96 protein-coding genes, 2 tRNA genes and 1 pseudogene (2 of these 99 cut by a window edge) are annotated in these 115,343 nt (G+C 55.2%); 40 read left to right on the forward strand and 59 right to left on the reverse strand.

Going from position 1 to position 115,343, the window contains the following annotated elements; genetic code table 11:
- Positions 1 to 1,397, reverse strand: partial view of a ShlB/FhaC/HecB family hemolysin secretion/activation protein gene (locus AZE99_RS07825; RefSeq protein WP_197460275.1) — the 5' portion only. It extends 124 nt beyond the left edge of the window; 1,397 of the gene's 1,521 nt are visible here — the first part of the coding sequence; the start codon lies at positions 1,395 to 1,397; its stop codon lies beyond the left edge, outside the window.
- Positions 1,398 to 1,713: 316 nt separating this feature from the next.
- Between AZE99_RS07825 and AZE99_RS07830 the strand changes: the two genes are divergently transcribed.
- Together AZE99_RS07830 and AZE99_RS07835 are read left to right on the forward strand one after the other, a co-directional pair.
- Entirely contained in the window at positions 1,714 to 3,201 is a 1,488-nt protein-coding gene (locus AZE99_RS07830) for a FecR family protein (protein ID WP_067199560.1), read from the forward strand.
- Positions 3,202 to 3,322: 121 nt separating this feature from the next.
- On the forward strand, positions 3,323 to 5,647 hold the full coding sequence (locus AZE99_RS07835; protein WP_067199562.1) for an EAL domain-containing protein: 2,325 nt from the start codon (positions 3,323 to 3,325) through the stop codon (positions 5,645 to 5,647).
- A gap of 40 nt (positions 5,648 to 5,687) precedes the next feature.
- Here the strand turns inward: AZE99_RS07835 and AZE99_RS07840 are convergent, their stop codons facing one another.
- Complete coding sequence (locus AZE99_RS07840) at positions 5,688 to 7,028, reverse strand: glycerate kinase type-2 family protein (RefSeq protein ID WP_067199565.1); 1,341 nt, start codon at positions 7,026 to 7,028, stop codon at positions 5,688 to 5,690.
- Here AZE99_RS07840 and AZE99_RS07845 point away from each other — a divergent pair.
- Positions 7,027 to 8,784, forward strand: coding sequence for a sugar phosphorylase (locus AZE99_RS07845; protein WP_156472158.1), 1,758 nt, complete (start codon positions 7,027 to 7,029; stop codon positions 8,782 to 8,784). The genes AZE99_RS07840 and AZE99_RS07845 overlap by 2 nt on opposite strands.
- A 2-nt stretch (positions 8,785 to 8,786) precedes the next feature.
- Here the strand turns inward: AZE99_RS07845 and AZE99_RS07850 are convergent, their stop codons facing one another.
- The 19 genes from AZE99_RS07850 to AZE99_RS07940 form a co-directional block, all read right to left on the reverse strand.
- A complete protein-coding gene (locus AZE99_RS07850) occupies positions 8,787 to 10,001 on the reverse strand; it encodes a glycosyl transferase (RefSeq protein WP_067199567.1) in 1,215 nt (404 codons plus the stop codon).
- 34 nt (positions 10,002 to 10,035) lie between these two features.
- Positions 10,036 to 10,875: an HAD-IIB family hydrolase gene (locus AZE99_RS07855; RefSeq protein WP_067199570.1), complete on the reverse strand. Its 840-nt coding sequence runs from the start codon at positions 10,873 to 10,875 to the stop codon at positions 10,036 to 10,038.
- A gap of 211 nt (positions 10,876 to 11,086) precedes the next feature.
- Positions 11,087 to 11,878, reverse strand: a complete 792-nt coding sequence (gene cobA / locus AZE99_RS07860; RefSeq protein ID WP_067199573.1) for a uroporphyrinogen-III C-methyltransferase — start codon at positions 11,876 to 11,878, stop codon at positions 11,087 to 11,089.
- Positions 11,875 to 14,469, reverse strand: a complete 2,595-nt coding sequence (locus tag AZE99_RS07865) for a nitrate reductase (RefSeq protein ID WP_067199576.1) — start codon at positions 14,467 to 14,469, stop codon at positions 11,875 to 11,877. The genes cobA and AZE99_RS07865 overlap by 4 nt, the downstream gene beginning before the upstream one ends.
- Positions 14,466 to 14,810, reverse strand: coding sequence for a nitrite reductase small subunit NirD (gene nirD, locus AZE99_RS07870; protein ID WP_067199579.1), 345 nt, complete (start codon positions 14,808 to 14,810; stop codon positions 14,466 to 14,468). The genes AZE99_RS07865 and nirD overlap by 4 nt, the downstream gene beginning before the upstream one ends.
- Positions 14,807 to 17,314: a nitrite reductase large subunit NirB gene (gene nirB / locus AZE99_RS07875; protein ID WP_067199582.1), complete on the reverse strand. Its 2,508-nt coding sequence runs from the start codon at positions 17,312 to 17,314 to the stop codon at positions 14,807 to 14,809. Before nirB ends, nirD begins: the two co-directional genes overlap by 4 nt.
- Positions 17,315 to 17,330: 16 nt before the next feature.
- The gene (locus AZE99_RS07880) at positions 17,331 to 18,563 is read right to left on the reverse strand and encodes an alginate export family protein (RefSeq protein ID WP_067199584.1); all 1,233 of its coding nucleotides are present in this window, start codon (positions 18,561 to 18,563) and stop codon (positions 17,331 to 17,333) included.
- 47 nt (positions 18,564 to 18,610) lie between these two features.
- Positions 18,611 to 20,338, reverse strand: coding sequence for an ABC transporter ATP-binding protein (locus AZE99_RS07885; protein WP_067199587.1), 1,728 nt, complete (start codon positions 20,336 to 20,338; stop codon positions 18,611 to 18,613).
- A gap of 10 nt (positions 20,339 to 20,348) precedes the next feature.
- Positions 20,349 to 21,407, reverse strand: coding sequence for an ABC transporter permease (locus AZE99_RS07890; protein ID WP_082788285.1), 1,059 nt, complete (start codon positions 21,405 to 21,407; stop codon positions 20,349 to 20,351).
- A gap of 28 nt (positions 21,408 to 21,435) precedes the next feature.
- A complete protein-coding gene (locus tag AZE99_RS07895) occupies positions 21,436 to 22,848 on the reverse strand; it encodes a CmpA/NrtA family ABC transporter substrate-binding protein (protein WP_067199589.1) in 1,413 nt (470 codons plus the stop codon).
- 253 nt (positions 22,849 to 23,101) lie between these two features.
- Entirely contained in the window at positions 23,102 to 24,319 is a 1,218-nt protein-coding gene (locus AZE99_RS07900) for an ABC transporter substrate-binding protein (protein ID WP_443027814.1), read from the reverse strand.
- The gene (locus AZE99_RS07905; RefSeq protein WP_067199591.1) at positions 24,316 to 24,897 is read right to left on the reverse strand and encodes an ANTAR domain-containing response regulator; all 582 of its coding nucleotides are present in this window, start codon (positions 24,895 to 24,897) and stop codon (positions 24,316 to 24,318) included. The genes AZE99_RS07900 and AZE99_RS07905 overlap by 4 nt, the downstream gene beginning before the upstream one ends.
- Positions 24,898 to 25,078: 181 nt before the next feature.
- Positions 25,079 to 25,327 carry a phosphopantetheine-binding protein gene (locus tag AZE99_RS07910; RefSeq protein ID WP_067199594.1) on the reverse strand — a complete coding sequence of 83 codons (249 nt, stop codon included), beginning with the start codon at positions 25,325 to 25,327 and terminating at the stop codon, positions 25,079 to 25,081.
- Positions 25,324 to 26,487, reverse strand: a complete 1,164-nt coding sequence (locus AZE99_RS07915; RefSeq protein WP_067199597.1) for a dihydrolipoamide acetyltransferase family protein — start codon at positions 26,485 to 26,487, stop codon at positions 25,324 to 25,326. Before AZE99_RS07915 ends, AZE99_RS07910 begins: the two co-directional genes overlap by 4 nt.
- A 3-nt stretch (positions 26,488 to 26,490) precedes the next feature.
- A complete protein-coding gene (locus AZE99_RS07920; RefSeq protein WP_067199600.1) occupies positions 26,491 to 27,471 on the reverse strand; it encodes an alpha-ketoacid dehydrogenase subunit beta in 981 nt (326 codons plus the stop codon).
- The gene (gene pdhA, locus AZE99_RS07925; RefSeq protein WP_067199609.1) at positions 27,468 to 28,454 is read right to left on the reverse strand and encodes a pyruvate dehydrogenase (acetyl-transferring) E1 component subunit alpha; all 987 of its coding nucleotides are present in this window, start codon (positions 28,452 to 28,454) and stop codon (positions 27,468 to 27,470) included. Before pdhA ends, AZE99_RS07920 begins: the two co-directional genes overlap by 4 nt.
- Positions 28,451 to 30,217, reverse strand: a complete 1,767-nt coding sequence (gene acsA / locus AZE99_RS07930; RefSeq protein ID WP_156472160.1) for an acetate--CoA ligase — start codon at positions 30,215 to 30,217, stop codon at positions 28,451 to 28,453. The genes pdhA and acsA overlap by 4 nt, the downstream gene beginning before the upstream one ends.
- A gap of 387 nt (positions 30,218 to 30,604) precedes the next feature.
- Positions 30,605 to 32,119 carry a hypothetical protein gene (locus tag AZE99_RS07935; protein ID WP_067199612.1) on the reverse strand — a complete coding sequence of 505 codons (1,515 nt, stop codon included), beginning with the start codon at positions 32,117 to 32,119 and terminating at the stop codon, positions 30,605 to 30,607.
- Positions 32,119 to 32,607, reverse strand: coding sequence for a hemerythrin domain-containing protein (locus AZE99_RS07940; protein ID WP_067199615.1), 489 nt, complete (start codon positions 32,605 to 32,607; stop codon positions 32,119 to 32,121). The genes AZE99_RS07935 and AZE99_RS07940 overlap by 1 nt, the downstream gene beginning before the upstream one ends.
- A gap of 67 nt (positions 32,608 to 32,674) precedes the next feature.
- Between AZE99_RS07940 and AZE99_RS07945 the strand changes: the two genes are divergently transcribed.
- Positions 32,675 to 33,505, forward strand: a complete 831-nt coding sequence (locus tag AZE99_RS07945) for a class II glutamine amidotransferase (RefSeq protein ID WP_067199617.1) — start codon at positions 32,675 to 32,677, stop codon at positions 33,503 to 33,505.
- On the opposite strand, the gene AZE99_RS16505 is transcribed toward AZE99_RS07945, so the two are convergent.
- Positions 33,481 to 34,206, reverse strand: coding sequence for a DUF6629 family protein (locus tag AZE99_RS16505; RefSeq protein ID WP_335339239.1), 726 nt, complete (start codon positions 34,204 to 34,206; stop codon positions 33,481 to 33,483). The genes AZE99_RS07945 and AZE99_RS16505 overlap by 25 nt on opposite strands.
- Positions 34,207 to 34,486: 280 nt before the next feature.
- On the opposite strand from AZE99_RS16505, the gene AZE99_RS07955 reads away from it, so the two are divergent.
- On the forward strand, positions 34,487 to 34,939 hold the full coding sequence (locus AZE99_RS07955; protein WP_067203424.1) for a pyridoxamine 5'-phosphate oxidase family protein: 453 nt from the start codon (positions 34,487 to 34,489) through the stop codon (positions 34,937 to 34,939).
- Between the two features lie 89 nt (positions 34,940 to 35,028).
- Here AZE99_RS07955 and AZE99_RS07960 read toward each other — a convergent pair whose 3' ends face one another.
- The 4 genes from AZE99_RS07960 to AZE99_RS07975 are packed head-to-tail and all read right to left on the reverse strand — an operon-like array spanning position 35,029 to position 38,141.
- Positions 35,029 to 35,676 carry a phosphoribosyltransferase gene (locus tag AZE99_RS07960; protein ID WP_067203426.1) on the reverse strand — a complete coding sequence of 216 codons (648 nt, stop codon included), beginning with the start codon at positions 35,674 to 35,676 and terminating at the stop codon, positions 35,029 to 35,031.
- Positions 35,677 to 35,704: 28 nt separating this feature from the next.
- The gene (locus AZE99_RS07965) at positions 35,705 to 36,355 is read right to left on the reverse strand and encodes a dienelactone hydrolase family protein (protein ID WP_231862720.1); all 651 of its coding nucleotides are present in this window, start codon (positions 36,353 to 36,355) and stop codon (positions 35,705 to 35,707) included.
- 10 nt (positions 36,356 to 36,365) lie between these two features.
- On the reverse strand, positions 36,366 to 37,709 hold the full coding sequence (locus AZE99_RS07970) for an erythromycin esterase family protein (protein ID WP_067199621.1): 1,344 nt from the start codon (positions 37,707 to 37,709) through the stop codon (positions 36,366 to 36,368).
- Positions 37,710 to 37,715: 6 nt separating this feature from the next.
- On the reverse strand, positions 37,716 to 38,141 hold the full coding sequence (locus AZE99_RS07975) for a DUF2267 domain-containing protein (RefSeq protein ID WP_067203429.1): 426 nt from the start codon (positions 38,139 to 38,141) through the stop codon (positions 37,716 to 37,718).
- Positions 38,142 to 38,700: 559 nt separating this feature from the next.
- Here AZE99_RS07975 and AZE99_RS07980 point away from each other — a divergent pair.
- Positions 38,701 to 41,238, forward strand: a complete 2,538-nt coding sequence (locus tag AZE99_RS07980; RefSeq protein WP_067203430.1) for a cation-translocating P-type ATPase — start codon at positions 38,701 to 38,703, stop codon at positions 41,236 to 41,238.
- A gap of 22 nt (positions 41,239 to 41,260) precedes the next feature.
- Positions 41,261 to 42,277 (forward strand): sodium:calcium antiporter, encoded by a 1,017-nt coding sequence (locus AZE99_RS07985; RefSeq protein WP_067199624.1) that lies wholly within the window; start codon positions 41,261 to 41,263, stop codon positions 42,275 to 42,277.
- Here AZE99_RS07985 and AZE99_RS07990 read toward each other — a convergent pair.
- Positions 42,264 to 43,298 (reverse strand): zinc-dependent alcohol dehydrogenase family protein, encoded by a 1,035-nt coding sequence (locus tag AZE99_RS07990; protein WP_067199627.1) that lies wholly within the window; start codon positions 43,296 to 43,298, stop codon positions 42,264 to 42,266. The genes AZE99_RS07985 and AZE99_RS07990 overlap by 14 nt on opposite strands.
- Positions 43,299 to 43,532: 234 nt before the next feature.
- Here AZE99_RS07990 and ppsA point away from each other — a divergent pair, with 234 nt between their 5' ends.
- The 4 genes from ppsA (at position 43,533) to AZE99_RS08010 (ending at position 56,457) form a co-directional block, all read left to right on the forward strand.
- Positions 43,533 to 45,983, forward strand: coding sequence for a phosphoenolpyruvate synthase (ppsA, locus tag AZE99_RS07995; RefSeq protein ID WP_067199629.1), 2,451 nt, complete (start codon positions 43,533 to 43,535; stop codon positions 45,981 to 45,983).
- Between the two features lie 126 nt (positions 45,984 to 46,109).
- The gene (locus AZE99_RS08000; RefSeq protein WP_197460152.1) at positions 46,110 to 46,724 is read left to right on the forward strand and encodes a Crp/Fnr family transcriptional regulator; all 615 of its coding nucleotides are present in this window, start codon (positions 46,110 to 46,112) and stop codon (positions 46,722 to 46,724) included.
- A gap of 136 nt (positions 46,725 to 46,860) precedes the next feature.
- A complete protein-coding gene (locus AZE99_RS08005; protein WP_082788287.1) occupies positions 46,861 to 47,961 on the forward strand; it encodes a universal stress protein in 1,101 nt (366 codons plus the stop codon).
- Between the two features lie 3 nt (positions 47,962 to 47,964).
- Entirely contained in the window at positions 47,965 to 56,457 is an 8,493-nt protein-coding gene (locus tag AZE99_RS08010) for a GH36-type glycosyl hydrolase domain-containing protein (protein WP_156472164.1), read from the forward strand.
- Between the two features lie 116 nt (positions 56,458 to 56,573).
- On the opposite strand, the gene AZE99_RS08015 is transcribed toward AZE99_RS08010, so the two are convergent.
- On the reverse strand, positions 56,574 to 57,326 hold the full coding sequence (locus AZE99_RS08015; protein ID WP_335339197.1) for a sulfite exporter TauE/SafE family protein: 753 nt from the start codon (positions 57,324 to 57,326) through the stop codon (positions 56,574 to 56,576).
- A gap of 359 nt (positions 57,327 to 57,685) precedes the next feature.
- On the opposite strand from AZE99_RS08015, the gene AZE99_RS08020 reads away from it, so the two are divergent.
- Positions 57,686 to 58,195 carry an Hsp20/alpha crystallin family protein gene (locus AZE99_RS08020; RefSeq protein ID WP_082788288.1) on the forward strand — a complete coding sequence of 170 codons (510 nt, stop codon included), beginning with the start codon at positions 57,686 to 57,688 and terminating at the stop codon, positions 58,193 to 58,195.
- 251 nt (positions 58,196 to 58,446) lie between these two features.
- Here the strand turns inward: AZE99_RS08020 and AZE99_RS08025 are convergent, their stop codons facing one another.
- The 3 genes from AZE99_RS08025 to AZE99_RS08035 form a co-directional block, all read right to left on the reverse strand.
- On the reverse strand, positions 58,447 to 59,262 hold the full coding sequence (locus AZE99_RS08025; protein WP_082788289.1) for a trypsin-like peptidase domain-containing protein: 816 nt from the start codon (positions 59,260 to 59,262) through the stop codon (positions 58,447 to 58,449).
- Positions 59,259 to 60,068: a helix-hairpin-helix domain-containing protein gene (locus AZE99_RS08030; protein ID WP_067203435.1), complete on the reverse strand. Its 810-nt coding sequence runs from the start codon at positions 60,066 to 60,068 to the stop codon at positions 59,259 to 59,261. The genes AZE99_RS08025 and AZE99_RS08030 overlap by 4 nt, the downstream gene beginning before the upstream one ends.
- Before the next feature lie 363 nt (positions 60,069 to 60,431).
- A tRNA-Ser gene (locus AZE99_RS08035) sits at positions 60,432 to 60,521 on the reverse strand.
- 207 nt (positions 60,522 to 60,728) lie between these two features.
- On the opposite strand from AZE99_RS08035, the gene AZE99_RS08040 reads away from it, so the two are divergent.
- The 11 genes and pseudogenes from AZE99_RS08040 to mazG all read left to right on the forward strand — a co-directional run bounded on the left by AZE99_RS08040 (position 60,729) and on the right by mazG (position 70,155).
- A complete protein-coding gene (locus AZE99_RS08040) occupies positions 60,729 to 61,760 on the forward strand; it encodes a lytic murein transglycosylase (RefSeq protein ID WP_067203437.1) in 1,032 nt (343 codons plus the stop codon).
- On the forward strand, positions 61,744 to 62,763 hold the full coding sequence (locus tag AZE99_RS08045) for a septal ring lytic transglycosylase RlpA family protein (RefSeq protein ID WP_082788291.1): 1,020 nt from the start codon (positions 61,744 to 61,746) through the stop codon (positions 62,761 to 62,763). The genes AZE99_RS08040 and AZE99_RS08045 overlap by 17 nt, the downstream gene beginning before the upstream one ends.
- 39 nt (positions 62,764 to 62,802) lie before the next feature.
- Positions 62,803 to 63,945, forward strand: coding sequence for a D-alanyl-D-alanine carboxypeptidase family protein (locus tag AZE99_RS08050; RefSeq protein ID WP_067199642.1), 1,143 nt, complete (start codon positions 62,803 to 62,805; stop codon positions 63,943 to 63,945).
- On the forward strand, positions 63,942 to 64,571 hold the full coding sequence (gene tmk / locus AZE99_RS08055; RefSeq protein WP_067199644.1) for a dTMP kinase: 630 nt from the start codon (positions 63,942 to 63,944) through the stop codon (positions 64,569 to 64,571). Before AZE99_RS08050 ends, tmk begins: the two co-directional genes overlap by 4 nt.
- A pseudogene (locus AZE99_RS16540) lies at positions 64,568 to 65,077 on the forward strand (DNA polymerase III subunit delta'); the annotation flags it as partial. The gene tmk and the pseudogene AZE99_RS16540, both read left to right, overlap by 4 nt.
- Positions 65,078 to 65,116: 39 nt before the next feature.
- Positions 65,117 to 65,584, forward strand: a complete 468-nt coding sequence (locus tag AZE99_RS16395) for a hypothetical protein (RefSeq protein ID WP_231862568.1) — start codon at positions 65,117 to 65,119, stop codon at positions 65,582 to 65,584.
- Between the two features lie 48 nt (positions 65,585 to 65,632).
- A complete protein-coding gene (gene metG / locus AZE99_RS08065) occupies positions 65,633 to 67,186 on the forward strand; it encodes a methionine--tRNA ligase (protein WP_067199649.1) in 1,554 nt (517 codons plus the stop codon).
- A gap of 1 nt (position 67,187) precedes the next feature.
- The gene (locus AZE99_RS08070; RefSeq protein ID WP_067199652.1) at positions 67,188 to 67,964 is read left to right on the forward strand and encodes a TatD family hydrolase; all 777 of its coding nucleotides are present in this window, start codon (positions 67,188 to 67,190) and stop codon (positions 67,962 to 67,964) included.
- A gap of 2 nt (positions 67,965 to 67,966) precedes the next feature.
- Complete coding sequence (locus AZE99_RS08075; RefSeq protein WP_067199654.1) at positions 67,967 to 68,737, forward strand: MBL fold metallo-hydrolase; 771 nt, start codon at positions 67,967 to 67,969, stop codon at positions 68,735 to 68,737.
- A 3-nt stretch (positions 68,738 to 68,740) separates the two neighbouring features.
- A complete protein-coding gene (locus AZE99_RS08080; protein WP_067199656.1) occupies positions 68,741 to 69,346 on the forward strand; it encodes a retropepsin-like aspartic protease family protein in 606 nt (201 codons plus the stop codon).
- 53 nt (positions 69,347 to 69,399) lie between these two features.
- Positions 69,400 to 70,155, forward strand: coding sequence for a nucleoside triphosphate pyrophosphohydrolase (gene mazG, locus AZE99_RS08085; protein WP_067199659.1), 756 nt, complete (start codon positions 69,400 to 69,402; stop codon positions 70,153 to 70,155).
- Positions 70,156 to 70,159: 4 nt separating this feature from the next.
- On the opposite strand, the gene hflX is transcribed toward mazG, so the two are convergent.
- The 7 genes from hflX to dusB all read right to left on the reverse strand — a co-directional run bounded on the left by hflX (position 70,160) and on the right by dusB (position 79,372).
- Entirely contained in the window at positions 70,160 to 71,458 is a 1,299-nt protein-coding gene (hflX, locus tag AZE99_RS08090; RefSeq protein ID WP_067199661.1) for a GTPase HflX, read from the reverse strand.
- Positions 71,455 to 71,949: an RNA chaperone Hfq gene (hfq, locus tag AZE99_RS08095; protein ID WP_067199664.1), complete on the reverse strand. Its 495-nt coding sequence runs from the start codon at positions 71,947 to 71,949 to the stop codon at positions 71,455 to 71,457. Before hfq ends, hflX begins: the two co-directional genes overlap by 4 nt.
- Before the next feature lie 131 nt (positions 71,950 to 72,080).
- Positions 72,081 to 73,463 carry a nitrogen assimilation response regulator NtrX gene (ntrX, locus tag AZE99_RS08100; RefSeq protein ID WP_067199666.1) on the reverse strand — a complete coding sequence of 461 codons (1,383 nt, stop codon included), beginning with the start codon at positions 73,461 to 73,463 and terminating at the stop codon, positions 72,081 to 72,083.
- A 19-nt stretch (positions 73,464 to 73,482) separates the two neighbouring features.
- Positions 73,483 to 75,687 (reverse strand): sensor histidine kinase, encoded by a 2,205-nt coding sequence (locus AZE99_RS08105; protein WP_231862569.1) that lies wholly within the window; start codon positions 75,685 to 75,687, stop codon positions 73,483 to 73,485.
- Between the two features lie 180 nt (positions 75,688 to 75,867).
- On the reverse strand, positions 75,868 to 77,289 hold the full coding sequence (locus tag AZE99_RS08110; RefSeq protein WP_067199670.1) for a sigma 54-interacting transcriptional regulator: 1,422 nt from the start codon (positions 77,287 to 77,289) through the stop codon (positions 75,868 to 75,870).
- 14 nt (positions 77,290 to 77,303) lie between these two features.
- On the reverse strand, positions 77,304 to 78,377 hold the full coding sequence (locus AZE99_RS08115) for a two-component system sensor histidine kinase NtrB (protein WP_067199672.1): 1,074 nt from the start codon (positions 78,375 to 78,377) through the stop codon (positions 77,304 to 77,306).
- Positions 78,377 to 79,372, reverse strand: coding sequence for a tRNA dihydrouridine synthase DusB (gene dusB, locus AZE99_RS08120; RefSeq protein ID WP_067199674.1), 996 nt, complete (start codon positions 79,370 to 79,372; stop codon positions 78,377 to 78,379). Before dusB ends, AZE99_RS08115 begins: the two co-directional genes overlap by 1 nt.
- A gap of 92 nt (positions 79,373 to 79,464) precedes the next feature.
- On the opposite strand from dusB, the gene AZE99_RS08125 reads away from it, so the two are divergent.
- From AZE99_RS08125 to AZE99_RS08135, 3 genes are read left to right on the forward strand one after another with little or no spacing between them, the layout of a single operon-like run.
- Positions 79,465 to 80,637, forward strand: coding sequence for a bifunctional 2-C-methyl-D-erythritol 4-phosphate cytidylyltransferase/2-C-methyl-D-erythritol 2,4-cyclodiphosphate synthase (locus AZE99_RS08125; RefSeq protein WP_067199677.1), 1,173 nt, complete (start codon positions 79,465 to 79,467; stop codon positions 80,635 to 80,637).
- Positions 80,638 to 80,641: 4 nt separating this feature from the next.
- Positions 80,642 to 81,160 carry a hypothetical protein gene (locus AZE99_RS08130; protein WP_067199679.1) on the forward strand — a complete coding sequence of 173 codons (519 nt, stop codon included), beginning with the start codon at positions 80,642 to 80,644 and terminating at the stop codon, positions 81,158 to 81,160.
- A 15-nt stretch (positions 81,161 to 81,175) separates the two neighbouring features.
- Complete coding sequence (locus AZE99_RS08135; protein ID WP_067199681.1) at positions 81,176 to 81,691, forward strand: CinA family protein; 516 nt, start codon at positions 81,176 to 81,178, stop codon at positions 81,689 to 81,691.
- Here the strand turns inward: AZE99_RS08135 and AZE99_RS08140 are convergent.
- On the reverse strand, positions 81,640 to 82,125 hold the full coding sequence (locus AZE99_RS08140) for a type II toxin-antitoxin system RatA family toxin (RefSeq protein ID WP_067199684.1): 486 nt from the start codon (positions 82,123 to 82,125) through the stop codon (positions 81,640 to 81,642). The genes AZE99_RS08135 and AZE99_RS08140 overlap by 52 nt on opposite strands.
- Positions 82,112 to 83,065, reverse strand: coding sequence for a lipoyl synthase (gene lipA / locus AZE99_RS08145; protein WP_067199686.1), 954 nt, complete (start codon positions 83,063 to 83,065; stop codon positions 82,112 to 82,114). The genes AZE99_RS08140 and lipA overlap by 14 nt, the downstream gene beginning before the upstream one ends.
- Positions 83,066 to 83,129: 64 nt before the next feature.
- Between lipA and AZE99_RS08150 the strand changes: the two genes are divergently transcribed.
- From AZE99_RS08150 to putP, 3 genes are all read left to right on the forward strand, one after another.
- Positions 83,130 to 83,771, forward strand: a complete 642-nt coding sequence (locus AZE99_RS08150; protein WP_067203441.1) for a carbonic anhydrase — start codon at positions 83,130 to 83,132, stop codon at positions 83,769 to 83,771.
- Between the two features lie 299 nt (positions 83,772 to 84,070).
- Positions 84,071 to 84,829 (forward strand): NYN domain-containing protein, encoded by a 759-nt coding sequence (locus AZE99_RS08155; protein WP_067199687.1) that lies wholly within the window; start codon positions 84,071 to 84,073, stop codon positions 84,827 to 84,829.
- A gap of 275 nt (positions 84,830 to 85,104) precedes the next feature.
- Entirely contained in the window at positions 85,105 to 86,574 is a 1,470-nt protein-coding gene (putP, locus tag AZE99_RS08160; RefSeq protein WP_067199689.1) for a sodium/proline symporter PutP, read from the forward strand.
- Positions 86,575 to 86,781: 207 nt separating this feature from the next.
- Here the strand turns inward: putP and ettA are convergent, their stop codons facing one another.
- Entirely contained in the window at positions 86,782 to 88,461 is a 1,680-nt protein-coding gene (gene ettA / locus AZE99_RS08165) for an energy-dependent translational throttle protein EttA (RefSeq protein ID WP_067199691.1), read from the reverse strand.
- Between the two features lie 198 nt (positions 88,462 to 88,659).
- Here ettA and AZE99_RS08170 point away from each other — a divergent pair, with 198 nt between their 5' ends.
- Positions 88,660 to 90,036 carry a M20/M25/M40 family metallo-hydrolase gene (locus AZE99_RS08170; protein WP_067199694.1) on the forward strand — a complete coding sequence of 459 codons (1,377 nt, stop codon included), beginning with the start codon at positions 88,660 to 88,662 and terminating at the stop codon, positions 90,034 to 90,036.
- On the forward strand, positions 90,033 to 90,281 hold the full coding sequence (locus AZE99_RS08175) for a hypothetical protein (RefSeq protein WP_067199697.1): 249 nt from the start codon (positions 90,033 to 90,035) through the stop codon (positions 90,279 to 90,281). The genes AZE99_RS08170 and AZE99_RS08175 overlap by 4 nt, the downstream gene beginning before the upstream one ends.
- 43 nt (positions 90,282 to 90,324) lie before the next feature.
- Here the strand turns inward: AZE99_RS08175 and AZE99_RS08180 are convergent, their stop codons facing one another.
- The 4 genes from AZE99_RS08180 to AZE99_RS08195 form a co-directional block, all read right to left on the reverse strand.
- On the reverse strand, positions 90,325 to 91,728 hold the full coding sequence (locus tag AZE99_RS08180; protein ID WP_067199700.1) for a sensor histidine kinase: 1,404 nt from the start codon (positions 91,726 to 91,728) through the stop codon (positions 90,325 to 90,327).
- On the reverse strand, positions 91,725 to 92,444 hold the full coding sequence (locus tag AZE99_RS08185) for a response regulator (protein ID WP_067199701.1): 720 nt from the start codon (positions 92,442 to 92,444) through the stop codon (positions 91,725 to 91,727). The genes AZE99_RS08180 and AZE99_RS08185 overlap by 4 nt, the downstream gene beginning before the upstream one ends.
- A gap of 105 nt (positions 92,445 to 92,549) precedes the next feature.
- Positions 92,550 to 93,182: an EF-hand domain-containing protein gene (locus AZE99_RS08190; RefSeq protein ID WP_082788479.1), complete on the reverse strand. Its 633-nt coding sequence runs from the start codon at positions 93,180 to 93,182 to the stop codon at positions 92,550 to 92,552.
- Positions 93,183 to 93,391: 209 nt separating this feature from the next.
- Positions 93,392 to 94,078 carry a hypothetical protein gene (locus tag AZE99_RS08195; protein WP_067199706.1) on the reverse strand — a complete coding sequence of 229 codons (687 nt, stop codon included), beginning with the start codon at positions 94,076 to 94,078 and terminating at the stop codon, positions 93,392 to 93,394.
- Positions 94,079 to 94,424: 346 nt separating this feature from the next.
- Between AZE99_RS08195 and AZE99_RS08200 the strand changes: the two genes are divergently transcribed.
- On the forward strand, positions 94,425 to 94,829 hold the full coding sequence (locus AZE99_RS08200; protein WP_082788293.1) for a response regulator: 405 nt from the start codon (positions 94,425 to 94,427) through the stop codon (positions 94,827 to 94,829).
- A 6-nt stretch (positions 94,830 to 94,835) separates the two neighbouring features.
- On the opposite strand, the gene AZE99_RS08205 is transcribed toward AZE99_RS08200, so the two are convergent.
- Positions 94,836 to 95,912: a sensor histidine kinase gene (locus tag AZE99_RS08205; protein ID WP_067199708.1), complete on the reverse strand. Its 1,077-nt coding sequence runs from the start codon at positions 95,910 to 95,912 to the stop codon at positions 94,836 to 94,838.
- A gap of 335 nt (positions 95,913 to 96,247) precedes the next feature.
- Here AZE99_RS08205 and AZE99_RS08210 point away from each other — a divergent pair, with 335 nt between their 5' ends.
- The gene (locus AZE99_RS08210) at positions 96,248 to 97,831 is read left to right on the forward strand and encodes an FAD/NAD(P)-binding protein (RefSeq protein ID WP_197460153.1); all 1,584 of its coding nucleotides are present in this window, start codon (positions 96,248 to 96,250) and stop codon (positions 97,829 to 97,831) included.
- Positions 97,832 to 97,871: 40 nt separating this feature from the next.
- Here the strand turns inward: AZE99_RS08210 and AZE99_RS08215 are convergent.
- Positions 97,872 to 97,945, reverse strand: a tRNA-Gly gene (locus AZE99_RS08215).
- Positions 97,946 to 97,999: 54 nt separating this feature from the next.
- A complete protein-coding gene (gene glpD / locus AZE99_RS08220) occupies positions 98,000 to 99,508 on the reverse strand; it encodes a glycerol-3-phosphate dehydrogenase (protein WP_231862570.1) in 1,509 nt (502 codons plus the stop codon).
- Positions 99,509 to 99,627: 119 nt separating this feature from the next.
- Between glpD and AZE99_RS08225 the strand changes: the two genes are divergently transcribed.
- Positions 99,628 to 101,097: an FGGY family carbohydrate kinase gene (locus tag AZE99_RS08225; protein ID WP_067199715.1), complete on the forward strand. Its 1,470-nt coding sequence runs from the start codon at positions 99,628 to 99,630 to the stop codon at positions 101,095 to 101,097.
- A gap of 115 nt (positions 101,098 to 101,212) precedes the next feature.
- On the opposite strand, the gene AZE99_RS08230 is transcribed toward AZE99_RS08225, so the two are convergent.
- Genes AZE99_RS08230 through petA form a run of 3 tightly spaced genes read right to left on the reverse strand, consistent with a single transcriptional unit; the run spans position 101,213 to position 103,929 of the window.
- Positions 101,213 to 102,061: a cytochrome c1 gene (locus AZE99_RS08230; protein WP_067199717.1), complete on the reverse strand. Its 849-nt coding sequence runs from the start codon at positions 102,059 to 102,061 to the stop codon at positions 101,213 to 101,215.
- A gap of 22 nt (positions 102,062 to 102,083) precedes the next feature.
- Positions 102,084 to 103,352 (reverse strand): cytochrome b, encoded by a 1,269-nt coding sequence (locus tag AZE99_RS08235; protein ID WP_067199719.1) that lies wholly within the window; start codon positions 103,350 to 103,352, stop codon positions 102,084 to 102,086.
- A gap of 13 nt (positions 103,353 to 103,365) precedes the next feature.
- Positions 103,366 to 103,929: a ubiquinol-cytochrome c reductase iron-sulfur subunit gene (gene petA / locus AZE99_RS08240; RefSeq protein WP_067199722.1), complete on the reverse strand. Its 564-nt coding sequence runs from the start codon at positions 103,927 to 103,929 to the stop codon at positions 103,366 to 103,368.
- Positions 103,930 to 104,105: 176 nt separating this feature from the next.
- Here petA and AZE99_RS08245 point away from each other — a divergent pair, with 176 nt between their 5' ends.
- Genes AZE99_RS08245 through AZE99_RS08255 form a run of 3 tightly spaced genes read left to right on the forward strand, consistent with a single transcriptional unit; the run spans position 104,106 to position 106,007 of the window.
- Positions 104,106 to 104,564 carry a tRNA (cytidine(34)-2'-O)-methyltransferase gene (locus AZE99_RS08245; protein WP_067203443.1) on the forward strand — a complete coding sequence of 153 codons (459 nt, stop codon included), beginning with the start codon at positions 104,106 to 104,108 and terminating at the stop codon, positions 104,562 to 104,564.
- Positions 104,561 to 105,418 (forward strand): oxygen-dependent coproporphyrinogen oxidase, encoded by an 858-nt coding sequence (gene hemF, locus AZE99_RS08250; protein ID WP_067199723.1) that lies wholly within the window; start codon positions 104,561 to 104,563, stop codon positions 105,416 to 105,418. Before AZE99_RS08245 ends, hemF begins: the two co-directional genes overlap by 4 nt.
- Positions 105,419 to 105,428: 10 nt before the next feature.
- Positions 105,429 to 106,007 (forward strand): GNAT family N-acetyltransferase, encoded by a 579-nt coding sequence (locus tag AZE99_RS08255; protein WP_067199726.1) that lies wholly within the window; start codon positions 105,429 to 105,431, stop codon positions 106,005 to 106,007.
- A 4-nt stretch (positions 106,008 to 106,011) separates the two neighbouring features.
- Here the strand turns inward: AZE99_RS08255 and AZE99_RS08260 are convergent, their stop codons facing one another.
- A complete protein-coding gene (locus AZE99_RS08260; protein WP_067199729.1) occupies positions 106,012 to 106,755 on the reverse strand; it encodes a hypothetical protein in 744 nt (247 codons plus the stop codon).
- Between the two features lie 72 nt (positions 106,756 to 106,827).
- Between AZE99_RS08260 and lipB the strand changes: the two genes are divergently transcribed.
- Positions 106,828 to 107,532 (forward strand): lipoyl(octanoyl) transferase LipB, encoded by a 705-nt coding sequence (gene lipB, locus AZE99_RS08265; protein ID WP_067199732.1) that lies wholly within the window; start codon positions 106,828 to 106,830, stop codon positions 107,530 to 107,532.
- Positions 107,529 to 107,801, forward strand: coding sequence for a hypothetical protein (locus AZE99_RS08270; protein WP_067199735.1), 273 nt, complete (start codon positions 107,529 to 107,531; stop codon positions 107,799 to 107,801). Before lipB ends, AZE99_RS08270 begins: the two co-directional genes overlap by 4 nt.
- Positions 107,802 to 107,803: 2 nt before the next feature.
- Here AZE99_RS08270 and queE read toward each other — a convergent pair whose 3' ends face one another.
- From queE to AZE99_RS08300, 6 genes are all read right to left on the reverse strand, one after another.
- Entirely contained in the window at positions 107,804 to 108,448 is a 645-nt protein-coding gene (gene queE / locus AZE99_RS08275; protein WP_067199737.1) for a 7-carboxy-7-deazaguanine synthase, read from the reverse strand.
- Positions 108,445 to 109,131, reverse strand: a complete 687-nt coding sequence (gene queC, locus AZE99_RS08280; RefSeq protein WP_067199740.1) for a 7-cyano-7-deazaguanine synthase QueC — start codon at positions 109,129 to 109,131, stop codon at positions 108,445 to 108,447. The genes queE and queC overlap by 4 nt, the downstream gene beginning before the upstream one ends.
- Before the next feature lie 70 nt (positions 109,132 to 109,201).
- Positions 109,202 to 109,609, reverse strand: coding sequence for a DUF3617 domain-containing protein (locus tag AZE99_RS08285; protein WP_067199743.1), 408 nt, complete (start codon positions 109,607 to 109,609; stop codon positions 109,202 to 109,204).
- A 145-nt stretch (positions 109,610 to 109,754) separates the two neighbouring features.
- Positions 109,755 to 110,657: an Hsp33 family molecular chaperone HslO gene (gene hslO / locus AZE99_RS08290; protein ID WP_067199745.1), complete on the reverse strand. Its 903-nt coding sequence runs from the start codon at positions 110,655 to 110,657 to the stop codon at positions 109,755 to 109,757.
- The gene (gene argF / locus AZE99_RS08295; RefSeq protein ID WP_067199748.1) at positions 110,657 to 111,583 is read right to left on the reverse strand and encodes an ornithine carbamoyltransferase; all 927 of its coding nucleotides are present in this window, start codon (positions 111,581 to 111,583) and stop codon (positions 110,657 to 110,659) included. The genes hslO and argF overlap by 1 nt, the downstream gene beginning before the upstream one ends.
- Positions 111,580 to 112,764 (reverse strand): aspartate aminotransferase family protein, encoded by a 1,185-nt coding sequence (locus AZE99_RS08300; RefSeq protein ID WP_067199751.1) that lies wholly within the window; start codon positions 112,762 to 112,764, stop codon positions 111,580 to 111,582. The genes argF and AZE99_RS08300 overlap by 4 nt, the downstream gene beginning before the upstream one ends.
- Before the next feature lie 272 nt (positions 112,765 to 113,036).
- On the opposite strand from AZE99_RS08300, the gene katG reads away from it, so the two are divergent.
- Positions 113,037 to 115,232 carry a catalase/peroxidase HPI gene (katG, locus tag AZE99_RS08305; RefSeq protein ID WP_067199753.1) on the forward strand — a complete coding sequence of 732 codons (2,196 nt, stop codon included), beginning with the start codon at positions 113,037 to 113,039 and terminating at the stop codon, positions 115,230 to 115,232.
- Positions 115,233 to 115,312: 80 nt separating this feature from the next.
- Here katG and AZE99_RS08310 read toward each other — a convergent pair whose 3' ends face one another.
- Positions 115,313 to 115,343, reverse strand: the 3' portion of a protein-coding gene (locus AZE99_RS08310) for a GFA family protein (protein WP_067199756.1). It continues 347 nt past the right edge of the window; 31 of the gene's 378 nt are visible here — the last part of the coding sequence; its start codon lies off the right edge, out of view — the gene reads right to left on this strand; the stop codon is at positions 115,313 to 115,315.

Below are 115,343 nucleotides of genomic sequence, written 5' to 3' on the forward strand. Positions count from 1 at the left end.
CCTCCCCCGGCCGATGCAAGCGAACCGTCGCCGAGGTTGGTTCCGATGTTGGAAACGTAACCACCATCGACAAAGGCATAGAATTGAAGCCAGTCAAGCCATGCACTGACGTCGTTAAATTCCTTTCGCAGTTCGGCCAGGCCAAGGACACCTTCGTCGCCAAATCGTTCGCTGAAGTCATAGCCTTTACCGAAATAGGGACCACCGATTGCAATCTCATTCGCAGAGAGCAGGGGCCGTGAGGCGATTTGCGCATTGCCCGCCAATCGCATGCCAAAGCCGTTTCCGATATTCAGAATGGAGTTGATCCAGAAATTTGCCTTGGTAAATTCGCCACTCCCGTCGTTCCGCGAATTCAGTGGATCGCCGCTTTGGCTTGCCCCAAAAATTCCCAGCCCTTGAGTAACCCCTAGGCCGCCATAAATTCGGCCAATACCGACATTATAATTTCCCGAGAAATTCAGTGCGGCGGTCGCAATCTGGTCATTCTGGAACAAGAGTCCATTTTGCGATTGCTGAACCTCCAAATAGGCAAGTTCGGCATTGAGCCATAGATTGAGATCATTGCTGCGTTTCAGAGCATGGCTGGCAAAAACCGATGCGTACCGATTGTGACCGGTGAAATCGAAATTGCTAAGCCTGCCACCAGATCGCGTGCGACCGCCTGCGCCTGAGATTCCAACCACGGTCCCGCCATTGCCCAGGGTCATGGCATATCGTGCATATATATAGGTCAGTTCTTTCGGTTGAATGGCCGACCCGATAACATTGGTGGTGAGCACATCACTGTCGGTCAACAATCCCGGAAGATCGAGATTCAGCCTCATTCGGATTGGACCAAGCGTTTCAGGACCGTAATTGTCCAGAGCTACATGCCCCTTTGCCTTGTCTTCCCGCACTGTAACGACAAGCACACCTTTACCATCTTCGCGCTGGTAATTTGAATTGAGCAGCGTAATTCCCGGCAAATCGCCAGCCAAAAGCAATTGTCGCTCGACGATATCTGAAAGCGCCGCCGGACGTTGCAACTCGTCCAGGATTTTTCTCAGGCGCCGGTTTGCTGACCCGATGATCCGAACTTCATCAATAGCGCCGGGATCAAGTAGCACCTCGACGATGCCGATTTTCACTGATTGGGATGGAATCCGTGCGCTGGCGAAAATATAGCCCCTGTTTCTAGCGGCGGCCGATACATCGCTCGCCAAATCCCGCAGCAAATCCTCGCTGGCTTCCTGTCCGATGAATTTCTCATAGCTACTGGCGAGAAGCTCGGCAGGGATTTGAGATCCGGAATTTATGCTTACTGCTCCGATTGTGATCGAAGGATTTTCACGGGCTTGTTGGTCAAGTTGCTGCGGAACAACAGCGGGTGCCACAACATCGTTTCCGCTTGGCACGCCAACTGTCCATTCGCCCTGATCGCCAACGCTTTCGAACGGATTTCCGTTTTGCTGAGCAAGAATGGATGAGGGGCAGCAACTCAATAAGGTCCACATCAAAATTTTAATTTCTGGATGCACAAACAACTCCCGGGGCACAAAACAAGCCTGTTTAGACCGCAAATCTTAGGAATTTCTTAGCGGGTCAGGTGTTTAACGGAATATTCATGGCGTTCTTAAACTATTTCCGGAACATTCTTTGCTAATGGTCTCATTATATAACCACTGTGAATCTCAGAAGACGATCTGAAACCGAAAAAAGCGATTTACCAATATGAAAAAATTTCTCTCGATTATTGCCCTCATGACGGCAGGGACAGCTCATGCAGAAGCCCCGCAATGGAAACTTTCTGAAAGTGCCGGGACCGTCAATATACTGCGTTCCGGCGTATCACGAATTGCGATGAACGGCGGAAGCCTTGACGTCGGCGACGTTATTGCCACAGGTTATAAGAGTCGCGCAGTTTTGGTTCGCGGACAGGAATATGTTATTGTTTCACCAAACAGCCGTCTCAGGATAAGTGCGCCCAAGCAAAGTGGTGGTATCGTCCAGTTTTTTGAAGAAATCGGTAATGTCCTGTTTCGGATCGACAAAAAGGCAACGCCGCATTTCGGTGTAGAAACCCCATATCTTGCGGCTGTGGTCAAGGGGACCACGTTCAGCGTGACCGTGACAGAAACCGGAACGGCGGTGCAGGTGACCGAGGGCGCTGTGCAAGTGTCGACTCTGGATGGTGGGGCGACTCAATTATTGTCACCCGGCATGATCGGGATGGTTAATCGGGACCAGCAATTCCGTCTGACTATCGCGGGCGCAGAATCCCGGACGATTGATTCGCCCAATGCGCCAGCCAGCGGTAGAGATGAACCGGAAATTCTGAACGAAGAGGGTTCGAGCGAAATCGCTACCAGTTCTTTTGAAGGAACCATAACCGCCCCTGTACTGGAGACTCCCGTTTCGCTCAGTGGTTTGACTGGTGGTCTGGTCAGCAACGGTGGATCTTCGCTTGATACAGCAAGAATGGCGGCATCGAACTCTGCAATTCCCAGCTTTGCCGAAAAAAATGGTGGTTTGAATAATAGCAATCCAGGCGCTGTTGGAAACGGCAATGGCAATCCGTTCGGCGGTGAAAACAATCGCGCTAACAGCAATGCCGGTGGTAATGGCAACGGAAATGCCAACGGCAATGGCAATGGCAATGCTGGTGGTAATGGCAACGGAAATGCCGGCGGTAATGACAATGGTAATGCTGGCAGCGATGGCAGCGGCAATGCTGGCGGCAACGGCAATGCTGGCGGCAATGGCAACGGCAATGCTGGCGGCAACGGCAATGCTGGCGGCGACGGCAACGGCAACGCTGGCGGCGACGGCAACGGCAATGCTGGCAGCGATGGCAGCGGCAATGCTGGCGGCGATGGGAGCGGCAATGCTGGCGGCGACGGCAACGGCAATGCTGGCGGCAATGGCAATGGTAATGCTGGCAGCGATGGCAGCGGCAATGGCAACGGCAATGCTGGCGGTAATGCCAGCGGCAATGCTGGCGGCAACGGCAACGGAAATGCCGGCGGGAACGGCAACGGCAATGCTGGCGGTAATGGTGCTGCTGATACTACTGTTGACAGCAACGCAGGTGGCAACGTCAACGCTGGGATCACTATCGACAGTAACGCTGGCGGCAATGGCAATGGCAATGCTGGCGGCAATGGAAATGGCAATGCAGGCGGCAATGCCGACGGTAACGTGAAAATTAAAGCCAAATAGCAGAGCAAGACTCCACCGCTGTTTAGATTCTACAAAAGCTCAGCCTCAGTTTGCGACTGCATTAACGCAAAATAGATAGGTCTAGAGTAATAGGATCACCAACTGACGAGCGGAGATATCGTTGAAGACTGATTTTTCTTCTATCAGGGCAATCGCATTTAACCTCGCATTCTTGCCCTGGATATTGGCGCTAGCGGCTGGTCTTGCATTGGTTTCGGCCGACTTCGGTAACGATGTTGAAGAAAGATTGAGCAATCTGCGCGCTAATGTGCTGGAAAAACCGGCATCTGGCCAAGTCGTTATCGTCGAAATTGATGCAATATCTCTTCAGCAACTGGATCGCTGGCCATGGCCACGCGCATATTATGCCAAAGCGGTCGACAAGCTGAATGAAGCTGGCGCAACGCAGATCGCGTTCGATATAGATTTTTCATCCCGCTCCACCGAAACAGACGATCAGATTCTCGCAGATGCCTTTGAGAAATCCGATGCCACGATCATTCTCCCGACATTTCGGCAACGAGGGTCAACAGATCGAGGAGAATTTGTCGAAAGCCTGCCGAACACCCTCTTTCGCCAAAATGCGTTTCTGGCTTCCGTGAATGTTTTTCCTGACAGTCGCGGTCAACTGAATGAATATAGCTATGGAACGACTACCGCGAACACAACACGTCCATCGCTGGCTAGCATGGTCGCACAAGCCCGTGGCAATATCGGTCAAAAATTTGCGATCGATCAATCTATCGACCCCAACACAATTCCCCGACTAAGCTTTGCAGAACTGATGGGCTCGACCGATCTCTCTCCGAAGTTAAGGGGTAAAACGGCGCTCATCGGAGCTACCGCCATAGAATTGGGTGATCGTTACTCTACCAGTCGTTTTGGAGTGGTTCCCGGTGTCGTCATCCAGGCGATGGCGAGTGAAACGTTGATCCAGAGAACGAATTTGCACGACCTTGGGAAATTTCCGGCGTTGATATTTTCGGCCATCTTGATGTTGGCCTGTACAGCATCTCGCAGAATCTCTTCCCCCGGTCTCATCGGAATCGCCTTTTCAGCCATTATAGCGCTGGTGGCACTCCTGTTGCTGATTGAATATTTGAGCTTTTTCACATTTTCTAACGTGCCGGCCTTTTTCTTCCTGACCGTATTTATGCTGTCGCAAAAGTTGCTGACGACGACAACGGCTCTAAAGACCAGCCAATATGTAAGTGAAATCAGCGGACTGCCTAACGAGGCGGCGTTACTGAAGATTCTAGCCACGAAAGGTTCCGGCTATATTGCCACGGCCCGACTGGCAGACTTCCGCGAATTGCTTGTGTTGACCAGTAGGGAATCTCGTAGCGTTCTGTTCCAGAATATCGCCAGCCGACTGAATTTTCTGGCCCGGGATGAGTGCATTTATCATGTCGATTCAGACATGGTCGCATGGATTGTGAGGCATGAATATACTGACGATATTCCGGGCCATTTCGACACCGCAACTGCACTGCTCCAGGCCCCCGTCATGGCAGGAGACACCAAGATCAAGATAGATGCGACTTTCGGTATCAGCGGTGACTCTCTGGACAAGTCCAAAATCGCATCGGAAAAGGCACTCGCCAACGGGACGAAATGGTCATGGCACGATTCCGAATTTGACCATGCCATTGGTCAAAAGCACAATCTGCTGATGGAACTGGATCAGGCTATCGAGGACGGTAATCTTGGTGTGGTTTATCAACCCAAATGGGACCTTTTGGCAAATCGGCTCGACGGCGCAGAAGCTCTGGTTCGTTGGGACCATCCCGACCGTGGCACGATAAGTCCGGCAATATTCATTCCCCTGCTAGAAAAAGCCGGCCGCATCGACGGACTGACATTTCACGTTTTGCAACGCGCACTGGATGATTTGACCAAGTGGGGAGAACGACGCCCCGGGCTGACCTGCTCCGTCAATATTTCTGCCAAGCTGCTGGGTGACAAGGCCTTTGTGCACAGGGCAATTGTCATGGTGGAAGAAGCAGATGTCGATAATGTTCAGATTGTTTTCGAAGTCACTGAAACAGCAACGCTCGCGGACCCGGAACGATCTGCATTGGCACTGAAACTCATTCAGAATGCGGGTATAAGAGTGTCCATTGATGACTATGGAACCGGTCAGTCGACCATGAGCTATTTGCAGCGCCTGCCAGTCAGCGAAATCAAGCTGGATCAAAGCTTCGTGAAAACAATGACCACTGACAGCGCCAACCGGGTCATGGTCAAATCCACCATCAAAATGGCTCATGCTCTCGGCTATAAAATTGTCGCAGAAGGAATTGAGGACCAGCCGTGCTTGGAATTGCTGACCCGATACGGGTGCGATATCGGCCAGGGCTGGCATATATCCAAACCGGTCACGCCCGAAGTATTTGAAACTGACTGGCTGGACAGCGCATTTGAAGAGGCGCGCTTGTCGGCCTGATTGAAGTTTCCCGAAGAAAGGTGGAGTCCGTGTGTCTCTGCTATCGGACGAGGAGCACCCTCAGATCATTGACATTGGTTCCCGAAGGACCAGTCATCAGCAAGCCATCGGCATTTTCAAAGGCCAGATAGCTGTTGTCGCTGTTCAGCAGCCGCAGTGCTTGCTCGCTGCCACCCATGGCGGCCAATATACCGGGCCACAGGAATGCGCCGGCATTGTCTTCTGATCCGTCTATGCCATCGCTGTCTGCTGCGAAGCCGGAAATGTCAGATTCTCCTTCCAGCTCTAGTGCGCAGGCAAGCAGATAAGCCGTACATCGGCCGCCGCGGCCATCTTGATTGCGGACCGTGACTGTTGCCTCTCCACCGGAAATCAAAGCCAACTTTCGGCCGGTTGCTTTTAAAGCAAGCGCTTGTCTCGCGTGCTCCCTTCCTAGCTCCAGAGCATCGCCTTCCAGCGCGTCACCGAGCATGATCACTTCATAGCCGATCGCTTGACAGGCCGTTGCTGCGGCCGCGCACATATCGGCGGGCCGGGCACAAATCTCGGCCGTCGAGCGCTGCATTTTCGGGTCGCCGGATTTCGGTGTTTCGAGACGTTCGCTTTCCAGCTCCGACTTGATAGAAGCGGGCAGGGCGATTCCATATTTTTCGACAATTGCCCGCGCGTCAGCACAAGTCGAGCTGTCGATCACAGTCGGCCCAGATCCGATCATTGCGATGTCGTCTCCTGGGATATCCGATATCGCGATCATATGCGTAGCCGCTGGCCATGCTCGCGCAGCCAGACGGCCGCCCTTGATCGCGGAAAGATGCTTGCGGACGATATTCATTTCGCTAATGGGCGCGCCAGATCGCAGCAGAGCTCGTGTGACGTCCTGTTTCTCCTGCAGGGAAATACCTTCAGCCGGAGCCGGGAGCAGGGCGCTTGCGCCGCCTGACATAAAGACAAGCAGAAGATCGCCTTCTCCGAGTGCATCCGCTGCCGCCAGGGCGACCTGAGCAGCTTCCGCTCCGGCAGCATCCGGAACCGGGTGGGATGCTTCAACAACCTGTATATGACCCGGCGCACAACCGGCCTGAACATATCCTTTTCGGGTAACGATCAGACCATTGATTTGGTCGGGAAGGCGGTTCTGGATGGCTGCGACCATTTGAGTTGCCGCTTTCCCGACAGACAATAAATAGGTTTTTCCCGTGACCTGCGGCCAATCCAGATCGCGCATGGCATTTTCAGGCAGAGCCGGTGACAAGGCGCTTTCGTAAAGCTTCTTTAAAAAAGCTTTTATTGACTCGGGATTTGTTGTTTGATGCACTGCACAATAAGGGCCCGATTGTTTCGCCGGGGTCAAGAAGATTTTCGGAGTGATATACCAAATCATGAAAGATCGCGCCACAATCACCCATCTTCTGCAACGCCTGTCAGCGCATTTGGAGGCTGTTTACCCTGATCAGGATTGCGATGCGCTTGCAGAGCGTATCGTCAATCTGTTCTGGCCCGAAAAAGGCAAGATGATCAAGCGCAGGAAAATTGCCAACAAGCATTTATGGGATGAGAGCGACATCGCGCTTATCACTTATGGTGGAACCATCCGGTCGGATGGAGAACGCCCGCTGCAGACTTTGCACCGTTTTTTAAACCAACATATCGGTCAGACAATCGGTGCTGTACATATCCTGCCCTTTTTCCCTTATAGTTCGGATGACGGTTTCGGGGTGATCGACTATTTGCAGGTTGATGATGCGCTTGGCGAATGGTCCGATATCGAGGCGATCGCCGACGACTATAGGCTCATGGCTGATCTCGTTATCAATCACGGGTCGAGCAAATCCGTTTGGTTCCAGCAATTTCTATCCGACGAAGCGCCGGGCAAGGACTATTATTATACCGCTGATCCCACGGCCGATCTGGGTGAGGTGGTGCGTCCCCGGTCGCACCCCTTGCTCACGCCGTTCCGGACGGCTGCGGGGGACCGCCACGTCTGGAGCACATTCAGTACGGATCAGGTCGATTTTGATTTCACCAATCCGGAAGTGTTGCTTGAGTTTATCAAGATTATAGCGGCCTATATCGACCATGGGGTGCGGATATTCCGGCTGGATGCCGTTGCTTTTCTATGGAAGAAAATAGGCACGCCTTCGATCAACCTGGATGAAACCCACGAGATCATCCGGCTGTTGCGTACACTGATGGACCATCACGCAGAAACGCTGATCATCATAACCGAAACCAATATCCCCAATCATGAGAACCTGACCTATTTCGGTAATCAGAATGAAGCGCATGTGATCTATAATTTCTCGTTGCCGCCGCTGCTCACTCACGCACTGCTGACCGGCAACGCCCTTTATTTGAAACGATTGACCCGAAGCAATCCGCCCGCCCTGACCGGCTGCACCTATCTCAATTTCACTGCCAGCCACGACGGGATCGGGCTGCGTCCAACGGAAGGTGCCTTGCCGCAAGGCGAAGTCGACCAGATGCTGGCCACCATTCAGAGCTTTGGTGGGCGGGTTTCAATGCGGCGAGGGCCGGGCGGCACGGAAAAACCCTATGAGATGAATATCTCCTATTTCGAAGCAATGCAGGGGACCCTGGACGGACCGGACGAACATCAAATCGATCGTTTCATGGCGGCCATGGCGATCATGTTGGCGCTAGAGGGCATACCCGCCATTTACATTCACAGCCTCTTGGCAACGCCGAACGGCTATGAGGAGGTCAATCTGACTGGCCACAACCGGTCGATTAACCGATGCCTGGTCGACTATGATGAAATCTGCCAGAAACTGGCGGACCCGAAAACCGTCGAGGCGGAAGTTTTTACGCGTCTGCTTTCGCTTGTTGATTTGCGCAAGAAACAGCAGGCTTTCCATCCTAATGCGGTGCAATTCACGCTGGCTCTGCCGGAAGGGCTGTTCGGGATCTGGCGGCAAAGCCAGGAACGCAAGCAGAGCATTTTCGCCATCACCAACGTGACCAAGGACGAAAAGACGATATCATTGGCAGACATAAATCTGATAGCCGGTGATAAATGGTGGGACCTGATTTCCGGCGATATTATCAGCGATATCGAAGGGGATTATTGCCTGGCCCCCTATCAAACCATCTGGATAAGCAATGTAGCACCAAGATAGCGCTAATCTTCATTGTCCAGCCGCACTGCTTCCTTGAAGCGGTCGGTAAAATCCGGAATCGCGCTGTTGATCCGGTTCCAGTTGGCCATGAAGGGTGTCTCATGAGGAGATTCCAGAAACACTTCGCCAGCGGTCATGATATTCTGGGCAAATAGCTCTACCGTGGTTTCCTCCTCATGGCGGTCCAGGGTCAGGCCGTTCATCACGGCATCATTGTAGAAGGTTTCTATTCGGTCCAGTGCGATCCGGAAATAGGTCGCCTTGAGCGTACGAAACGTTCCCTGAGAAAATATCTGACCGTCGGTAGCGAGCTTCCGGAAAATCGATTTTGTGATGTCGATGCTCATCTTGGACAGGCCTGCTTCCGGGTTGTCGTGAGAAACCGATTGATGCTTGTGATCATAATTGTCGGCAATCTCGACCTGACAGATGGCCTGGGTTGAATGATTGCGCCAGACTTCGGAAAGCACGCCTATTTCCAGCCCCCAATCGGACGGGATACGGATATTTTTCACCACTTGCCGTCCCATCGCGAACTCCCCGGCAAGCGCATAGCGAAAGCTGTTCAGATAGGTGATATAGTCATTTGGCTCGCACACCTTTTTCAGTGCAGCCAGCAGGGGCCCGATGAGCAGACGCACCACCCGGCCATTGAACTTCTCTTCTGTCGTCCGCGCATAATAGCCCTTGGAAAAAACATAAGGGAAAGTCGGGTTTGCGACTGGGTACATCAGCCGCGCGAGCAGATCGCGATCATAGGTCAATATATCACAATCGTGCAGTCCAACTACCTGAGCGTCGGTTGCGGAGAGAAAATAGCCAAAACAGAACCACACGTTGCGACCCTTGCCGGGTTCGGCCGGTGACAGGCCATGTTCCTTCAATTCTTCGTCGAGAGCAGTCAGTCGAGGACCACTATTCCACAGGATATGATGACGTTGCGGCAGGCGGGAAAAATAATCCTTCGCAAATTTGAACTGATCTTTGTCCGCACGATCAAGGCCGATGATGATATCATCCAGATATGGCACTTCGCAAAGCTGATCAACAATATGTTCGAGCGCAGGTCCCTCGAGTTCTGAGAACAGGCTGGGCAGGACCAGGGCCATCGGATTGGCGGAACGGAAGCCCATCAGATCGGCTTCCAGTGAGACCGTGGTCCGATCGGTCAAATTGTGAAGAGTGGAAATAATGCCATTTTGATGAAAATCAGCCATAGGTTTTCCTGCAATTTCTGAAAAGCCAGCCTAATCAGCTTTCGGGCAGGATTAAACCCAATTCCGAAAATATTTCCCGGACTGCCAAGACCCATCCCTGTGGACCGACAGCTGCAGCCATGCGAACATTGGGTTGGATGCTTTCAATCGTGACCCCATCGGGATTGGGCATGATCACGCCAAAGTCGGCAGCCTCGATCATCGCGAGATCATTCGGACCGTCGCCCAGCGCAATTGTGATATACTCAATATCTGGGTTTCGATCGGAAAACGCGCCTTTTGTCCAGGCCATCGCTTGCTCTTTGGTGGCGTGACCAGTGAAATGATAAAATCGGCCACCCCGTTGGATCTGGATGCCGTAATCGGACATGATCGCTTTGAGTTCTTCCATCTCTTGATCTGTTCCGGACCACAGAAACGGTTCCGTCGCCTCTCGCTGTTTCGCTAACCGGGCGTTATCGATTGGCAAGCGGGTGAACTCCGAGACCTGATCCGCGGACATGTCGACAAAGCCGTTAATATGCACACGAAGGGCCGGAGGAAGACCTCTGATCCGGTCAAGAATTTCGCCGTATTCTATCCCCATCATTTGTCTGCTTTGCTCGGCATCCCGTCTAATGGGAGACTCATCAGACATATGAATCACCGAACCATTTTCGGTCACGCCGATCGATTCATCGATCGGGATCACCTGGTTGAGCAAGCGCAACTCTGCGTGAGTTTTGCTGGTGATTGGAATGACATGGCCGAGGGACTGATCACATATCTGCTTGATCAATCGATCAGCTGGTGCTGCCGAATAGCTGTTATGATCCAGCAAGGTGCCATCAAGGTCTGTAAATATCAGAGGAGAGAAAGGGCGTTTTGACATCATTTGTGTGAAAGCTAGCAGAAGGATTGCGACGCGAACATGTCAATTTTGCAGATGCCCATTTTCCCGAACATGACCTGTTTCCGACAATGAGGGGGAAGGATTGAAAGTGTGTTCATGCTGGTTGTAGAAAAGAAATCGGACTGCTCGCTATAGCCACTTCCGACACCATCTATTTGACATCCGCTATAGGCCAACGCCCTGAAGCGGGAAATTAGCCCTCAATATTATAGTGTGGATTATAAGCTGACGCAGTGCAGACAGACTTTTGCGGTTTCCTGACCGCTTCTCCGATCAACATCACCGCAGGGCCATCGCCCAAGGCGGCTCGAGCGGAGATAGAGAGTAAATCCAGTCGGGTGCTGAATTGCCGCTCTTCCTTCAGGCTTGCATTTTCGATCAGCAAGACCGGCGTGTCGCTGGCCAAGCCAGCGCGGATCAGCTTGCCCGATATTGTCGCGGCGGCCGCTTTGCCCATATATATGGCCAACGTCGCCTTTGGATCGGCTAGCGCATTCCAATCAAGATCGAGTTCTTCACCGGCCTGCGCATGGGCGGTCACAAACACCAGTTTGCGGGCCAGGCCTCTGACCGTGAGTGATACGCCCGCACTGGCCGCGGCGGCCGATGCAGCAGTTATTCCCGGACAAATATGATATTGGATGCCATGGGCGGTCAGCGCTTCGGCTTCTTCCGTGGCACGACCGAAAATTCCGGCATCGCCCCCTTTCAACCGGACGACACGTTCGCCGGCCAGAGCAGCTTCGACCAGCAACTCGTTGATGCTGCGTTGATCCTTGGAATGACGGCCAGATCGTTTCCCGACGGCTACAAGTCTGGTTTGACCTGGAACCAGCGCCAGAACTTCCTTGCCAACCAGCGCGTCATAGAAAATGACGCTCGCGGCATGAATGAGCTTCTCGGCCTTGCGGGTGAGCAGATCGGGATCGCCTGGACCGGCGCCTACCAGCCAGACGGTTCCGCGTTCAATCTTGATGTCGCTCATTCAGCAGCCTCCAAATCCGGTACCCGCATTTGTGCGAGCAATTTTGATATTGCGGGGCGGCAACTGCCGCAATTGGTCCCGGCATTGAGCGCCGTGCCGATCTCTTCCAGACTGGTGAGACATTGCCGGCTGATAGCGCTGGTAATTTCCTTGGCACCCACATTGAAGCAGACGCAGACGGTCGGACCTTTGTCCGGCCCGGCGATCTTCGGTCGGGCAGCCAGCAGCGAGGCTGCATCTGCCGGAACATCATCAACAAGCTGCACTGCGATCCAGTCGCGCGAAGGCAGGTCTCCCTGACGCGTCAGATATAGCGCCGCTGCCAGCCTCCCTTTTGCATCGCGAACCGCAATACGGCGCATACCGCGCTGGAGATCGACCGCTTCCATACGGTCGCCCGCCGGGAGCAGATTATCGAGATCAATATTGTCCGCGCCTGCCAGTTCTACCAGCCAGCCACCCGCGATTCTGGCGCTGGTCCAATAGAGAAGCGGGGGCAGGGCCGGACGCTTGGCACAGACAAGAAATGCGCGCCACTCGGGCTCCAGCGCGGCAATATTGCAGGAACTGTTTTTAAATGCGGGCTGGCCGGATATGGGGTCGACGGTCTGATCCGGAAGCCGGTTCGCTCGGCCACTATTGCTCATCTGATCGGTCCAGTGCATCGGCGCGAAAATCTCGCCCGGTCGCTGGGCATCAGAGATCTGGACCCGAAATATGCTTTCTCCCTGTCGCGTAATGATCCTCGCGAGGCTGCCGTCTTCCAGTCCGTGAGCAGTGGCGTCCTGCGGGTGTATTTCGACCAGTGGCTCACGGCGATGTTGGGACAGGCGCGGGCTCAGGCCAGTGCGGGTCATGCTATGCCACTGGTCACGGTAACGCCCGGTGTTGAGCATCAAGGGAAATGCGGGATCAGCAACCCTGGCCGCTGGCGAGGAAACGGCTACCAGACAAGCCTTGCCATCAGGCGTAGTGAATTTGCTATTCGCGAACGGTGAAGTGCCACCCCAGATCTTTGGCGTCAGGACATCATATTCCAGGTCGCTGGTCTGGGCCCATTCCGACAGGTCCAGTTTTCGTCTGCCATCATTGCGATATCCGGTCTGCGCTGCATATTCCCGAAAGATCGCAGCGGCGCTTTCGAACGAAAATGCCTCGCCATGGCCCATCCGTCGAGCGACTTGCTGGATAATCCACCAGTCTGCCTTGGCCTCACCGGGCTCGGGAAACAATGCCCGCTGGCGGCTGACAACCCGTTCGCTGTTGGTGACGGTTCCGTCTTTCTCCCCCCAGGCGAGCGCTGGCAGTTTTACGTCCGCGAAGGCAGTTGTGTCGGTTTGGGCGATGACGTCCGACACCACTACAAAATCGCAACGCTTCAGAGCGTCTCTAACGAAATCTGCATCCGGCATCGATACGGCAGGATTGGTTGCCATGATCCAGATCGCCTTGATCCGTCCTTCATGCACATCGCGAAACATGTCGACTGCCTTGCGGCCTGGGTTCCGCGCAATCGTCGGACTGTTCCAATATGTCTGGGCAGCCTCACATTCGGCATCCGAAAAACCCATATGGACAGCCAGCATCGAAGACAGCCCGCCAACTTCGCGCCCGCCCATCGCATTGGGTTGGCCGGTGATCGAAAATGGCCCCATGCCCGGCTTGCCTATCCTGCCGGTTGCAAGGTGCAGATTGATGATGGCATTGCCCTTGTCGGTGCCGCCAACGGATTGATTGGCACCCTGGCTGAACAGCGTCACCATCTTGGGGTGAGCAGCGACAAGATCGGCCAGTTGTTCAAGCAATATTGCATCGACACCTGCCATTTCCGCATCGCCGGAGATATTGTCCCAGAATTGGTCCGGTGCGTTGACATGGTCTCGCAGAAAATCCGCGTCGAGCGCGTCCCGATGCTTCATTTGCTGCAAAAGAGCATTGAACAAGGCGACATCGCCATCCGGCCGTATCGGCAAATGAAGATCTGCGCATTCGGCTGTTTCGGTACGACGCGGGTCTATGACGACCAGTTTCGTGCCGCGTTCCGCGCGCGCTTTTTCGATCCTTTGCCATATCACCGGATGACACCAGGCGGTATTCGACCCGACCAGCAGGATAAGATCGGCCGCATCGAGATCACCATAGCTGCACGGCACGACATCTTCGCCGAAAGCACGAACATGAGCGGCGACTGCGCTTGCCATGCACAGACGGCTGTTGGTGTCGATATTGGCGCTGCCGATAAAGCCTTTCATCAGCTTGTTGGCGATATAATAATCCTCCGTCAGCAACTGGCCGGAGACGTAGAAAGCGACACTGTCCGGGCCGTGCTCGCGGACGGTATCGGAAAAGCGCTTTGCCACGAGATCGAGAGCCACATCCCAGCCTACCCGTTGTTCCCCGATTTCGGGATGGAGCAGACGGCCCTCAAGACTGACGGTCTCCCCGAGATGGGTCCCCTTGGAACATAGTCGTCCGAAATTCGCCGGATGGTCGTCGTCACCCTTGATGATGACCTCGCGGTCACCGGTGATTTCGGCTTTGATACCGCAACCGACGCCGCAATAAGGGCAAGTGGTGCAAATCTTTTTCACACAACGCCGGCCAGAGCAGCAGCGCGTTCAATATAAATGCGGCCGGCGTCAATTTTGACCGGGATGACCGGTACGCAACCCTTGTCTTCTCCCAATGCCTCGCCCGTCAGCAGGGAAATGCGCCAGTTATGTAGAGGACAGGTCACGTTGGTGTCATGCACAATGCCCTGGCTAAGTGGTCCGGCCTTGTGCGGGCATTTGTTCGCCAGAGCATGGATGCTGCCCGTTGCAGTGCGGAATATGGCGATCTCCTGGCCACCCTGTACCGGCAGGGTCCGCGCTCCCATGGCCGGCAGCTGTTCGACCGGGCCGATATCGATCCATTTTGCATCAGTCATCATGCAGGCTCCAGTACAGCAAAGGGCCGGATTTCGGCGATATGCTTGTGCAGGTGACCTTCCGCACCGGCGACACGTTCCGCCCAGGGATCTTTCTGATGCACCGACTGGGCGAACAGAAAACGTTTCTGCAATTTTTTGCGGCCGGCCTCGTCTTCGACAATGCGGCCCTTGATATAATCCATGCCAACCCTTTCAACCCACGGTGCCGTGCGATCTAGATAGCGCGCCTCTTCCCGGTAAAGCTGGATGAACGCGGCAATATACTCGAGCGCCTGCTCTTCGGTTTCAACCTTGCAGAGGAAATCAGTGCCGCGCAGATGGATCCCGCCATTGCCGCCAACGCTCAGTTCATAGCCGCTGTCGACACAGATGATCCCGAGATCCTTGATTGATGCCTCTGCACAATTTCGCGGACAGCCGGAGACGGCAATCTTGAATTTATGCGGCATCCAGCTGCCCCAGGTCATTTGCTCGGCTTTTATACCCAGTCCGGTCGAATCCTGCGTGCCGAAGCGGCACCATTCGCTGCCGACGCAGGTTTTGACCGTACGCAGCGCCTTGCCATATGCATGGCCCGACACCATTCCGGCGGCATTGAGATCGGCCCAGATCAAAGGCAGATCCTCTTTCTTGATTCCGAAAATATCCAGCCTTTGACCGCCGGTGACCTTCACCAGACGCGCTTCATATTTGTCGGCTGCATCGGCAATCGCGCGCAACTCATTCGGTGTGGTGATTCCACCCCACATTCTGGGGACGACCGAATAGGTACCGTCTTTCTGGATATTGGCATGCATCCGTTCATTGACGAACCGGCTTTGCGGGTCTTCCTCATGCTCGGTGGGCCAGGCGCACAGCAGATAATAGTTGAGCGCCGGACGGCAGGAGGCACAGCCGTCTGCCGTGGTCCAGTGCAGTTCCTGCATCACCTGCGGAATGGATTTCAGCTCTTTTTCGAGGATATTGCGCCGGACATCCTCATGCGTGAAACTGGTGCATTTGCACATCGGCGTTACCGTGCGTGCGCCACCATAATCATCTCCCAGCGAGAGGCTGAGCAGACTTTCGACCAGGCCGGTGCAGGAACCGCAACTGGCGGATGCCTTGCAACCGGCGCGAACGCTGTCGAGATCGCCGGCACCGCCATCGATGCAGGAAACCACCTGTCCCTTGGTAACGCCGTTGCAGCCGCAGATTTCTGCGTCGGGGGACAATGCTGCAACGGCGCTATCAGGGTCCAGCGTGGCCCCTCCTGAAGCAAAAGCCTGACCGAAGATAAGCGCTTCACGGATATCGGATATATCTTCCTGACGTTTCAGAAGATCGAAATACCAGCTGCCATCTGCTGTATCGCCGTACAGCACGGCGCCAATCAGCTGGTTACCCTTCACCACCACCCGCTTGTAAACCCCGCGGGAAGCGTCGCGCATGACAATATCCTCGGTATCGTCGCCGCCTGAAAAATCACCGGCGGAGAACAGGTTGATCCCGGACACTTTCAGCTTGGTCGCGGTAACCGAACCGACATATCCGGAGGGATTGCTGGTCATGAAATCGGCCAGAGCACGGCACATTTCCCACAGTGGTGCGACCAGCCCGTAACAGGCACCGCGATGCTGCACGCATTCGCCGACCGCCAGGATCGCCGGATCGCTGGTTACCATATCGTCATCGACGACTATGCCGCGCTCGACTTCCAGTTCCGCCAATTTGGCGAGATTGATCGATGGCTTTATCCCGACCGCCATGACGACAAGGTCGGCGTCGATTTCGGTTCCGTCCTTAAGTTTCACGCCGGTGACATGGCTATCCCCCAATATTTCCGCAGTATCGGCCTGGGTGATGATGGTTTGCCCGCGCCGTTCCAGTTCGCTTCGCAACAGGAAACCTGCCGCTTCATCCAGCTGCCGCTCCATCAGGGTCGGCATGAGGTGCAGGACGGTAACCTGCATCCCGCGCAGCGACAGTCCATGAGCCGCTTCCAGACCCAGAAGTCCGCCACCGATGACAACGACATTTCCGCCTGCTTCTGCTGCGGTCAGCATCTTGTCGACATCATCGAGATCGCGAAAGGTGATAACGCCCGGCAACTTGTGCCCCGGCACCGGAATGATGAACGGATCGGACCCCGTGGCAATCAGCAGCCGATCATAAGGCGTCACCCGACCCGAGGCACTGACCACCTCCTTGGCTTCGCGTTTGATTGCAATAATCGCATCGCCGCTGACCAATTCTATGCCATTGTCATCATACCAGCTTTGATCATTGATGATGATCTCTTCAAAGCTCTTGTCGCCCGCCAGGACCGGTGACAGCATGATCCGGTCGTAATTGACCCGGGGTTCGGCACCGAAGATGGTGATGGCGTATCGGTCAGCATCGCGGCCGAGGATTTCCTCCACAGCACGACAGCCCGCCATGCCATTGCCGATGACAACAAGCCGTTCGCGGCCATGTCGGGAAGCATTTTCCTGCTGATCATCTATTATAACCGGTGCGTTCATTTACATATTCCAGTTGTTAAAAACCATATCCCAGCCGCAGCCAGAATTTCTCGGTATCGACGGCAAAACTGTCGGCATTGTAATTGGCGTATTTGAGGCCGACGCTGAAGATGCTGACTTTGAAATTGAGCGCCGCATCAAATTCCGTGCCGTATTTTACGCTGCCGACATCGCTGCGAAAATCGTGATAGGCTGCGCTTGCGGTGATGCCGCCGAGCAGATTGACCTTCTTGCTGATGCTGACATATTTGTCTTCCAGACCCGCCGGTGGCGTGCTGAGAAACACATCCGCCCAGCCGTTGAACTTGTGCAATGTGGCAAGCGGGGTCTGGAATCGATTGCCTGCACCATCGCTGCCCAGGCTCTCGTAACCCAGCGTCAGGCCAAAGCCGGAAAAGGATGTGCCAATCGAACCGGCGATATAGTCGACCGAATAATTTCCGGGGTTGTCCTTATAGTCTTTTTGCACAGCATAGCTGCCGGCCAGATCCAGCGAGAGGCCCTCGGTCATCGGAAGTTTTGCCGTCGCACGCAGGCCATAGGTTGCGGAGGAACTCAGCGAAACCGGTTGGCCTGCGTCGAAATCGAGCAGATAGGCAAAGCCCTTCAGATCGACCGGACCAGCTTTTATCCCGGCGCCCAAAAATATCAGATCTCCGTCAAAAGCTTCGCGCGTGCCAGCATCGGCACCAAATATCGTGCGCTGGGATATTGCATATGTTGCTTCCAGCGTCAGCGGTTTCAGCGCCGTGACCGATGCACTGACGGCGTCAAAAGTCTGTTCATTCTGCCGCCAGCCGACGCTGCCCACGAAACGCTGGTCGTCAATGTTAATCCGCTGGCGACCGACGGTAAGACTGCCCTTGTCCTTTTTGGCGAACTGGAGCTGAATGCGATTCAGTTCGATATTTTCCGGGTCGGCAACGACGGAAAAGGGTTCGATACCGTTGCCTGCATTTGTGTCATTATAGTCATTTATAATGCCCAGCGTCGCTTCACTCTCGACCAGAAATGAAAGCCCGATATCACTGGCCAGTTCGAGCCCGGCCCGTGTCCGCAATGTCAGGGAATCTGCGTTTATTACCGGCTGGTCAACATGCTCATAAGCAAGCCGTGCGTCGAAAATCGGGTCCAGTGTCAAACCTTCGGCAACCACAACCGGATCGCCCGTCTTGGCCAGGGCAAAGGAAGGTGTCGCCAGCGCGGCTCCTGACAATGCTGCAATCAAAATGATATTTCTTTTTTTCATTTTTTTCCCCGTTAAAGATCTTCTCTCTTGCCGGGCATCCTCTCTGTTCAGGCCGCTTCTTGCTGCGTGCTCTTGTTCGGATTTCCATGTTCATATTCGGCGAGGAAGTGCAGGACTTCCTGCCGGTAGGCATAAAATTTCGGATGTTCGAGCAGCGCCTTGCGGTCGCGTGGTCGGGGCAGATCGACGTCGAGTATCTTGCCGATTGTGGCCTGTGGACCGTTGGTCATCATCACCACCCGGTCGGCGAGCAATATCGCCTCATCAACATCATGGGTGACCATGATGGCAGTGACTTTCGTGCGGTTCCAAACCTCGATCAAGACATCCTGGAGATCCCAGCGGGTCAGACTGTCGAGCATCCCGAAGGGTTCATCGAGGAGCAGCAATTTGGGAGACAAGGCAAAGGCGCGCGCAATGCCAACTCTCTGGCGCATGCCGTTCGACATGTCGGCGGCCATCTTGTCCATCGCATCGCCAAGGCCGACACGATCGAGATAATATTCGATGATGTCCTTGCGCTCCGAACGTGTGGTGTGCGGATAAACCCGCTCTACGCCGAGGGCGACATTCTGTCTGGCGGTGAGCCACGGCATTAATGAAGGTGCCTGGAAAACGACTGCCTTGTCGGGTCCGGCAACATCAATTTCCCGTCCGTCCAGAACAATCCCGCCGTCGCTAATCTCGTTCAGTCCGGCGGCCATGGTCAGCACGGTGGATTTCCCGCAACCGGAATGGCCGATCAAAGAAATAAACTCGCCCTTGTCCATCAGGATATTGACGTCCTCGACCACCGTCAGCGGACCTTTGGGTGTTGGGTAAATTTTCTTGAGCTTGAAAAATTCGAGATAGCGCGTCGTGATCGGGCTTTGGGCTGCATCCAGATAGGCCTGCGGCAAGGTCGCCTCCTTGCCTTCCTGCGTACCTGATAGATCCAGAGGCGTGATGTCCGGCAGGTTCGCGGTCTCGGACGCAACCGCTTTCTGATCGCTGCTCAATATGTCGAGATAGCCGACGATCGTATTGCGCAGAGTTTTATAGGCGGCATCTTCGTTCATTGCTTCGCGTTCACGGGGGCGTACGATATTGACATCGAATATCTTGCCGATGGTTGCCGAAGGCGCCGGCGTCAAAATGGCGACCCGATCGGCAAGCAACAAAGCTTCATCGACGTCATTGGTCACCAGAACTATCGTGCGCTTTTCATGTTTGCGGATGCGCTCGATCTCATCCTGCAATTTGGCCCGGGTCAAGGCATCGAGCGCCGACAGAGGCTCGTCCATCAGCAAAATTTCGGGCTCCATCGCCAGAGCACGAGCGACTGCAACACGCTGCCGCATGCCTCCGGACAGCTGAGCAGGTTTGCGGTCCATGGCATGGTCCAGTCCAACCAGTTCGATCTTCTGCCGCACCAGCGCCGCACGCTCTTCCCTGGATTTGTTCTGATGAACCGCATCGACCGCCAGAGCGACATTGGCTTCAACGCTCAGCCAGGGAAATAGCGAATAGCTTTGAAAGACGAGGCCACGATCCTTGCCCGGACCTTTGCACGGCTTGCCCTTGACCAGCACTTCACCTGCATCGGCTTCGATCAGGCCGGCGATACAATTTATCAACGTGGTCTTGCCGGCGCCCGAAAAACCGAGAATGGCGATAAATTCGCCATCGGCGACATCAAGGTTGATATTGTCGAGTACATCGCTTCGGGTACCCGATCCGTCGACAAAGGACTTGCTGACATTTTTCAGGGACAGGATGGGAAGGGGGCTGGTCATATATTCTTCCTCAAACGGTACGATTGCGGCTGGCGAAATTTTGCAGCAGCATCATGATCCGGTCGAGCAAGAAGCCGATCAGGCCGATAACGATGACTGCGAACATGATCCTTGCGAGCGACTGGCTGGATCCATTCTGGAATTCATCCCAGACAAATTTTCCCAGACCCGGGTTTTGGGCGAGCATTTCAGCAGCGATGAGAACCATCCAGCCGACCCCCAGTGACAGTCGCATTCCGGTAAAAATATAGGGGAGGGCGGATGGCAGGACCAAGCGAGTAAGTTTGGCGAACCAGCCAAGGCGGAGGACTTTGCCGACGTTGAGCAGATCCTTGTCGATCGATGCCGCCCCGATCGCGGTGTTGATGAGCGTTGACCAGAGCGAGCAAAGCATCACAACGATAGCGGAGATTACGAAGCTTTTTGGCAGGCTGGGGTCGGGGTCGGTCATGGTGGCCGAAATCACCATGGTGACTATTGGCAACCATGCCAGCGGGCTGACCGGTTTCATGATCTGCACGATTGGATTGATCGCGGCATTGAATGTTTTCGAAAGGCCGCAGATCAGGCCGAGCGGCACAGCGATAATTGTGGCGAGGAAAAACCCCAAAGCCACGGTCGCCAGAGAGGTCCAGATCTGGTCCAGAAACGTCGGAGGACCGCTATATTGAAAATCCCGCGTCGCTTCGCCATTGGCTGCGGCAGCAGCGTTGCTGGCGTCCTGCGCTGCATAAAATTCCGCTTCCCGGTCTTGTGCGGCGGACCATTCATCAAAAAGAGCAAGGCCCTGGGCGGAGACTTCAACCGGTCCCGGCAGACTGCCGAGTGACGTGTCCACTTGTGGAGCAAGCACTGCCCATAAAGCTAGAAAAGCCAATATCCCAATAATCGGCGCCGCCAGGCTCTTTAGCCAATTGGCGATTTTTTTGGGATCAATTGGCCAGCTTTTGGCAGTCAGAGGGTTGGCCTTTACCGGCTTGACCGAAAGATCAGCGCCGTCACCTGGCTTTTCTGCTGTGGACTCACTGCCGCTCTGGCTGTGGATTTTGTCTACAATGACGGTCGCCATGTCTTTGTTTCCTTTATTCATCAGAAGCTTAATTGACGCCCGAAGCGGTCACTCGCTGACCCTTTTTCAAACCGATCGGGAATTTCGCGAGATAGGCATTGGGCGTTTTTCCGTCGTAGGTGAGGCCATCGATAAAGCCGGATTGTTCGCTTTTGAAACCGTCGGTTTCCGGTATACTGTCGGCAGGGATAGCTCCCCCATCTGCCAGTTTTTTCGCAGCGGCGAGATATAGGTCCGGCCGATAAACCGCTTTCGCTGTATCGAAATACCATTGATCGGTCTGGTCTTCGGCAATCTGTCCCCAGCGCCGCATCTGGGTGAGGTACCAGATTGCGTCGGAGTAAAAGGGGTAGCCGGCATAATCGTTGAAGAAGATGTTGAAATCGGGAGCCGCTCGCGTGTCGCCAGATTCAAAGGTGAACTGACCGGTCATCGAAGCCCCGATCACCGCCTCGTCCGCGCCGACATAATTGGATCGTGCCAGAATTTTAACGGCTTCCGCACGGTTCTTGCCGCCATCAATGTCCAGCCATTGCTGTGCCTTGATAATGGCCCGAAGCATGGCGGCGGTGGTCGCGGGATATTTCTCGGCGAAATCCTTGCGCAGCCCGAGGACTTTTTCCGGGTTCTTTTTCCAGATTTCATCGTCGGTAATTACCGGAACGCCGATCTTCTTCTGCACGGCTGCCTGGTTCCAGGGCTCGCCCACACAATAGCCGTCAATCGTGCCAGCTTCCATCGTCGCCGGCATTTGCGGCGGGGGCGTGACAGACAAGGCGGCCTCTGCACCAACCGTTCCGGCAACATCGCCCGGCGTGTAGTAGCCGGGCTCAACTCCGCCCGCTGCCAGCCAGTAGCGCAATTCGTAATTATGCGTGGAAACCGGGAAAACCATGCCCATTTTAAACTGTTTTCCTTGCGCCTTATAGCCTGCAATGACCGGCTTCAGGACCGAAGCGCTGATCGGATGCTGCGGCTTGCCGTCGGCGTTTTTCTTGAGGCCCGGCTCGATCTGCGCCCATACCTTGTTCGACAGGGTGATCGCATTGCCATTGAGGTCGAGAGAGAGAGGAGCGATCAGGTCAGCCTTGGTGCCATAGCCAATGGTCGCGGCCAGCGGTTGACCCGCCAGCATGTGCGCGCCGTCGAGCTGCCCCCCGATGACGCCGTCGAGCAGCACTTTCCAGTTTGCCTGAGGTTCGAGGGTAACATTCAGACCTTCTTCCGCGAAAAAGCCTTTTTCCTTGGCGATTGCCAGCGGTGCCATGTCCGTCAGTTTGATGAAGCCGAGCTTCAGGGATGGTTTTTCAATGGCGCCGTCGACGGTGGCGGGCTTTACCGTCTCGCCGCTGTTGGACGAGCTGTCACCGCCGCTTCCGCAAGCCGACAAAGACACTGCACATACAGCCATGAGAAGAAAGTTGCGGCGGTTCGATTTCATTGCTCATTCCCTTTTTTTTAACACGGCGACAGGAAAGAACGACACAAGACGCAAAAAAACCGCCTCAAGCGGCAGTCGGTTAGACTGGCTCGGGCGGCGACATTGCCTATTCGATTATATATCGTTCTACCTTGTGCTTGCCCCCCATTGGACAAACCGGTAATTTGGATACGGGGTTAACTTTTCCCGTTGCGAATCAAATAACATTGGGACCGTGAAAAAAGCAAGTGGAAATATTGCGCTGCAGCAATTTTCAAGCTTTTGGTAAGGCCTCCAGATATTTTTGAACTTCCGTCGGATCAAAAACACGGCCATCAAAAAAGGGGTTCGCCCCAAGCGTGAGGCGGCCCTGCGTCGAACCCACCGGCATATTTCGAGTGACGCTGCCCTCAAGTTTTGCGTTGGCGCCCGGCATCGGGGTGTCCAGTCCTTTTAGTGCCGTCCGGTAGACATTGGGACGAAAAACCTGTTCCGCGCGCAACTGATCCTCCGCACTATATTGCAAATGATCCCAGCGTACCATTTGCGAATAAAGCCAGGCTGCCTGACTGATCCACGGGAAGTTGGCCGCTTCGCGATACTGGAACATGAAGTCCGGAACATCGACTGGCTGGGCACCGGCAGTGAACATGATCCGGTCTGATATCGCGCGGTTGATCAGCTTTGCCGAGCCGTCGAGATATTCAGCGCGCGCCAGTATATTGGCATTGGCGTCCCAATTTTCCGGATCGATGAAATGTTTCGCGGCAAAATGAAGCGCGCGCACCAGCCGTTCGATTTTTTCCCGATCATCATCCAATCTTGCGGTCGGCATTGCGAGTACTTTTTCGACTCCCCTGCGCCAAATCTGTGCGGTGACCAGAACAATGCGACCTACTCCACGCTCCACGGCGACGCTGTTCCATGGCTCGCCGACACAAATTCCGTCCACCTCTTCACTGGCCAGGGCATCTGCCGCAAAAGGTGGCGCGATCGTGACGATGTCGATATCTCTGTCAGGAGCAATTCCACATTGGGCGAGCCAATAGCGCAACTTGTAATTATGTCCGGAATAGCGATGAACAACCCCGAACCGGACCCGGCTTCCCGCCTTCGCGCGCTCGGAAATTTCGGCCTTTAACTTGTTGCCAACCGCAATGGGATCCCCCAGCATGCCAACTGGCGCGACGATATCGGCCAATTTGTGGGACATTGTGATTGCGTTGCCGTTGAGCCCCAGAATGAACGGCACCGACAGCGCCTTTGCTGGCCGGCCCCGGCCCAAAGTAGTCGCGATGGCGAGCGGAGCCAGCAAATGCGCGGCATCGGTGTGGCCATAGAGCAATCTGTCCAGAACCGAAGCCCAGCTGACATCCTTGATGAAATTCAGATTCAGGCCTTGTTCTTCGGCAAAGCCATGCTCCTGTGCCAAAATTGGCAAGGCAGCGTCGACCAGTGGCAGAAAACCGATATTCATTTGATCCAAAGTCACAGATCGCCTCCCAGTAATAGCTCTGCCGTAACAATCGACTCCGCCACTTCGGCCATGCGCTTGTTGCTGTTCATGGCGTGATCGCGCAACAGCTTGTGCGCATCCGGTTCACTCAATCCGCGCTTGCGAATGAGAATTTTCTTCGCTCGATCGACGACTTCTCGCTCGGACAGCGCGTCTCGCGCTTCCTTGAGTTCGGTCTGCAACCGGGAAAAGGCCTGAAACCGGCGCACCGCCAGATCCAGTATCGGTTTCAATCGGCGCTGTGAAAGACCATCGACGATATAGGCAGAAACCCCTGCATCAATAGCTGCTGCGATTGCATCATCATCGGATTGTTCGACAAACATCGCAATCGGTCGAGAAATCGCGCGGCTGACGGAGAAATATTCCTCCAGCATATCACGAGACGGATTGCCGAGATCGATGAGTATGACATCGGGGTCGATCGTTTCAATGGCCCGGGCCATGCCATTGCGTTCGGAAATGACAAAAACGTCGCGCTCACCCACTTCAGCAAGCCCGTCTTCCATTATAGCCGCGCGAACGGGGTTTTCATCGATGACAGCAATGCGCAAGGGCGACTCCGGTACAGGGAGAAACTTCTGATCCTGTGTAACGCTTTTTTCTTCGCAGGTGCAACATGAACCGTAATCTTGCCGGCTAATATCTTGCGCTCGCTTTGATAGCCTGGATCAATTTTGCGCAAAGCCCAGAAACTTGCATATCATAAAGCTTTTCATGCGGCTGCGTCACACATTAAGTCCGAAGTGCGGGAAGCAGATAATCCACGGCAGTTTTGACCGTCAGCAGTTCCGATGCATCCTTGTCGGGAATGTCGACATCCAGTCTTTGGTGAAGCGCCGCCAGAAGATTATAGATATCCATCGAATCCAGATCGAAATATTCCTGAATATTGGTGCTATCAGTCACGGTCGACAGATCGACTTCGGGAGCAATGGATTCCAGTTCTTCGGCAAATACCCTTTTTACTTCCTCGCGGGTCATAGGCTCTCCGGTGTATCAAGTTTCTCGGCTATGGCGTTCAGGAACAATCCGCCGCGATGACCGTCGCTCACCCGGTGGTCTGCTGCCAATGTCATCTGAACTATCGGCCGCGCAACAATTTCACCCTCGACCACCCATGGCAGTTCCATGATCTTGCCAAATCCGATTATCGCTACCTGCGGCGGATAGATGATCGGCAGAACGCCTTCCACGCCGCGATCACCGAGACTGTTCACGGTCATGGTCGAACTCGTCAGTTCGGACGCACGAAAGCTGCCGCGCCTGACCCTCCCGATCAAATCGCGCATCTGAACCATCAATTCTGCCAATGAAAGCTGATCGGCATTCTGAATCGCCGGAGCGGCAAGGCCGCCGCCACGGATTGCAATCGCGACGCCGGCATGAACCGCTTGACTGGTGTTGAACCTGTCTTGTTCATAAAGCCCATTAAACTCCGGAAAATCGCGGATTGCGAGCGCCGCGGCCTTGACTAGTAGCGCGCCAAATAAAATGCGTTCCGGGGCAGGGCGCTGCAGATTATAGTTTTCGAGCCAGTTTTGAGCGCTGTTCACGTCTATCCTGTGCGTCAGATAATAATGCGGAATTTCCCGTTTCGAACGGGACATTGCCGCTGCAATGGCGTGGCGCATTGCATCCAGATCTATACCCCGTTTTGCGGGCGCAGGTTTCGCGGCTTCGACATCGCGCAGTTGAATGGCACCACTCGGTCCGCTGCCAGTGATCCCGTTCAAGTCGATTCCATGTTCCCTGGCAAATAGCCGCGCCGCGGGCGAAGCGCGGACTTCCGAGATATCCTCGATAGCCGGGCGAATTGTGGCAATCTCCAGGGCCGCTTCTGGTGCCTCCGGTGCTTCCACTGCAACTGGCAAGGCTGGTTCGACAGCTTCGGAAACCGCTGCTTCGCCTGCTCCCGATATTGTCGCCAGAGGGGAGCCGACCGGCACCTTGCGGCCCTCCGGCACCAGAATTTCCTCGATCTTTCCGTCTTCGAATATCTCTATTTCAATTGCGCCTTTTTCCGTTTCGACAACCGCAATGATATCGCCGCGGGTCACTGTGTCGCCTTGCGCCTTCAGCCATTCTACAAGCGTACCGTCTTCCATATCGGCACCGAGCGATGGCATGGTGAATATGCCCATCGTTCAGGCACCCACCAGTTTGCGGGTCGTCTCGACGATGGTAGCGACCTGCGGCAGCGCTGCCTCTTCCATATGCTTTGCATAGGGGATTGGCACTTCGGCGCTGCAAAGCCGCATTGGCGGTGCATCCAGAGTCCAGAAACCCTGTTCCATGATGCGGGTCATGATCTCCGCCGACAGGCTGCCCGAGCGCCAGCCTTCGTCGACAATCAGAACCCGCCGGGTTTTCGCCACCGACGCCATGATGGCTGCATCGTCGAGCGGTCTCAATGTGCGCAGGTCAAGCACCTCGGCAGAAACGCCCAAGCTCGATAGTTCTTCGGCAGCGTCCATGCATTTCCAGAGCGATCCGCCATAGGTTATCAGGCTGATATCGCTGCCTTCTCGCCGGATGCTGGCATGATCGATATCGATGGCCGCAAGGTTATCGGGGACTGCGCCCTCCCGGTTATACAGCAGGGCATTTTCAAAGATCAGTACCGGATCGGGGTCTTCCAGCGCCCTGGCAAGCATGGCCCGCGCATCTGCCACGGTCGCAGGCGCCAAGATGCGAAGACCAGGAATATGGGCGAACCAGCCTTCCAGGCTGTGGGAATGTTGCGCCGCAAGTTGCCGCCCGGCTCCGGTCGCCATCCGGATGACGACAGGCACATGAAATTGCCCGCCGGACATGTGCCGCATGGTGGCTGCCGTATTCATGATCTGGTCGAGCGCGAGCAAGGCGAAATTGCAGGTCATGATTTCCACAATCGGTCGCATGCCGCCGAGCGCCGCGCCAATGCCTGCGCCGGTGAAACCGGACTCGGACAAGGGAGTGTCGCGGATGCGATCCGGACCGAATTCGTCCAGCAGTCCTTTGCTCACCGCATAGCAGCCGCCATAATGGCCGACATCCTCGCCCATCAGGAAGACTTTTTCGTCGGCGATCATTGCCTCGCGGATCGCTTCGCGCATCGCCTCGCGATAGGTCATCTTCGTGCTCATGTTCGTGCCTCCGCGCCGACATCCCTCAGCAGGTCGGCAACCGGCTCCCACGTTCCCGCCTCGGCAAAAGCGACCGCTTCGGAAACTTCCTGCGCGACCTCTTCCTCAATGGCATCTACATCGGCCTGGCTCAGTTCCCCGGCTTCCAGCGCCCAGCTCTGAAAGCGCCGGATCGGTCCGATCTCCGTCCATTTTTTTACTTCCTGCTTTTCCCGATAAAGTTCGGGATCGAACATCGAATGCGCGCGAAACCGGTAGGTGCGGCATTCCAGAAACACCGGGCCATCGCCTTCCCGGATCGAGGCAACTGCCCGCCGCGCTGCCACTTCGACATCCACGACGTTCATGCCGTCGACAATCTCGGATAGCATCTTGTAGGACGCCGCCTTGGCGTGAATATCGGTCTCCGATTCAGAAAGGTCCAGCGCGGTGCCCATCGCGTAGAGATTATTCTCGCAGACGAACAGGACCGGCAGATCCCAGAGCGCGGCGAGATTGAGGCTTTCGTGAAACTCTCCCTCTGCCGCAGCGCCTTCGCCAAAAAAGCAGACCGTGACATTGCTCTTACCCTGCATCTTGTCAGCGAGCGCAAGGCCGACGGCCATCGGCAGTCCGCCGCCGACAATCGCATTGCCGCCATAAAAGCGGGTTGGCTCATGGAACAGGTGCATCGATCCGCCGCGCCCGCGGCTGCACCCTTCCTGTTTGCCATACATTTCCGCCATGATTTCACCCGCCGGCACGCCGCGCAGTAATGCATGGCCATGTTCACGATAGGTTGCGACTACAGCGTCTTCTTCGTCAAGCGCCTGCATGATACCGGTCGCGACCGCTTCCTCACCGATATAGAGATGCAGGAAACCGCGAATTTTCTCCTTCGTGTAAAGTTCGGCGCATCTTTCCTCAAACCGCCGGATCCGCAGCATCTGTTTCAGAAGAAGCCGGCAATGTTCGTGATCAAGGCGCAATTTTGTTCCGGTCATGACGATGCCTTTTCCAGAGTTGAAAGGTCACCCTCGGGTAGACCCAGTTCGCGCGCTTTCAAAAGCCGGCGCATGATTTTCCCGGATTTAGTTCGCGGCAGATCGTCCACGATGACGATCTCGCGCGGCGCAATTGCCGATCCGAGCCGTTTGCGCGCGTGTCCGAGCAGCGATTTCCGCAAGGCATCATCCGTCTCGTGATCCGGGTTGAGCAGGACAAAGGCCTTTACAATCTCGCCGGCGCGCTCGTCGGGAATGCCAATCACCGCCGCCTCGGCAACGGCGGGATGTTCCATCAGCGCGCTTTCGACTTCAAATGGCCCGATCAGATGCCCCGATGACTTGATCACATCATCAGCGCGCCCGACAAACCAGAAATAACCGTCCCGGTCGCGCATTGCGAGATCCCCGGACAGATACCATCCTTCCCTGAAACTGGCCTGATAGCGTGCGTCTTCGTTCAGATAACCCCGGAACATCGAAGGCCAGCCAGATTTCAGGGCAAGATGCCCGACCGTCATCGGCGCGCCGAGGAACGTCAGTCCATTCTCGTCTCCTTGGTCCTGTACTTCCACAATTGCGGCTTCGATACCGGGCAATGGCTTGCCCATAGATCCCGGCTTTACGTCCAGTGAGGCATAGTTGGAGATCATGATGCCGCCGGTTTCTGTCTGCCACCAGTTGTCGTGAAAGGGTTTGCCGAAAATACGGTTGCTCCAGATGACGGCTTCGGGATTGAGCGGCTCGCCGACGCTGGCGAGAAATCTGAGCGCCGAAAGGTCGCGCGCACGCGGCAGGTCATCTCCTGCCATCATCAGCAACCGGATCGCGGTCGGGGCGGTATACCAGACATTCACGCGTTCGGATTCCAGCAGGTCATACCAAGCTTCGGGATTAAACTCGCCGGCATCAATGAGCATTGTCACGCCATTGGTCAGCGGCGCAATTATGCCATAAGACATGCCGGTGACCCAGCCGGGATCGGCGGTGCACCAGTAAATGTCGCCGGGTTTCAGGTCGAGCGCGAGACGACCGGTCGTATGATGGGCGATCACGGCTTCATGCGCATGCAATGCGCCCTTGGGCTTGCCGGTGGTACCACTGGTAAAATGCAGCAAGGCTATGTCATCCGGGCGGGTTTCTGCAATTTCGAAATCTGCGGGCGTCTTGGCGAGCAAGGCGGAAAGATCAAGCGTATCCGAAGGCGCGCCATCATCGGCATCGACGAGCAGAACGTGGCGCAAAGAGGGCAGGGTCGCCCGGGCCGGAGCAACTTTGCGGAGATAGTCCTTCTGGCGCGTAATCAGGACATTGACCTCGCCAATTTCCATCCGCGCCCGCACTGGCTCGGGCCCGAAGACCGAAAAAAGCGGACAAAATATCGCACCGGCTTTCAGGCTGCCAAGCGCGGCAAAATAAAGGTCAGGCACGCGACCCAACAGCGAAAAGACCTTGTCACCCGGTTTAACGTCGAGATCCTGCAACAGCCTCGCGAAACGGTCCGACTCCGTCTTCATTTCCGAATAGCTATATTCCCGCCGGATGCCATCCCGTGCGATCCAGCGAAGCGCTGTTACACTGCCTCGCCCTTCGGCTACGTGCCGATCGACAGCTTCATAGGCGATATTGAGTATGCCGGGAACAGGGCCGCCCATGGAATCGCGCGCCTTGGCCCATGAAAATTCTGCGGCAGCCTGATCATAATCAGGCATATTGGCCATTTCGCGAATGGCTTGTGATTTGTGCAGCGGTTGATCTTTCACTGGTGGGTCCCTTCCTGTCGGGCATCATGATGCATCGGACATGGAAAACTCTCTCGGTCGTTGAAGACGCATTCAACAAACGAACATTGAGATATTTTTCACGGGTCAGAAATACGCAGTTATACGGGTGCTTTTGCGCCAGCTGGCAGGTCCTGGATCGGTCTGCAAAGACAAATCCGAATGGGGCAGGCTTCCAGCGGCGAGCTCAGGGAATATTATTGGCCTAGGGAATATTACTGATCAGTAATATTCCGAATGTCTTTTGATCGAGCTTTCGGCGATTAACCTTATGACTCGCCGGAGCAGCACTCCCTGACCCCCCGTTAATGATCTGTTCCGGCGAGATCCATCCTGACAGAGTAATCAACGATAAGCCCTGTGCGTCAATCAAGTGATGCCGCGGACCGCATGCGGCGTTACCGTCTGCAATATCGAAGCCCCGATATGCCGAGCGGCAGCCTGAGTAGGCGCGACCACGAAAAAGGTGACATTCTGCTGAAATTGATCCGTCGGCTCGAGGAATACGGCGCCTTCGCCTTTATCTCTGGAATAGATCCAGGTGCTGACATCCTTCAATAGCGCGTCAAAACCGGCAATATTCCTGTCACGAAACACGCGCTGCACGACAAGCAATTCGGAGGAGTCATCAATTCCGGGCAAATTGCGTGCAGCAGTCATTGGAATGGAAACACCGCCCCAACGGCCATTGCATTCAATCCAGTGCAGCGCCGCATTGCTCAAATCCGGTCCGGTCAGTAACGCATCAAGACTCATGCGCCCGAAAAAGCCCAGGCACTGGAAATAATAAGTGATTTCAAGTGCTTCCTGATAGAAACGAGCTTCCAGCGGTTGCGGTAAATCAATTGCAGTAGCACCGATAAATGACTGGTTCTCGCCAGCCAGAATTTGTCCGAAAATACCTTCGACTATGGGAGGTCCATCCTCGGCTCGGGGTATCCAGACTTGTGCCGACGGGCTGGCCAATGCAGCGACTTCCCAAACACCGATCAGAATGGGAAAGCGATCACGCCAGCCGATCGCGTGCAATCGCTCCAGCAATTCATCCCTTAATTCCCTGGATGTGAGCGAGCGGACATAATCGCTCTCCATCACCAGATTGCCCATTGAACCGGCACTGGCCGGCAATTTGATCACGAGCCGGTCATGGGTGCGGGCAAGCTTGCCCAATATTGCTGCCGCTGCAATCGGACCATAGACGGAATAGGTCGGTGGAACGGCATCTTTTCCAAGGATCATTTTTATATGGTTTGAAAACCATAGCTTGTCGTTAACAAGCCGGGAAAGCTGCGGGAGCGGCGCGCATATCTGAACCGGGCACCCGGATCGCCGGGCGATTTCAGCGCCCAGCAGCCAGTCATGGCCCGTCGACAAATAGGGACAGATATTGAATGTTCCGGCTCTGGCAGCCGCGGCCGCGAGTTTTGACAAAGCCGCTTCATTGTTCAGGCAAGCAGCTGCAAGCGGAACTCGCAAGCGGCTGTCACCTCGATCAACCTCGATTATGTGGGGACCGTCATGACCGAAGACATTTCTTGAATATGTTTCGAAGGACTTGATCCTGGGCCGCGATATCAGCAGAAAATCGTCGTCCCGCGCCAGTCCCAACATGCGATATTCGTGGCTTGCCACGCGATCTTCCGGCATCAGTTCTATGTCCCGATGGTCCTCCAGCAGCAATAGCGGACCTTCCTGATATCCGGCACTGACATGATCGCCGAATATCGAGGCATCGTTCAGCCTGGGAAAATTTCTGAACTGCTTGTTCGCGAGAATTTCGATCCGATGTCTGGTTTCTTGCGAAAGCTCGAGATCAATCGCAGTCTTTACCGGCCAGGGCGCAAGATGGATTTCCTGGTTTGCAGTCGGCGCCAGGATATCCATTATTCTGGTTGCTTTGTCGCAAAATCGGTCCATGCCGGCGCAAGCTTCCGCCAATATTGCAGGCGCTTCATCAGATCATCCTTGGCTGCTTCATCCAGCCCTCCCATGGCGCCAAAAAGCTCTCCGCATTCCGATACATGCTGCTCCATCTCGTCGATGCGATCGAGCAGTTGCTGCTTCTGTACTAAATGCAGTGGGATATCGGGATCAAGTTCGGCAATAGTGCTGAGTGTCTCGGCACCATGAGCATGTTCTGCATACATTTCCTCCACTTCATCGGCCGAGAGGAAGGTTTTGAGGGCAGGGTAAAAATCCTCTTCCTCAAAAGCGATGTGACCGCCGGCCGCCTTGTCCAGATTTTGTGCTGCGGATTTCAAGCCGCCAACATCGCCTGCCGTGACCAGCGAACGCAGCTCATGAAGCCCGCGCCCCAAAATTGCGTGATCCTCCCGAAAGGCGTTAAATAGTCCGTGATTGATCTTGGTCATGATAGCCACCTGTCTAAGCTGCTATCATAGCTTAATATATTCTCTGGAAATTGACGCTGATCATCTAATGTGCAGACTCTATGGATTTTACGCTACCGAGCCGACCAAGGTTGAATGCACACTTGTGCATGCGCAAAATGCTCTTATCGCCCAGAGCCTCTCCGATCTTTCCGGCTATGACCATGCGCATGGCTGGGGGGTTGCCACATTTGATGAGGATGGGCCGGACATAGAGCGTCAGGCCTGGGCGGCCTATCATGGCGAGCATTTTGCGCGAGCCGCAGCGAAGGCTTATTCCCGCCTTGTCATTGCTCATGTTCGTCGGGCAACCGTGGGCGGTGCGGCGATTGAAAACACGCATCCGTTCAGTGACGGGAAATGGGTATTTGCACATAATGGCACTGTTCCCGGTTTTGCCGATATACGTCCGGTTCTGCTAGATCACATGGGTGCCAGGCATCGCAATGCTGTGAAGGGCGAAACAGATAGCGAGCATGTTTTCCGCTATTTCCTCAGCCTCATTGACGCCGGAACCGTCGATCCCGAACAAAACTTGCTGGGCGCGATGGAAAGGCTGGTCGCCGATGTCGTTGCGCTCGCCCAAACCCATGCACCGGGCAAGAAGCTCGGTCTCAACATCATCCTGTCGGATGGCGAGCGGCTTGTCGGCACCCGTTTCAACCGCAGCCTCTATTTTGTCGACCGCAAAGGCGTTTATGATTGCGAGATTTGCGGATTTCCTCATATCCATCATGATCCCGATACCGAATATCGTGCGATTGTGGTCGCTTCAGAGCCGGTTACTCACGAAGACTGGATAGAAATCCCCAACCATTCGATTTGGCAACTCGATACGGACAACGGAATCAATATTCACAATTTGACGGAATATGCCTGATCATTGCGCGAACGGTGTTTTGAGAAATGCACAAACACCACTGCGCTCATCAGTGCGGCGAAAAAGCACCAGACCGAAGCGAACCAGTGCATATAGGCTATCCGGGTCACGATCAGGGCTATGGCGATGACAAAACCGAATAGCCGGATGGTTCGATAGCTCGACAGCAATGGCGTGAGGCACGTGCCGATAATATATAACGTCAGAATGAAGGCATCGTGACGATGCGGCAGATGATAGACGATATGTTTTCCGTCGATCAGGGCCGAGACCGGCTCTGTAACAAGCGCGAACAGGAAATAAATGCTGGCCACGGCGCCCGCTGCCATTGGCAGCAGGAGCAGCTTTCGGCGCGCTTTCAGCGGCTCGATCATCCACACTGCCAACGGCACGAATATTGGCCAAAGCACATGCGAAAAAAGCAAATAGATTGTCGTAACGATATCGGTGGTTTGGGATTGTATCGGCAAGACCTTCCACAAATATCCCTCAACCAGTTGCTGCATCCCAAAAATGAGCGGTATTGCGGCATATGGAATTTGTGCCAATCGATCCGCACGTCGAACCGTGAGAGTGCCAATTCCAAGCAGAGCGACGCCAGCCAAAATACTGGCATTTGCAGAAAAGCAGATGATCATCACTCCCGGTGATTTGGCTTGAAGCCAAATTTGCATGGTTCTGATATTAGATTTTCTATCCATGGGCTTAAATGCGCAAGGCTTAGATACGCAATGCTCCTTATGCGCAGCTTTTCGCCGAGCATCGCGGATACGATCGGAGTAGGAATCTCAACCGGGAGCCGACATTTCGGAGCCTGAAGCCGGAAAAACTTTCTTCAGAAGACATTGTCGCCCGCCGAGCAATTTGCCGTCGTATCGGTTGGTTTACGTATTTTTCTTATGCTCCCCCCGTCCTATTCTTCGCATTACAGCAGGGCATCGCAAAGCACCTTTGCAGATGTTCCAGCCGCAGGAGGATATTATGGACGCAAAGCTTCGAGACCAGATTGTCTCAATCATTGGATCAGTCGATGACATGACGATAGCGACTATCCGCGAGGATGGTTTTCCGCAGGCAACGACGGTCAGCTATATCAGCGATGGCCCCGTCATCTATTTCATCACCGGTGCTGATGCGCAGAAGGCGCATAACATAGCGCGAAACAACAAGGTCTCCCTGACCATAAATCGTGCTTATGACAGCTGGAACGAAATTGAAGGACTGTCGATGGGCGGCCTGGCGATTGCTGTCACCGATCCGGAGGAAATAGAAAAAATCGGACGCTTGCTGTTGCAGAAATTCCCTCTGGCCGTGCAATTTGAACCGGATGAAGGTGGCAAGGTACTACTATCCTATTTTCGCATCGAGCCTAAAGTCATTTCGATACTCGATTATAAAAAGGGCTTTGGTCACACCGAATTGGTCGAAGTGTAACGGACTACTGGTGCCTTGAAATTCTCAACCGAACTGAATGAAATTATGGCGTGAAATAATTGGGATTTTGTTACCGCCGGGAATCCCGATCAATCTCGTATCCGAGACATCAATGAGATGACTTCGCTGTCATCGGTCTGGTTAAAATCGCGATAGAAGGCTCCAACGGCTCCAAACGGAGAGGGCGTGTGGAGGCAAATTATTTCGTCACATTGATCTCTCAATTCTTCCAAGCTGGATGGCGGGGCAACCGGTACCGCCAGGATGATTTTACGCGGTTCATTTTTGCGCACACCCTTCAGCGCGGCCTTGACCGTTCCGCCGGTTGCAATGCCGTCGTCGACAATTATCACCGTCCTGTCCTTTAGGTCGATCGGTTGTCGCTCTCCGAGATAGGTCAACCGGCGCCGGGCGATTTCATCCAGCTGCCTTTGCATCTCGGCCTCGATATATTCCGGGCTGGGTTTAAGCTGACGAACGATTTCTTCGGTGAGTACTATCTGCGGATTGGCACCATCGACAACGGCACCCATGCCATATTCGGGCCAGCCGGGCGCACCGATTTTCTTGACGAACAGAAGGTCCATCTGCGCCCCGAGAGCATTGGCGACCTCGTAAGCGACCGGCACACCGCCTCGGGGGAGGGCCAATACCAACGGGTTTTCAAAATCTCTCTCGCTCAGCTTCTTTGCCAGCTGCCGGCCCGCATCACGCCTGTTTTCGAAAGGAAATGTCATCTGATCCACATTCTTTCTCCGCTTCATCTTATTCTAGATGCGAACTGAACCATGCGCTGGCGTGCACGATCACTTCTTCCAGAGTCCCTGGCTCCTCGAACAAATGTCTGGCACCGTTGATGATGGCCATTCGCTTCGGGCATTGCAGCGCATCATAAGCCTGTTTGTTGAGATCAATGACCGGTCCGTCGAGACTTCCGACAATCAGCAAGGTTGGCGCCTGCACCTTTTCCAGCCAGCGTCCGGCCAGATCGGGCCGTCCGCCACGGGAGACGATCGCGGCGACGTTCGGCTTATCACGCGCGGCCGCCACCAGCGCTGCACCGGCCCCCGTGCTGGCACCAAAATAGGAAATGGGAATGTCTGAAAAAGCCGGCTGCGCGCGAATCCAGCGCGCTGCCATTGAAAGGCGCTCTGCCAACAATTCGATGTCAAACACATTGGCCCGGTCGCGCTCTTCCTCGGGAGTGAGCAGGTCTAGCAGCAGCGTCGCAAATCCGTCTTCGCGCAGCGCCGCCGCGACATAATTGTTGCGCGGACTCAGTCGGCCACTCCCGCTGCCATGCGCGAAGATGATCATCGCGGATGCGTTCGCCGGCACGGTCAATATCGCCTTCAGCCCGGCTGGTGCTATCTCGACTTCCCTGGCGGGAATTTCATTGGAAATATCATCGACCACTGCTCTTTCCTCACAGACCAAAGGGGTAGGTTTCTGGCGCACCACGCGGTTTCTCATGGCCTAGCGGCGTGATTGCCTTGGTGGTTTCGAACCAGACATAGGCATCAAACTGGTCAGCTAATATTGCTTCGAAATAATGGCTGAGCAGTTCGGTTTCGGGCCGGTAGACCACACCAATGGCGCGTTCCAGCAAAGGCTCTCGCAAAATATGGGCAAGCTTCTGGCGATCGCGACCGCGCCAATCGGTAAGCGACCGGGCATAGCCGGTCAGGCGGAAAGCGGACTCATAGCTGTCGGGGCGGGCAGGGCGAACGGTCTTGATTTGCATGTCCGCTCCCCAGTCGCTCGCCGCTGCCACCGTGCCATTGTCGGTGCCAAAGCCTATGCAGACCGCGTCATCACCGTAAGCGATGCGGCACAGCTGACCGATATTGAATTCGCCGCGCCAGCCCATTGCCGTCGCGGATGCGTCGCCGATGTGCGAATTATGAGCCCAGACAACCACCTTGGTGCCGAACCCGCGATTAGCGATCACGGCTTGCAGCGTATCGAACATATGGCGATCACGCAGATTCCAGGAGGCTGGGCCGCCTTCGTAAATGGAGCGATAATAGCGTTCTGCTGCCGCAACGATCTTTGCATTCTGGGTCGCATCAAACCATTTTTCACCATCTGAATTCAGATAGTCGAGCCGGTTTTCGAACAGGCGGCGAAGCTGATCCAGCGCCGCTTCCTCACAGTCGCCAAGCCCTTCATGTACCACTGCCCTGCCATAGTCGGTCGGATGATCCTGCCATGGCGTCAGACAGCCATAGCGCCAGCGTGCCTTGGCGGCTTCATCGGTATCAACCGAATCAAGATATTCCAGAACCGAGGCAATGGACTCGCTTAGACTGTAGACATCAAGCCCATGAAAACTGACCTGACGCTCCTCCGATTTATGCTCGTTATAATCCCTTAACCAGTCGGCAAAGGCCAGCACTTCATGATTACGCCACATCCATGTCGGGAAGCGGACAAAACTGTCACCACGTCTCGGTCGCGGATCATGATGGCGGACATAGCCGTCTATGCGGGCGGCATCGGGCCAGTCAGCCTCGACCGCGACGACAGTGAAGCCATGTTCTTCGATGAGCCGCCGTGTGATTGCTGCTCGGGCACTGTAAAATTCGGATGTCCCATGCGTTGCCTCGCCGAGCAGCACAACCTGAGCGTCACCGAAGCGGTCGAAAAACTTCCCGAAATCCGACTGGTTTTCCGGTCGGGGAAGCAGCTCGGCATGATCCCGCAAGGCCTTGACCAACCCCTCGGAAGGGGATCGCGGCGGCTTGTTCCAGTTGATCGGTTTGTTCATAGCCGTTTAATACCACAAGTCCCGAATTTCCTTGGGCAAGCTGGCCTTTACGTCATCCATCTCACCTTCCGAAATATGGTCGGCGATGACGTCGAGCGCGGCGCCGACGATCGTGGCAGGATTGTCTTTTGGAGCGTCATTGAAAGCTGCCATGACAGCATCGACAAATTCGTCCTTGTGCCGGATAAGGGGCGCTGATCTGGAAGGCTGGTATCCTTCATAAAATACGCCGCGCATCAGAGTTGGCAACTGTGCTGCAAAATGGGCACTCTCATTGACCTGCAAACGATCGCGGAGGACATGAAGCGTGGAACGAAGCAGGGTGAAGGCACGATGCTTGTCCTCCCAGTCCAGTTCATCCATGACGTCGTTCACCCAGCGATTGGCATCCTGAATGGCTTTGTCGAATATTGGTAATCCCAAACCGGTCATCTTCTTCATCCTTTGTATTGCAGGCGTTGAGACGCACGCCAAACTAAGGCAGACTAGACACAAATGATTCCGCATATGGCGGTCATATTCGCTTTGTGCCTTTTACATATCGTACATCGAACGCTGCCGCAGTCGTGGATTCTACGTAGCTCTCCGAAGTCCGTGGATATGTCGCTCTTACCAAAAGAAACATTTTCATTTGCAGCAATATGGCAATGGGCTTTTCAGAAGCCTGTGACGCTGGATATGCCCGAATATCAGGGAGTTTACGTATGCCGGGTTTTCCCGGAAGATCGTAACCGGAAAACATAGGGGTTGATCGGGAGCAAATCCGCGTCTTCTGCGCGACCGGCCCCGAATGCGTGAAAGTCCATGGTGAAGTTTAGGTGGTAAAGGTTGCCCGGATTAAACCGCAAAAATTTGAATGAAAGGACAGGGTAATGGCGGGTCTCCGCTCCATCCGTTCAATCAAGCGCATTGGGATATGCTTCAGGATCTTGCTGTGCTCCTTGGGAACAGGATTTGTGAATGGGAGTCCAGTCTTGCCGGGGAATTCCAGATGCACATAGCTGCTGAACCGGCCGATGACATGCAAATGGGGCTCTCCAGCGAGCAGGTCCGCGAGCGCTATGCGCGTTATGGACCCAATGAATTGCCCCATCATGACGAACGTTCAATCCTCCGGATAGTCGGCGAGGTTCTGCGCGAACCCATGCTGGCATTGTTGCTGGCGGCAGGCTTTGCCTATTTGCTGCTCGGAGACCGGATCGAAGCCATACTCCTGCTCTGCTTTGCTACATTTTCAGTTGCGATTTCCGTCATCCAGGAAACTCGCAGTGAGCGGGTTCTGGCAGCGTTGCGGGACTTGTCGAGCCCACGCGCGCTTGTCATTCGCGATGGCAAAAGACTACGCATTCCCGGGCGCGAGGTGGTGGTGGGCGATATCATCATATTGGAACAGGGAGACCGGGTCGCCGCTGACGCGCTGCTGTTATCTGCCACAGAGCTGGAAATCGACGAATCGCTTCTGACAGGAGAATCTCTAGCGGTACACAAAGATGTTGAGGCAGAGGCTTTTTCGGGGACTTTGGTCGTTCGGGGAACAGGCATTGGGGAGGTAGTCGCGATTGGCGGGCAAACGCAGATCGGTCAGATCGGCGGGCATCTTGCCGACATCAAGCCCGACGCGCCCCGATTGCGCCGGGAGACCGGCTTCATCGTGAAACTGGCAGGCATTGGCGGTATCCTGATCGCAGCTTCGGTCACCTTGATATATGGTTTCTCCCACGGCGGATGGCTCGATGCCGTGCTGGCTGGCATTGCCATCGGAATGGCGATGTTACCCGAAGAATTTCCGGTCGTCCTCGTGACGTTCATGGCCATGGGGGCGTGGCGCATTTCCAAAGCCAATGTGCTGACCCGACGGTCAGCCGCGATAGAGACCCTGGGGTCCGTCACGATATTATGCACAGACAAGACAGGAACCCTGACCGAGAACAAGATGGCAGTAGCCACTATGTGGTTGCCGGAGGGACTCCATCTGACGGTCGATAGAAGCCAGAACATACCTGGCTCCTTTCAGCCTTTGCTGAAGGCAAGCCTGTGGGCCAGCGAGGTAGAACCTTCGGATCCGATGGATATCGCGATCCACTCGGCTGCTTCGGCTTTATTGCCGGGGAAGGACAATGCGAATGATCAGCATTGGCATCTGGAACGGCATTTCGGTATTCGACCGGATTTGCTGGCCACGACGAACATGTGGCTTGATGGACCGGCACACGAAGACAGGCTTCTTGCAGCCAAGGGCGCACCGGAAGCGATTGCGCAATTATGCCGCCTGTCGGATTCTGAGCAGAAGGAGATGATGCGAGCTGTAGAAGATATGGCGGCGAAGGGCATCCGCGTTCTGGGTGTGGCGACTGTCAGGGCAAAAGAGGTGGATGACTATGCCGATCTGCTTGACTACCGCTTTGCGCTTGCCGGACTAATTGGCCTTGCCGATCCTCTGCGCGCCAGCGTTCCCGAGGCGATCGGGCACTGTCGCGATGCCGGCATCCGCGTCCTGATGATCACTGGCGATCATGCAGCAACGGCCCGCTCCATAGCTTCCGATGCCGGGATCGAAAGCGATAATCTGATAACCGGTAGTGAACTTGCCGGACTGGACGATGATGAACTAGGCAGAAGGCTCCGGACGACAAATATTTTTGCCCGCATCATGCCCGAACAGAAGCTGCGCCTGGTACGGGCATTGAAAAGCGACGGCGAGGTTGTTGCGATGACTGGCGACGGCGTGAACGACGCCCCTTCTTTGAAGGCAGCCCATGTCGGTATTGCCATGGGCGGACGCGGAACGGATGTGGCAAGGGAAGCGTCCTCACTCGTACTCCTGGATGACGAATTCACCGCCATTGTCAGCGCGATCAGGCTTGGGCGCCGTATTTATGACAATATCCGCAAGGCGATGGAGTTTATTTTTGCTGCCCATGTACCAATTGCCGGTCTGGCGCTCCTGCCGTTGATGTTCGGATTGCCGATGCTACTTGGCCCGATCCATATCGCGTTGCTCGAGATGGTGATTGATCCGGCTTGTGCTCTCGTCTTCGAAGCTGAAGAGGAAGATGATGAGATCATGCGTCGATCGCCGCGCCATCCCGAAGCACGGCTATTTTCCCTGCCGATGGTCATCTGGAGTATATTCCAGGGCGCGCTCGCGCTAGGCGCGTTGACGCTGGGGATTGTCATTGCAGTTCAGCAAGACATGCCGGTAACCGAACTCCGGGCGCTGGCTTTCCTGACCCTTATCGCCAGTCTTCTGGCCCTGATTCTGGCCAACCGGAGCAGCAGTGCGTCGCTGCGATCCTTATTCGACTATCGCAACAAGGCGTTGCTGGCGATATTTGGTGCAGTGATAGTCGTGATGATGGTGATTTATCTTTTTGAACCAGCCCGTTCCATTCTGGGTTTTGCGAAGCTTTCCATCTTCGAAATTGTCGCCGTCATCGGCTATGGTTTCATATTGCTATCCGTGCTGCAAATTCTGAAGCCGCTGGTCAATCGCATTTTACAGGAGGCCAGTTCATCGGACAGGAATTGATCATTTTCCCGGGCAGGGGAGCATGATGGCCCTGATCATCCAATGGGTGTTATTTGGTGCCTGCGCACTGCTGATCTTGGCCGCCGGTCCAAAGCTTACCAAAAATGCAGAAATTATCGCTGCCAAAAGGGGACTGTCGGACGACTGGATCGGCCTCATCCTGCTGGCTTCGATCACCTCCTTGCCGGAACTTGCTGCCGGCATATCCTCGGTAAGCATTGCCAATGCGCCCGAAATAGCCGTCGGCGCGGTATTCGGCAGCTGCGTATTCAATCTGGTCATGCTGGTGGTTCTGGATTTTGCGATCCGTGGAGAATCGGTTTACCGCCGGGCGCGACAGGCCCATATTTTGTCGGCCGGCTTTGGGATCATGCTGATCGGTTTTGCCGGCCTTACGATCATGAGTGGCGGCCTTGGTATCAGTCCGACAATAGGTCATTTCAGCGCAGCCTCTCTGGTGATCGTTCTGCTCTACATTATCGCGACCCGTGCCATTTATAATTATGAAGCGAAGATACGGGAAAGTGCCGCAGAGGAGGCCGTAAAGGCCCCGACTGCGGTTTCACTATCCGAGGCACAAATGTGGGTGTTAGGAGCGGCTGTCGCGATCCTGATCGGAGGATTGCTGCTCCCGGTTTTCGGGGCCAATATCGCGGACAAAATGGGAATTGGCCGCGGTTTTGTCGGTACCGTGCTGGTTGCGGCCGCAACGTCCTTGCCGGAACTGGCGGTGTCAATGGCGGCGCTTAGGCAGGGATCGGTGAACATGGCGATTGCCAACCTCCTCGGCAGCAACCTGTTCAACATATTGATACTCGCCATCGAAGACGGGTTATATTTTGACGGTCCGCTGCTCGATTCCGCTTCGCCGATACACGGTGCCACCGCGATGGCGGCAATGGTGATGAGCGGTGTTGTCATCATTGGATTGCTATACCGCCCGCAAACGAGACTGTTTCGGACGGTTGGATGGATCAGTATCGCCTTGTTTACCGTCTATCTGGTGAACGTCTATATCATGTACATCAGTTCGACCTAGATCTGACGATCCTGTAATCAGGCACCAGTACCGCAGCTCCTTTCAAATGACCGTCGCGAAGTTTTTCAAGCACTTCATTAGCGTCGGTCAGGGGAAATCTTTCGACAACGGGTGTGATCCCAGAACTGTCAGCCGCAGCAAGAAACTCTGTGCCGTCCTCCCGGGTCAGATTGGCGACGGACATGATCGCTCTTTCACCCCAGAGGTCGGCATAGGGAAAACTCGGGATGTCACTCATGTGGATACCTGCGCAGATCACCCGGCCACCCTTGTGAACCGCGCGCAGTGCCGCCGGAACCAGCGGGCCGATCGGCGCGAAGATGATGGCGGCGTCGAGCTCGACTGGCGGAAGTTCATCAGATCCGCCCGCCCAAGTGCAGCCGAGTTTGCGTGCAAATTTCTGGCCGGACAAATCACCGGGCTTTGTAAAGGCGTAAATTTGCCGTCCTTGCCAGACGGCGATCTGCGCGAGAATATGGGCGGCGGCACCAAAGCCGTAAAAACCTATGACCTTCGCCTGATCCGCCATTCTCAACGAGCGCCAGCCGATCAGTCCTGCGCAAAGCAGTGGCGCCGCTTCAACATGCGAAAAACGATCCGGAATCGCAAAGCAATATTGGGCGCTTGCCACAACATGGCTGGCATATCCACCATCACGCGTGCAACCGGTAAACTCCGGCTCATCGCAGAGGTTTTCGTGATCGGTCAGGCAATATCTGCAATGGCCACAGCTTGAACCCAGCCAGGGGACGCCGACTCGGTCACCGACAGCGAAGCCCTGCACATTTTCGCCAATCTGTATGATCCGGCCGACGATTTCGTGGCCAGGAACGACGGGATAAACAGCCTCCGGAATCTCACCGTCCACGATATGCAGATCGGTGCGGCAAACCCCGCAGGCGAGAATCTTGATCAGCATTTCATCACTATCCGGCACGGGCATATCGCGCTCGACGAGTTGAAGCGACCGACCGGGACCATCCAGCTGCATCGCATGATATTTGCCGAGCTTCGTCGTCATGGTCTTTGTCCGATCAATCTGTCTGCCTTGATGCGGTCATGCTGCTTTTATTCCTTCTGGCGGGAAACCCGTAATGGTCCGTATTCCGGTCCCGCTCTTCCCAGCGCTCCGAAACATTACGTAAAGACAGCGGTTCATGATTGGTGCCAGACGGCAAAAGGTTGATCATGATCAACTTGCAAAATCAATTCCGTGACGTTCGGGGGTGCCGGGGGGATTGTTCTGGAGATGCATATGTCCGAGAATAACTATGTTCGCTGGCTTGGCACCGTAACGCTTGACGACCTGCCGCTTGTTGGTGGCAAAAATGCTTCGTTGGGGGAACTGGCTGGCGTTCTGCCCGCCGTGATCAAGGTACCCGAGGGCTTCGCCATCACTGCTGTGGCCTATCGGGATCTTCTGGAGAGCAATCAGCTATGGCCCAGGATGGACGAGATACTCGAAAATACGGACTGGTCAGACCTGAACGCCGGAGCGCGAATGTCTGCGCAGCTGCGGGAAATGGTCGCGACGGCAAAACTGCCGCCGGGCCTTGATGCGGAAATCCGGCAGGCATATCAAAAGCTCTGTCAGGATCACGGCCGCAATGTTGCGGTAGCGGTGCGCAGCAGCGCCACCGCCGAGGATCTGCCCGGCGCATCCTTTGCCGGCCAGCACGAGACATATCTTAATATTCACGGCGCCCAGAATTTGATCGATTCCGTCCGTCAGTGCTTCGCTTCGCTGTTCACCCAGCGCGCCATCTCCTACCGGATTAACAAGGGATTTGATCACAAGGATGTGGCTTTGTCGGTTGGCATTCAGCGGATGATCCGGGCTGACAAAGCTTCTTCCGGAGTGATCTTCACGCTGGATACCGAAAGCGGAAACCGTGACGTCGTGATGATAACCGGCCTTTGGGGCCTGGGGGAGGCGATTGTTCAGGGGATCGCCGACCCGGACGAGTTTCTTGTCCACAAACCGACCCTGAAACTCGGCCACGAATATGTTCTAAGGCGCCGGATCGGCAGCAAGAAAGCCAAGCTCATCTATGCTGCGGCCAAGGCTGACGAGCCAACGGTCTGGCGCAATGTGCGGCGTTCGGATCAGCTGAAACCTTGCCTGACCGACCCCGAAATCATCGAACTCGCCAGACAGTCCGTGGTGATTGAAACCCATTATAGCGAGAGACACAGGCGCCCGACGCCGATGGATATCGAATGGGCCAAGGACGGACCCGATGGCGCACTTTATATCCTGCAGGCCCGTCCTGAAACCATTCATGCGTCCGCCGATGTCGGTCTTTTGACGCAATATAAAATGACCGGTGATGGCAAAGTGATTGTCGAGGGTCAGGCTGTCGGCGATCGGATCGGCAGCGGGCCGGTGCGGCTGGTGATGGACAGCGATGAACTGGAAACGGTCCGGTCGGGCGATATATTGGTGGCCACAGCCACCACGCCCGATTGGGAACCGGCGATGAAAAGGGCATCGGCGATCATAACTGAACATGGAGGACGAACCTGCCATGCCGCTATCGTGGCCCGGGAACTGGGCATTCCGGTAATCGTCGGGGCCGCGAACGCGCGGCAGCTGTTGATCCCGGGGCAGGAAGTCACGGTCGACTGTTCGCAAGGGATGACGGGAAGGGTGCTGGACGGGATCATTCCCTTTTCCGTCGATACGGTTGATATCGGCAAGCTGGAGCGGCCCGAAACCGATCTGATGGTCAATATTGCCGATCCGGGCGCAGCCTTCCGCGTCGCCGCTTTGCCGGTGGCGGGTGTCGGTCTTGCGCGCTGCGAATTTATCATTGCCAACGAAATCAAGGCCCATCCGATCGCCTTGCTTTCTCCCGAACGCATCCGAAGCCAGCGCATTCGGAAACAGATTGATATTCTGACCTCCGGTTATGCAAGCGGTGCAGACTATTTTGTATCGCGCCTCGCCGAGGGGATCGCGACCATCGCGGCAGCCTTCTATCCCCGTCCGGTCATCGTCCGGACATCGGATTTCAAATCGAATGAATATGCCTCCCTGCTCGGTGGACATGATTTTGAAGAACCGGAAAACAACCCGATGATCGGGTTTCGCGGCGCGTCCCGCTATATCCATCCCGCCTATCAAGCCGCCTTTGCACTGGAATGTGAGGCCTTGAAGCGTGTTCGGGATGATATGGGCCTTGCCAATGTCGTCGTCATGATACCATTTTGCCGGAGGATCGACGAGGCCAAGCAGGTTCTGGCAGTGATGGCGGAAAACGGTCTCGAACGTGGCAGGAATGGCCTTGAAATATACATCATGTGTGAAATTCCCAGTAATGTCATTTCGATCAACGCGTTTGCAGCTCTATTTGACGGCTTTTCGATTGGCTCCAATGACCTGACTCAACTCGTGCTTGGAGTGGACCGGGATTCAGAAATTCTGGCGGGCGATTTTGACGAGGAAGACCCTGCGGTTCTGGCCATGATTGAGCAGGCCATTGCAGGCGCGCATCGCAATGGTGTGAAATGCGGCATTTGCGGGCAGGCGCCTTCTGATCGCCCGGGTTTTGCCGATTGGCTGGTCGCCCGAAAAATCGACAGCATAAGCCTCAGCCCTGACAGCGTGCTTGGTGTGATGCAGCGGCTTGCCGCGAAGCAGAAACCAGACAAGAAGGCAAAGCCGCCAACCGGGATCAAACGCCCTTCGAAAACGAGCGCATGAATGAGCGATATGGCGAAGAAACCAAGAGCCGATCCGGTTTTCCTCCAGCAAATAATGCTCTTTGATGAGTTGACCGAAAGCTCAACAAATATTTGTCATTGGTCAAATGATGCTCATGATCGGACGGTGTATAATGTCGCAGCCGGCCAAACAGTCATCCGGCAAGGCGGTAAACCGGAGTGCCTGTTCGAGATCATAAGCGGAACACTGAAACTGTCTCAGGTTACCGAAGACGGTCGGCAAATCATTGTCGGTTTTCCGTCCTCGGGAGAAACTGTCGGTCTGACCGGAGGTGAGGAAAATCACTATGCCGCAGAAACTTTAACTATGACTCGATTGCGTCCGGTTCGCTGGAAGACATTTTACGAACAATTGTTGCAGAGCCGTCCGGCGCGCGAAAAGCTTCTGCGATGGTTTGATGCCCAGAATAAAATGTTGCAGGATCATATCGCAGTTCTCTCGCTGCAAAGTCCGATGTCGAAGCTGGCGGCCTTTTTGCTGAAGCAGATTTCACAGCGTTCCAAAAATACCGGCGATGATGAAGTCATAATCGATCTTTCGATGACCCAAAGGGATATTGCCACGTATCTGGCAATAGCGCCTGAAACCTGTAGCCGGACCATGAAAAAATTTCGCGACGATGGAATCATAGAAGCCATGGGCCGTAGCGGGGAGGGTAAATTGGTCAAGATACGCAATCAGGAACGACTGAATGAAGCGGCCAACGGGCCGTTTCTGTGATGCGTGCGATTAGCTTTCAAACGGCAGATTTCTTATGGAAAAATTCGCGTTAAATTGATCAGGGTCAATATGTGAAAGGCACCGAATCGCTATGTAGGAATGGGGGGATCGCTATTAAGTTAGAAGGATCCAGAAAATGCAGTCGAAGTCCTCGACGGTTGAACCGCCTGTCGCCAGAAACCAACCGAAGTTTCGCCGGGAAAAGGCCTCTTTGGATATTATCGAGCATAAGAGGATACCCAGTTTAGCGACGTTCCGGAGCGCGGTTGCGTGTATGGACAATTCGCCCGATGCCTCATTTGTATTCCGTCATACCAAGGCTGTTGCCTCCGGTCTGGATATCCCGGTGAGACTTGCCCATGTTTTACAAGGCGGTGAATCAGGAGTCAGTCCCAGCGATCCGATTGAATGGCAGATCAAGGTACGGGAAGCGCGGGATTATCTGTCGCGGATTCTGAAATCGGACAACAGTCCTTTTATTGAGAAGGACCGGCTCCTGCTCAATGGCATAGCCAGCGAGGAAATCTCGCGCTGGGCGAGCGAAAATGCCGACAATCTGATTGCCTTGGCAACCCGCTGCGGGTTGGAGCATAGCGCATCGAAAAATTCGGGTCATGACCTTGCATTGGGCAGGACAGCGCAGATGGTATTGGACAACAGTGCAGCATCTCTCCTTTTGGTTCCGCCTGGTGGCCAGGAGAAGGATGAGATTTGCTACCGGCGCCTTGCCGTTCCTCTGGACGGATCATGCCGTGCGGAGAGTGTTCTACCATTTGCGGTCCGCATCGCGCGCAAACATGGAGCAGAACTGCTTCTGACCCATGTGATACCAAGGCCCGAAATCATGGTGACGGGCCTGCACGATGCCGAAGCCAGTGAATTTACGACGAAACTCGAGCAATTTAATGAGCAGAACGCGCGAGCCTATCTCGACCGTCTGCAACGCCGATTGGCCAGCGGTGGGATAGCAGTGCGCGCCATTATAGAGAACGAAGGCGACGTCCGCGAGCGTTTGCTCCTCATTGCGGAATATCAACGAGCCGATCTGATCGTAATGTCGGCGAGAGGGAAGGGTTCAATTCATGATATGCCATGCGGCAATGTCGCGAGACATATCGCTGCTCATACGAGGCTGCCTCTGCTTCTTATCCGCCAGAAAATGTCACAGCCGGTCGATCATCTGAAAATGACCGAACATCATTACGGGCCGAGAATGTTCTGGGAGTCGGCACATTAAGCCGTGAAGGACGGTTCCGCCCACAGTCTCAATTCCGGTAGCGGCGCGAAAGACCCGAAAGCTGTCGCTATTGATCGCGCGGCTTCGGAAAACAGCGATACAGGTGAACCGAATATTCTCCAAAAGGCTGCTGCTGACCTGTGCAACCAAGAGAAATTATCGGATATCCCGGCAGATCCTATTCCAGCCTGGCTTCATATTGATGATAGTGGCGACTGGTTAACACGGGCGCGCAAATCATGCGCAAATGCTCCGACAGAAGCGGGCAAGGCCGCCGAGTGGCTGCTGGATAATGACTATCAGGTCTATCGGGCAATTCGCCAGATCAAGGAAGATCTTCCGCAAAGCTTCTACGCAAAATTGCCGGCGGTGGACTGTGAAACCAATTCAAGATATCCGCGCGTTTTTGTGCTGGCACACGCACTGCTAAAGGCCACGCATTTACAGATTACCTTGCCTGCCACTGTCCAGTTTGTGCGCGCGTATCAGCGAAGCAGCCCTCTAACCATAGCCGAGCTGTGGGCTTTCCCGACGATGTTGAGAATAGCCTGTCTGGAAATTCTGGTTTCGTCCCTCACCACTATTCTGCAAGGTCCAATAAAACAGCCATTCGCTCCCACCGATCTTGCCGTTGCGCGCCGCTCGCTTGATGACACCGAACGAGTGGCCCGATCGATAGCCAATCTGTCCCTTGTCGCTTCAATATCCTGGGAGGATTTTTTTGATCAGACCAGCCGTGTCGAGAGCATATTAAGCAAAGACCCGGCCAAATATTATGCGCGGATGGATTTCGAAACGCGGGATCGGTATCGTCGCGCCATTGAAACTCTCTCCTCCTATTCGGAGATGAGCGAAGCCGATATCGCTGCCCGGGTCGTGAAACAGGCTGCCGCGGCCACCTCCGACCAGCAGCAGGATCATGTCGGCTATTGGCTGATCGGGAAAGGTCGACGGCAATTTGAACAGCTCCAGGGACTGAAACTACCCCTTGGCCGGAGGCTCAGGCGCGCCGTCTTTGATCACGCCGGACTTTTCTATTTCTTTGCGCTGCTTTCGTTCTGGATCGGAGCATTCATTATTCCCGCCCTCTATTTATGGTTTGTCACAGCTACCACCATAGAATGGGCCGGCTCGTTGCTGGTCATGCTTCTTCCCGCCTCAATTCTTTCAATTTCTCTCGTACAGCGGCTCGTGACGCTGGTCGTTCCGCCCAAGATATTGCCAAAGCTGGATTTTTCGGACGGTCTGCCCGCAGACTGCAAAACGATCGCGGTGATGCCGGTCCTGATCGGAAAGCCGGACGAGATAGCGGATCTCATCCAGCAGATCGAAGCGCATTGGCTGTCCAACAGCGACAGATATCTTCAATTAGCCCTGCTTGCTGATCTGGCAGATGCGCCAACCGAGCATATGACCGTTGACGATGAAATTACCCGGCAGCTCATCGAACAAATCCAGGCGCTCAACAAGCGGCATGGAAAGAAGGGGGTCGGTCCGTTTCACCTGCTGCTCCGTTCGCGGCGGTATAATCAGGCCGAACATTGCTGGATGGCATGGGAGAGAAAGAGGGGAAAGCTGGAGCAGTTTAACCGGCTGCTGGTGGACGATGATGACAGCGGTTTTTCCATCCACGAAGGAAACCGCCCGGCGCTGTCCGACATTCGATTTGTGGTAACGGTAGATGCCGACACAATATTGCCGACCGGCTCGGTAAGGAAGCTTGCGGGTGCTCTTGCCCACCCCCAGAATATTGCCCGGTTTGATCCCGATACCGGTGAGATTGTTACCGGCTATTCGATCCTTCAGCCGCGGGTTGAAATGGCACCGCAAGGCGTTAGCAGGACTTTCTTTACCCGGTTTTTTGCTGGCGACACGGCGATCGATATCTACAGTCGGGCAGTGTCCAATGTATATCAGGACCTGTTCGGCACCGGGATTTTTGTCGGCAAGGGCATTTATGATGTTGCTGCCTTCCATCGCTGCATTGATGGACGGGTTGCCGAGAATTCCATTTTGAGTCATGACTTGCTTGAAGGAGCGCTCGGTGGCGTCGCTCTCGCTTCCGACATTGTGCTTTATGAGGGCTTTCCCGGTACCTATCTTGAATATGTCAAGCGCTGGCATCGTTGGATTCGTGGCGATTGGCAATTATTGCCCTGGCTTCGCCGACGCATTCGCGATGCCGATGGACGGCGTCGTCGAAATGGACTCTCGGTCCTCAGTAAATGGATGGTCATAGACAATCTGCGCCGAAGCCTAGTAGCCCCGGCCTTGTTGCTGATGCTGATCATCGGTTGGCTGTTGCTCCCCGGGAATCCATGGTTCTGGACGCTGCTGGCCATATTCGCGCATGGCGGGCAGATATTCACCGATCTGGTAACCGGATTGGCGCAAGGACGTCGACGGGGCGCTGTGCGCGGCCTGTTCGCCCAGCTTGCCGACCAGGCAGGACGCTGGTTTCTGGCGATTGCCTATCTCCCGTTCGAAGCGACCATAGCTACGCATGCGATTGTAGTTACACTTTGGCGTAGCCTCATATCCCGACGGAATATGTTGCAATGGATCACCGCCGCACATGAATCGGAGAGACACAGAAATGGTCGTTCCCGAATCGGAATCTGGCGGCAAATGTGGGCCGGGCCCGTCGCGGCTTTGGCGCTTGGGGTCGGCACATTCATTTTGAAGCCCGCATCACTACCAGCGGCCTTGCCACTCCTGATGCTCTGGTTTGTCGCTCCGGAGATCACGCTGCTGCTCAACCGTCCCCGCCACAGACCTGTCAGGCCATTGGACGCAGGGGACCGGCTTTTCCTGCGAAGTCTGGCACGCCGGACATGGCTCTATTTTGAAAGTTTCGCCGGTCCACAGGATAACTGGCTCCCACCGGACAATTATCAGGGGGATCCCTATCCGGAAACCGCTCATCGTACATCTCCGACCAATATTGGGATGATGATGCTTTCGACAGCCAGCGCATGGGACTTTGGCTATCTGGGGGGTGAAGAGCTTGCCGCTCGGACGAGCAATTTATTCGCCAGTCTGGACAGGTTGGAAACGCATCGGGGCCATTTCCTCAACTGGTACGACACACTCAGTCTTCACCCGCTGGAACCGCGCTATGTGTCGGTGGTCGATAGCGGCAACCTTGCCGGCTGTCTGATTGCCTATAAATCCCTGCTTGAGGAAATTACAGAAGCGCCTGCGATCGAAGCGCAACGCTGGCACGGATTGGAAGACGTGGTGCGCCTGCTTTGCGAAGCGTTGGAAGGCATTCCGAAAAAGCATGACGATCTGCGATCAGAAGTTGCTTTGCTGCAAAGCAGCTTTGATGACATCGCTACCGACCCGTTGCAATGGCATGGTAAGTTGAATTTCATTCTGGAAAACCAATTGCAGGTGATTCAGGATATGATCGCAAATGTGGCTGCGCAGCCGGACATTATTAGCACCAGAAATCTTCGCGAACTTCACACTTGGCTGGACCGACTTCGTCATCAACTGCTGACCATGATCCACGATATTGAACGGTTGGCACCTTGGTTGGTACTGGAGAAAGCGCCGCAAGAATTTCGGCAATTGCACAGTCATGTCGCCGAGTTACTCAGCCAAGCGGGCAGTGATCTCTATTTCAACGAGGTATCGCTTACGATTGAAAAATCCAGAGCGGATTGCCAAAATCAGGAGCCATGGCTCCAGTCTCTAGCCGATGCCGTGGAAGTCGGCCGAAAGAATCGCGCCAAATTGGTCCAGATTCTTGCGAAACTCGCCAGGAAAACGGAAAAATATGCAGAAAGGATGGAGTTCGCGCCTTATTATGATCGAGATCGCCGCCTGTTCCATATCGGCTATAATGTCAGCGCGGACCGGCTGGACCCCCATTATTATGACCTGCTCGCCAGCGAAGCCAGGCTCGCCAGTTACCTCGCCATTGCCCACCAGGAAGTAGCTTTGGAACACTGGTTCCATCTGGGCCGGCCGGTCATGCGCAGCGACAGCGGACTGGCGCTGGTCTCCTGGAACGGCTCCATGTTCGAATATCTTATGCCGCGACTGTTGATGCAGAGCGGGCCGCAAACATTGCTCAGCGAGAGCGAGAAAGTTGCGGTGCAGATGCACCGGAAACATGGTCGGGATGAAGGACTGCCGTGGGGCGTATCGGAATCTGCCTATTCAGCCCGAGACCCGGAACATCGTTATCAATATCAGGCTTTTGGCGTTCCCGGGCTTGGACTGCGTCGAGGCCTGGCGAAAGACATGGTGATCGCGCCTTATGCATCGGCTCTCGCCCTTCAGGTCCTGCCATCCGAGGCTGCGGACAATTTAAGATTATTGGACAAGCTCGGCTTCTCAGGCCTTTACGGGATGCTGGAAGCCGTCGATTATACGCCGGAACGGCTGGAGTCCGGTAGTAAGGTCACGCCGGTTAATGCCTATATGGCTCATCACCAGGGCATGATCATGTGCGCTATCGGCAATAGCCTGTGTGATGACATATTGGTGAGGCGCTTTTCAGAGGATGCGCGGGTCAATGCGGTTTCGTTGCTTCTGAATGAAAGGGTTCCCCAGGAACTGCCCTCCGAAGTGGAGCGGATCGAAAGCATCGATTTGTCGAGCCGCCGGGCAGGCACCGCTCCTAAAGCGCAAAAATGGGACCCACCGCTTCATAGCAGCAGTCCGCAAGCGCAATTGCTTGGCAACGGCAGCCTTTCATCGTCGATCTCGACCGCAGGTGGGGGAGGCCTGCAATGGCGACACAAGGCGTTGACCCGCTTTGTGCCGGACCCCGTACGGGACGCAAATGGAGTATGGATATATATCCGCGACGAAGAGGATGATCTTCTCTGGTCTGCCACCCGGCAGCCAACCGGTAAAAATCCGGATCAATATGAAGTCACGTTCCATAGCCATATGGCTGAATTTCATCGCCGCGATCATGATATCAGCGTGCGTATGGAAGCTGTCGTCGCAGCGGGCGATGATATCGAGATTCGCCGACTGGCAATCGGCAATCTGAGCGACCGATCGCGCAGTCTGTCCTTCACCAGCTACGGCGAAGTCGTGCTCGCACCTCCGCTCGATGATGAGCGACACCCCGCCTTCAGCAAGCTGTTTGTCGGGTGTGAATTTATCCCGGCGATCGGCGGTCAGCTGTTTACCCGGCGACCACGAAATCCGAATGACGCGCCTCCGGTATTGCTGCATTTCATCGTCTGTGGAGACGAGCAACTGACGCTGGCGAGTCATGAGGCGGATCGGCGAAAATTCCTGGGCCGCAATGGGACATTGCAGCAACCAGCGGGTGTCCAAAATGGTCTGACGAATACAACAGGCTGGACACTGGATCCGATAATGGCGTTGCAGGCCAAATGCCAGCTCGAGCCATATGAACATAAGGAACTCTGCTTCGTCACGGTCGCAGCCATTTCGCGTGAAGCTGCGCTTGAAATTGCCGAACGATATGCAACTTTGCCTTCGATCGACTGGGCCATCAATGACGCTGCATCGGCAGCGGCGCGGGAAACCGACAAGCTGGGTGTCAAGCCACAGCAGGAGCAGGAATTTCAGGCACTGGGATCTCTGCTGGTATATCCGCACGGTAATTTGCGCGCAGAACCGGTGAAAATTCAGAACAACCGTTTGGGGCAGCCCAATCTTTGGGGAATGGCCCTGTCTGGCGATTATCCAATTCTCATGCTTCGAACACGTGAATTGCCCGACTCGATATTGCCGGATTTGGTTCGAGCCCATCAACTATGGCGCAGACAGGGACTGGAAGTTGACCTGGTCATTCTTCAGTCGGTTGCATCAGGATATGTCGAACCAGTTCGCGACGATCTGATGGATCTTCTGCAGGACGTGAATGCGCAATGGATGCTCGGCCGGAATGGGGGTATTCACCTGCTCTTTGCCGATCAGATTGGGCCGGATCAGGTGCGGCTGGTCGAAGCGGTCTCGAGAGTGATTATCGAGGATGGTCAAGGCAGTCTGAGCGAACAGCTGTCAAAGGCGTTTAGACTTCCGCCGGAGCTGCCACATTTCGAACCTGCCAGCACGCCGATCGAAGATGCCGGGGTCCCGGTGCTGGTTCGACCCGACAAGCTGCTATTTGACAATGGCATTGGCGGTTTTGAACCGGACGGTCGTGAATATGTAATCCACCTCGGACCCAAACAGACAACCCCGGCCCCATGGGTGAATATACTTGCCAATGACGGATTCGGTTGCGTTGTTACGGAAGCGGGTGGCGGCTTTACTTGGGCGCGCAATAGCGGGGAAAACCGGATATCACCCTGGACCAATGATGCCGTCATGGACGAGCCCTCCGAGATTCTCTATCTCCGCGATGAAGAGACAGCGGAGATTTGGACGCCTACGCCGGGCCCCGCCGGGCGCGAGGCTGATTGCCGGATCCGCCATGGTGCCGGTTACACCGACTGGCGAAAGATATCGCACGGGATCGAGCAGGACCTGCGTGTCTTTGTACCCGTGGACGACCCGGTCAAGATCATCCGCATCCGCCTGACCAACCACACAAAGCGGCATCGCCGGATCACGGCCACATATTATGTAGACTGGTTGCTGGGGTCTCTGCGCAGCGTGTCGCGGCCAACGGTGGTCTGTTCTTATGAACCCGAATATGAAGCGATTATCGCGCATAACAGGTGGAACCCGGATTTTGCCGAGCGCACGACATTTCTGACAGCGAATCAGCCGCTGCACGGCTTCACCACCAGTCGTCAGGAGTTTCTGGGCCGGGAGGAAGGTTTCGAAAACCCGGCGGGTCTCCGTCGATGGGGACTGGAGGGACTGGCAAAGGCGGGCAGTGATCCATGCGGAGTCTATCAGGTACATCTTGATCTGGAACCGGGCGGAACTGCGGAAGTATGTTTTCTGCTGGGGCAGGGCACAGACGATGCCCATGCCAGGTCATTGATCACCAAATGGAAAACTTCTGGGGCTATCGGTCCGGCGTTTGAGAAATTGACACAATATTGGGATGAATTGCTCGGAGCGGTCGAGGTGCATACGCCCGATCCGGCATTTGATGTCATGGTCAATCGCTGGCTGCTTTATCAGTCCATGGCATCGCGGATCATGGCGCGGGCCGGATTTTATCAGGCGAGCGGAGCGATCGGATATCGCGACCAGCTACAGGATGTGATGGCCTTCCTGCACAATGATCCGGCTCGTGTCCGTGCGCATATTCTCGACTGTTCCGCGCACCAGTTTGAGGAGGGGGATGTGCTCCACTGGTGGCACCCGCCGTCTGACAAGGGCGTCCGCACCCGCTGCTCCGACGATCTGCTGTGGCTGCCTTACGCTGTGTGCCATTATGTCGAGGTTACGGGTGATGAAACGATCTTGCAGGAAGAAATTCCGTTTCTTCACGCGCCGCCTCTCTCGCCCGACGAGGAAGACCGTTATGCCGGTTTCGAAACCACCGTGATTGGTCAGACGTTGCTCGATCATTGTCAGCGGGCGCTGGAAAAAGGACTGACCAACGGACGTCACAATCTGCCGCTGATCGGCGCGGGAGACTGGAACGATGGCATGGACCGGGTAGGACGGAAAGGGCAGGGCGAGAGTATCTGGCTGGCGTGGTTTGCTATCGTTACTGCCAGCGCTTTTTCAAGGCTGGCTTATCGAACGGGCCATTCCCGGATTGCCGACATCTGGGCCCAGCGTGCACATGATCAGCTTGGCCATGTGGAAGAATCGGGCTGGGATGGCGAGTGGTATCGCCGTGCTTTCGATGATGAAGGCCATCCCTGGGGATCGTCTGACAATAGGGAATGCCGGATCGATTCCATTTCCCAGTCATGGGCCCTGTTTGCCGGAGCTGATGCCGTGCGGACAGAGCGCGCGCTGGAGGCGGCATGGCGAGAACTGGTAAATGACAAGGACAAGATCGCCCGCTTGCTATGGCCTCCCTTTGAAAAAACAGCGCGGGATCCCGGATATATCAGGGCCTATCCGCCTGGGATCCGGGAAAACGGCGGACAATATTCTCATGCAGCAACATGGCTCGGCATGGCTTTCGCGCGATCAGGCCAGGCCGATCGCGCGATGCAGATATTCAATATGCTCAGTCCGCTCAAGCGGGCCAAAAATCCCGAGCAAGCCGAAAAATACCGGGTGGAACCTTATGCAGTCGCCGCAGACATTGCCGGTGGAGAGACCCATGGCGGAAGGGGTGGGTGGACCTGGTACACAGGTGCAGCAGCATGGACATGGCGATTGGGGGTAGAAGAAATACTCGGGATGAAATTGCGCAATGGAAAGCTTGTCATCAATCCTTCCTTACCCGACCAGTGGAGCGGCTATTCTTCGGTTTATCGCCAGCCAAGAGGCACCATCAACCTAACTGTAGAGCGCCGAAAAGATGGTCAGGATATTGCAATGGAAATTGTCGTTGACGGAATGGTGCAAAACAGTCTGGAGGTCTCATTTCCGCGAGACCGTAGACAGAAGGAAGTTATAGTGAGGATCCTTTGACGCTGTTGGACCATTTCCGACCGGCTGGAGTATCCGTTCCTCAGGAGACCGATGCGGTGCAATTGGTTTTCAGCTTCTGAACAGAAACGTTCAAGCCGGAGCAACAGCATTGCGGATCATAATATCATCTGCAGAATGGCGAATGCGCTAATGCTGGTCAGGACAATGCCCACCAGGAAAAACATTAGTCTGGGTTGAAAATATTTTGCCGCGATTGCACCGAGCGGTGCGGCGATGATCCCGCCAATCAGCAGGCTGACGACCGGTCCAACAAAATTTTCGAAACCAAAATGGGCGATAAATATTGTCGAAATCATTACCGTGATGAAAAACTCTACGCTGTTGACTGTTCCCACGACTTTGCGCGGCTCCGCCCCCTGAACCAGCAGGTTTGAGGTGACCACTGGCCCCCAGCCGCCTCCGCCAATCGCATCGAGAAACCCGCCAAGGCCGCCAACAATCGACACGAACCTTGGCCGCCGGATTTCGGGCGAGGACCAGAGGCTTTTTATCAGCAGCCAGAGGCCGGTCAGCAATAGATATCCAAGGACGAATGAATGGACGATCCTGCCTTGGACATAGCTGAGCAGAAACGCGCCCAATATACCGCCGAGGAGGCCCGGAAAGAGAAGCCGGCGGAACAGCTGGAAGTCGATATTGCCAACCAGGTGGTGACTGATGCCTGATGCGGCGGAAGTGAAGCATTTGACGACATGGACATGCGTCGAGGCCAATGCCGGCGACATGCCCATGAACCCGACGAGAATGCTATTGACAATGACCCCGAAAGCCATGCCGAGAGCGCCATCCACCGCTTGCGCAAGAAAGCCGATCAAAAGATAGGGCAACAACGCTATAATGTCTGCCAAGCTGATTTCCGGCATTGCGAATTCCAGTACAAAGAACCTGCCTGCGACAAGATCAATTTCTGCAGAATGCCATGCAGTCGCCAGTTGTGGATACAGCGGTTTTACGCCTCCTCAGCCTGCAGCAACAAGACTTTCGACAAGCATTTGTCAACAACATGGAAATTGGCAGCGGGTTATCCCTCTCAATTTCGACAATTTGCGACAAGCAACCGAGAGTAGCTGATCCAGATCCCAAAAGGATATTACGCAATATTACATAAGGAACACACCGGGTTTCGGCCACGCCAGTCATTTTGTAATTTAAAATGTCTCTGAAAATCCGATTTGAGACATGCTTCGAGAAATAGAGGAATTTCAATATGGTAGAGAAAAACACAACGTCGAGTAAGACAGTCTCCCGCTCCACCAGCGTGCCTGTGCGGACGAATAACATTTGGGAGCCCCTCTCGCGGATACGGGATGAATTTGACCGTATGTTCGACGAGACACCGGGCAATAGTTTCGGTTCGCGGCTGATGCAGAAAATGTATGAAACTGCCGATCCTGTGGTCGAACTGCGTGACAAAAAGGATGAATATCAGTTGGTGGCAGAAGTGCCTGGTATGAGCAGCGAAGATATCGAGATCAAGCTGTCAGACGGAATGCTGCGGATATCCGGCGAGAAATCGGAAAGCCATGAAGAAGAAGGCGAAAGCTTCATGTTTTCCGAGCGGCACTATGGCAGCTTCGAACGAGCGATCAAATTGCCCAATGGCATTGATCACGAAAAAATCAGTGCCGATACCAAAGATGGGCTTCTCACCGTTCATATTCCGAAAAGCGCCGAAGCGCGCCAAAAGGAAAGAAAGATTCCAATCCAGACAAGCTAAACAGTTCGAGCCGACAGCAGGCCGCTTTGTCCACTTCCGACTGCTGCAATCCCCCCGGATGCACGAAGAGAGGACAGGTGGCCTGCAATTTGCCGGAACAGACTTGCCTAACGCTGCCCAAAGGTGGCCAATGCTGGAGCGCTTGCGCAAATTGGTTTAATTCAGGGCAGTTCTGAGAACAGTTTCTATACCGATTATGTTTCGCATGGCACTCGCCGACAAAGGTTCTGAGCTTTGACGGCCGTGTTTGCTCAGTCTTCTACCGACTTTACTAATTCGCCTATTGCCGAAGCGGGAACCGCAAATCCGATTCCGACATTTGCCTGCACTGGCGTCAAGATCGCGACGTTGATGCCGATTATCTCGCCGCGCATGTTGATCAATGGCCCTCCCGAGTTTCCCGGATTAATCGGCGCATCGGTCTGGATCAGTCCGACGCCGCGTTCGGGGGTCAGGCCGCGACCGAGCGCGCTGACAATCCCGGCGGTTACCGTCTGGCCGAGACCAAAGGGATTTCCGATTGCCAGAACATAGTCTCCGACTTTTGCCGAATCCGAAACAGCGAGCGGAACAGCTCTCAGTTTTTCAGCAGGAATTTGCAATATCGCGATGTCTGCTTCGGGGTTGGAGGCAACCAGACTGGCCTCGAATTGGCGCCGGTCTTCCAGAATGACGACGACCAACAGTCCTTCGTCAACAACATGGAAATTAGTGACAACCAGCCCTTTCGCAGCATTTATGATCACGCCTGACCCCGCAGACAGCCGGGGTTCAAGCGCTCCTTTGGAAACACCAAAAAAGCGACGGAAATAGGGATCGCGCAGTAACGGATTTTGCAGATAGGGAGACGGATGGACCACCGCAATATTGACCACCGCAGGGGATACCCGTGCCACCAGAGGGGCGAAGCTTAGGCTCTGGTGTGAAACGGATTCTGTCGCTGTCGAACTTGATAATGCATTGGTCTGAGCCGAAGGTGGGGTCTGATCCGGGAACAGCGCCGCCAGCCCGAGCAATCCGGCTGAGACAGAAATAAGCGCAACCACCGAATATTGTGCCGGCGTCATTGCTCATTCTCTCGGCCACGCACTGCCCGCTTTCCTTTGTTGCGTCCTGAAGTTTCCGTAACAACCGTGCATTGGCCTTCGGGCTGGTGGTCGCTACTGAAGAATATGATTACCCAATCATTGGTCCGACCGAGATCGTGAGCGCGGGCGGTGTTGGAGTAGAGGGCGGTAAAATGCCAGAGTCCCCGCTCTGTATGCAGGATGGGCAGCCAGGACGCGCCAGTTGGATTGAAGCGACGCGGGGCAATCTGGCGCAATTTTCCTGCTTCTGCCTTGGCGCGATATTCCTGGTCGACGTCGAGCAACATATCGACCGGCGGCATTGACTGGTCCTGGTGATAGCGCCTGCCAGCGCGACGCCGCGAAAGAATCTCGGTGAGGGCATTGCGAATGATCGACAGTCTTCGAGCGCCGATGCCCGGTACTTTTTCCAACCGGCCATCGTAGGCTGCACTTTCCAGTGCTTCTAGCGTATCGACGTTAAGATGCTCGTGAATCAGATGGGCAAGCTTTGGCCCGATGCCGGGGATAGTCCGGAATGTGGCTTCCGGCTCCAACCCTCCGCGAAGTCGGTCTAGTTGTGACCACCGTCCGGTCGATACAAGTTCAAGGATAGCTGCGCCGATGCCTGTGCCAATATTCGGTATTGCATCAAGCGCTTCCATTCCGCCGGTGGCAATTGCGGCAATATCCTCGTCCAGATTTTCGATAGTGGCGGCTGCTCTCGAATAGGCAAGGCTGCGAAACGGACTGGCATCTTGCGCCTTCAGCAAGGCGGCAGCTTCTCGCAGAGCCAAGCCAACCATAGCATTGGCTGCATGCGATTGTTCTCTTGAATGAGACGGCTGAATTGCGGTCATATTTGCCGAACCCCAATTGTGATTTTCATGGAAGCGTGAAATAAAATTAAGCCAATGGGATGAAGCGCGCCATACGAGAATTTACCTACCTTCCAGCGCAAAGTCCGCGATCATGTCGAGAATTTCGAAATCGCTAGGTCCTAGCTATTCAAGACACGTCAGTTGTAGGATCGAAATGAGATGGGCAGATCGGAAGCAGGCTTACCTGCTTGTCCAAATGCAAGCGTGCGTCATTGGCGGCATTCGCCAAAAGCTCGGCAGCAAAAAAACTAGCATGGCGAGCATCAAGCTAATGTGGGGGAGGCGACCTGGCGGACAGGGTGGGATTCGAACCCACGGAGAGCTTGCACCCTCGGCGGTTTTCAAGACCGCTGCATTCGACCACTCTGCCACCTGTCCGCATAGCCAATAAGGCCGGGTCGCACGCGTCCTAGCGTTCTCGATTTGAAAGCGCAAAACATTTTGTTGATGGTTCGAACCTCGAATGAAAATTTCGGCAGATCACCGCTTTCGGGGCAAGCAGTTGCTTCTTTGGGTTATTTAGGGATTCCCCTTCGACTCGCTTTGTGCGACAACGAAGTACGAAGGGAAGTAATCATGCGTATCATGACCGCTATCGCCTGCAGCGCTCTTGCACTTTTCAGCATCAGCACTGCAACGCCGATGCAAGACGCCAAAGCACAAGCAGGCTCCAGCTTTGAATCCTATCTTCAGCAAGTGCGCCAGAAAGCTCTGCAAGACGGGGTGAGGGCCGAGACGCTGGATCAGGTTCTTCCGGGTTTAACCTATAACCCCCGAGTGATAGAGCTGGATCAGTCTCAGCCGGGCGGCAGCATGGACAGTGCAATACCGCCTTTTGCTCCCTATCAGCGGCGACATATAACGGCGGTGCGGATTGATAATGGTAAGGCCGCTTATCGACGCCTGATTGCCAAGCTGATCGACGTAGAGCGCGAAACCGGCGTGCCTGGTCCGATTATCATGGCGATCTACGGCAAAGAAACAAATTATGGTTCATATATGGGGGATTTCGACATTCCCCGATCGCTGGCGACCCTCGCTTATGAAGGGCGGCGTCGCTCGCTTTTTGAGCCTGAGTTGCTCGCCGTGCTGAAGCTTATCGACAAGGGTGTGCCCCAGTCCGCCCTCAAGGGCAGCTGGGCAGGGGCGATGGGTATGCCGCAGTTTCTGCCTTCCGTTTATCTGCGACTGGCAAAGGACGGCAGCGGTGACGGATATGCCGATATCTGGAACAGCGAATATGACGCGGTCGCTTCGATTGCCAATTATTTTGTCAACTCCGGTTGGCGCCGAGACGAGCCCTGGGGCATTGCCGTCAATGTGCCATCTTCGCTCGACCGCACGGCGATCGCAAGCAAGATAGTACCGACACGCTGTCCGCGTGTGTTCGGTCGCCATAGCCAGTGGAAAAGCATGGCGGAATGGCGCGCAATCGGCGTGGTTCCGGCGACCGGGAAAAGTCTGGATAGTGATATGATGGCAACTCTGCTCGAGCCAGACGGGCCCGGGAACAGAGCCTATTTGCTGACTGGTAATTACCGGGTCATATTGGATTATAATTGTTCGAATTTTTACGGGCTAGCAGTGGGGTTATTGGCGGATGAAATACGCAGTTAAACTTGGAATTTTGTCGACGGCTACTCTTGCCTTGGCCGGGTGCAGTGGAACGCGTGACTTCGGCCAATTTCCGGATGGGGTGCCACCGGCTGGCGGCGCAGGCCAGTCAGCAGGGACAGCCGCCGTCTCCGACTATCCACAAAAAATTGGCGATCCTTATAAAGTGGGGGGAACTACCTATACTCCTGAAGATGTCCAAAGCTATGACGAAGTGGGCTATGCAAGCTGGTACGGGGAAGAACTGTCCGGCAATCCCACGGCCAATGGGGAAGCTTTCTATCCGCAGGGCATTTCAGCCGCACACAAGACGCTGCCGCTTCCTACTTATGTTGAAGTTACCGCTCTGGATACGGGGCGGACGATATTGGTTCGGGTCAATGATCGTGGTCCTTTTGCCAACGATCGGCTGATAGACCTGTCGCACGGAGCGGCAAAGCAGCTTGGGATTGATCGCGACGGCGTCTCCGGCGTTCGGGTCCGCAAAGTCAATCCTAATGAGCAGGAGCGTGCCGTGCTCCGCATGGGCGCGCCGGCGACTGAACGCATAGAGACGCCGGATTCGCTGCTATCGATTTTGCGGAAGAACCTGGCGAAGTTGCCGCGACCGGCGGCCCCGGTCAGGCGAGATGCGGCAGTAACCAATATTCCTTCCGCTAGCGGTACTTCCAATCCCTCCAAGCCTTTAGCTGCCAGTGGGACGCGCGATGGCCGCTTCATCGTGGAAGGTGCGCGACGGCCCGTTTCGGCAGAAAATAGTGTCGGAGATAATTATGTTGGTGCTGTGGCCGGATCATATGCCGTGCAGGTCGCGGCGTTCAGCGAAAAATCGCGGGCGGATATTCTGGCCAAGAAAATCGGCGCCAAGGTCATGCCGGACGGTACGCGCTCGATTTGGCGCGTGCGATACGGACCCTTTTCCAACGAGAAAGACGCGCAAGCAGGGCTGGCACAGGCGCAGCAGCGCGGCTATAGCGGAGCTCGCATTCTGCGGGCGGACAAATAGTTTTGAGTCGCTAAATATTGATCGGGAATCTTGGCCTAAATGAAAAAATATCTTCTGGCATCGCTGCCGTCTGTCGCCTTATCATCAATGGTGGTTGCTGCCCCCAATTTTGATACCGATGCTCCCATCGCCTATATGACCGACTTGTCATCGGGAGCGGTGCTGTTCCAGAAAAATGCAGACAAGCAAATTCCACCGGCTTCAATGGCAAAAATGATGACCGTCTATGTCGCGTTTGACCTGATCAACAAGGGCAAGCTCAAGCTGGATGACAAGTTTCGCGTCAATGAGGAGACATGGAAAAAGTGGAATAATCAAGGCTCCACCATGTTCCTCGGAGTAGGTGATCTGGTCAGTGTAAGCGATTTGCTCCACGGCATCGTGACCCTGTCGGGCAATGACGCCTGTGTTGTGCTGGCCGAAGGGATTGCCGGAACCGAAGAGGCTTTTGTCGATCTGATGAATAAGCGGGCCAAAGAACTGGGCATGTCGAAAAGTCGCTTTGGCAATAGCAATGGCTGGCCGGATGAAGGCCGGACCATGGTGACCGCGCGTGATTTGGCCAGTTTGGGCGCCGCTACCGTGAACAACTTCCCCAAATTATATGACAGTTTCTATGGCCAGGATGAATTCGCCTGGAATGGAATCAAGCAATCGAACCGTAATCCCTTGATGGGCAAAGTGGCTGGATCGGATGGTCTGAAAACCGGCCACACCGAAGAAGCAGGCTATGGTTTTACCGGCTCGGCTGAACAGAAGGGTCGGCGCCTGGTATCGGTGCTCGCAGGGCTTGATAGTTACGGCGGTCGTGTCGAGCAATCGGTCAAATTCATGAACTGGGGATTCAACGCCTGGGAGGCCAAGAAACTTTTCGACAAGGGAACCCTAATCCAGAATGCAGAAGTGCAACTGGGGGACAGTTCGACTGTATCGCTCGTCGCAGCGAAGGACCTTTTTGCAACAATTCCAAAAGCTTCGGATGGTAAAATTTCGATGAAAGTGACCTATGATGGTCCGATCAAAGCTCCTATTTCCAAAGGCCAGCCAATCGCTACATTGATCGTCAGCACAGCGGATGCCGGGCAGCAGTCAGTCGCTCTGGTGGCTGGAGAGGATGTTGGCGAAGCCGGCTTCTTTGGTCGTGTCTGGGCCGGATTGAAATCTTTGCTCGGACTGGCGTGACGCAGGGACGATTAATCAGTCTGGAAGGCGGGGAGGGGACGGGGAAGTCCACTCAAGCCAAAGCGCTGGCAAATGCTCTGGAAATAAACGGGCATAAAGTTTGGCTGACGCGGGAGCCCGGGGGCACTCCAGGCGCGGAGACCATCCGCGAGCTGTTGTTGACCGGATCAGAGGAAAAGTGGAATATTCGCACCGAGGCCCTTCTGTTCGCCGCGGCTCGCGCGGAGCATTGTGCCAAGTTGATCCGCCCTGCGCTGTCGCGGGGGGAATGGGTGATAACCGATCGTTTTATCGACAGCAGCCGCGCCTACCAAAGCGTTAACGGCCAACTGGATGACGCCGAAATCAAGGATCTGCACCGTGTCGGAAGCAATAATCTGATGCCGGACCGGACTTTTATTCTGGACTTGCCCGAAGCGGTCGCGTCGCGAAGAGCGGCGGCGAGAGATCGCGGCGACAGCGACCGGATTGGGGGACGGGATAGCGCCTATCATCAGGCGGTCATGGCCAAGTTCAGGCAATTTGCCGTTGATGAGCCAGACCGTGTGCGGCTGGTTGATGCTTCGCAAACCGCTGAAGCCATCACCGAAATGCTGTTGCAAAATCTCAGTGACTTGATGTCATGACGTCATTTTTCGGCCACGAAAAGCCTCGACAGATATTTTCCCAGTCCTTTGCCAAGGACAAGCTTCATCATGCCTGGATTTTGGCAGGAGACAAGGGATTGGGCAAAGCATCGTTTGCCCAACAGGCCGCTCATTTTCTGCTCAATTCCCGTAATCGACCGACCATGTTTTCCGAGATGCAGGACGACGAAGCCGGTCATCTTCTTGCCGCTGGCTCGCATCCGGATTTCCGCTTGCTCCGCCGCGGACCAAAAGGCGACAAAGAGGAAAAGAAGGCCCGCGACAATGGTCTGGACTCGCTGGATGAGCATGAGCTGGCCCGCAATATAAAAGTCGATCAGATACGTACCCTGCAACCGCTGTTTCAAAACCAGGCTTCTATTTCCGAATATCGCGTAGTCGTCATCGATGCTGCCGATGATCTGGAGCGCGCAGGTGCCAATGCCATATTGAAAAACCTTGAGGAACCGCCCAAAAATACGATTTTCTTCTTGATCAGCCATATGCCGGACAGGCTGTTACCGACGATCCGTTCGCGATGCCAAATGCTGCGTTTCGACCCGCTTTGCGATGATGACATGCGTAATGTGCTGAAGAAGGCTGCACCCAAATTGGATGAAGCCGATCTGGAGGCCTTGGTTCTGGCGGGCGAAGGCTCGCCTGGACGAGCGCTGCAATATGTCGAAGTGGGTCTTGCGGAACTGGAGAGGATCGCACGCGAAATCATTAAATCCGGTGACAGGGATAATCGATTGAAGAGCGAATTGGCTCGAAAACTGGCCTTGAAGGCCGCGACGCCACGCTACCGTGCCTTTCTGGAACGGGCGCCCAGTCTGATTGCGGAGCAGATCAAGGACTCCGAGACAATGTGCTCACTGCACGCTATTGAAAAATGGCGTAAAGCCAGTGACTTGGCCTCGGCCGCACTTCCAAAGGCGCTGGATAATCAAGCCGTAATCTTCCAACTTGGAAGTCTCATGGGGGAGCTCTCACCGGCAAAGCTGAGAAAATAGAGATTTTGCCTGTTTACAAGCGCCGCCAATCCATCAAGAGAGTTGGCCATGTCTGAACCCTTTTATATTACCACCGCGATAAGCTATCCAAACGGTCGACCCCATATCGGCCATGCTTATGAGGCAATTGCCGCCGATGCCATTGCAAGATTTTACCGGCTAAGCGGACGAGATGTCCGGCTGATCACAGGAACCGACGAACATGGACTGAAAATGGTCCAGACCGCGCGTGATGCAGGCAAGACGACAATCGAACTTGCCGACGAAATGTCTTCATATTTCATGGAGATGTGCAACAAGCTTAATATAGGCCATGACGGTTTTCGACGAACCAGCGAAGCCGCGCATCATGAGGCCAGCAAGGCACTGTGGAAGGCAATGGAAGCCAACGGCGATCTTTATCTGGATCGCTATGAGGGCTGGTATTCGGTGCGCGACGAAGCTTTTTATGCAGAAGACGAGCTCGAAACAGGCGAGGGCGGCGTGAAGCTCTCGCCTCAGGGCACCCCGGTCGAGTGGACGGCAGAAGAGACATGGTTCTTCAAACTGTCCAAATATCAGGATTTATTACTGAAACTATATCAGGAACATCCTGAATTCATACAGCCCGAAAGCCGCCGCAACGAAGTCATGCGCTTTGTCGAAGGTGGACTGAGGGATCTCAGCGTGTCACGGACGAGCTTCGACTGGGGCGTTCCGGTGCCGGGATCGCCGGGTCATGTCATGTATGTCTGGGTAGATGCCTTGACGACCTATATGACCGGCGTGGGCTATCCGGACACCAAGGGAATGTTCGCCAAATATTGGCCAGCGGACTTGCACCTGATTGGCAAGGACATCGTCCGCTTCCATGCCGTTTACTGGCCGGCTTTTCTGATGAGTGCTAAACTGCCGTTGCCGAAACAGGTTTTTGGGCACGGTTTTCTGTTAAACCGCGGCGAGAAAATGTCGAAGTCTGTCGGGAATGTCGTAGATCCGATGGCATTGGCGGAGCGTTTTGGCGTTGATCAATTGCGCTATTTCCTGCTCGCCGATGTGGTTTTTGGAAAGGATGGCACCTATTCAGCCGACGCCATTGTTACCAAGACAAACGCGGATCTTGCCAATAATTTCGGCAATCTGGCACAGCGCAGCCTGTCGATGATTGCCAAGAATTGTGATGGCAAGATTCCATCAGCCGGAGAACCGACCGAAGCCGAAGAGCAATTACTGAGCCAACTGGATCAGTGTTTCGAAGATGTAAAAGCAGCAATGACCGGCGGCTCGTTCAAGATCGACAGCGCGCTTGATAGCATTCGCGAACGGCTCAGCGCGACCAATATATATTTTGCCGACCAGGCGCCCTGGGCGTTGCGCAAGACCGATCCCGCAAGGGCTGATACGGTGCTTTTTTATACTGCAGAAGCAATCCGCCGTCTGGCGATCATGCTGCGGTGGGCGATACCGGAAAGCTGTGATCGGATGCTCGATTTGCTGGCGCAGCCATCGGATGTCCGGGATTTTGAACATCTCGCCACGACCATCGAGCCGGGATTAGCCTTGCCGGCACCCCACGGGATTTTCCCGCGTCTTGAATTGGTGCCAGAGGATCCGGAGGCTTGATATGCTAGTCGATAGCCACTGTCATCTGAACTACAAGGGCCTGGTAGAAGAGCAGGGCGGGGTGCTTGATCGTGCACGTCAAAGCGGCGTCACCGCGATGCTAAACATTTCGACGCGCGAGAGCGAATGGCGAGATATCGTAGCGACGGCTGAACGGGAAAAAGACGTCTGGGCGAGTATCGGTATTCATCCGCACGAAGCCGACGCTCATCCCGATGTCGACCTCGTTAAACTTGTCGAGGAGGCTGCGCATCCCCGGGTTGTCGCAATTGGGGAAACCGGGCTGGACTATTATTATGATCACAGCGATCGGGAACGCCAGAAACAGAGTTTTCGCACCCATATCCATGCCGCGCGCGAAACGGGTTTGCCGATCATCGTTCATACCCGCGACGCCGAAGCCGATACGGCCGAGATCATGGCCGAAGAAATGGAGCAGGGCGCCTATACCGGTGTAATCCACTGTTTTACCGCCAGCGAGGATTTTGCCCAAAAAGCCCTGGCACTGGGTCTTTATATTTCGATCTCTGGCATTGTGACTTTCAAAAATGCTAAGGATCTGCAGGAAACGGCAGCGAAATTGCCTTCTGACCGCCTTCTCGTGGAAACCGATGCGCCGTTTTTGGCTCCGGTTCCGCATCGCGGAAAAACAGGTGAGCCGGCGTTCGTTGCTGATACCGCCCGTTATCTGGCCGAACTGCGGGGAGAACAATTTGAGAAGCTTTGCGAGGCGACCAGTCAGAATTTCTATCGGCTTTTCTCCAAGGCGCGCCCCTGAATGTGGCTTTGAAACTCACGATATTGGGATGCGGAACTTCAGCGGGCGTACCCCGTATCGGCAATGACTGGGGTGATTGTGACCCGAGCGAGCCAAAAAACCGGAGAAGCCGGGTATCCATCCTGGTGGAAAGCGCGACCACCCGTATATTGGTTGATACGTCGCCGGATTTGCGGCACCAGTTTCTCGACAACGGCATAGATCATATTGATGCGGTGATCTGGACGCATGATCATGCCGATCATTGCCACGGCATTGATGACCTTCGCGCGGTATTTCAGCAGACGCGCAATCCGATACCCGGCTATGCTCGGCCATTTGCGCTTCGCAGCCTGCAGCAGCGCTTTGCTTATGCATTTGAGGGCCACAAATATTATCCATCAATTTGTGAACCAATTGCCCTGGATAGCGATGTCCTAATTGGCGATATTTCCGTTCGCCACGTTGATCAGCCGCATGGTGGCATAACATCGGCAGGCTTGCGTTTCCAGCATCAAGGCAAATCTATCGTTTATGCTACCGACTTTGGTAAAGTTACGGACGACATGAGAGCCCTATATCGTAATTGTGATTTGCTAGTCGTGGATGCGTTGCGCGATAAACCGCATCCCACCCACGCGCATCTTGAGATGACACTGCAACTTGTCAGCGATGTGCAACCGAAGTTGAGCCTGTTAACACATATGGACAATTCGATGGACTATAACCATCTTGTCACCATATTGCCGGAACATATCCGGCCCGCCTATGATGGCTATGTGAAAGAAATCTGACCGGTGACCGAGGATCAAAATATCAATCTACTATTTGCAGTCGGCGCGCTGGTGCTGGTGGCGAGCGCATTATTTTCCCGGAAGATAGGGTTCGGCGAAATCATGCGAAACATATTGGCATGGGTCGCTATATTCGCGCTCTTCATCGTCGGATTTTCCTATCAACAGGAAATATTGGCTGTTTGGAACCGGGTATCTGGCGAAGTTACCGGGACTAATGAACAACTTGTGGTTGGCGATACGGTCAGAATCCGACAATCCGCAGACGGTCATTTCTGGGTCGATGCAAAGGTTAACGCGCTACCGGTGCGGTTCCTGATCGACAGCGGCGCAACGACAACGGCGATGACGCTGGAAACCGCAAAGCGCGCTGGCATCGACATCAGTGACAGCCCGTTTCCAGTCGTATTGACTACGGCCAATGGATCGGTTTCGGCACAGCGTGGAACAATTCAGTCACTGCGAATAGGCCCGGTTTCAACGCGGGATCTGGCGGTTGTGGTTGCAGAGGAATTTGGTGAGTCCAATGTGATTGGCATGAATTTTCTGTCAAATTTGCACAGCTGGCGTGTCGAGGGTGGTGTGATGGTGCTGGAACCCGCCCTGTAGAATGATATCTAGTTTAACATAATATATATTATCAACCTTATTGATGGATCAGAATGGATGCGCAATTGATCGACCCCCTGCTAGAAATCATGCGGCGCTTGCGCGATCCGAATAATGGTTGCGAGTGGGACAAGGTGCAGACGTTCCAGACGATCGCACCTTATACGATCGAGGAAGCCTATGAAGTTTCCGACGCTATCGAACGTAATGACATGGTGGCGCTGAAAGACGAACTTGGCGATCTCCTGCTCCAGGTTGTCTTCCACAGCCAGATTGCTGCTGATGCCAGGCAGTTTGAATTCAAGGATGTGGTTCAGTCGATCTGCGACAAGATGACCCGCCGGCATCCGCATATCTTTGGCGAGGCCGCCGAAAGTCCGGGATGGGAGCAGATCAAGGCGGACGAGCGCGAGCAATCCGGACAGCCGAGCGCACTCGACGGTGTCGCGCTTGCCCTGCCCGCTTTATTGCGGGCTCAGAAAATTCAGAAACGCGCTGCCCGCGTTGGATTTGACTGGCCCGACAAGGAACCGGTGAAGGACAAGTTACTCGAGGAACTGGATGAGGTCGCGGCCGCGACTAGCGACGAACAGGTGCACGAGGAAATCGGCGATCTGCTCTTTTCTGCGGTCAATCTGGCCCGTCACTACAGGGTCGATGCAGAACGCGCCCTGACCGATGCCACAACGAAATTCACCAAAAGGTTCAACCAGATAGAATCCAATCTTGGCAAAGATATGCAGGACATGACGATCGAAGAACTGGAAGTGGAATGGCAAAAAGCCAAGGCAATCCTCGCAGCTGGCTGATCATTCAGTCAAGAGCGTGATACCTGCCCCAGTTTCGCGGTGACATTTCTACCTCCAGCAGCAGATCATCCCCTTGTTGTTCGCTGTTCAATACCCGACCGTTTTCGTGCAGCCATGCCATCCGTTTGCCATCAGACGCCGCAATCACTATCCGTTCGGACTTATAGCCTTCCGAAAGGGTCTTTGCGATAAGCTTGACCAGCGTATCGACGCCAGCTCCGGTTTCGGCGGAGATCGTGCAGACATTTTCCGGTAAAGGGGGTGAAATACGGGAATATTCCGGATCATCGACTGAAATCTTGTCGATCTTGTTCCAGGCTTCGATCACGGGAGGCCCCTCTCCTGCTTCTTCGGACACCCCTAGTTCTGCCAATATTTGCCTGACATCCCGGGCCTGTGCATCGCTTGCTTCATGCGATATATCACGGACATGAACCACGATGTCCGCAGCGCTCACCTCTTCCAGCGTGGCCCGGAAAGCGGCGACCAATTGGGTTGGCAGGTCCGATACAAATCCTACTGTATCCGACAAAATGGCCTTGTCGTAGCCGGGTAACGGGAATTCCCGCATGGTCGGATCGAGGGTGGCGAACAGCAGATCCTCGGCAAAAACATCAGCGCCGGTCAGCCGATTGAACAAGGTCGATTTTCCGGCATTGGTGTAACCGACCAGGGCAATAACCGGCCAGGGCGCGCGCTGACGCCGTTCGCGGTGCAGCGCGCGGGTCTTGCGCAAATGGGCAAGGTCCTTGCGCAATTTGGCCATGCGATCACGAATCATCCGGCGATCCGATTCGATCTGGGTTTCCCCCGGTCCGCCGAGAAAACCGAAACCGCCGCGCTGCCGTTCGAGATGGGTCCAGCTGCGCACGAGACGGCCCGCCTGATAGTCCAAATGCGCGAGTTCGACTTGCAGCCGGCCTTCCGCCGTCGCTGCCCGGGCACCGAATATCTCCAGAATGAGGCCTGTCCGGTCGATGACCTTGACGTCCAGCTTTTCCTCCAGGTTTCGCTGCTGAATGGCGCTCAAGCTGCCATCGACGATCAATATCGAGGCCTCTTGCTCCTCCATCATCTTGCGGATCTGGTCTACCTGACCCGATCCGAACAATGTCGCCGGCTTGGGTTTGCGAACCGAAAAAGCATGGGAAGCTGTTGCGACCAAGCCGATGGCTGCTGCAAGACCAACTGCTTCCTCCAGACGGTTTTCCAGCTCGGACTGGCTAAGCGACACCATGTCCGGATGTACGATCAGTGCCCGGCGGCTCTTGCTGTCGAGGCTTTCCTTTTCAAAAGGTATCAATGCGCACCATCATCTGCATTATTATAGTCGGCCAGATTCAGCGGCCCGCCAGGCTGCACGGTAGATATGGCATGTTTGTAGACCAGCTGCGACAAGCCTTCCCGTTCGAGCAAGATGCAGAATAGATCATAGGCTGACACTTCACCCTGCAGCATCACGCCATTGACCAGAAACATCGTGACCGGATCATTGCTGTCCCGGACCGCAGTAAGGAACACCTCTTGCAGCACCCCTGCTCTGGTCTTCGCATTGTCCATCAGGTCGGCAAACGGCTGTGTGTCGAGCGCGTCCGATGGCATGATCGTGGAAATAGCGTGTTTATAGACGAGTTGTGATTGTCCGTCACGGCGGAGCAAGACAGAAAAATTGTCGAACCAGGTGACAATTCCCTGAAGCTTCACGCCTTTAACGAGGAACATCGTCACGGGGGTTTTTGATTTCCGGAGGGAGTTCAGGAATAAATCCTGCAAATTATTCGATTTATCGGTCATATTTGACTCCAGTTATTGGCTATCTTTACGACAGCATTTTATGATTTATGCGGTGGCATCTGTCTTCTTGTGGACCTGCTTTTTTCATATATGGGATTCGCGGGTTCACGACAACCGCTTTACCGTCAAGGTCACTCGGCATCCGGTTTCTTCCGGGAAGCGAGCCCTAATATTTTCAATTTTCGGTGCAGCGCGGACCTTTCCATACCAATGAAATTGGCGGTTTTGGAAATATTGCCGGAGAACCGCCTGATCTGCACTTTCAGATATTCCCGTTCGAAACTCTCCCTCGCCTCTCTCAAAGGCGACCCCATTAGAGAAGCGACGCCCTGGTCGAGATCATCGTCATTGCCGAGCACTTCCGGCGGCAGCATTTCCACCTCGATTTTGCTGAAATTATCCTTGGGAGCTAATATTATTGTGCGCTCGACAACGTTTCGCAATTGTCTGACATTGCCAGGCCAGTCGCAGGCCTGAAGTGCAGCCATTGCTTCATCGGAGATTTCCGGAGGATGCAGCCGCTGCTCGGCGGCAAAGCGGGCTGCATAATGTTCAACCAGCACCGGAATATCTTCGCGCCGCTGGTTCAGGGGTGGCAATATCACCGGCACAACGTTGAGCCGGTAGAACAAATCTTCCCTGAACCGCTTTTCGCGGATCTCTACCTCAAGATCCCGCGATGTTGCAGATACAACCCGAACGTCGACATTGACCTTCTGGGAACCGCCCAGCCGGTTAAAACTTTGCTCGGTCAACACCCGCAATATCTTGCCCTGGGTGTCGAGCGGCATGTCGGCGACTTCATCGATAAACAATGTCCCGCCATGCGCCTCTTCCATCAGGCCGGTCTTCTCGACCTTGCCATTGCGTTCGGTGCCGAAAAGCTCCTCTTCGACGCTTTCAGGAGAGAGGCGTGCCGCGCTGATGGTCACAAAGGCGGCATTGGACCGTGAGCTCCAATTATGCATCAGCCGGGCTGCAACTTCTTTCCCGACCCCCGCCGGACCGGAAATGAGCAAGCGACTGCCGGTGCCGGCAACCCGTTTCAACGTAGCGCGCACATTATTCACAGCGGCCGAATTGCCGGTCAACTCGTCAGCGAAGCCTACACGTGCTTTGAGAATTTCGTTTTCCCGGCGAAGACGTTCCGTCTCGGTCGATCTTGCCACGAGATGCAGCAGATGTTCGGCCTCGAAGGGTTTTTCGATAAAATCGACGGCGCCTTGCGATATCGCGGCGACCGCGGTGTCGATATTGCCGTGGCCAGAGATCACGATGATCGGCATTTTGGCGTCGAGCTGCTTCAATTCGGTCAGCAGCTCGAGACCGTCCAGACGCGACCCTCTGAGCCAGACATCCAGCAGCACCAGCGAAGGCCTCCGCTCGTTGACCGCAGCAAGAGCCGCATCACTGTCAGCGGCTACCCTGGTGGTGTAGCCCTCATCTTCCAGAACACCGGATATCAGATCACGAATATCGGGTTCATCGTCGACAACTAAAATATCTAACGCCATGTTGAACCTCTAATCTCTATTATTCAATTTCTACTGTTTGAACGTCACTCTCGTCAGAACCGGACTGCATCCCCCCGGAATCTTTGGCAGTGGCATGCGATAATCGCGCCAATTTCGTGGGGCTGAGCCGGATGGTCACTCTGGTGCCCTCATTTGGCGCATCATCGAACTTCATCTCGCCAAAATGTTCCTCGACTATTTTTTTGACGATCGCGAGACCCAATCCGGTACCGCTAGCCCGGGTCGTCATATAAGGCTCGACGATCCGGTCGCGCTCGATCGGCAAGCCGATTCCATTGTCCGTCAATTCAATGACGACCAGCTGATTTTCTGACCGCACGGCTAGTTCGATCATGCCATCAGACACTTGAAAGTCAGGGCTGGTTTCGGCCCGTTGTTGAATCGCTTCCGCGGCATTTTTGATGATATTGGTGAGAGCCTGCCCCAATTGTCGGCGATCACACACCAGCGAAATTGGTTGATCATCAGCCACGAAATTAAAGGTGATGGACGGCCATGCGACATCCTGCATGAACAGCGCCTGCTTCAATATATCATCGAGATTCTCCTCCCGGAAAACCGGTTTTGGCATCCTAGCGAAGGATGAAAACTCATCGACAATATTTCTCAAATCCCCAACCTGACGAACAATCGTGTTGGTCAGATTTTCAAATATGGCAGCATCGTCTGTTATCCGCGCCCCGAATCTGCGCTGCAATCGTTCCGCGGCCAATTGAATCGGGGTCAAAGGATTTTTGATTTCATGCGCGATGCGTCTCGCGACATCCGACCAAGCAGCCCGCCGTTGATCGAGCAATTGCTGGGTTATGTCTTCGAAGGTAATCACATGTCCGGTCGGGCCACCAACTATTTTCACCGCTAATGTCCGCATGTCTGAATCGGAAGCAAATTCGATGATGCTATTTTCCACGCCGTCCTGAATGAGCGCGGCAAATTGCGGAGCCGCTTTGCCTATGTCGACATCAAGCAGATCATCAATAGGTTTTGAAAGCAGCGATTGGGCTTGGGAATTGACCAGCCTGATCTCGCCTTTTTCATCCAGACTGATGATACCGGCGGTCACGGATTCGAGCACGGCCTCGATAAACGCTCGCCGGCTCCCCAATTGCTCATTTGCTGTAATCAACGCAGTGGTTTGCGTCTCCAGCCGCTCGGTCATGCGGTTGAAAGCACGGCCCAAGGTTCCAATCTCGTCATTTTCAAAAGTCGTGGGCACTCTGGTCGCGAGGTCTCCCTCGGTCACCCGCTTGGCCGCGTGAACGAGATTGCTGACCGGCTTTACCATCCGGTCTGCAACCAGCAACGCAATCCATAATACCAGCCCGACGATGAGAAGAGATATGACGAACAAGGCGATGTTGAACTGAAGTTGCAGGCTTCTGGATCTTGAAAAAAGCACTTCATAATCGGCCAGCACCGATTGGGCCCTCTCCCACTGACTGAGCGCCAGCATATCGGAGTCCCGTGCAGCGTAGAGAAATATACGCGATTCGAGATCAAGCGCGGTCACCGCTTCAATCTTGTTCGGACGGGCCGTTACGACATATCCTTGCCCCTGCTGAAGCTGCTTCAGTACCGCATCGGTTATTTTAGGCTGCTGATCCCCGTCATCAGGATCAACGGCCGCTGCCGTTCTCGCTACGCCATCGGTGCCATATTCGATAATGGCCGATTCATTGAGTTTTCGCGATAACACCTGAAAAACATAGCCTTCGGCGAATTCCGGACTTTCCAGATCAGCCTGCTGCAAATAATTGCGTAAATCATTGGCCATGGTGATTGTTTCTTCACCCAGGTCGCGCTGATTTTGTTCATAATAGCCGCGGGCCAGATCATTGGCATTTTCCAACATGCCGCGGGCGCGGTCCGAAAACCAGAATTCGACACCATATTGAAACAGCAGCGAAGCGAAGATCACGACCAACACCATCGGAATGCTGGCGACCAGGGAGAATAAGGCGACCAGTCGGACGTGCAGACGGCCCTTGCTGCCGATTGATGATTTGGCCGCCCTTCCCTTGGCGATGCGCCGACCGAAGAGGACGAGCAGCGTGATAGCCGGGATCAGATTTGCAACCAGCAGTGCGGCAGTCAATGGAGGAGAGATGAAATCGGTTTGATTGGATTGTCCGCTGAGCAGGAAATATGTGCCAAGCATTATTGCGCCAAACAGGAGCAACACGATCCACTCAACCCGTCTCATGACGGCTTCTTTTTCTGTCATGAGCGCGAGCCGCCGTAGCCAATTGGGGACACGCTGGACCGAATTTTGGTTTGAAACCGTCATTGTGCTTTCAATACAACAGTTTCGTTGCAGGAAAAGCACTAATATTGCAAATATATCACGGTTCGGCGAATCAAAGCGTCAGTTCGTCGCGATATTTTATTTGGATTGGGTAGGATCAATCTGATATTCGTTGAGTTTCTTGCGCAATGTATTGCGATTTATCCCGAGAATTTTGGCCGCCTTGATCTGATTGCCATGGGCGTGATGCATCATCTCGATCAGCAAGGGTTTTTCAAATTTTTCCAGCGCCTGTGCATATAGATTTTCCTTTTCAGGCGCTGCCATCAAACCCAATACAATAGACTTGATATGGCCTTCGAATTCCATGTTTGTGGATTCGACCCGGTCTTCACCGCGCTCCGTAGCCAGGATCTGGCGGATGGCGTCTTCGGAAAGTGTCTCTTCCCTGCCGGTCACGACAAGGCGATAAATGACATTCTTGAGTTCACGAACATTGCCCCGCCAATAATGATGGCAAAGCAGGTTCATGCCCTCTTGAGAAATCTGCTTGTGAGGCAGACCTTCGGTCACCGCGAGTTTGAGAAAATGATTGGTTAGCGCCGGAATATCGCTGGCGCGTTCCCTTAGCGGAGGCAATTCGATCGGAACAACGTTGATGCGGTAATAAAGGTCTTCGCGAAACTTACCTTGTTCGATCAGTTCGAGAAAATCATGGTTTGTGGCAGCTATGATCCGGACGTCGAGCTTGACCAGCCCTTTGCCGCCCACTCTATTGATTTCACCCGACTGCAGCGCTCGCAACAGGCGCGTTTGGGCATGCATCGGCATGTCGCCAATCTCGTCGAGGAAAAGTGTGCCGCCCTGTGCCTGTTCAAATTTCCCCGACGCGCTGGCTACGGCGCCGGTGAAGGCGCCTTTTTCATGGCCGAACAATTCGGCTTCGATCAATTCCGAGGGGATTGCAGCCATGTTGACCGCGATGAACGGACCGGATTTTCGGTGTCCGAGACCGTGAATGGCTTCGGCGACCAGTTCCTTGCCGGTGCCAGATTCCCCGAGGACGAGGACCGACAGATCGTTCTTCAACAATCGCGCGATCATTCGATAGACATCCTGCATCGCCGGGCTGCGGCCGACCAGCGGCAGGCTTTCTTCATCCATGGACGGTTCGATCGGCTGAATATTCTTGGGCTTCAATGCCTGCCCCACGACTTGTACCAGTTCGTCGAGATCAAAAGGTTTGGGCAGATATTCAAACGCACCGGTCTCGGAAGCGCGAACCGCAGTGTTGAGGGTATTCTGCGCGGAAATGATAATGATCGGGATATCGGGATGGGTCGCCTTCACGCTCCCGAGAGACGAGATGCCGTCTCCCTCGCCCTCACCCAGGCCGACGTCGGTAAGTAGCAGATCATAATGGCTGCTGGCCATCAGCGCATCGCGCTCGGTGATCGACTTGCAATTTTCAACGTCATAACCCTCGGCACGCAAGGCGGTGATGATGACGTGGCTGACCGAAAGATCATCTTCTACTAATATGATTTTTTCATGGGCCATGATTTGTCCTGACGTCAGTTTTTCGGTGCAACGGGAAGAAAAAGAGTGAACCGGCTCATCTCGTCCTGATTTTCGCGGTCATAGCGGATACGGCCGTTCATATCGCGCATCAGCTTCTTCACCAGAGCGAGGCCGAGGCCCTGCCCCTCTTTCTTGGTCGAGACAAAGGGCGAGAAAATCTCCCGCTCCAACTCTGCCGGAACGCCGGGGCCATTGTCGCAGACCATGATCTGGATCGGCAGCCGGATCGCTTCGGTCTGCCCCTGGGCCGAGAGGGAGGCTCCAAAGCTGTAGCGGGTGATGATGCGAATTTGCGGGCTTGAGAGATGTTTGGTGGCGTCGACGGCATTGGCCAGCAAATTGGTCAAGACCTGCATCATCGCGTCCGGATCAATCAAAGCATCGGGGAGCGAAGGATCGAACTTGTCGTTTATTTTCACGGCCTGGCCAGTCGCCGCTTCGATCGAGCGACGGGCGCGGTCGATCAGGGTGTGGATATTGACCGCCTTGGTCTGAGCAGGCTGATTGGAGGACAGGGTCTGCATGCGGTTGAGCAGGTTGACCACCCGTTCCACTTCTGCAGTAATCATCTGGGTCAGGGGTTTTTGGGTTTCATCCAGCTGACGATCGAGCAATTGCGCCGCGCCCTTGATGGCTGCCAGCGGGTTTTTGATCTCGTGGCTGAGTATGTCCGGCGCGCGGATGGCGAGATTGGACGGGTCGTTATTTTCATTCTCCAGAATTGGGCCATCCTGCGGCATCAGCGACAAGGATATCAGGCGCCATTTGGCATTGGAAGCCAGTGGATGAATGTCGAAATCGACGATCCCCAGCTTGCGGTCATCGCTGAAGACTATCACGCCGCGCGCCGTCAGGCTGATTTCCTGTTCGGTCAGAGCGGCGTCCAGTCTGGCATCGGAAAAATGCAGGACATGATTGATCTTGCGACCGACCAGATGCTTCGCACTGGTGCCAAATAATGCTTCGCCCGCAGGATTGACCCGGGCTACATTGTGATCCGAATCGACGACCAGCAGAGCAAGACTAAGCCCGGCCAGAATCTGATCAGCCGGGGGAAAGCCGTCCATCAAGCCGCCGCTTGATTCAGCCAGGGCGTATAAAATTCCTCAAGCATTTCGAGTACTATATGCGGGTCGCCTTCGCTATTCGCCCGATTGCGAAATTCGGCCGAGCCCGTCAGGCCCTTGGTGTACCAGCCGATATGTTTGCGGGCGACTTTGACACCGACATCTTCGCCATAGAGCTTCAGCATGTCGCGATAATGTTCGTTGAGAATCGAATATTGCATGGCGATGTCGGGATCCGGCAGGCGCTCTCCGGTTTTGAACCAGTGCATGAACTGTCCCAATAGCCAAGGCTTGCCATAAGCGCCGCGCCCGATCATTACGCCATCCGCTCCGCTTTGTTCCAGCGCAGCCTGCCCGTCTTCGATCGAGCAAATATCGCCGTTGACGATGACCGGCAGCGAAACCGCCTGCTTGACCTTGCTGACAAAGGCCCAGTCGGCGCTGTCCCGGTACATCTGGCAACGGGTACGACCGTGTACAACAATCATCTTAGCGCCGAGATCTTCGGCTATATGGGCCAGTTCCGGCGCGTTCAGACTTTGATGATCCCAGCCCATCCGCATCTTGACGGTGACCGGCACATTGACCGCCTCAACCGTCGCCTTAATCAGGGACGCCGCCAGAGGCAGGTCGCGCATCAAAGCGGAACCGGCATCGCCGTTGACGACTTTTTTCACCGGGCAACCCATGTTGATGTCGATAATCTGCGCGCCGCGGTCTTCGTTGAGCCTGGCGGCGTCCGCCATGGTGACCGGATCGCAGCCGGCAAGCTGCATCGACACCGGCTCTTCGGTCGGATCCCAGGCGCATTTCTGCAGCGACTGGCGCGTTTCGCGAATCATCGCCTGGCTGGCGATCATTTCGGTGACATTGAGTCCGGAGCCAAATCGCCGGACCAGCTTACGGAACGGCAAATCGGTGACACCGGTCATCGGCGCCAGAATGACCGGACTGTCAATTTTCAAATCGCCGATGAAGATGGGATCAAGTTTCATATCTACTGCCTAAAATTTAAGCAGCCCTTATCGCCAAATCAATTTCGAGGCAAGAATTGCTTCATCTGTAATCTCAGAGTAGATCGCGCTGCATGGTTGAAGCCAGCAATCCTTCCGACAAAACTCACGCGTTGATCGTGGCCGCCGGCGTCGGTGCGCGAGCAGCTTTGGACGTTCCGAAGCAGTTCCAGACCATTGGCGGGAAGCCGATGGTCCGGCATAGCGTCGAGAAATTTTTGTCCCATCCCGACATCGATCAAATCTGGATCGTGGTTGCAGCGGGACAGGAAGATCAGTTGAATCAGGCCCTTGCCCCGCTTTCCTCCTATAAAATCGTGATCGGCGGGGCTACGCGGCAACAATCCGTTTATAAGGGACTCATGGCGATCCGACAGGCAGGTGGCGCCAAATATATTCTCGTCCATGATGCCGCGCGGCCCTTTGTGTCGAATCAGGTGATCGACCGTCTCCTCGACCGGCTGAAAAGCGCATCAGCTGTGATGCCGGCTCTCCCGAGTGTCGATACGATGGTACGTGTGCGCAATAATCAGCTCGATCAGACCGAGGATCGGAACAGCCTGTGGCGCGTACAGACGCCGCAGGCCTTCGACTTTCAAAAACTCATCGACGCCCATGAAAATTTTGATGCTAACCGAGATGCCAGTGACGATGCGCAGATATTCCAGGCCGCTGGTCATTCCGTGGCGATCGTCGAAGGCGACGAAGCGCTCAAGAAATATACATTGCCCGCCGATTTTACCGAAACAGGGACAGAGGATATGCGCCAGATACGAACCGGAATGGGCTATGATGTTCATCGACTGGCTGCAGGCGAAGAATTGTGGCTGGGTGGGCTCAAAATCGATCATGACAACGGGCTTGCAGGGCATAGCGATGCCGATGTTCTGCTCCACGCACTGACTGACGCTTTGCTCGGAACGATTGCAGCCGGCGACATCGGTGACCATTTTCCACCTTCTGACCCGCAATGGCGCGGGGCGGCTTCATCGCGGTTTGTTGAACATGCTGCATCGCTGATTGCTGAAAAAGGCGGCGTGATCCAGAATGTCGACATGACAATCATCTGCGAAGCACCCAAGATCAAACCGCACCGAGAGACGATCCGGGAGAATGTTGCAACCATGCTGAATCTTGACCGAGATAGAGTGAGCGTTAAAGCGACCACGACGGAGGGCCTGGGCTTCACCGGGCGTAGGGAAGGCATAGCGGCACAAGCCATAGCCACGATTATATTGGAAGGTTAGAGAAATGAAAAAAATTGCTGGCTGCGTGACTCTGCTCAGTGCATTCAACATCGGCGCCGTTCAGGCTGCTGAAATGCAAGCCTGCGTTTCACCCGAACAGGCCAACGCCATGTTCACTTACATCCTGCCGGTTGTTTTCGATGCTGCCGGATCGAAATGCAGTCCGTATCTGGACCAGAATGTTCCGTTGATGCAGCAAAAATCTGAATCCTATCAGAAATATGTCATTGCTTCAGAGCAGGCCTGGCCGACGGCCAAATACGGTATCCGGATCATGTTTGGTGACAAAATACCGGAACGTATGGATATAGAAGCGGTGCGCCCCTTCGTTGACGGAGTCTTCACGGCAATAGTCAGTGACGGGATCAAACCAAAAAGCTGCTCGACAATCAGCGAGGCCTATACTTTGCTGGAACCACTGCCCGCAGCCAATTTTGGCGGTTTGATCGGGTTGTTTATGAAGATCGGTGCCAAAGGTGACAAGAACCCTCCGATTAAAATTTGTGAAACCGGAGTGAAATAGGCTAACCGCACCCCGATGCAAAATCTTCTTCCCCCCGAGCTGGTCGCATTGGCGACCAAAGTGATTGAACAGAACCGCAAGATTGGCAGGCGGATCACCGTCGCCGAAAGCTGTACCGGCGGTCTGGTCGCTGCGGCGCTTACCGAGGTTGCCGGAAGCAGCGATGTGTTCGATTGCGGATTCACCACCTATTCCAACGATGCCAAGCAGAATATGCTGGGAGTGAGCGGCGACTTGCTTGAGACATTTGGCGCGGTTTCCATAGCGGTTGCCTGGGAAATGGCACAAGGTGCTCTGGAACGCTCAGGCTGTGATGTAGCTGTTGCCATCACCGGTGTCGCCGGACCTGGTGGCGGCTCCGAGAAAAAGCCGGTTGGCACTGTGGTGTTTGCCAAGGCTGAAAAAGGCAAAAGCGTCGATGACGTGGTTGCCGATCGCAAGAATTTTGGCGACGATAAAAGCCGCGCGGATATCCGGCTTCAGGCGGTGCTTGTCGCGCTCGAACTGCTGTTGCCCGAGGACAGCGAATAGCTGTTTCCATAAATTTCGCCCGCGCGATCGACAAAGGCGCTGGTCATTTTGTGCAATGCCTTGGCGAACATCTGGCCGGCCAGCTTCTCGAACACCCGGTTTTTGAAGGTGAATTCGACATAGAAGTCGACATGACATCCGCCGCCTTCGCGAGACCGGAACCGCCATTCATTGTGCAACTGCTTCAGCGGCCCGTCGAGATAATCGACATCGATTGACTGGTTATACGATTTGATCACCCGTGACGAGAATTGCTCGCGGAGGCCTTTGAAACCGACCAGGACGTCAGCCAGCATTTCGGTTTCGCTGTCGGCCCTGATCCGCGTTCCGACCACCCAGGGCAGAAATTCCTGATAACGGCCGACATCTGCCACCAGCGCGTACATTTGCGCGTTGCTATAAGGCAGATCGCGCGTTTCCCTATGGACGGGCATTCGAAGCACCCGAACGCGCCAGTTTCTCCTCGCGGGCCTGACGCATTTTGGCGAAATCTTCACCGGCATGATAGCTTGACCGGGTTAGCGGGCTGGAGGCGACGAGCAGAAAGCCTTTTGCCCGTGCGACCGATGCATAAGCATCAAAGGCCTGTGGCTTGACGAATTCGCTGACCTTCACATGTTTGGTCGTTGGCTGGAGATATTGGCCCATAGTCAGGAAGTCGACATCGGCGCTGCGCATGTCATCCATGACCTGATGCACTTCGAGTCGCTGTTCGCTCAATCCGAGCATCACGCCCGACTTGGTGAAGATCGACGGGTCGAGCCGCTTGACCTGTTCCAGCAGGCGCAGTGAGGCATAATAACGCGCGCCGGGCCGGATCGTCGGATAGAGCCGCGGCACGGTTTCGAGATTGTGGTTATAGACGTCGGGACGGGCCGCAACGATGGCCTCGACCGCCGCTTCGGTCTTGTTGCGGAAGTCCGGAGTCAAAATCTCGATTGTCGTTTTCGGTGTCGTCCGGCGCAAGGCCTCGATCACCTTGACGAACTGGCTGGCACCGCCATCGGCAAGATCATCACGGTCGACCGAGGTTACGACGATATGTTCCAGCCCCAGCTTGGCCGCAGCGTCGGCGGTATGTTGAGGCTCGAGCGCATCAACCGCCATCGGCATGCCGGTCTTGACGTTGCAGAAAGCGCAGGCGCGGGTGCAGACATCGCCGAGAATCATCACCGTCGCGTGCTTCTTGGTCCAGCATTCTCCGATATTCGGGCAAGCCGCTTCTTCACAAACAGTGTTAAGTTTATGCTCGCGCATCAACGCCCGGGTTTTCTCAAATTCAGCCCCCATCGGGGCTTTGACTCGAATCCAGTCCGGCTTGCGCTGGCGCTCTGGCGGGCTGTCTGGCGATATGATCTTGGAGATTTCGTTCATTTCTATCAAATAGGGAAAGAAAACCGCTCTTGCCACCCCCTAAACCGGTGATATGGATCGAAACATGACAAAATTCACTGATCTGCTCGATGGCTATCGCCGCTTCCGTTCCGACCAATGGAAAATGCAGCGCGAACGCTGGGATGAACTCAAGGAAGGCCAGAGCCCGAAGGTGATGATCATCGCCTGCAGCGACAGCCGCGTTGACCCGACTCAGATTTTCGATACCAACCCCGGCGAGACCTTCATTGTCCGGAACGTCGCGGCGCTGGTGCCGCCATTTGAAACGACTCCCGGCCAGCACGGCGTATCTGCGGCGCTCGAATTTGCCGTACAGTTTCTCAAAGTCGACGAAGTCGTGGTCATGGGCCATGGCAGCTGCGGCGGCTGTGCCGCAGCGCTTTCCGAACAGATGAAGGACATGCCGCACGGCAAGGGCGGATTTATCGCCGACTGGATCACCCTGCTAGACGATGCCCGGGCCAAGGTGGCGCATGATCATGGCGATCTCGGCAGCAATGCCGCGCAGCTGGCGATGGAGCATGAAGGCGTCCGCACCAGCCTGGCCAATTTGCGGACATTTCCCTGCATTCAGGAAAAAGAGGCCAATGGTTCGATTCGCCTGATCGGGGCCTGGTTCGCGATTGCCGAGGGCAAGTTGCATGTTCTGGATGAAGAAAGCGACAAATTCTCGGCTGTGGAATGAAGATATTAGAACAATGAATTAATTTCAACGATTTGAGTCTGGCTCTTCAGGGGGCGTCAAACCTTGCCGGGCTATTTAATAAACCGGACCTCGCTTGAACTTTACAAACTTTACAGTGTTAAAATAAAAATTGTCTGTTCCCTGAACGGGGTCAAAAAAGGGTGCGCGCGCGATCGGGTTTCGCACGATTTTGGCGCTATTCCTGTCAAAGAACCGCTCAGAGCATAATCGATGTGGCACCCTGTAGGACAGTATTTTTTCCACTTGAACACCCTCCCCTCGCGGTCCATCTTAATCAGATGAATCAACATAATGACAATATCGCCCTGCTGATCGATTCCGACAATGCCAGCCACAATGGTCTCGATCCCGTGCTGACCGCGCTGGCCGAGCTCGGTACGGTGAATATTCGCCGCGCTTATGGCAACTGGCGGAAACAGTCGCTCAAGGGCTGGGTCGATATCTTGCATAAATATGGCGTCGAACCGCAGCAGCAGTTCGACATGACCAAGGGCAAGAATGCCACAGACATGAAGATGACGATCGATGCAATGGACCTGCTGTTCCGCGGCAAGGTCACCGGCTTCGGAATCATGAGCAGCGACAGTGACTTCATGCCGCTGGCGATGCGGATCCGGCAGGAAGGCCTGCCAGTCTATGGTTTCGGCAGCGCCAAGACACCGGAAGCGTTCAAACAGGCGTGCAGCCGCTTCATCGATGTCGATGCCCTGATCAAGGCGGACAAGCGCCACCGGGTAAGCAGTAAAAGTGACGTCAAGTCGTCGGCCAAGCCCGAAGCCGCGAATGGCGCCGGTGAGAGTAGCCGCAAGGTGGACGAGGAACTGCTCAACCTGCTGGTAGACGCCTATCAGGCGACAAAACGCGATGCCGAAGGCTATGCCAGCCTCAGCGAAGTCGGCAAGATTGCAGGCAACCGGTCGAGTTTCGATGTCCGCAACTACGGCTTTTCGCGGCTGTCTGAAATGTTCGAAGAGGTTCCGAACTTTCAAACCAAACGCGATGAAAACGGGCAGTTATTTGTGAAACGGTTGCGGTGAGTGCTTCTTCTCCCTTGAGGGAGAATAAACATTTCCTCCCCGCTTGCGGGGAGGTGGCAGCCGGAACGGCTGACGGAGGGGCGGTTGGCCGAGGCGCTGCGTTCAGACGCGACCCCCCTCCACCACGCTTCGCGCGGTCCCCCTCCCCGCAAGCAGGGAGGATGGGAAGGCCGACAAGTCTGTTTTCCTGGTAAGCCTGAGTAGCATCTCGCAGCTGTCCACCCCTCCCGAAAGGCAGATGGTGACATCGAAGTTAAAATCGCTATGACCGTCGGATGCAAACCGGAGCCCTGATTTCACTCGCCCTTTATTTCGTTGGCATGTTGGCCATCGGCTTTTACGCCTGGCGCAAATCCACCGACAGTAGCGAAGGCTATTTGCTGGGGGGCCGGAACCTGCATCCCGCTGTGGCCGCGCTGTCTGCCGGGGCGTCCGATATGTCCGGCTGGCTGTTGCTCGGTCTGCCCGGGGCGCTTTATGCGGCCGGTCTGGTCGAGGTATGGATCGGCATCGGGCTGTTTGCCGGCGCGCTGGTTAACTGGATCGTGGTTGCGCCGCGGCTACGCGAGCAGACCGAACGCATGGGCAATGCGCTCACCATCCCCGAATTTCTCGCCAACCGCTTCCCTGACAAGGCTCTGGCCCTGCGGGTAACCTCGGCGATCATCATCGTCCTGTTCTTCGCCGTCTATACCGCAGCGGGACTGGTCGGCGGCGGCAAATTGTTCGAGACCAGCTTTGCCGGCCTGTTCGGCGATACGGGGATGAGCGACTATATGACCGGCATCTGGATGACCGCCGGCGTGGTGCTGGCTTATACGATGGTAGGCGGCTTTCTGGCGGTCAGCCTGACGGATTTTGTCCAGGGCTGCATCATGGTCGTGGCGCTGGTGCTGATGCCGCTGGTGGTGCTGACCGACGATGGCGGGATCAGTGCGATCACCAGCCAGCTCGACGCCCTCGACCCGAATTTCCTCAGCCTGACCGCAGGCCTGTCCTTCATCGGCTTCCTCTCCGCCGTCACCTGGGGCCTGGGCTATTTCGGCCAGCCGCATATCATCGTGCGCTTCATGGCGATCCGTTCGGTCCCGGACGTCGCGAAGGCGCGGACCATCGGCATGAGTTGGATGGGCGTTGCATTGCTCGGCGCCATCGGCGTCGGAATCACCGGCCGCGCCTATGTCGAGATGAACGGACTGGCGCTCGCGGATCCGGAAACCATCTTCATATTGCTGGCTAACACATTGTTTCACCCGCTAATTACCGGATTTTTATTAGCCGCTCTTCTGGCTGCGATCATGAGCACGATCAGTTCGCAATTGCTGGTTTCTTCCAGTTCGCTAACCGAGGATTTCTACCGCCTGTTCCTGCGCAAGAATGCGAGCGAACGGGAAACCGTAAATGTCGGACGGCTGTTCGTCGCGCTGGTTGCCTTGGTCGCGATCTATATTGCCCGCGATCCGGACAGCAAGGTATTGGGACTGGTGTCAAACGCCTGGGCCGGCTTCGGCGCGGCGTTCGGGCCGCTGATATTGCTGTCGCTGACCTGGAAGCGGATGACCGGCGCTGGCGCTGTGTCCGGACTGGTGATAGGTGCCGGCGTAGTGATCCTGTGGATCGCCATGGGCTGGAACAAGGAGTTCCTGGGTGGTCCCGGGGTTTACGAGATTATTCCGGGCTTTGTCGCGGCGCTGGTGGCAATTGTCGGGGTTAGTCTTGCCGGAAGGCCAACCGCCACCGTTTGATACTGCCGGTCGATATTTCCTGAAATGATTGCGCTCGCCTTCTCCCGCGAGGGAGAAGGATGCGAAGACTTGCGAACTTGTTCGCTAGTCGTAGCTGGATGAGGGCGTTCCACATTCCAGAGTGCCGAACGCCCTCATCCAACGCCGCCTAATCGCTAAAGCGATAAGGCTCTGTATCCTTCTCCCTCACGGGAGAAGGGGCTCAGATTAACGCGTCAGCTTCTTGTAAGCCACCCTTGTCGGCCGGTCCGCCGCGTCGCCCAGACGCCTCCGCTTGTCCTCTTCATAGGCTTCGAAATTGCCTTCGAACCATTCCACATGGCTGTCGCCTTCGAACGCCAGGATATGGGTCGCAAGCCGATCGAGGAAGAAGCGGTCATGCGAGATGACCACGGCGCAGCCGGCGAAGTTTTCCAGCGCGTCTTCGAGGGCGCGGAGGGTTTCGACGTCGAGATCGTTGGTCGGTTCATCGAGCAGCAGAACGTTGCCGCCTTCTTTCAGCATTTTGGCAAGATGGACGCGGTTGCGTTCACCGCCGGACAGCTGGCCGACCTTCTTCTGCTGGTCGACGCCCTTGAAGTTGAATGCGCCGACATAGGCGCGGGTCTGGACTTCATTCTTGCCGAAGGTAAAAAAGTCGTGGCCGTCGGAAATTTCTTCCCAGATATTTTTCGACGCGTCGAGCGTGTCGCGGCTCTGGTCTACATAGCCGAGCTTGACCGTATCGCCGAGTTCGAGCGACCCGTTATCGGGCTGTTCCTGACCGGTGATGATCCGGAACAGCGTCGTTTTACCCGCGCCATTGGCACCGATAATGCCGACAATGCCGCCGGGTGGCAGCGAAAATTCGAGATCTTCGAACAATAATTTATCACCATAGGCCTTGGTCAGACCCTTGGCCTCGATCACCTTGGAGCCAAGCCGTTCCGGGGTCTGGATCAGGATCTGCGCCTTGCCGATCACCCGGTTCTCCTGCGAGGCGACCAGATCGTCGAACGACTTGATACGCGCCTTGGACTTGGTCTGCCGCGCCTTGGGGCTTTGCCGCATCCATTCCAGTTCGTGCTCGATCGCCTTTTGGCGGCTCTTGTCCTCGCGCTCTTCCTGCGCCATCCGCTTGGCCTTGGCATCCAGCCAGCTGGAATAATTGCCTTCGAACGGCAGGCCCTTGCCGCGGTCGATTTCGAGCACCCAGTTGACGACATTATCGAGAAAATAGCGGTCATGGGTGACTAGAATGACGTTGCCGGCATAGTCGATCAGATGTTTTTCGAGCCAGGCGACGCTTTCGGCATCGAGATGGTTGGTCGGTTCATCAAGCATCAGGATTTCCGGCTTGTCGAGCAGCAGGCGGCAAAGCGCGACGCGGCGCTTCTCGCCACCGGAAAGATCGGTCACCGGGCTGTCGCCGGGAGGGCAGCGCAAGGCTTCCATCGCGATTTCCAGCTGATTGTCGAGGGTCCAGCCGTCGACTGCATCGATTTTTTCCTGCAGCTCACCCATTTCTTCCATCAGCGCGTCAAAATCGACGTCTTCCGGCGGGTCGCCCATGATCGTGGAAATCTCATTGAAGCGCGCGACCAGGTCGGCGACTTCGCGGACGCCGTCCATGACATTTTCCTTCACCGTCTTGCTTTCGTCGAGCTGCGGTTCCTGCGCCAGATAGCCGACGCGGATGCCCTCGCCTGCCCAGGCTTCACCCTGAAATTCGTCATCCTGGCCCGACATGATCTTCATTAGCGTCGACTTACCGGCGCCATTCTTGCCGATGATGGCGATTTTGGTGCCTGGCAGGAACTGCAGGTGGATATTGTCGAGCACCGGTTTGGGGGCTCCAGGGAAGGTCTTGGTAAGACCTTTCATGACATAGCTATATTGGACGGCCATTAGACTTCTTTCTCGGATTGGCTCCGCTAATCCTGAGCCCGTCGAAGGGTGCTGGTTGAGTAGCATTCTCCGACAAGCGCTGTATCAACGGGATATGGGGCTTGTTTGATAGCTTATGTAGCTATTCCGCCCGCCTGTCGCAAGGGACCATTGGCCAGACTATTGGCAAATGGCAAAAGGCGGGTTAGTCAGCTGTCCATGAAAACATTATCCACCCTGCTCGCCGGCGTCACCGCGCTTTCCCTGTCCACCGCCACTCTGGCTAATGATCATGATCCGATGGCCCTGCAGGCCAAGGCGCTGCAGGACGATGTGGCTTATGATATTGTCGAGGGTCTGACCACCGAAGTGGGGCCACGCCAGGCAGGAACCGAGGCGGAAGCGCGAGCACGGAATTGGGCCGTTGCCAAGCTGAACGCGCTTGGCTTCAGCAATGTTCGCAGCGAAGCTTATTTGATGCCGACCTGGATACGGGGCAAGGAAACGGCGGCAGTCGTCAGCCCTTTCCCGCAGGCGCTGGCGATCACGGCGCTCGGCAATAGCGGCAGCACCGGCGACAAGGGGCTGACCGCCGAGGTCGTATATTTCCCGACGCTGGCGGATCTGGTTGCGGCACCGGATGGCAGCCTGACCGGTAAAATCGCCTTTGTCAGTCATGAGATGAAGCCGACCCAGGACGGATCGAGCTATGGCGCCTTTGGCCCTGCGCGCTTTGTCGGCCCGAATATCGCCGCCAAGAAAGGCGCTGCGGCGATCATCATTCGCTCTGCCGGAACCGACCATCATCGCAATCCGCATACCGGGAACACCAATTTCGAAGCTGGCGTGACGCCGATACCGGCGGGCGCGCTATCCATTCCCGATGCGGAAAATCTGGCGAGGATGTTCGCTCGCGGCAAGGCGGTGAAGCTCAAGCTGGTGCTGACCCCGCAGAATATCGGGCAGCAGCAATCAGGCAACGTGATCGCAGAACTGCCGGGCAGCGATCCGTCGCTCGGCATGATCGTGATTGCCTGCCATCTCGACAGCTGGGACCTGGGTACCGGTGCCATTGACGATGCTTCGGGCTGCGCCATCACTGCCGCCGCCGCAAAACAGATCATGGCTGCAGGCCAACCCAAGCGCACGATCCGGCTGCTCTGGGCCGGGGCCGAGGAAGTCGGCATCTGGGGCGGGAAGGCATATGGCGAAGCGCACACGGGCGACAATCATGCGCTGGCAATGGAATCGGATTTTGGCGCCGACCGGATCTGGCGGGTCGAGTTCAATTTTCCCGATAGCGCGACCTCCGTCGCAAAAGAGATTGAACAGGCTTTGCAACCACTCGCGATCGGGCGTGGAACGCAGAAAGCCAGCGGCGGAGCGGATGTTCAATCGATCATCGCCAATAATAACCTGGCGATCATCGATTTGCAGCAGGACGGCACGCGCTATTTCGACTTGCACCACACGCCGGATGATACGCTGGACAAGATTGACCCCGAGCAATTGCGGCAGAATGTCGCAGCATGGAGTACGGTGCTTGCGATAGTCGCCAATAGCGATGCCGATTTCACCATGCCGGCAAAACAATGAGACTGGTTCCGCTTCTTGCGTTGACGGGGATGATTCTCGCGGCCTGCTCCGAAACCCCGGTTGAGGAAAAAGGAGACGCTGCGATCGCCGAAATGGAAGCCGAAATCGAACAGGACGCCCAAACCCTGGAAGAAGCCGCCGATGAAGCGGTCAAGGCGCTGGCCGAGGATATTGATGCCGAACTGGCCGCCGAGGGCATTGGTGATCCAGCGGTAGAGACACCTACGGACGCAACGAAAAACTAGTCATCAGGCCACATTGCTGGCCGCCATTCTGTTCGACCGTTATTCAACCGACCGGTAGCGCCAGCGTTGCGCGCAATCCGCCATCGTCCCGGTTCTTGAGGATGATATCACCACCATGATCCCGGGCGATAGCGCGTGCGAGCGTCAGACCCAGTCCGGAGCCGCCGGTAGCGCGATTGCGTGAGTCGTCTCCGCGCAAAAACGGCTCGAACATCGACTCGATTGTGGATTCCGGAATCCCCGGTCCGTCGTCATCGACATGTATCATCAACCTATCGCCAGACTTTTCCACAGAGATATCCGCAGCCTTGCCGTAGAGGATCGCATTTCCGATCAGATTGCGCAACGCCCGGCGCACCAGCGTCTCGCGGACGGGAGCAATTTGCTTGTCGCCGCGCTGGTAGCGGACTTCGTTACCCAGATCGGTAAACTCGTCGACAATGGTTTCGATCAGCGAGCGAATATCGACCGGGTCCGAATGTTCCCTGGAGCGACCCAGACGAGCGAGAGACAGGATATCGTCGAGCGTGTGATCGATATCTTCGATACCGGCGATCATCTTTTCACGGTCATCATCATCTTCAACATTCTCAACGCGCACGCGCAGAGCCGCCAGCGGTGTTCGCAGATCATGGCCGATAGCGCCCAGCATCACATCCTTTTCATCAATCATGCCGTTGACGCGGCGGCTCATGTCGTTGAACGCGCGGATCAATTCCCGTGTATCGGGAGGCCCCTGCTCTGTCAGTTCTCCGGATTCGCCAGGCTGAAAAGATTGCGCTTTCGCGGTGAGCGATTTCAACGGCCTCGAAATATAGCGCCCGAGAAGGATCAGCGGAACCAGCATCAGCAGATAGATGGTGATTGTCTGGAAAAGCAACGTCCGAACCAACAAGGGCGTGCGCTCGCGAACAACGGAAGCGATGCTGACCCACTGGCCATCAGCCTGTTGGGCCGAAATGATTACAAAGCCTCTGGTCTGCGAAGGTGACCGGTTACCGCCCATCGACCGGTTGATCGGATTGTCGCGCCACTCGCGCCGGTTTGCACCGATCAGATGGCCGCTCATGTCACCTGTCAGCTCCCGAATCGATGTGGCACGAATATCGGAGAAGGAGATGCCCATATTGGCAAAGGCCTGACCCGCCCGGGCTTCGAGCTCCGGCAAGCGCCTCATATCGTCGCTAACCGCACTTTCATCGCTATATTTTAACTGCCCCCAACGCCGCGCGCGCATATCTCCGTTTCGTCGGGCCGGACGATCGCCGGATTGTCGATCGAGACCGAAGGCGATGCGGGAGACTGCGGATGTGGAGGATTCGATCAGGTTTTGATTTTGCGCGCCGCGATAGAGCAGAAAACTGTTTATGCCCTGAGCCAGAAACAGCATCAGTGCAACGACCAGCAGAAGCTGTCCGACCAGATTATTGGGCCACAGCCGCTTCACAGGGATTTCACCTCGCCGGCGAGCACATAGCCGCCGCCCCGGACAGTCTTGATGATTTCAGGGTTTTTCGGGTCGCTCTCGATTTTGCGACGCAGCCGACTGATCTGATTGTCGACGGCACGGTCGAAGGCATGGGCTTCGCGGCCCTGGGTGATATCAAGCAGTTGGTCGCGGTTGAGGACCTTGCCAGCACGGGACACCAGCGCCAGCAGCATCTGATATTCACCGGTGGAAAGGGAGATATTGACGCCATCGGCATCGATCAGGCTGCGCTTATCACATTTAAGCGTCCAGCCCGAAAACTGATATGCGCCGCCGGTGGTACCATTTTGCTTGGCGCTGCCTCGATCAGAACGGCGCAGAACGACCTTGATCCGGGCAACCAGTTCGCGAGGGCTGAAAGGCTTGGTAATATAGTCATCAGCGCCCAGTTCCAGGCCGATGATCCGCTCTGTTTCTTCGGTCTTGGCGCTGATGAAGATGACCGGGATATCGGTCTTGTCGGTGACAAAGCGGCACAGGCTGAGGCCGTCTTCACCGGGCATCATGATGTCGAGCAGGATTATGTCAAAATCATAAGCGTTGAGCAGAGATCTGGCGACGCTCGCGTCGCTGGCCTGCTGCACCTTATAACCTTGCTTGATCAGATATTCGGCCAGTGGCTCGCGCAATGTGGCTTCGTCATCGACCAGCAATATGTGAATCTTGTTCGTCATCGGATCGCCCTATCACAGGATAAACAAAAAGAAACGGACCGCCAGCCAATTGGGGGAGAGGGGGAGATGGCTGACGATCCGTTCGTGAAAAGAGTGGTTCAGGGATTAACCGCCTCTGTTATTCCGTTCGCCCTTATAGGCTGCACGAGCGGCCTGACGCTCTTCCTTGGTGAGCTTGCCGTCGTTATTGGTGTCGGCCTTGTCAAAGCGGGCCAGCGCTGCTGCGGTAAATTCTGCCTGGCTGATCTTCTGATCACCATTGGTATCGGCATTGCGCATCATAGCCATGCCATGACCACCACGCTTGTGGCCTTTACCGCGCATGCCTCTGTCGCCGCGCTTGCCGTGCATCGCCTGGGCTTCTTCCTGGCTCAATTTACCGTTACCATCCTTGTCGGCGCGCGCAAATCGTTCCGCCCTACGAGCGCTGCGAGCGGCTTCCATCTCGGCCTGGGTCAATTCGCCATCGCCATTGGTATCCGCCTTGGCAAAACGCTCGCCGCGCTTGGCTGAACGGTCTGCACGTCTGGCTTCACGATCTTCCTTTGAAAGCTGACCATCGCCATTCACATCCATCTTGGCAAAGCGGGTGTTCAGTGATGCGGTGAGTTCGGCGCGACTTATTGCACCGTCGGCATTGGTATCCGCCCGCATGCCGCGATCGCCAGGAGCGGCAACTGCTATTCCGCCAGCCATCAACAAAGCGGTAGCGCTCGAGATCAAAATTGCTTTTTTCATAATATATTCCTCATTGTCCAATTCAGGGAAGCGGCCTTGTCGTTCCGCCATGAATGTTGTTCTAACGCCGAGATGTCGCTGAACTTTGTCAGAACGGACCAAAATTGTCGCAAAATGTAACAATGAGCAGCGATGGTTCATCTTCGCGACAGTTTGCAGCCACGAATGACGCTTCATCGCGATGACACGGGCTCTGAGCCTGGCTTAGATCATGACTGCATTATGGTGTAACGGGCAGCCCCCGGCAATTTGCACATGGTTTTCGAGACTTTCAGTTCCTCGCCATCGACGATCACAATATCGGCCAGCACCATGCACGGCGTGCCATCGGGCAATGCGTTCTTCGACGAGACAGTCGAGCTTCCCGAGACATTCTCACGGACCCTGCTTTGCCATTCGACCGTCTTGCCAATCTCGCCGCCCTCGGTGGCGACCTGAGTCGCTTCTGCGGCTTGCTCTTGCTCTTCCGGATAGAGTCTGCACGAAATGGCCTGCGACAGGTTGTTTGCACTATCGACCAGAAAGTCGCCGACCAACGGTATCTTCCGGGTTACACTCGCCATGCGATCGGCCATGCCGAACAGGCCTTTGCGCTTTACCTTGGCTTCGGTTTCGTCCGGCTTGCCTTGCCCGTTTCCGCATAAGGTGCCGAACGAACTGGCGCCTGTTCTTTCCGTTGTTCCGACTTCCCCATCAGGTGTGATGGTCGCTGTGTCGGGAATTTCTGACGCTGCGTCCCGATTGTCATTGCTTTGTGGAGCTTCGGTTTTCTCATTTTGGGATTTGCTGCCAAAGATGCCGCCAAATTGCGCAGACGCCGGAGCCGGCGCGACCGTCACCGCCATGGTCGTCGCCAAAAGCAGCGGCCTGAAGACTTTAACAAATTCAATATTCATGAAATTCCCTCTCGGTCTGAACCTTAGCCATGTGCAAAGGCGAAGCAAATGGATTAGCCGCCTATGATATGCCGACCGCTGATATTACACTCCCCTGCTCAAGCTCAAGGAAGGTTCGTCTGTCGCGCGTGGCTGACGAATTCTTTGCTTGGCGGGCAATCGAAGCAACTGGGCAATTCCCGTCCTTCAACCAAAGCCGTCGGCTGTCCGTGAAGCGACACTCGCAAATATACTTAGTGATTGATTGTATTCGATTGCCTAAAATATGATTTGTTTGACCAAGATTGGGAACCAGATGTGCGGTTCTCGCGTTAAGCATGCAATTACATTTTAGCGGACAAACATTATGACTTCTCAGATTATGATCGTCGAAGACGAATTTCTCATTGCCATGGAGCTGGAACAGATTGTGGGCAATTTGGGATATGATTGTATCGGTGTTGCCGATGACACAGAATCTGCGATCGAAATGGTTGCAAAGAAACCGGACATTGCGCTCGTCGACGTCAATCTGAGCGATGGGCCGACCGGACCGATCATCGGTGCCCGGCTGGCCAACGAATTTGGCGTGAAGGTCGTATTCATCACCGCTAACCCCAAACAGTTGGGAGATGGTGTCGAAGGGACGCTTGGCGCGGTTTCCAAGCCGGTCGAAATCGAAGTATTAAAGGATGTTCTGCATTATCTGGTAGAGGTTTCCAATAACAATGATGACGTCGAACCTCCGCCACGGATGAAGCTGTTCGACTGATTCCCGCTAGCTTCCCGTCAGGCGGGATTGCTGCACTTCCATCTCTATCTGCAAACCGGTGGGCAGCCATAGCCGTTCGAGCTTTCCGCCCAATTGCTGGGTAACCGACATCTCAACCAGTTTTGAGCCAAATCCCGAATGAGACGGCGGCGTCGAGATTTCTTCCCCTCCCATTTCGGTCCATTTGAATATCACCATCTTGCCACTACTCGCTATCTCCAGATTGACCTGGCCTTGATCCGCTGCCAGCGCGCCATATTTCATCGAATTGGTTGCCAATTCGTGGAATACCAGCGCGATCGGGGTTGCTGCGCGATCGCTTACCGTAATGTCTCCTCCGGTGATGCGCAGTCTTTTCTCCGAAAATGCCGGGTAGGAGGCAAATATCTCTGACAGAAGATGCTGAATTGTGACAGCGCCCGCCTCAGACTGCTCTTTGTCATTGTGCGGGCGTACATATTCATGAGCGCGCCCCAAGGCGGCAATCCTGCCCTTCAGGGTTTCCGCAGGCTCCCGGAAACTCTCATCTCCGCGTGCGGTCATGCTGATCAATCCGGAGATGATGGCGAATATATTCTTGATACGATGGCTCAGCTCCTGACTGAGTATCTCGTTCTGGCTTGCCGTCTGCTTGGCATCCTCGATGTCTGTGCACGTGCCGATCCAGCGCTGTATTTTCTGGTCCGGCCCGATGATCGGCAGCGCCCGCCCGAGAACCCAGCGATATTGCCCGGAGCGATGCCGAAGACGATATTCGACTTCATAGGGCTCGCCGGTTTCCAGACTGTGTCGCCACCGTTTCCACGCTTCTGGCTGGTCTTCGGGATGAAACATATCGGCCCAGGCTTCGCCATCGGTTGACCCGGCTGGTGCTCCGGTAAATTCATACCAGCGAGCGTTATAATAATCATGGTCACCGTCCGGTAGCGTTGACCAGACCATCTGAGGCATCGTGTCAGCAAGTGCATGAAACGCATCACCGCTCAGCTGCAAGGCGCCCCGCGCCTGAAGCTTTGCGTCACGCCGCTGTTGGTCGCTATATTCGTGCAACCTGAAATTTCTGATTTCGCTACGGGTTGGCATATTCAGCTTTCACTGTTTCTTGGGTCTGATGCTCAGGAGCTTTACCATCATAGGCTATGGCAACGGAGCCAATCAATTTAGCCTGTTTTCAGCAAATTTAAATAGAACTTTTTTGAATGGGTGGGTTTTAGATCACTTCTGCCAGGCAAATTGTCGAACAGAGTATCCTTTTACAGTCTGGCAGAGCACTCAGAGCAGCTTGTCGACAATGCAACGTATTAGCTTCTATGGAGTTGCACTGTAAATATCATATATTTGAATTGTCGACCGTCATCACCATCCTTCGTAAAGCGCTCAACAATCCCGCGCTTTGCCCCATTGAAAGGGACTGTTTCGTGCGTGAGATTGGAATTGTGGGCAGCGGACCCATGGCAATTTACCTGCTGAAATATCTCGCTGCCAGCGAAGAACCGCTTTCGATCACCATTTTCGAAGCCTCGCCATCGGCAGGGATGGGCATGCCGTACGATCCCGACCTGAATGCAGATTATATGCTGTGCAACGCCTTTAGCCGCGAGATCCCTGCCCCTGTGCGGCCGCTGATTGACTGGCTCAAGGACCGTCCGGCCCGCGAACTCAGCGAGTGGGAATTATCTGCCCACGACCTGACAGCCCGCGCATTTTATCCCCGCGTGCTGATCGGGGAATATCTCCATTCACAATTCGGTGAACTATGCGAAAATGCGCGCTCTGCTGGCCACAAAGTCAAAGTGCTTACGGACAGCCGCGTGACCGACCTTGAGGGCGCCGGCAAGGCGAAAGCGACCATTCACTATGTGTCAGCTCAGATCGATGAAACGGCACAGTTCGACATCGTCGTAATCGCTTCGGGCCATAGCTGGCCCGACATTCCCGAAATCGACGGGGTAAAGCTAGTATCGCCATGGCCCTATACGAATATCACCGACCTGGCCGAGAATGATATCGGTGTTCTCGGTTCCTCGCTGTCAGCGATCGATATCGTGGTGGCCCTTGGTCATGCCCATGGTCAGTTTGAGGAAAACGGGGATAGAATCAGCTGGTTAGCGAATGATGTCGATGATGCGCTGCGGATCACCATGGTGTCGCACATGGGAATCATGCCAGAAGGCGATTTCTATTATCCCTTTCCCTATCAGCCGCTGACATGCCTTACCGATGAGGCAATCGAGCAAGAGATTGACCGCGGACAACACGGTCTTCTGGATCGCGTGTTCACACTTCTATGTGACGAACTGGACTCGGTTGATCCCGAATATCTGGACAGTTTGCCCAAGACCGCGAGAACCGTAGAAGGCTTTGCACCGGCATATTTTTCTCGTCGACGCGAGCTCGGTGGGTTGCGAGCGGTCAAACGGGATCTGGCCGGATCGCGCGAGACCATGCGGCGCAAGGAAACCATCCCCCATCGCTATGCCTTGCTTCGCGGCCACGAGGCATTTGATCGCATATTGCGAGAGCTGACAGAAGCAGATTATGCGCTTTTCCTCGATCATCTCATGCCGGTCTTTGCCGATTGTTATGCTGCTGTGCCGCACCTTTCTCTCGCTCGTGTCACAGCGCTGTACGATGCTGGTGTGCTTGAGCTTGTGGCAACTGAGGAAGGAGCCGAATTTAGATCAACGGAAGATGGTGGTATCGAGGTGGATACCGAGGATGGCCCCACGCGATTTGATGTCATGGTTGATGCGCGCGGACAGGCTCCGGCAAGTTTGAAGGATTTGCCCTTTCCCGGACTGGTCAACGCTTTAAGCGATCCCGAAAGTCCGGTGTTGCAGCCGTTCGCGCTGGACTTTGCCCAGGATGTAGAAAGTCAGATTTACTGTCTGGCAATACCGCAGGTCTTGGAACGCCATCCGTTCTCGCAGGGTTTGGTCGAATGCTCGCATCAAGCACGCCGTGTCGCTGAGGATATATTGCGCGTTGCGACGGATGGCTGAAGCAAATTCTTTTCAGAGGTGCATTTGCTAATGGGAGGGTTGGAGCGGGTGAAGGGAATCGAACCCTCGTCGTAAGCTTGGAAGGCTTCTGCTCTACCATTGAGCTACACCCGCATTTCCAGATCGACCGGATGGGCCGCTATTGCCACTGCTTTTATGGTCCGTCAATCAGGAAAGGTCGAGATTTGCCTTTGTGTGCTGTTCCCGTTGATCAAACCATCGTGCCACAGCCTGCTGCTCGGCGTCGGTCATATGCAGACCCAGTTTTGAACGGCGCCAGAGGATATCCTCGGCCGTGCAGGCAAATTCCCGATCGATCAGCCAGCGGATCTCGTTTTCCGTCAAACCGGCACCGAATAACTGGCCCAAATCCGAAACGGTCTTGACCTTTTCAAGAATGATCGCGGTATCGGTGCCATAGGCTCGAACAAGACGGTGCAGGGTGGATCGCTCGATAAAATCCCATCGATCCGCATATTTATCGACCAGGGCGTCAAAACCGTCGGGCAGAAAATCACCGCCGGGCAGAGCTGCTCCTTTTGTCCAGTCATCGCCATCTACATCCAGAGCGTCCGACAGCGTCCGGATTGCTTGCAGCGCCAGCACCCGATAAGTCGTAATCTTGCCGCCGAAGATCGAGAGCACCGGGGCACCATTTTCCTTATCATAATCAAAGACAAAGTCGCGCGTTACCGTGGCAGCGCTGCGGCTGTGATCATCGAACAATGGGCGGACTCCGGAATAAGTCCACTGGATATCGTCCGGGGTAACCGGCTTTGCGAAATATTCGCTGGCGGCATCGCATAAATAGGCAATCTCGTCGTCACTGATCTTGGCATCGCCCTCGGCATAGCTCCATGGCTCGTCGGTTGTGCCGATGAGCGTGTGATCGCCTTCATAGGGAATCGCGAAGATGATACGGCCGTCCTTGTTCTGGAATATATAGCTGTGATCGCCCCGATATTTGCGTTTCACGACGATATGACTGCCCTTGACCAGACGCAGCTTCGCCGCATGGTTGCTGCGGTCATATAGCGCCGTGACCGGATCAACCCAGGGGCCAGCGGCATTGACGAGAATCTTAGCCTGCTCGGTCCTTGTCTCTCCGTGCCGCCGGATCTGCAAATCCCAGTGATCCGCACTTCGATCCAGTCCGACACATTCCGCTCGAGTCCGGATCTCGGCACCCCTGTCAGCGGCATCGCGGGCAGTCAGCGCCACAAGCCGGGCATCCTCGACCCAGCAATCGGAATAGGCGAAGCCTTTTTTCAGGCGCTTCTGCAACGGGTCACCACGATGATCCTTAAGTAAGTTGAGGCTCTTAGTGCCCGGTAATATGTCGCGACCACCCAGATGATCGTAGAGAAACAGACCAAGGCGCAGCAGCCAGGCAGGCCGCATGCCTTCATCAACGGGCAGGACAAAGTGCATCGGCCAGATGATATGCGGGGCTGCGCGCAACAGCACTTCGCGTTCCTTCAGCGCCTTGCGAACGAGATTGAACTCATAATGCTCGAGATAGCGCAGGCCGCCGTGGACCAATTTGGTGCTGGCAGACGAAGTATGCGAGGCAAGGTCGTCGCGTTCGACCAGCAGGACCTTAAGCCCCCGGCCCGCTGCGTCGCGCGCAATTCCGACGCCATTAATGCCGCCGCCAATGATGGCCAGATCATACATCGCCGCCGTCATAAAGTAACTGGCGATTTCCGCAATGCTGCAATGCAATATAACGGGCTTTTGCTTGCCTTTTGGATGCGAACTTTTAGCGTGTAACGGATTAGCGAGAGCAGGATTTTATGGCACAGAATATATTGGTGATCGACGAGGGTACGACATCTACCCGAGCGATGCTGTTCGACCGGCAGGGCATGCTCCACGGGTCGCAGCAGGAAGCCTTGCAGCAATTTTATCCGGCACCCGGCCTGGTCGAGCATGATGCAAAGGAAATCTGGGACAAGACCCTGCGCTGTTGTGAAAAAATGATCGAACAGGCAGGCGGTGCCGACAAAATCTCTACGATTGGCATCACCAATCAGCGGGAGACCGTTGTCGCGTGGGACAAACGCAGCGGCGAGCCGCTGTGCAGGGCAATCGTCTGGCAGGATCGACGGACAGCGGAGACATGCAACAGATTGAAGGCCGAGGGTCTGGAACCGATGGTTCAGGCCAAAACCGGCCTGCTGCTTGACCCCTATTTTTCCGGCAGCAAAATCGGCTGGATGCTGGAACACTATCCGGAGGTCCGAGCAGCGGGAGACAATCTGGCGTTCGGCACAATCGAATCCTATCTTATCTACCGGCTGAGTGGCGGGCAACATGTCACGGATGCCAGCAATGCCAGCAGAACCATGCTGATGGCGCTGGATGGCGATGACTGGGACAATGAACTGCTGGCAATGTTCGATATTCCCAAATCAGCGCTGCCGCGGATTGTCGACTGTGCGGGAGAAATTAGCTGCACCGCTGCTGATATGTTTGGCGGCTCTATTGCCATTAGTGGCGCGGCTGGCGATCAGCAGGCGGCAACCATCGGTCAAGCTTGCCTGGAGGTCGGTCAGACCAAGGCGACCTTCGGTACCGGCGCGTTCATTCTCACCAATAGTGGAGATATCGCTCCCAGATCGGAGAACCGGCTGCTGTCGACCGTCCTCTATCAGCACCAGGGCAAAAGGACCTACGCTCTGGAAGGATCCGTTTTTGTCGCCGGCAGTCTGATGCAATGGCTGCGAGACGATATTGGCTTGCTGAAATTTGCCGGCGAAAGCGAGGAACTGGCAAGGTCCGTCCCCGACAATGGTGGGGTCTATCTGGTCCCTGCCCTGTCAGGACTGGGCGCACCACATTGGCGTGCCGATGCCACCGCGAGCATTTCCGGGCTCAGCTTTTCCTCGAAAAAGGCCCATATCGCCCGGGCTGCACTGGAATCCATGTCCTATCAATGTCACGATTTGAAAACTGCCTTTTCGGCTGATGGGGTCGACTGGCAAAATCTGCGGATCGATGGCGGTATGGTGGCGAATGACTGGATGGTGCAGGATCTCGCAGACATATTGGATATTACCGTCGAGCGACCGGAATTTTTTGAAACCACCGCATTGGGAGCTGCAATGCTGGCAGCGGTAGGTTCCGGGATTTATGCTTCACTTGCAGAAGCGTCAGTGATGATATCCGGGCTCACCGCCTATGAACCGTCGCTCGACGACGATATTCGTGCGGAGCGTCTCGCAGGATGGCAAAGAGCTGTGGACGGAGTGCTGCGCACCTAGATTGTGCAGCTTTAAATATTGCCGCAGTCGCTAGCGCAACAGGCCAGATAATCCTGTTCGCTGGACATAAAAAAGCCCGCGGTTAAGCGGGCTTTTTTCACATATCAGACTGTGATCAGTCTTTCTTTTTCTGCGCTTTCAAGTCCGCCCAGATATATTGGTAGGACATATAGGCCAGGATTGTCGCGATCAGCAGGAAGGCCAATACCGCCCAGCCCGTCTGGTGCCGTTCTTCCAGCTTGGGCTCTGCAGTCCAGATCAGGAAAGCCGAGACGTCTTCTGCCATCTGAGAGACCGTCGCCTTGGTGCCGTCAGAATAACTGACCTGATCTTCCGATACCAATGGCGGTGCCATGGCGAGGTTCAGGTTCGGGAAATAGGGATTGTGATGCAATCCCGGTCCCGGACGTTCTGCTTCCGGCAGTTTAGCCAGTTTGGCAGGGTCGGTTTCATAGCCAGTCAGCAGCGAATAGACATAGGGACCGCCATTGGGGCGCGCCTTGGTCATCAACGACAGGTCCGGCGGAATTGCGTTGTTGTTGGCAGCGCCAGCAGCAATATCATTAGCAAATGGCTTGGGAAATTTATCCGCTGGCAAACCGGGACGCGTGGTCATTTCGCCGGTATCCGGATCAGCATCCGGTGTTCCGATCGACCAGTTGGCAGCAATCGCCTTCACTTCGTCTTCATTATAGCCGATTTCTTCCAGGTTACGGAAGGCAACGAGCCGCAGTGAATGGCAGGCTGAGCAGACCTCTTTATAGACCTGAAAGCCGCGCTGAAGTTGCTGGCGATCAAATTTCCCCAGCGGTCCGTCGCTGGTGAAAGAGATATCCTTAGGCTCAGGCACATGATGCGATTCAGGCAGCCCTTCGCTGACAACCGTCACCGCGCCCATCACGAAGGACACCAGCAGCCAACCGCTAAAGAACAGGCCAACCAACAATCCGAAAATTCTTACCATTTCTTCAAATCCTCAAAATACTTTAGCTGGCTTTTTCAAGCGGCTTGCCGGTCACGGCTTCGGTGATGCTGTTGGGCAGCGGCAACGGTTTTTCGATCCGCGACAGCAGCGGCAGGATGATCAGGAAATAGGCGAAATAATAGGCGCCTGCGACCTGGCTCATCATCACATATGGTTCAGCCGCCGGGGCACCACCACAATAGAACAACACGGCGGTGGCGAAGAGCAGGATCCAGAAAGCCATCCGCATTTTAGGGCGATAGGTACCCGACCGCACCGGACTTGTATCGAGCCATGGCAGGAAGAACCAGACCAGGATCGCCGAGAACATCGCCAGTACGCCGAGCAATTTTGCCGGGATGAACAGGAAGTCAAAGGTGAAGGCACGGAGAATCGCGTACCACGGCCAATAATACCATTCAGGAACGATATGCGCCGGTGTCGAAAGCGGGTTGGCCGGAATATAATTGTCCGGATGGCCCAGCGCGTTCGGCAGGAAGAACATCATGATCGTGAAGATGATCAGGAATACGCCCAGTCCGAAACCGTCTTTGGCGGTATAATAGGGATGGAACGGGATCGTGTCCTGAGGCCCCTTGATATCAACGCCCGTAGGATTGTTGGAACCGGGAAGGTGCAAAGCCCAGATATGCATGATGATCACGCCAGCGATTACGAATGGCAGCAGATAGTGCAGCGAGAAGAAACGGTTGAGCGTAGCATTGTCCGGCGCAAAGCCACCGAGCAACAATTCCTGAACCGGCTTGCCGACAAGCGGAATGGCTTCGAACAGACCGGTAATCACCTTCGCACCCCAGAAGCTCATCTGGCCCCATGGGAGCACATAGCCAAGAAAACCGGTAGCCATGGCAAGCAGATAGATAACCACGCCGAGCAGCCAGACCATTTCGCGCGGCGCCTTGTAGGAACCATAAAAGAGACCGCGGCCAATATGCAGGTAAAGGGCGATGAAGAAGAAGCTGGCACCATTGGCATGGGCGTAGCGAATCATCCAACCGCTGTTCACATCGCGCATGATATGCTCGACCGAATCAAAAGCGAGACCGGCATTGCTGGCATAATGCATGGCCAGGATGATTCCGGTCACGATCTGGATGACCAGTGCAACGCCGGCAAGCGAGCCGAAATTCCAGAAATAGTTCAGATTGCGCGGAGTCGGATAGCCTGCGCCAACACTATTGTACATCAAACGCGGCAGGGGGAGTTTTTCATCCATCCACTGCATGAAGGGATGGGATGGCGTATATTGTTTTGCCCAAGGAAAGCTCATTTTCTTCTGTCCTTTAGCCGATTTTCACGACGGTATCTGATAGAAATTCATATTCTGGCACATCCAGATTTCTGGGCGCCGGACCTTTGCGAATGCGGGCAGCTGTATCGTAGCTCGAACCGTGACAAGGGCAGAAATATCCGCCAAACTCGCCCTTGTCTTCGCCCTCGGAAGCGCCGAGCGGAACACAACCCAGATGGGTGCAAACACCCAAGGTGATCAGCCAGTTTTCCTTACCGGCCTTGGTCCGTTCTCCCAAGGTCTGCGGATCGCGCAGCGAGGAAACATCCACCGCATTGGCTTCACCGATTTCCTTGTCGGTCAGATTGCGAACAAAAACCGGCTGCTTGCGCCAGAGGATTTTGATCGCCTGTCCGCGATCAATAGCCGAAATATCGAGATCGACCGACGCCAGCGCGAGAACATCTGCGCTTGGATTCATCTGATTGACCAACGGGAATACGGTAGCAACCGCCCCGGCACCAGCGAAGCTCACTGCTGCGATATTGATAAAGTCCCGGCGGCGAACGCCGCTTTCTTCTGCGACTGCCGTTTCAGCTGTTTCAACCGTTGCCATGCAAACAAGCCCTATAGAAAATTTATGACCCCTGAACTGCCTGGGTATTCGATGCTGCGTTACAACAGATTGAACAGGCAGTGAATTGCGGGCCTGATAGCCGCGAAGGATAGGGTTTGCCAACAGGGAATTTTCGATTGACCAAACATTCACTTCTCGGTCATGGTGACCGGCCCATGAGGATAGCATTGTATCAACCCGAGATTGCGGGAAATTTAGGAACAATATTAAGGACTTGCGCATGCCTAGACGTGCCAGTCGACATCATAGAACCTTGTGGATTTCCGTTCAGCGACCGTAGTTTAAAACGAGCCGGAATGGATTATTTCGAGCATGTTCGGTATACCAGACATGCCGACTGGGATGCATTCCGTGCAACTGTTGATTCCCCGGAATCAAGGATTATCCTGCTCTCCAGTAAAGCAGAAGCACCGCATCACAGATTCGCCTATCGCGAGAATGATATTCTTTTGTTTGGATCGGAAGGATCAGGAGTTCCCCTGACTATACATGACCAATGCGATGGTCGAATCACTATCCCGATGAAACCGGGCATGCGCAGCTTGAATCTGGCGGTATCGGCTGGCATGGCCTTGGGCGAAGCACTTAGACAAACAGGACAATTTCCGGAATGACCTCAGCATTGGATGATCAGCAACGCACGACCCAGACGTGGTTCAAGGAACTGCGCGACCAGATTTGTGCGGAATTTGAAAAAATTGAGTCGGAGGCGGGCAGCGAAGCCGCCTTCGAATATATTCCATGGGATCGGCTGAATCCCGATGGCAGCCCTGGTGGAGGCGGTACCCAGGGTCTGATGAAGGGAAAAATATTTGAAAAGGTGGGAGTGAATATCTCCACCGTGGACGGCGTGTTCAGTGAAGAATTCAAGGCCCAGATCAACGGCGCGGAAGAAGATCCGCGATTCTTCGCCACCGGGATCAGCCTGGTTGCCCATATGGCAAACCCCCATGTTCCGGCCGTGCACATGAACACCCGCTTCCTGTGCACCACCAAGCGCTGGTTTGGCGGTGGTGCCGATCTCAATCCCGCGATTCCCTATGACGAAGATACCGAGGCGTTTCACGCCCGCTTCCGTTCGGCCTGCGCCTTGCACAATCCGGAATATTATCCGCGGTTCAAAAAATGGGCGGATGACTATTTCTATATTCCCCATCGCAAGGTGCATCGCGGCGTCGGCGGGATATTCTATGACCATATCGAACTGGACAAAGAAGCAGATTTTGATCGCCACTTTGCCTTCACGCAGGACGTCGGACGAGCGTTTCTGGACATATTCCCGAAACTGGTGCGCAAGCGCATGAATATGGAATGGACCGCGGAAGAAAAGCAGCAACAGCTGGAATGGCGCGGTCGCTATGCCGAGTTCAATCTGGTCTATGACCGGGGTACGACATTCGGGCTCAAGACCGGCGGCAATGTCGATGCTATCCTGATGAGCCTGCCGCCGGAAGCCAAGTGGGTCTGAATATCTGACGATGGCACCGCAAGACGTCCCCACCGGCCGGGTCGCGACGATCATCACTCATCTGGAGATGAACGAGAAGCCGGCCCTGCCCCCAGTCAATTCCAGCCTTTTACTGGAAAGCTGGCCGAATCCGGCGGTCGAGGAATATTGCGCGCTGTTCCGAAAAGTTGGTGAACCCTGGATGTGGATATCGCGGCTGTTGACGGCTCCAGATGAACTGGAGGCGATTCTTGATGATCCGGCGGTGGAAATCTCGATCGTTCGCGATGGCAACCAGCCTGTCGGCTTCATCGAACTGGATTTTCGGGTGCCCGGCCAGTGCGAAATTGCCTTTTTCGGGCTGGTACCCTCCATGAATGGCAAGGGCCATGGCCGCTGGATGATGAATCAGGCGCTGAATCTGGCGTGGCGCGACGGGATTGAGCGGGTCTGGCTACATACGTGTACGCAGGATTCGCCGCGCGCCCTGCCCTTTTATCAGCAATGCGGCTTCCGAATTTTCAAACAACAAATCGACATGATCGAGGATCCGCGTCTGACAGGCCATTTGCCGATGTCAGCCGCTCCGCATGTGCCGATTATCCGCTGAAAGCCTAGAAAACGATGTCGGTTTTCTTGCCGCTCAACTCGATGTAGATTGATACAATCACGGCCGTGAGGATGAGTTGAAAAGCGGTCCCGGTTAGCGAAGCAATCAGATTTTCAACAAATGGCCAGCCTGTGCCACCGGTAGCCAGGCCAGCAACGACGCCGACGACCGCTCCAAGAACGCCAATGGTGATCGTACCGACTACCGCGATAATCAGGATGAAGAGCAAGATCGAAAAACCGTTGCCTTTGGTCAATGCCCAGCTTCTTTTAAGCAATTCGACAGGATTGCGTTCCCCTTGATCGGCGAGCACTACCGGCACCAGAACCAGTCGACTGGTAAGATAAAGGCCGGGAATGATAAACAGAAAGAATCCCGGCAATGTCACTAGCGCAGTCAGCAAATTGGCAATCAGATAAAACACGAACAATTTGAGCGCAGCGATCAAATTTTCTGCGACGGTGTTGCTGCGCGAAGGGGCAAGAGAGAAATAGATCGCCAGGCCACCGAAGCTGATCACGAGATTGGAAGCCAGTATCGAAAAGGCGTTTTCGTTAAAATAGGCCGAATATATAGCGATAATTCCACTCATATCCTCATCGCCGTTAAAAACCGGCGGGACGACATATTGAGCGAATAATATGGTTGGCAAAAAGAGAAAGACACCTGCAATTGCGAGTATTGCCTCTTTATGCGTGCCGAGCAGGGCCATCGCACCATTCCAGCATTGCATATAGTTGAGCTTCATATTTTCTGTCCCGGATCCATTACTCTATTGTCCGCTCTTGCCACCCGGCCAGCAAAAGTGCACGAAATTTCTATGAACAGCCTTAATGATATCGAGTGGCGCGTTTCGTCCGAAAAGGTCGAATATCCAGACGCGCTTGCAGAAATGGAGCAGCGCAACGCTGCGGTTCACGCGGGGGATGCGAAGGAGCTGATCTGGCTGCTCGAGCATCCGCCACTCTATACAGCCGGCACCAGTTCCGATCCGACGGAGCTGCTCAGCCAGGCTTTCCCTGTCTTTGATACCGGCCGCGGCGGCCGTCATACTTATCATGGTCCGGGCCAGCGGGTCGGCTATGTGGTTTTGAACCTGAAGACACGCAGCGCAGATGTGCGCGCTTTTGTCCACGCCATGGAGGATTGGGTAATCGCGGCGCTGGCAGAATTTGGCGTTGCGGCGCGGGCTGTGGAAGGACGTGTCGGCATCTGGTGCGATACACCTGACGGTCAGGAAGCCAAGATCGGCGCGATCGGTATTCGCATCCGCAAATGGGTGACGATGCACGGATTTTCGGTCAATGTTGATCCTGATCTCAGCCATTTCGGCGGGATCATTCCCTGCGGGATCAGCGAGTATCCTGTGACCAGCCTGGCTCAACTGGGTGTCGCGGTAACGCTGGAGCAGTTCGACAAAGCATTGCAAAAAACGGCCGGTAGCTTCCTGAAGGCGATTGATCAGGACCAATTGCAGGCTATGAAGCCCCGATTACCCATCGACGATGAGAGGACAAGATCATGATGAAATTTACCAGAATTATCGCTGCTGCAGCGGTCGCACTAACCATTTCGGCCTGTTCCGGCAACGACGCATCGGACTCCGGTGAAGTGACCGAAACCCGCATGGATGATGTTGATGTGATCGACGGCACGATCAGCGACGACATGGTCGATGTCGATACAATCAAGGAGGTCGATGCCACTGGCGAAGAAACCACGGATTCATCGGACAAAAAAGAAGAATCAGTGTCCGGCGAAGAAGCCGATTCAACTGACAAAGCGGCAGAATAATATCAGGCCAGGCCGAGAATCTTGTGAGTTTGCAAGGACAGCCGCCATTTCGGATGGGCTTGCACAAATGCAATAGCCTGTTCGAGATGGTTCTGGCTGGCGGCCGGATCCGCAATCGCGTCTTTCGGTTGTAGCAGCAGGTTGGCGAAGCTCCAGCTTTCCATATCCTGCCAATCGCTGTCAGCTTGCGGCCAGACCAGTTTCAGTTCGTCGCCGGATCGCTGGACCGTTTCGCTTTGCGCTTTCGGACTGATGCAGATCCAGTCGATCGTCCGCGGTACTGCCAGTGTCCCGTTCGATTCAATGGCAATGAAAAAGCCTTCGGCGTGCAGCGCGTCGATCAGCGCCTGATCCACTTGCAACATTGGTTCTCCACCAGTCAGAACCACGAAGCGCGATTCCCGGCCTTCCCCCCATGTCTCCGAAGCAGCCTTGGCGAGATCATCGGGCGTCTTGAAACGCCCGCCGCGTTCACCATCCATTCCGATAAAGTCCGTGTCGCAAAATTGGCAAATTGCCGTAGCGCGGTCTCGTTCCAGCCCGGACCAGAGATTGCAGCCGGCGAAACGGATAAAAACCGCTCGGCGTCCGGCATGCACCCCTTCACCTTGCAAAGTCAGAAACATCTCTTTGACGGCGTAGCTCATATTGCTGCGTATCGCGTCGGGTCGATGATGCCGGCTTCATCAAAGCCCTTTTGCCGCAAGCGGCAGCTATCGCAAAGACCGCAGGGCAGATTGCTGTCGGCCGGATCGTAACAGGACCAGCTCCAGGCGGGGTCGAGTCCAAGCCGCACGGCTTCTCTGGCGATATCAGCCTTGGTCATATGCTGCAGCGGTGTCCGGATGTGAAAGCCGCTGCCCTGGTCTCCCGCCTTGGTGGCCAGATCAGCCAGTCTTTCAAACCCTTCGATAAATTCAGGGCGGCAATCCGGGTAACCCGAATAGTCCAGCGCGTTGACGCCAATGAAAATATCCCTGGCGTTTCTTGCTTCGGCCAGACCGAGTGTCAAAGAAAGAAAGATCAGATTGCGGGCGGGAACATAGGTGACCGGGATATCATCGGTAACCCCGGATTTCGGCACATCAATATCAGCAGTCAGCGCAGACCCGCCAAAGCGGCTCAGATCGAGTGGCAGGACAATATGTTCGACAACCTCAAGCTCGGCTGCAATTTTCTGGGCGGACTGCAATTCGATCTTGTGCCGCTGATTATAGTCGACGGTGAGCGCGATCAGGCGATAACCCTGCTCGGCGGCAATCGCCGCGGACACCATTGAGTCCAGTCCACCGGACAATAATATGATCGCTGTTTTTGATTCGGAAGTCATGATGCGCCCCGCTAATGACCTTGGCCGCGCGGTGCAAGTTTTGTACGCAAATTGCGCGCGCGGTCAGGATCTAGCAATTGCCGGTGCGGCGACCCTCGAGATTGATGGAAAAGGGTGCGTTATTGCGGAACCCTTGGGAAAATATCTGCACCAAGCTGCTGGATTCCTGCTTGATTTCGGTAACGCCCTGACCGGCGTTTCCGCATTTATAGCTGACACGAAGCTTCTTCGGGCCATTTTCGATCACGTAACGGGTGCAATTCGCATTGCCATGCTGAATTTGCAGCAGCAATTCCGGATTTCCCAGGCATAGTTTCTGGCCGGGGTCGCGAGATCCCCGCTCTTTCAGCGTCCATTCGCCCGGCACAAGGCCGTCGAGCAAAGCCAATCCAGGCGTCTGAGCCGGGGCAGCCATCGCAAACCCCGACAGGACGGCGGCTGTTGCGCTGATAATTTTGATCAGTTTCAAGCCTTTCATTGATAATCTCCTGTCATGTTGGTTGCGTGAATACCTTAGACGCGCGCCGGATTATTATGGAAATACGGCCAATATCGTCCCTAATTATGTCGATCGATAGGAATTTTTAGACGTTCTCGCCTGATTGCCATATTCAGGCGGGGATTCAGTTGTTCAGGCTGGTGCCGGTAATCGTGAATGTCTTGCTGCAAAAGGCGCAATCAATCGCAATATTACCCTGTTCGTCTACCATATCGTCCTTATCTTCTCTCGGGAAGCGTGCGATCACGTCCCTGATATGGTCTTCATTACAACGGCATCCCTTAACGCACGGTTTACCGCTCAATAGCCTCACCTCGTCGCTCTCGCTGAACAGCCGCCACAAAATATCCTCCAGCGGCAATGTGATATCGGTCAATTCCTCAGACCGAACGCTACTGCCCATGATCTCGACATGCTCCCATTCTGGATGATCAAGTTGCGCATGGAGCCGTTCACGACCAGCTTCCCCTTCTGGCAGATGCTGGACAAGGAGACCACCGGCGGAAATGCGACCATCCGTCTCCTCAATCGCCACCCGGATGAGCGTCGGAATCTGCTCGGACTGGAAGAAATAATTCTGCACAGCCTCTGCCAGGCTGGCGCCTTCCAGCGGCACGATGCCCTGATTGCGGCCACGGGGGGCCGGCTGGTCAAAGGTGATCGCGAGATAGCCTTTGCCAAATAGCGCCATCAAACTGGGTTCCAGCGGCTGGGCGGCGAGCCGTTCCCGATCAAATTGGACATAGCCGCGCAGAGCGCCATTTTTATAGTCGCAAGCCAGGAGGCTGATCACGCCAGCCTCGGTTTGCGCCTGCAATGTCAGTTGCGATTCTTCATCCTTAAGCAACGCGCCCAGCATCGCTGTCAGACAGACCGCTTCCGCCAATATGTCCCGGATCATTGGTGGATAGGCATGCGCTGCCAGAATATCATCCAGCACGGGACCAAGACGGACCACCCGCCCGCGGCAATTTTTCGCGGGAATGGCAAAGGACAATATGCTGTCGGTCGGGGAGATCTCTATCATCAAATCTGGCCGAAACACCAGCGGAGAACGGATTTCTGCGCGTGAATCCGGTTTTCCGCTTCGTCCCAGATGACTGACTGCGGACCATCGATCACCGAGGGCATGACTTCCTCGCCGCGATGGGCAGGCAGACAGTGCAGGAACAATGCATCGGACTTGGCTTGCTCCATCAGAACCTCATTGACCTGATAGGGCATCATGGCAGCAAGTTTTTCCTCCGCATGCTCCTGGCCCATCGACACCCATGTATCTGTCACGACTACATCTGCGCCTGCAACGGCTTCATTCTCATTCCTGTGGATCGAGATATTGGCGCCCGCAGCCCGGGCGTTCTTGATGAACTCCGGGTCGGAATCATAGCCTTCGGGACAACCAATCCGGACGTTGAACTTCATCAGGCCAGCGGCTTCGACGATGCTGTTGAGCACATTATTGCCATCGCCGAGCCATGCGATTTCGAGGCCCGGCAATGACTTGCCATGTTCGACGAGGGTCAGCAGATCGGCAACGATCTGGCAGGGATGTGAGAGATCGGTCAGACCGTTGATCACCGGCACGCTGGCATTGGCTGCCATTTGTTCGATTTTAGCATGATCGTCGGTACGGATCATGATTGCGTCGCACATGCGGGAAAGGACCCTGGCGGTGTCCGCCACTGTTTCGCCGCGCCCGAGCTGCATCGAACCGCTGTCCATGACGACACTGGTACCGCCTAGCTGGCGGATGCCGATATCGAAAGACACCCGGGTCCGGGTACTGCTCTTTTCAAAGATCATTGCCAGCACATGATCAGCCAAAGGCTTGTCGCCGTCCGGCTTGCCCTTGAGCCAGCCAGCCCGTGCCGCCTTGCGATCGATCGCGTCATTGATCATCGCTGCAATAGCATCTCCGCCCGCGTCGGCGAGGTTGAGAAAATGCCGGCTCATGATTCAGTCGCCTGATAATCGGCTGCGCCGGCGGACAGTTTCTCGATGAATGTAGCGATATGACTGTCATCGATGTTGAGGGGCGGCAATATCCGTAGAGTATTGTCTCCGGCGGCCACCGTCAGCAGGCCGTGATTGTCACGCAGATGAGCGACGAAGCTGCGCGCTTCCTGCGTCATCATGATGCCGAGCATCAGGCCCTTGCCCCGGACGCCAATGAACAGATCGGGGTAATTACCAATGAACTGTTCGATTGCCGCGCGCAGCTTGTCGCCAGTGGTCCGGACATTTTCGAGAAATTCGTCATTGGCGACCACGTCCCAGACCGCATTGCCTGCTGCCATCGCCAGAGGATTACCGCCATAGGTCGAACCATGGGTTCCAACCACCATGCCGCGGGCCGCTTCTTCGGTTGCCAGACAGGCCCCCAGGGGAAAACCTCCGCCAAGGCCCTTCGCGGTCGCGACGATGTCCGGCTTTATGCCGTATAGCTCATATGCATAGAGAGCACCGGTGCGCGCGACACCGCATTGCACTTCGTCGAGCGCCAGCAAGATGCCGTGCTTGTCGGCAAGATCGCGCAGCCCCTTCATAAATGCATCCGAAGCCGGACGGACACCGCCCTCGCCTTGTATCGGTTCGACCAGAAATGCTGCGGTTTTATCAGTGATCGCCGCTTCGGCCGCTGCCAGGTCGTCAAACTCGACATATTTGAAGCCGGCGAGCAAGGGCGAAAAGCCGTGGTGCATTTTCTCCTGATTGGACGCCGAGATGGTCGCCATCGTCCGGCCGTGGAAGGCGTTCTTGAAGGTGATGATCTCGAACCGGTCGCTGCCCGCTGATTGATGATAGGCACGCGCGGTCTTGATCGCGCATTCCACCGCTTCAGCGCCGCTATTGGTGAAGAACACGGTATCGGCAAAGGTTGTATCGACCAGACGCTGCGCGAATTTCTCGCCCTGCGGGCTGCCATAGAGATTCGAAACATGCATCAGGGTTGCCGCCTGATCCTGGATTGCCTTGGTCAGATGCGGATGGCCGTGGCCAAGCAGATTGACCGCGATGCCGCTGGCAAAGTCCAGCGCCCGGGAACCGTCTTCGGAAATCAGCCAGGCGCCCTCGCCTCGGACAGGACGAAAACCGCACCGGGGATATACGGGCATGAGCGGAGTAATCGTCATCTTATTTTCCTTCCAACAACTGGACGCATATAGAAAAAGAAAAGGCGACCCGATTGGCCGCCTCTCGAATTAGTATGCCCTTATATGCCGCTTCATGAAGCCGGTCAATCGTGGTACTATGCAGTGGCCGACATGCTGCAATCGATCGGCCTGATTGACTATTCTGATCACTGAGACCGGGATAATTCGTTTAGCGGGACCGTCGCCATATAGTAGACGATGGTATCGGTGACTGTTGACAGAGACGCAGCACCAACAAAGGAGATGTTCAAATGGATATGAAAACAACCGGCTCCCCCGAAGGTTGCCCGATGGGTTTCGAAGGCGGCGTGCGCAGCCTCCTCGGACGGACAAACCGCGACTGGTGGCCAGATTCCCTGCAGCTTGAAATCCTTACACAGGGCGGCACCTCCCCCGATCCGATGGGCCCCGATTTCGACTATATCAAGGCATTCAAGGCGCTGGATTACCAGGCGCTGAAAGACGATCTGAAAGCACTGATGACCGACAGCCAGCCCTGGTGGCCGGCAGATTACGGGCATTATGGGCCATTCTTCATCCGCATGGCATGGCACGCAGCCGGCACCTACCGCACCGGCGACGGGCGCGGTGGCGCTTCCAGCGGGCAACAGCGCTTCGCTCCGCTCAACAGCTGGCCCGACAACGGCAATCTCGACAAGGCGCGCCGCCTGCTGTGGCCGATCAAGAAGAAATATGGCGAGCATATCAGCTGGGCCGATCTGTTCGTCCTGACCGGCAATGTCGCGATCGAATCCATGGGCGGACCGGTGTTCGGCTTTGGCGGCGGCCGCAAGGACGTCTATGAACCCGAGAAAGATGTTTACTGGGGCTCCGAAGAGCAATGGGTGAACGAAGGCGTAGCAACACGAATCAATCCCGATGAAGGCAAGGCGATGGAAAACCCGCTGGCAGCAATCCAGATGGGCCTGATCTACGTCAACCCCGAAGGTCCGGGCGGCAATCCGCACGACGCCGAGGGCATGGCCCGGGACATGAAGGAAACCTTTGCCCGCATGGCAATGAACGACGAAGAAACCGTCGCCCTGACCGCTGGCGGCCATGCTTTCGGCAAATGCCATGGCGCAGTGCCACCCGACCAGCTGAGCGGCGACCCGGAATCTGGCGACTTGCAACTTATGGGATTTGGCTGGGCCACCGACCCGGAACAGATCGGCGAGGGTCATATAACCACTTCGGGACTGGAAGGCGCGTGGACGCCGAACCCGACGCAATGGGGCGGCGATTATTTCCGGCTGTTGTTCAAATATGATTACGAACTGGTCGAGAGCCCGGCCGGTGCCAAGCAATGGCAACCGATCAACCCGGATCCCGAGGATATGGCCCCCGATGCCCGGGACCCTTCCAAAAAGGTCCCGACGATGATGACCACCGCCGACATGGCGCTGAAGCGGGATCCGGACTATCGCAAGATTTCCGAACGCTTCCGCGATGATCAGGCGGCACTGGATGATGCTTTCGCCCGCGCATGGTTCAAGCTGACCCACCGCGACATGGGACCCAAGGTCCGCTATCACGGCCCGGAAGTGCCCGCAGAAGATCTGATCTGGCAGGACCCGGTTCCAGCTGGAACGCAGGCTTCCGAAAGCGATGTCTCCGCGTTCAAGGCAAAGGTTCTCGAAAGCGGCCTGTCGGTTTCGGAACTGGTCAAGGCGGCCTGGGCCTCGGCTTCCACCTATCGCAAGAGCGACCACCGCGGCGGTGCCAATGGCGCGCGCGTCCGGCTCGCCCCGCAAAAGGACTGGAAAGCCAATGACCCAGAAGAGCTTGCCAAAGTGCTAGCGAAACTCGAGGAGCTCCGCGGTTCGCTGTCGATGGCCGACGCTATCGTCATTGCGGGTAGCGCTGCTGTCGAGAAAGCGGCTCAGGATGCCGGCTTTGATGTCAGCGTTCCAGTCACGACGGGGCGCGGTGATGCGACGGACGAGCAGACCGATGCCGAAAGCTTCGAGCCGCTTGAGCCTTTTGCAGACGGATTCCGCAATTATCTCAAGACCAAGGCGAGCGTGAAGACCGAGGAAATCCTGATCGACCGGGCGAACCTGCTCGATCTATCGATTCCCGAGATGACGGTGCTGGTGGGTGGATTGCGCGTGCTCGGTGCCAACCATTCGAGCGCGCCGACCGAAGGCAAGTTCACCGATCGTCCCGGCCAGCTGACGAACGACTTTTTCGTCAACCTGCTCGAAATGGGCACGGTCTGGGAAGTCGTGGACGAATCCGCCGATGAGCTGTTCATCGGCAAGTGCCGCCTCAAGGGCGACGAGAAATGGCGCGCGACGCGGACCGATCTGGTATTCGGATCAAATTCTCAGTTGCGCTCAGTCGCCGAAGTTTATGCCGAAGATGGCCATGAACGGAAATTTGTCGAGGACTTTGTGGCTGCATGGACAAAGGTAATGAATGCCGGTCGCTTTGATCTCGACTAACAACATCTGAATACCCGCAGGAACGGCCCGTTGAAAAAAATCAGCGGGCCGTTCTTGGTTATACCGCTCCGGCGAGAAATCTAGTCCAACCCGGCTTTCGCCGCCTCCCAA

It is taken from the genome of Sphingorhabdus sp. M41, assembly GCF_001586275.1.
Taxonomy (GTDB): domain Bacteria; phylum Pseudomonadota; class Alphaproteobacteria; order Sphingomonadales; family Sphingomonadaceae; genus Parasphingorhabdus.

Excerpts from the sequence above, each read along its gene's own strand:
- AZE99_RS08030 (WP_067203435.1), bottom strand. The coding sequence starts at position 60,068 with ATGGTTGGCTTGGCTCTGCGAGAAGCTGCCGCCTTGCTGAAGGCGCAA.
- AZE99_RS08300 (WP_067199751.1), bottom strand. The coding sequence starts at position 112,764 with ATGACGATTACTCCGCTCATGCCCGTATATCCCCGGTGCGGTTTTCGT.
- AZE99_RS08285 (WP_067199743.1), bottom strand. The coding sequence starts at position 109,609 with ATGAAAGGCTTGAAACTGATCAAAATTATCAGCGCAACAGCCGCCGTC.
- AZE99_RS07880 (WP_067199584.1), bottom strand. The coding sequence starts at position 18,563 with ATGAAAAAAAGAAATATCATTTTGATTGCAGCATTGTCAGGAGCCGCG.
- AZE99_RS08255 (WP_067199726.1), top strand. The coding sequence starts at position 105,429 with ATGGCACCGCAAGACGTCCCCACCGGCCGGGTCGCGACGATCATCACT.
- hemF (WP_067199723.1), top strand. The coding sequence starts at position 104,561 with ATGACCTCAGCATTGGATGATCAGCAACGCACGACCCAGACGTGGTTC.
- AZE99_RS08245 (WP_067203443.1), top strand. The coding sequence starts at position 104,106 with ATGAGGATAGCATTGTATCAACCCGAGATTGCGGGAAATTTAGGAACA.
- AZE99_RS08150 (WP_067203441.1), top strand. The coding sequence starts at position 83,130 with ATGACAAAATTCACTGATCTGCTCGATGGCTATCGCCGCTTCCGTTCC.
- hslO (WP_067199745.1), bottom strand. The coding sequence starts at position 110,657 with ATGATAGAGATCTCCCCGACCGACAGCATATTGTCCTTTGCCATTCCC.
- AZE99_RS07890 (WP_082788285.1), bottom strand. The coding sequence starts at position 21,407 with ATGGCGACCGTCATTGTAGACAAAATCCACAGCCAGAGCGGCAGTGAG.
- AZE99_RS07935 (WP_067199612.1), bottom strand. The coding sequence starts at position 32,119 with ATGGATATCCTGGCGCCGACTGCAAACCAGGAAATCCATCTTGCGCCC.
- pdhA (WP_067199609.1), bottom strand. The coding sequence starts at position 28,454 with ATGACCGGAACAAAATTGCGCCTTGATCACGAACATTGCCGGCTTCTT.
- AZE99_RS08130 (WP_067199679.1), top strand. The coding sequence starts at position 80,642 with ATGAAAAAAATTGCTGGCTGCGTGACTCTGCTCAGTGCATTCAACATC.
- katG (WP_067199753.1), top strand. The coding sequence starts at position 113,037 with ATGGATATGAAAACAACCGGCTCCCCCGAAGGTTGCCCGATGGGTTTC.
- AZE99_RS08200 (WP_082788293.1), top strand. The coding sequence starts at position 94,425 with ATGACTTCTCAGATTATGATCGTCGAAGACGAATTTCTCATTGCCATG.
- AZE99_RS07840 (WP_067199565.1), bottom strand. The coding sequence starts at position 7,028 with ATGATTTGGTATATCACTCCGAAAATCTTCTTGACCCCGGCGAAACAA.
- AZE99_RS08105 (WP_231862569.1), bottom strand. The coding sequence starts at position 75,687 with ATGAGACGGGTTGAGTGGATCGTGTTGCTCCTGTTTGGCGCAATAATG.
- AZE99_RS07960 (WP_067203426.1), bottom strand. The coding sequence starts at position 35,676 with ATGACATTTCCTTTCGAAAACAGGCGTGATGCGGGCCGGCAGCTGGCA.
- AZE99_RS08140 (WP_067199684.1), bottom strand. The coding sequence starts at position 82,125 with ATGCCCGTCCATAGGGAAACGCGCGATCTGCCTTATAGCAACGCGCAA.
- mazG (WP_067199659.1), top strand. The coding sequence starts at position 69,400 with ATGGATGCGCAATTGATCGACCCCCTGCTAGAAATCATGCGGCGCTTG.
- AZE99_RS07985 (WP_067199624.1), top strand. The coding sequence starts at position 41,261 with ATGATGGCCCTGATCATCCAATGGGTGTTATTTGGTGCCTGCGCACTG.
- AZE99_RS08225 (WP_067199715.1), top strand. The coding sequence starts at position 99,628 with ATGGCACAGAATATATTGGTGATCGACGAGGGTACGACATCTACCCGA.
- AZE99_RS07970 (WP_067199621.1), bottom strand. The coding sequence starts at position 37,709 with ATGAACAAACCGATCAACTGGAACAAGCCGCCGCGATCCCCTTCCGAG.
- AZE99_RS07845 (WP_156472158.1), top strand. The coding sequence starts at position 7,027 with ATGAAAGATCGCGCCACAATCACCCATCTTCTGCAACGCCTGTCAGCG.
- AZE99_RS07940 (WP_067199615.1), bottom strand. The coding sequence starts at position 32,607 with ATGACCAAGATCAATCACGGACTATTTAACGCCTTTCGGGAGGATCAC.
- AZE99_RS08070 (WP_067199652.1), top strand. The coding sequence starts at position 67,188 with ATGCTAGTCGATAGCCACTGTCATCTGAACTACAAGGGCCTGGTAGAA.
- queE (WP_067199737.1), bottom strand. The coding sequence starts at position 108,448 with ATGAGCTACGCCGTCAAAGAGATGTTTCTGACTTTGCAAGGTGAAGGG.
- AZE99_RS07885 (WP_067199587.1), bottom strand. The coding sequence starts at position 20,338 with ATGACCAGCCCCCTTCCCATCCTGTCCCTGAAAAATGTCAGCAAGTCC.
- queC (WP_067199740.1), bottom strand. The coding sequence starts at position 109,131 with ATGACTTCCGAATCAAAAACAGCGATCATATTATTGTCCGGTGGACTG.
- AZE99_RS08040 (WP_067203437.1), top strand. The coding sequence starts at position 60,729 with ATGACCGCTATCGCCTGCAGCGCTCTTGCACTTTTCAGCATCAGCACT.
- nirD (WP_067199579.1), bottom strand. The coding sequence starts at position 14,810 with ATGATGACTGATGCAAAATGGATCGATATCGGCCCGGTCGAACAGCTG.
- AZE99_RS07855 (WP_067199570.1), bottom strand. The coding sequence starts at position 10,875 with ATGATGTCAAAACGCCCTTTCTCTCCTCTGATATTTACAGACCTTGAT.
- AZE99_RS08155 (WP_067199687.1), top strand. The coding sequence starts at position 84,071 with ATGAATCAACATAATGACAATATCGCCCTGCTGATCGATTCCGACAAT.
- AZE99_RS08205 (WP_067199708.1), bottom strand. The coding sequence starts at position 95,912 with ATGCCAACCCGTAGCGAAATCAGAAATTTCAGGTTGCACGAATATAGC.
- AZE99_RS07980 (WP_067203430.1), top strand. The coding sequence starts at position 38,701 with ATGCACATAGCTGCTGAACCGGCCGATGACATGCAAATGGGGCTCTCC.
- ettA (WP_067199691.1), bottom strand. The coding sequence starts at position 88,461 with ATGGCCGTCCAATATAGCTATGTCATGAAAGGTCTTACCAAGACCTTC.
- AZE99_RS07975 (WP_067203429.1), bottom strand. The coding sequence starts at position 38,141 with ATGACCGGTTTGGGATTACCAATATTCGACAAAGCCATTCAGGATGCC.
- putP (WP_067199689.1), top strand. The coding sequence starts at position 85,105 with ATGCAAACCGGAGCCCTGATTTCACTCGCCCTTTATTTCGTTGGCATG.
- AZE99_RS08005 (WP_082788287.1), top strand. The coding sequence starts at position 46,861 with ATGCAGTCGAAGTCCTCGACGGTTGAACCGCCTGTCGCCAGAAACCAA.
- AZE99_RS08135 (WP_067199681.1), top strand. The coding sequence starts at position 81,176 with ATGCAAAATCTTCTTCCCCCCGAGCTGGTCGCATTGGCGACCAAAGTG.
- AZE99_RS08050 (WP_067199642.1), top strand. The coding sequence starts at position 62,803 with ATGAAAAAATATCTTCTGGCATCGCTGCCGTCTGTCGCCTTATCATCA.
- AZE99_RS07830 (WP_067199560.1), top strand. The coding sequence starts at position 1,714 with ATGAAAAAATTTCTCTCGATTATTGCCCTCATGACGGCAGGGACAGCT.
- AZE99_RS07990 (WP_067199627.1), bottom strand. The coding sequence starts at position 43,298 with ATGACGACGAAGCTCGGCAAATATCATGCGATGCAGCTGGATGGTCCC.
- AZE99_RS08045 (WP_082788291.1), top strand. The coding sequence starts at position 61,744 with ATGAAATACGCAGTTAAACTTGGAATTTTGTCGACGGCTACTCTTGCC.
- AZE99_RS16395 (WP_231862568.1), top strand. The coding sequence starts at position 65,117 with ATGCTGCGTTTCGACCCGCTTTGCGATGATGACATGCGTAATGTGCTG.
- AZE99_RS08175 (WP_067199697.1), top strand. The coding sequence starts at position 90,033 with ATGAGACTGGTTCCGCTTCTTGCGTTGACGGGGATGATTCTCGCGGCC.
- AZE99_RS16505 (WP_335339239.1), bottom strand. The coding sequence starts at position 34,206 with ATGGATAGAAAATCTAATATCAGAACCATGCAAATTTGGCTTCAAGCC.
- petA (WP_067199722.1), bottom strand. The coding sequence starts at position 103,929 with ATGGCAACGGTTGAAACAGCTGAAACGGCAGTCGCAGAAGAAAGCGGC.
- AZE99_RS08115 (WP_067199672.1), bottom strand. The coding sequence starts at position 78,377 with ATGGACGGCTTTCCCCCGGCTGATCAGATTCTGGCCGGGCTTAGTCTT.
- AZE99_RS07850 (WP_067199567.1), bottom strand. The coding sequence starts at position 10,001 with ATGGCTGATTTTCATCAAAATGGCATTATTTCCACTCTTCACAATTTG.
- AZE99_RS08170 (WP_067199694.1), top strand. The coding sequence starts at position 88,660 with ATGAAAACATTATCCACCCTGCTCGCCGGCGTCACCGCGCTTTCCCTG.
- AZE99_RS08020 (WP_082788288.1), top strand. The coding sequence starts at position 57,686 with ATGGTAGAGAAAAACACAACGTCGAGTAAGACAGTCTCCCGCTCCACC.
- AZE99_RS08260 (WP_067199729.1), bottom strand. The coding sequence starts at position 106,755 with ATGAAGCTCAACTATATGCAATGCTGGAATGGTGCGATGGCCCTGCTC.
- AZE99_RS08270 (WP_067199735.1), top strand. The coding sequence starts at position 107,529 with ATGATGAAATTTACCAGAATTATCGCTGCTGCAGCGGTCGCACTAACC.
- AZE99_RS08235 (WP_067199719.1), bottom strand. The coding sequence starts at position 103,352 with ATGAGCTTTCCTTGGGCAAAACAATATACGCCATCCCATCCCTTCATG.
- AZE99_RS08125 (WP_067199677.1), top strand. The coding sequence starts at position 79,465 with ATGGTTGAAGCCAGCAATCCTTCCGACAAAACTCACGCGTTGATCGTG.
- AZE99_RS08190 (WP_082788479.1), bottom strand. The coding sequence starts at position 93,182 with ATGAAAAAAGCAATTTTGATCTCGAGCGCTACCGCTTTGTTGATGGCT.
- glpD (WP_231862570.1), bottom strand. The coding sequence starts at position 99,508 with ATGTATGATCTGGCCATCATTGGCGGCGGCATTAATGGCGTCGGAATT.
- nirB (WP_067199582.1), bottom strand. The coding sequence starts at position 17,314 with ATGAACGCACCGGTTATAATAGATGATCAGCAGGAAAATGCTTCCCGA.
- lipB (WP_067199732.1), top strand. The coding sequence starts at position 106,828 with ATGAACAGCCTTAATGATATCGAGTGGCGCGTTTCGTCCGAAAAGGTC.
- AZE99_RS08110 (WP_067199670.1), bottom strand. The coding sequence starts at position 77,289 with ATGGCCCATGAAAAAATCATATTAGTAGAAGATGATCTTTCGGTCAGC.
- AZE99_RS07910 (WP_067199594.1), bottom strand. The coding sequence starts at position 25,327 with ATGACCCGCGAGGAAGTAAAAAGGGTATTTGCCGAAGAACTGGAATCC.
- ntrX (WP_067199666.1), bottom strand. The coding sequence starts at position 73,463 with ATGGCGTTAGATATTTTAGTTGTCGACGATGAACCCGATATTCGTGAT.
- hfq (WP_067199664.1), bottom strand. The coding sequence starts at position 71,949 with ATGACCGATAAATCGAATAATTTGCAGGATTTATTCCTGAACTCCCTC.
- AZE99_RS08195 (WP_067199706.1), bottom strand. The coding sequence starts at position 94,078 with ATGAATATTGAATTTGTTAAAGTCTTCAGGCCGCTGCTTTTGGCGACG.
- AZE99_RS07955 (WP_067203424.1), top strand. The coding sequence starts at position 34,487 with ATGGACGCAAAGCTTCGAGACCAGATTGTCTCAATCATTGGATCAGTC.
- dusB (WP_067199674.1), bottom strand. The coding sequence starts at position 79,372 with ATGAAACTTGATCCCATCTTCATCGGCGATTTGAAAATTGACAGTCCG.
- AZE99_RS08025 (WP_082788289.1), bottom strand. The coding sequence starts at position 59,262 with ATGACGCCGGCACAATATTCGGTGGTTGCGCTTATTTCTGTCTCAGCC.
- AZE99_RS07920 (WP_067199600.1), bottom strand. The coding sequence starts at position 27,471 with ATGAGCACGAAGATGACCTATCGCGAGGCGATGCGCGAAGCGATCCGC.
- AZE99_RS07895 (WP_067199589.1), bottom strand. The coding sequence starts at position 22,848 with ATGAAATCGAACCGCCGCAACTTTCTTCTCATGGCTGTATGTGCAGTG.
- metG (WP_067199649.1), top strand. The coding sequence starts at position 65,633 with ATGTCTGAACCCTTTTATATTACCACCGCGATAAGCTATCCAAACGGT.
- AZE99_RS07915 (WP_067199597.1), bottom strand. The coding sequence starts at position 26,487 with ATGGGCATATTCACCATGCCATCGCTCGGTGCCGATATGGAAGACGGT.
- AZE99_RS07945 (WP_067199617.1), top strand. The coding sequence starts at position 32,675 with ATGTGCAGACTCTATGGATTTTACGCTACCGAGCCGACCAAGGTTGAA.
- cobA (WP_067199573.1), bottom strand. The coding sequence starts at position 11,878 with ATGAGCGACATCAAGATTGAACGCGGAACCGTCTGGCTGGTAGGCGCC.
- argF (WP_067199748.1), bottom strand. The coding sequence starts at position 111,583 with ATGAGCCGGCATTTTCTCAACCTCGCCGACGCGGGCGGAGATGCTATT.
- ppsA (WP_067199629.1), top strand. The coding sequence starts at position 43,533 with ATGTCCGAGAATAACTATGTTCGCTGGCTTGGCACCGTAACGCTTGAC.
- AZE99_RS08230 (WP_067199717.1), bottom strand. The coding sequence starts at position 102,061 with ATGGTAAGAATTTTCGGATTGTTGGTTGGCCTGTTCTTTAGCGGTTGG.
- AZE99_RS08185 (WP_067199701.1), bottom strand. The coding sequence starts at position 92,444 with ATGACGAACAAGATTCACATATTGCTGGTCGATGACGAAGCCACATTG.
- lipA (WP_067199686.1), bottom strand. The coding sequence starts at position 83,065 with ATGAACGAAATCTCCAAGATCATATCGCCAGACAGCCCGCCAGAGCGC.